The organism is Prauserella oleivorans (genome assembly GCF_042685745.1).
In the GTDB taxonomy this organism is placed as follows: Bacteria; Actinomycetota; Actinomycetes; order Mycobacteriales; family Pseudonocardiaceae; genus Prauserella_A; species Prauserella_A oleivorans.
Window position 1 is genome coordinate 5061132 of the sequence record NZ_JBHUNT010000001.1, and the last position, 112758, is coordinate 5173889.

Consider the following 112758-nt stretch of genomic DNA (forward strand, 5'->3'; position numbering starts at 1 on the left):
GGCGTGGTGGTGCGGGACGACCCGAGCGGTCTCGACACGTGGCTGGGCACCGCCCTGCACGGCGACTGGCGCGGGCCGGCGGGCGGGGTCGCGGAGGTGGTCAGCGCGATCCTGGGGCCTGTGATCCCGGTGCTGTTCGCGCTGGGCCTGGTGGTGGCCGCCGTCGCCGCGTGGCGGCGCGGCGACCGGCAGCGGGCCACGCTGATGCTGCGGGTGCTGGTGCTGCTGGGGTTGTGCCGGGCGACGAGCTGGCTGGCCAAGCCGCTGTTCGAACGGGAACGGCCCCGTGTGTACCCCGACTTCGCCTACCCGAGCGGGCACGTGGTGTCGGTGGCGAGCGCCGGGTTCGCGGCCGTGGTGCTGTGCGCGTGGCTGGCGCCGCACCTGGTGCGCACCATGACGTGGATCGTGGCGGCCGCGACGGTGGTGTGTGCCGCGAGCCGTGTGGTGCTGGACGTGCACTGGCTCACCGATACGGTCGGCGCGGTGCTGGCGGTGACCGGTGTGGGGTTGCTCGCCGGTGCGGCACTACGGCTGTTGCCCGCGCAACGGCCGGGCGTAGCCTCGTCGACGTGACAGCGAAAGCGCCCAGATCCTGCCGCGCCACCACCGAACCCGTCGACGTCCGCGAGATCGGCACGATCGACTACCTCGAGGCGTGGGACCTGCAACGTGAGTACGTCAACCGGCGTGCGGACGGCCTCGGTCCCGACACGATGCTGCTGCTGGAGCACCCGTCGGTGTACACGGCCGGCAAGCGCACGCAACCCGAGGACCGCCCCGCCGACGGCACTCCGGTGATCGACGTCGACCGGGGCGGGCGGATCACCTGGCACGGGCCGGGCCAGCTCGTCGGCTACCCGATCGTGAAGCTCGCCGACCCGATCGACGTCGTGCACTACGTGCGCCGCCTGGAGGAGGCGCTCATCCGCGTGTGCGAGCAGCTCGGCGTGCACACCGGGCGCGTCGAGGGACGCAGTGGCGTGTGGGTGCCCGCGGACGACCGGCGGCCCGAACGCAAGATCGCCGCGATCGGCATCCGCGTGCAGCGCGGGGTGACCATGCACGGCTTCGAGCTCAACTGCAACGCCGATCTCCGCGCGTTCGACAAGATCGTGCCGTGCGGCATCAGCGACGCCGGCGTCACCTCGTTGTCAGCCGAGCTTGGCCGTGACGTGACCGTCGCCGAGGCCCTGCCGCTCGCGCGCGACGCCGTGGTGGCCGCGCTGGAGGGCGAGCTGCCGGTGAGCGAGGACCGCTGGCTGCGTCGCGAGCAGCCCAGCGCTCCCGGCGTGACCTTCGCCCTCCAGAACTGACCCGGCGCTAGTCGAGCTGGCGCGTCACCTCGGAGGCGATGAGCTCCAGGTGGTCGAGGTCGGAGAGGTCCAGCACCTGCAGGTAGAGCCGCGTGATGCCGGTCTTCTCGCGCCAGCGCCCGATGGTGTCGACCACTTCGGCGGGCGTGCCGGCCAGCCCGTTCTGCCGCAGCTCCGGGACCTCGCGGCCGATCGCGTCGGCGCGCCGGGCGACCTCGGCCTCGTCCCGGCCGACCGCCACGACGAGCGCGGCGGAGCGCAGGATCGACTTGGGGTCCCGGCCCGCGGCCTGGGCCGCGGCGTCCACGCGTTCGAACTGCGCCAGCGCGGTGTCGGCGTCGTTGAACGGGATGTTGAACTCGTCGGCGTGGCGGGCGGCGAGCTGCGGCGTGCGCTTCTTACCGGTGCCGCCGAGGATCACCGGCGGCCGCGGCCGCTGCGCGGGCTTCGGCAGGGCCGGCGAGTCGGTGAGGGTGTAGTGCTCACCGGAGTAGGAAAGGTGTCGCCCTCCGGCGTCTCCCACAGGCCGGTGATGATGGCGAGCTGCTCGCTGTAGCGGTCGAACAGCGTCTTCACGGGCGGCAGGTCGATCCCGTACGCCGTGTGCTCGTCCTTGTACCAGCCCGACCCGAAGCCGAACTCGATCCGGCCGCCCGACATGCGGTCGACCTGCGCGACGGAGATCGCCAGCACCGACGGGTGGCGGAACGTCGCGGCGGTGACCAGTGTGCCGAGCCGGATGCGGTTGGTCTCCCGCGCCAGGCCGGCCAGGGTGACCCACGCGTCGGTGGGTCCCGGCAGCCCGGAGACCGAGCCCATCTTGAGGTAGTGATCGGACCGGAAGAACGCGTCGAAGCCGGCGTCTTCGGTGGCCTTGGCGACTCGGAGCAGGTCCTCGTAGTCGGCGCCCTGCTGGGGTTCGGTGAAGATCCTCAGTTCCACGGTTTCGAGCCTAGCTGCGACGCACAGCGTCTCCGTTGGGCGGTGGTGGCAGACGGGCGGGCGTACCGGCTAGTGCGAACCGACCCGCCGGACCTGGTGCAGCAGCCGGACGATGACGTCCTCGATCTGCGCGCCGACCTGCTGCGGGTCGGGCGAGCTCGCGATCTCCGTCGCGGCGCTGACGAGCGCGCCGAACAGCAGTCGCGAGGTGATCTCGACCGGGACCTCGAGGATCTCGCCGGCGTCGATCAGGTCACGCAGCGCCTGCCGGATCAGGCCGAAGCTGTACCGGTCCTCCGCCTCGCGCCACCGCTGCCACCCCATGACGACGGGTGCCTCGTGGATGGCGAGGCGCTGGTAGGCGGGGTCCAGGCAGCTGGTGATGAACTCCCGCAGGCCGGCCAGCGCGCGATCCCAGGGCGTCTCCGGTCCGCCGAGTATCTTCTCCAGGCGTCCTTTGACCTCGGCCTCGACCGCGTCGAACGCCGCCTCGAAGATGGCCTGCTTGCCACTGAAGTGGTGGTACAGAGCGCCCTTCGTGACCCGGGCCCGCTTGGCGATCTCGTCCAGCGACGTACCGGCGTAGCCGCGTTCCGTGAACAGCCGGACAGCGCTGCTGACCAGGGCCGACCGCGTCGATTCCGAATAGTCCTCACGCCTGGACCGCATTGTCACCACGCTCACAACTCTACGCCCGCGTAGGACCTCCATACCGGTGGTATGTTGTGCGTGTCAGGTCCGTACCGCGAGTATGCCGCAAACCGACGGTATGAGCCGCGTCACGGAAGGGGATCAGGCCATGAGCTGGAACGACTACTACCGCCGGCGCGACGTCATCGACACCGCGCTGCGGCAGGCACGGCATGATCCGCAGGCAGCGCTGCGGTTCGCGGAGATCGAGGGCGCCGAGGAACTGTTCGGCAGCGAGGAGAACCTCCTGCTGGCCATGCACTACCGCTGGCTGCAGGCACTGACCGGCAGGCTGCGGGCCGAGGTCGCGGGTCCCGAGGACGCGGCCGGGGTGCCCGGTGGCGGCGAGGACGACCACCTCGAGGCCGTGTCGCGCGCCTGGCGCGCCACCGTGCGCGACAACGCCACGCTGCGCGCCGTGCTCGACGCCCACATCGACCGCCACCCTGCACTGCGCCGTGCCCACGAGGCCGAGCTGCGCATGCTCGCCACCACGGCCGGCCTCGCCGAGCCGGGTGAACCGCAGGACGAGGTGACCGCGGTCGGCAACGCGTTCCTGTCGCTGCTGCGTGCCCGCTCGGCGCACCTCACCGCACCGCGCCGGACCAACCCGGTGGGCCAGTTGCTGCGCAAGCTCGCGCCCGCGAGCTGACCCTGTTGGCAGGGTGCCAGCACGTGTAGTTAGCTGTCGCCATGGCTAGCCAACCCGGGACGTGGACCGAGGCGGACATCCCCGACCAGACCGGCCGCACGGTGCTGGTCACCGGCGCCAACTCCGGACTGGGCCTGCGGACCGCGCAGGTGCTGGCGGAGAAGGGCGCCACGGTGCTGCTGGCGTGCCGGTCGGCCGAGCGCGGAGTACGGGCACTCGACACCGTCGCCGAACGGGCACGCGCCCGGCCGGTGCTCATCTCCCTCGATCTCGCCGACCTCGCCTCGGTCCGCGACGCCGCCGCGACCGTGCGTGAACAGACCGGCGACACCCTCGACGTCCTCGTCAACAACGCCGGTGTCATGGCGCCGCCCAAGGGCGTCACGAAAGACGGCTTCGAAACCCAGTTCGGCACCAACTACCTCGGCCCCGCGGCGCTGACGTGGCTGCTCATGCCGGCACTGCGCCGCGGCCGGGATCCGCGCGTGGTCACCGTCTCCAGTGCCGCCGCCACCGGCAGCAGCCTCGACCTCGACGACCCGAACTTCGAGCGCAGGCGCTACAACCCGGCCACCGCGTACCGGCAGTCGAAGCTCGCCGACCAGGTGTTCGCGGCCGAGCTCGACCGTCGCCTGCGGGCCGCGCACGACCCCGTGCTCAGCATCGCCGCCCACCCCGGGTACAGCCGCAGCGAACTCGGCTCGACGATGGCCAGGTCCCGCAGCCACGTCGTGCTCCGTACCGTGGTCGACACCACCATCCGGCTGGGCGAGCTGCTCATCGCGCAGAACGTCCACATGGGCGCGCTCCCCCAGCTGTATGCCGCGACCGCCCCCGGCATCCGGGGCGGCGAGTACGTGGGTCCGCGAGGTCCGTTCGGGTTGCGCGGGCACCCCGCCGTGGGCAAGCCGCTGCCGCCCGCCCGCGACCGCGAGCTGGGTGCCCGGCTGTGGGACCTCACCGCCAAGTTGACCGGGATCACCCCCGATCCCGCGTAACGACACCGCCGATCGTCAGGGCGTACATTGGGGCCCGTGACTGTTGTGCCGGAAGGTCGGAAGCTGCTGCGGCTCGAGGTTCGCAACAGCCAGACGCCGATCGAGAAGAAGCCGCCGTGGATCAAGACCCGCGCGCGCATGGGCCCCGAATTCACCGAACTCAAGGGGCTCGTCCGCCGTGAGGGTCTGCACACCGTGTGCGAAGAGGCGGGCTGTCCCAACATCTACGAATGCTGGGAGGACCGCGAGGCCACCTTCCTCATCGGCGGCGACCAGTGCACGCGGCGCTGCGACTTCTGCCAGATCGACACCGGCAAGCCCGCGGAGCTCGATCGGGACGAGCCGCGCCGGGTCGCCGAGAGCGTGCAGGCGATGGGTCTGCGCTACTCGACGGTGACGGGTGTGGCCCGCGACGACCTGCCCGACGGCGGTGCGTGGCTGTACGCCGAGACCGTCCGGCAGATCCACGCGCTCAACCCCGGCACCGGTGTCGAGCTGCTCATCCCGGACTTCAACGCCGACCCCGACCAGCTGGCCGAGGTGTTCGGCTCGCAGCCCGAGGTGCTCGCGCACAACGTCGAGACGGTGCCGCGCATCTTCAAGCGCATCCGGCCCGGCTTCCGCTACGCCCGCTCGCTCGAGGTGATCACCCGGGCGCGGGAGGCCGGCCTGGTCACCAAGTCGAACCTCATCCTCGGCATGGGCGAGACCCCCGAGGAGGTGGAGCCGGCGATGCGGGACCTCGTCGACGCGGGCTGCGAGATCCTCACCATCACGCAGTACCTGCGGCCCTCCCCGCGGCACCACCCGGTGGACCGGTGGGTCAAGCCGGAGGAGTTCGTCGAGCACACCAAGGCCGCCGAGGCGCTCGGGTTCGCCGGTGTCATGGCCGGCCCGCTGGTCCGGTCGTCGTACCGGGCGGGCAAGCTCTACGCGCAGACCAAGGCGCACCGTGGCGAGCCGCTGCCGGAGAACCTGAGCCACCTCGCCGCTGCCGCACCCGCCGCGCAGGAGGCCAGCAGCGTACTGGCGCGCCAGTCGTCGTAGGGCTGTCGTAGGGCTGAGGAATCCGGGGAATCCCTGAGCACAGGCGAACCCTTCGAACGCTACTGTCGTCACCGGAAGCGGAGCGCAAGCGCGCCGGCCGGGGGATGACGAACAAGGGGAAGACTCGTGGTTACCGACCTGCTCAACTGGCTACAGAGCCTGCCGCAACCGGCGCTGGTCGGTGCCACGGGACTGCTGGTGTTCCTCGAATGCACCATCGGCCTCGGCTTCCTCGCTCCCGGCGAGTCCGGCCTGCTGATCGCCGCGACCACCGCGACCACCGCGCCGCGGTTCATCATCCTGTGGGTCGTCGTCACCGTGTGCGCCGCGACCGGTGACTCCATCGGCTACGCCATCGGCAGGCGGTTCGGCCCGCGGCTGCGGGACACCAAGCTGATCCAGAAGTACGGCACCGACGCGTGGGACAAGGCCACCGGCATCCTGCAGCGGCGCGGTGCGTGGGCCGTGTTCTTCGCCCGGTTCCTGCCGGTCGTCCGCACGCTGACGCCGGCGGCGGCGGGCACGTCCGGGCTGGCCTACCGCAAGTTCCTGCCCGCGGCCGCCTCCGGTGCCCTGTGCTGGTCGGCGCTGCACATCGGGATCGGCGCCGCTCTCGGTGAGGCCGCCCGCCGCGTCGAGGGCATGCTGAGCACAGGCGGGATGATCGTGGTCGGCGTGCTGGCCGTGGTCGCCGTGATCGCGTTGATCCGCTACAAGCGCAAGAAGGCCGCGGCGGTGCTCACCGACGCGGCGGACGACGATTCGGTCACCCGCCGGAGCTGACCCCTGCGGCGGCTCCCGTGTCGGCCGCCGCGTCGCCGTGTCCGCCGTTGCCGTCACCGTGTCTGCCGTTCCGGTAGCCGTGTCCGCCGCCCGCGTCGCCAGGGGGGCCCGCCGATCTACCTCAGCCAGGTCCGGTCGCTGAAATCCTCCTCGTCGGCATCACCGGCGTCTACTGCTGCTCGCCGGTACGGGCCAGCGAACGCCGGCGAGGTGGAGGTGTCGCGCAGGCTCCGGCGCCCGGATGTGATGTCGTCGACAAGGCTTGTGAACTCGGGATCGTCGACCGAAGTACTCGTTGGCGCTATCGGCGGCGTTGCCCTGCCAGCCTTCGCCGACGGCGGTCAGCTGGGTGGAGACGACGCGGGCGAACTCGTCTTGAACGCGCCGAGGTTCTCCATCGCGACGCCGGCTTTCTGGACCAGTTCCCAGTCCCCGGCGAACTCGCGGGCGACCCATTCGGACGGGTTGACGTCGAAGATCAAGTCGGTGGCCTGGCCGACCCGGTAGGACACGCTGATGTACTGGCTGATGCCGATGACGTTCTCGAGCAGGTCGGGCACCGGGTCGGAGGCCGTCGGATCGGTCAGCACGGTGGCGGGTGAGTCACTCAAGAGCTGCTCACCTCTCGTAGGTCGCGTCGATGCGCGCGGCACTCGGCGTGGTCGGTGTCGTCGTACATGAGCGCCGCCGTGTCGAGCTCCGTGGCCGCCGCACTCTGGACCTGGGCCAAGCGCTGGTAGTTCTCGCTGAGCACGGCCTTGGCGTCGGCGGGCGTTCCCGTTCGCCCTCGGTGGCCTCGGCCGCCTCACCGGTGCCCGGGCCTGCTCCGACGGCACCGCCGTGGAGATCACCGGGCCGAGCCCCGCCTTCACCGCCGGCCTGCCACCGGCGAACGGGTAGTCGCATCATGGACGGCATGGACTCCGCCGAGGACCTGACGCGCGCTCGTGACCTGGTGGCCGCCTCGCGCCGAATCGTCGCCATGACCGGCGCGGGGATCTCCACCGACTCCGGCATCCCCGACTTTCGCGGGCCCAACGGAGTGTGGACGAAGGACCCGGCCGCCGAGAAGCTCTCCAACCTGCAGGCCTACGTCAGCAGCAAGGAGGTCCGCGAGCAGAGCTGGCGCAACCGCACCGGGCACCCGGCGTGGCAGGCGCGGCCGAACGCCGCCCACCAGGCCTTCGTCGACCTCGAACGCACCGGCCGGCTGTCCGCGATCATCACGCAGAACATCGACGAGCTGCACCAGAAGGCGGGCTCGGACCCGGATCTGGTGATCGAGCTGCACGGCACCATGTTCCAGACCGTCTGCCTGGACTGCGACGACCGCCGCGACATGCAGGAGGCGCTGGCGCGCGTGCGCGCGGGCGAGACCGACCCGCCCTGCAGCGAGTGCGGCGGGATCCTGAAGTCGGCGACGATCTCGTTCGGCCAGGCGCTCGACGTCGACGTGCTGGAGCGGGCGCGGGTCGCGGCGGTGTCGTGCGACCTGATGCTCGTGGCGGGCAGCTCGCTTACCGTCCACCCCGCGGCCGGGCTGGTCGGGCTCGCGGCGAGCGCGGGCGCCGCGGTGATCGTGTGCAACGCCTCGCCGACGCCCTACGACGACCAGGCCGCGGTGGTGTTGCGTGGGCCGTTGGCCGAGGTCCTGCCGGCATTGGTGTGACCGGCGCCGGGGTGCAGGGTGAGCCCCGGCCCCCAACGTCCGGGGCTCACCCTGGCGGTGCCCGCACGAAACCGACGATCCCCCGCAGCCGACGGGTTCGCATTCATGAGGTCACCCAGAGTGACCGACACGGTTCGTCGCACGCACTCGCGGCGCTGACGCGGTCGCTGCCCCCATCCCCGGTCACCCGCCGAACTGCCACGCTGGGTAGTCGAAAGCCTCATCGAAGGCACCAGTAACGTCTACCTGGTTGCTCTCCGTAACACCAGTCGTGAGCGCCCAACCTCACCTGTTTGGACCAGTCCTCGTCACGGACTGTGCTTGCTCGGTGAGACGACGGTGAGGATGCTGCCTCGCGTCCACCACCGCCAGCGCCAGTGCGGCGAGGGTGAAGCAGACCGAGCAGAGCATCGCCGCCGCCAGCGCCACCCGGTAGTCCTCGTCCGAGGCGGACACGCCCGCGTGGAACACCGAGCCCAGCACGGCGACCCCGAGGGCCGTGCCCAGCCGCTGACCGGTCTGCAGGGCACCACCGGCGACCCCGGCCATACGGGTGGGCACGCTATCGAGCGTGAGCGTGGTGTTGGGTGAGATCACCATGCCGCCGCCGACCCCGGCGAGAAGCAACGGACCGGCGACCGCGTACCCGATCGCCGACTCGGGAACCAGCGGGACGAGCAGCGCGACCAGTCCCAGCCCGCAGGCCACCAGACAGAGCCCGGTGACCGTGACGCGGCGACCCCAGCGCGCCACGGCCCGCCCGGCGATGGCCGCCGACACCGCCGAGCCGAGCGCGAACGGCGTCACCAGCAGGCCCGACTCCAGCGGCGAGTAGCCGAGTCCCCGTTGGAAGAACATCGCGAACACCAGCCACATACCGGCGAACCCGCAGAAGTAGGTCGCGCCGATGGCCGCGCCCAGGGCGTAGCCCGGCGTCCGCGTGTAGAGCCGCGGATCGAGCAGCGGCACACAGTCCTTGCGCAGCACGCGCAGCTCCCAGCGCACGAAGACGAACCCGAACACCAGCGCCAGTGGGAAGAGCCACCAGAGCGCGCTCAGCCCACCCTGCTCCGACTGCACGAGCGGCAACAGCAGACCCAGCACGGTGAGCCCGAGCAACACCATGCCGGGGAAGTCGAGCTGGGACCGCAGCGTGCCCCGCCGCGCGGGTGCTCGCGGCAGCAACCTGGACGCGAGCACCAGCGCGAGCAGCCCGATCGGCACGTTGACGTAGAAGACCCATCGCCAGCCGTTGTCGGCGCCGAACCCGGAGATGATCAACCCGCCGAGCACCGGCCCCACCGCCGTCGAGATCCCGACCGTGGCACCGAACAAGCCGAACGCCCTGCCGCGCTCGGCGCCGCGGAACAGTTCCTGGATCAGCCCGGTGTTCTGCGGGGTGAGCATGCCCGCCGCGGCGCCCTGCAGCAGCCGGGCGCCGACGAGCATCGTCTCGTCGACGCTGGCGCCGGCGACCGCGCTCGTGGCGATGAACGCCGACAACGCGATGAGGAACATCCGCCTGCGCCCCAGCGCGTCGCCGAGCCGCCCGCCCGTGACGAGTACGAGCCCGAAGGTCAGCGCGTAGCCGGACACCACCCACTGCGTCCCGGCGACCGAGGCGCCGAGCCCGGTCTGGATCGACGGCAGCGCCACGTTGACGATGCTGACGTCGAGCAACGACATGAAACCGGCGGTGAGGGTGACGGCGAGTGCCCGCCAGCGGCGCGGGTCGGGCTCGTCGGTGTCCGGCTGGCTCACTCGTCCACGGTAGGCACCGGCCCCGCGCCTTCGCCGGGCAGCCCGGCGAAGGCGCGGGGCACACTGCCTAGGAACTGGCCGTGATGCCCGGTATGCCCTTGAGTTCGCCGATCAGCATCGAGCTGACCTTCACCGGATAGTCGTACAGCGCGAACACGGTTTCCCGCTGCCTGCCGAGCAGCTTCAGCCGCACGGGGGTGTCACCGCGGTGGGCCTGCAGGGTCTGCTTGAGCTCGGTGACGACGCCGTGGTTGAGCTTCTCCGCGGAGGCCACCAGCATCAGCGGCGGCTCCTCGTCACCGGGCCCCACATCGCTGAGGTCCAGCGGCACGAGACCGCCGCCGAACACCGACATCTTGTCGTCACGCCAGTTGACGCGGCCCTTGACCACGACGGCGTTGTCCTCCACCAGGTCGGCCGCGAACAACGCGTAGGACTTCGGGAAGAACAGCACCTCCAGCGAGGCGTCCATGTCCTCGACCACGCAGATCGCCCATGGCTCGCCCTTTTTGTTCACCCGCCGCTCGACCGACGTGAGCAGACCGGCGATCTCGATCTCGCCCTCCTTGGGCGGGTCGGCCAAGATGGCCGCGATCGGCCGCTTGGCGTGCTTGCGCAGGATCCGCTCGGCGCCGTCCAGCGGGTGTGCCGACACGTACAGGCCGAGCATCTCGCGCTCGTAGGCGAGCTTCTGCTTGCGCGGGTACTCCTCCTCGCCGAACTTCAGGTGCGCCAGCGGCGACGAGGCCGACACCGATGCCGCGTCGTCGGCACCGCCCCCGCCGAAGAGGTCGAACTGGCCCATCGCCTCCTGCCGCTTGAGCGGCACGACGGCTTCCACGGCGTCCTCGTGCACCTGCACCATCGACAGCCTGGTGTTGCCGAGCGAGTCGAACGCACCGGCCTTGATCAACGACTCCAGCACGCGCTTGTTGCAGACCACGAGCTCGGACTTGTCGAGGAAGTCGGTGAACGAGGAGTACTTACCCTTCTCCTCGCGCGTCTTGATGATCGAGTCGACGACGTTCGCCCCGACGTTGCGGACCGCGCCCAGGCCGAAGCGGATGTCGTCGCCGACCGCGGCGAACCGCTGGCCGGACTCGTTGACGTCCGGGGGCAGCACCTTCACGCCCAGCCTGCGGCACTCGGACAGGTACACGGCGGACTTGTCCTTGTTGTCGCCGACCGAGGTGAGCAGCGCCGCCATGTACTCGGCGGGATAGTTCGCCTTGAGGTAGGCGGTCCAGTACGACACCAGGCCGTACCCGGCGGCGTGGCTCTTGTTGAAGGCGTACCCGGCGAAGGGAAGGATGGTGTCCCACAGTGCCTGGATGGCCTCGTCCGAGAACCCGTTGGCCTTCATCCCGGCGTGGAAGCCCTCGAACTCCTTCTCCAGGACTTCCTTCTTCTTCTTGCCCATCGCCCGCCGCAGCACGTCCGCGCGGCCCATCGAGTAGCCGGCGACCGTCCGGGCGATCTGCATGATCTGCTCCTGATAGACGATCAGGCCGTACGTCTCGGCCAGGATGTCCTTCAGGGGCTCCTCGAGCTCCGGATGGATCGGCTTGATCTCCTGCCGGCCGTTCTTGCGGTCGGCGTAGTCGTTGTGGGCGTTCATGCCCATCGGGCCGGGCCGGTACAGGGCCAGCACGGCGACGATGTCCTCGAAGCCGGTCGGCTGCATCCGGCGCAGCAGGTCGCGCATCGCGCCGCCGTCGAGCTGGAACACGCCGAGCGTGTCGCCACGGCCCAGCAGCTTGTACGCCTCCGGGTCGTCGAGACCGAGGCGGTCGAGGTCGATCTCCTCGCCGCGGTTGGCCTTGATGTTGTCGATGGCGTCGCCGATGACCGTGAGGTTGCGCAGGCCCAGGAAGTCCATCTTCAACAGGCCGATGGCCTCACACGACGGGTAGTCCCAGCCGGTGATGATCGAGCCGTCGTCCCGCTGCCAGAGCGGGATCGTGTCGATCAACGGCTCGCTCGACATGATGACCGCGCACGCGTGCACACCCGCGTTGCGGATCAGGCCCTCCAGACCGCGCGCGGTCTCGAAGATCGTCTTGACCTCGTCGTCGGTCTCGATCAGCGAGCGCACCTCGGCGGCCTCGCCGTACCGCTCGTGCTCCGGGTCGACGATCCCCGACAGCGGAATGTCCTTCGCCATGATCGGCGGCGGCAGCGCCTTGGAGATCCGGTCGGCGATCGAGTAGCCGGGCTGGCCGAAGTGCACCCGCGCGGCGTCCTTGATGGCGGCCTTGGTCTTGATGGTGCCGAAGGTGATCACCTGGGCGACCTTGTCGGCGCCGTACTTCTCGGTGGCGTACCGGACCATCTCGCCACGCCGCCGGTCGTCGAAGTCGATGTCGATGTCCGGCATCGACTCGCGCTCGGGGTTGAGGAACCGCTCGAACAGCAGGTTCTGCGGGATCGGGTCCAGGTTGGTGATACCGAGCGCGTACGCCACCAGCGCGCCCGCGGCCGACCCACGCCCGGGGCCGACGCGAATGCCCACGCTGCGCGCGTAGTTGCAGAGGTCCGCCACGACGAGGAAGTACGCGGGGAAACCCTTCTGGGCGATGACGCCGAGCTCCATCTCGGCCCGCTCGACGTAGCCGTCCGGGATGCCGTCCGGGAATCGCCACTCGAGGCCCTTCATCACCTCGTGGTGCAGCCAGCTGGCCTCGTCGTAGCCCTCCGGCACGTCGAACTTCGGCATCCGGTCGCGGTGGGCGTACACGTCCTCGTAGGACTGCACGCGCTCGGCGATCAGCAACGTCGCGTCGGCCGCGCCCGGCACCTCGGCGTCCCAGTACTCGCGCATCTCGGCCGCGGACTTGAGGTAGTAGCCGTCGCCGTCGAACTTGAACCGGTTCGGGTCGGACAGCGTCTTGCCCGACTGGACGCACAGCAGCGCCGAGTGCGAGTCGGCCTGGTCCTTGGTGACGTAGTGGGAGTCGTTGGTGGCCAGCGGCGTGAGGTTCAGCTTGCGGCCGATCTCCAGCAGGCCTTGCCGCACGGAGCGCTCGATGGGCAGACCGTGGTCCATCAGCTCCAGGAAGAAGTTGTCCGGCCCGAAGATGTCGCGGTAGTCGGCGGCGGCCTGCAATGCCTTGTCGGCCTGTCCCAGCCGCAGCCGCGTCTGCACCTCGCCGGACGGGCAGCCGGTGGTGGCGATGATCCCCTCGGCGTTCTCGGCGATCAGCTCGCGGTCCATTCGGGGCTTGCGGTAGTAGCCCTGGATGCTCGCCAGCGACGACAGCTTGAACAGGTTCCGCAGGCCGGTGGCGTTCTCGGCGAGCATCGTCATGTGCGTGTAGGCACCGCCACCCGAGACGTCGCCGCCCTCGCCGTACTCGTCGGCGCCGCGCTGACTGCTCTGCCCCCAGAACACCGGCTTCTTGTGGAACCGGCTCTCCGGCGCGATGTAGGCCTCGATGCCGATGATCGGCTTGATGCCCGCCTTCTTCGCCTGCTGGTAGAACTCGTCGGCGCCGTACATGTTGCCGTGGTCGGTCATGCCGACGGCGGGCATCTCCAGCCGGGACGCCTCCGCGAACAGCGGAGCGATCTTCGCCGCACCATCGAGCATCGAGTACTCGGTGTGCACATGCAGGTGGACGAAGGAATCGTTCGGCACCGGCGAAAACCTCCCCTTGGTCGCCCGACGGCGAGACCCGCGATCTCCAGGCTCCCTACCCTAAACCGCGGCTCCGACAGAACCCGAGCAGACGTGCCGCGCCGGCGCGAGTTCGCATGCGCTACGGCCGAGCCCGGCCGTCAGCACCTCCGTCAGGACGCCCGGATCGGCACCCGTCTCCCCCGGCGGGGAGCACCGGAACCGAGCCACCGGCGGGTGAACCCGGCGCGCAGGAGCTGCCCGGGGTGGGATTCCGGAGCCATGACGAGGTCACCGGCCCGGGTCCGAGCCGGACGGCGTTGTCACCGCCGTCCACCGGCAGTGGTTCACTGCACCCATGACACGTGACGAGGCGCTCGAGCTGCGGTACGCGGTGGGCTCGGACGTCGGCCGGCGGCGCAGCGCGAACGAGGACTCCGCCTACGCGACCCCGCGGCTGCTCGCCGTCGCCGACGGGATGGGCGGGCACGCCGCGGGCGAGGTGGCCAGCGCGATCGCCATCGAGGCGATCGCCGCGCTGGACGACCGGCTGACCGACGCGGGGACCGGGACGTTCGATCCGCGCTCGGAGCTCGCGTCCGCCATCGCCGAGGCCGCCGCCAAGCTCAGCCAGCGGGTCGAGGCCGATCCCGACCTGGCGGGCATGGGCACCACGCTCACCGCGATGCTGTGGGACGGCGGCGCGACGTTCGGGCTCGCGCACATCGGCGACTCCCGCGGCTACCTGCTGCGGGACGGCGAGCTGACACAGCTGACGCGGGACCACACGATGGTCCAGACCCTCGTCGACGAAGGCAAGCTCCCCGCCGAGCTCGCCGCGCGCCACCCGAGCCGCTCTGTACTGGTCAAGGCGCTCCTGGCCGGGCAGCCCGCCGAGCCGGACCTGACGCTGCACACCGGCAGGCCCGGCGACCGGTACCTGCTGTGCTCGGACGGGCTCACCGACGTCGCCGAGCCCGAGGAGATCCGCGAGGTGCTCTCGTCGGCCGACGCCCCCGCCGACGCCGTCCAGCGGCTCATCGACCGGGCCAACGAGGGCGGCGGACCCGACAACATCACCTGCGTGGTGGCCTACCTCGACGGCTGAGCGACCGTCAGGTGGCGGCGCCGCGGCGACGCCAGAGCCTGCGTGGCGACGCCTGCCCACGGCCGGCCGCGGCGTCCATCCCCTCGCCCGGCCGCATACCCGCGGTACCCGCCGTGTCGGTGGTCTGCACGATCTTCTTGCGCGCCGGCATCACCGCGATCAGCAGGCCGACCAGCGCGGTACCGAGGTGCAGCCAGTTGTCCGGGTTGTTGATGTTGAGCGGGTTGCCCAGACCGGACACCGGATTGCTCGAGAAGACCCCGGTGATCGCCAGGCCCCAGACGAACAGCAGGCCGAAGCCGATGAAGAGCAGCCAGCCGTACGTGCGCGCCATGCTCGAGTTGAGCGCCATCAGCACGCCGAGCACACCGACCACCAGGTTCACGATGTTGTGCAGCGGGTTGATGCCGAACACCAGCAGTGTGCTGTGATCGGTGCCGGTGAAGTCGCCGAACCCGGTCAGCACGAACCCGATGATGCCGAGTGCGAGGTAGACGAGCCCGACCAGTCCGGCCAGCAGCTGCACGGGCTGCATACCTGCCCGGCGGACCCGCGTTTCGGTCCCACGATCCATGTCCGTCTCCCTAGCTGGGCGTAGTGGACATCACAGTCGTAGGGATTGCCGCTGGAGATCGATCGAAACCGGCTCGATCGCCTGCCCGCGCTACGGTCGGCCCGTGGCGCTGGGTGTCTGCCTCCTTTTCGACGGGCGATCCGAGCGCGCCCTGCGCGATCTGTGGGCGCGCCTGGAGACGGTCGGCGTGCCGACGCTGTCCTCGCACACCCACGGCAGGCATCACCCGCACCTGTCCTACGTCGTCCTGCTCGACTGGGATCTCGACGCCGTCCGGACCGCCGTCGAGTCGCTGGCCGACCGTGGACCGTTCGAGCTCACGTTCGACGCCGTCGCCGCCTTCCGGCGCGGCCGCGTGGCGCTGGCACCTGCCGTGCACGCGGACCTCGTCCCCCGGCAGCAGGCCGTGGTCGACGCGGTCCGGGCCACGGGGGCGCTCGTGCACAAGCACTACGAGATCGGCCGCTGGCTCCCGCACTCCTCCCTGGTGACGCGGGCGCGCACGGACCTCCTGCCCGCGGTGGCCGCGGCGGTGTACGAGGTGCTCCCGCTGACCGTCACCGTCACCAGGGCGGCGCTCATCGACAGCGCCACGGGTGAGCTGTGGCGCCTGGACACGCTGCCGTGACTCAGCTCAGGCAGACGACGGGGACGCGGTGCACGAGGTTGTTGGCGAAGCCGCCGCGGTTCCACGCGCCGTCGTCGGGCTGGGTGTTGCCCTCGGCATCGCACGCCCGGACGGCCAGCGTGTGCTGGCCGGGGGTGGCCTCCCAGGTGGCGTGCCAGCGCCGCCATGCCCAGCGGTGCCCGCCGTCGGGGTCGAGGACGGCAGGCGAGAACGTCCGGCCGTCGTCGGTGCTCACCTCGACCGCGGTCAGCGGCGCCCGCCCGGACCACGCCCGCCCCGTGAGCTCCACCCGGCCGGGCCGCACCACGCGCCGGCGGGTCTGGAAGTCGGGGAAGCCCGGTGGCACGAGCAGTGCCCTCGGCAGGATCCGCGAGACCGGCTCGCCGGGCTCGTCCGCGGACTGCCGGGTGCGGTAGGCCACGGCGTTCTGGAACCCGCGGAACGGGGTGTCGACCACCTCGATCGAGGTCAGCCACTTGACGTGCGCCATGCCGTACCAGCCCGGCACCACCAGGCGCAGCGGGAAGCCGTGCTGGGGCGGCAGCGGGGCACCGTTCATCGCGTAGGCGAGCAGGACCTCATCCCGCAGCGCGTCGCCGAGGGGCAGGCCGCGCTGGTAGTCCTGTTCGACCCCGCGCTCGACGCCGTGGTCCGCGCCGGTGAAGACGACCTCCACGGCGCCGGCGTCCACCCCGGCCTTCTCCAGCACGGACCGCAGCGGCACGCCCGTCCACTCCGCGGTGCCGACGGCCTCCACCAGCCACGGCTGGCTGACCGGGCGCGGCCGCAGCAGCGCCCGCCCGTTGCCCGCGCACTCCATGGTCACGCGCACCGTGGTCGCCGGGCGCGCACGCAGGTCGTCGAGGGACAACTCCAGCGAGGTCCCGACCCGTCCGGTGACGGCGAGCCGCCAGTCCGCCGGATCGAGGTCCGGGATGTCGTAGTGGACGAGCAGGTAGTGCAGTCCGGGCGGGGTCACGTCGTGGCGGAGTGCCTCGAGCGGCAGGCCGTGGTTGCGGGCGGCGAGAGCGAGTTCCTCCATGGTGATGCCCTCGTCGTCACCCGCGAGCCGGGCGGGGAGGCTGACGTCGGCGAGCTGTGGGTCCATCAGGTCAGCATGCGCGTCCCGGCCCGCTCAGTCGACCTCCGACAGCGGCGCGCTCCAGGTGTCGCACGCGTCCACGGTGCCGCCGGTGAAGCCGGCCCTGGCCCAGCGCAGCTGCGTACGACTGGAGCCGTGGGTGTCGCTGTCCACCCAGTTACGGAAATCCTCCACGGCGGCCTCGGCGTCGGCATGCCCGATCGAGCCGCGCCCGCCCACGCTCGCGAGGAACAGTCCGGCGAAACAGTTGGCCTGCAGCTCCACGCGCCTGCCGAGTTCGCGGTCGGGTGGGCTGCCGGGCGCGTGCCGGGAAAGCTCCCGGTTGACCATGTCGAGGATGCCGCTCAACTTCTGCACGTGGTGGCCGTACTCGTGCGCCAGCGTCGCCACGTGCGCCTCGGTGACGAGGCCGAGCGAGTCGAGCACACGCCCGCGCGGCAGGTAGATCGTGTTGTCGACGTCGCAGTAGAGCCCGGTCGCCCGGTGAGCCGGCGGCAGCGCGCCGCACCGCGTGGTGGGATCGTCCGCCAACTCGACCGCGACCGGCGTGAACGGGGCACCGATCCGCCGCAGCACGGGCCGCCACGCGGCGTCGAGGCACCGGACCTCGGCCTCGTAGAACGCCCGCAGCTCGGTACGGGTACCGCCGAGCACGGGCAGGTCGCAACCGACCGGAGCGGGTCCGACACCGGCCGTGTGCAGCCGGTTGTCCGCCACGCCGGGAGACGCGGCGCCGTCATGCGGTTGCTCCGCCCTCGGTGGGGCGGATGCGCCGCCTGCACCGTCCGGTCCCGCGCTGCCGGGCAACCCGGTCGCCACGAACACGGCCAGCCCGGCGAGTGCGGCTCCGACGGCCAGGGGAACGCCACGCAGCCATCGGGAGCGACGGCGTGGCGACGCGGGCGAGTCGGCAGGCTGCGGGTCGAGCGTGGCCAGCGGGAGGTCCTCGAGGTAGGGCCGCGAAAAACCGGGCGCCCCCACCGGACGCCCGGGTTCGTCACCAGCTACATCCACGACAGACCTCTGCTCGGCGTCCGGAAAACCAGACAGAGAATAGTCCGGACCGGCACCGGGCGGTGCGGCGACACGGGAATCCGCGAGCCGGGACACCGATCGAGTCGGTGGGCGCAGCAGGGTTCGAACCTGCGACCCCCTGCTTGTAAGACATCACCCGTCGAGCGACGTGCATGACCAGGGTTTTCCCTGTTCGGTCGCGAGCAACGTGCCCACAGTTATCGGGTCACTGGCACCGCGCACGCCGTCCTAGTTGAGACGGCCCCGGCGCGGTGACTCCACCACCTGCCGGGGCCTTGATCGGAAGAAGAGGTTCCGACCCATGGCCGAGTCTAGAGAGCACGTCACGCGTGCCCGCGAGTTCCTGCGGATGGCGCTGCAGCTGTCCGAGTTGTCCCAGCAGTTCGCCAATCGTGCCACCGCCGAGCTTGAGCTGGCCGAAGTCGAGCGCGAGGTGGTGAGGGAGCTCGCACCGGCCGCGCTGGCCGATGTGGAGTCCGTCGAGCGGTACCTCGCCGAGCCAGGCTCGTGCTCGACGGTTGACAGATTTCTGTCACCTGACGAGCGGAGATCGCGCTGCACCGTGTCGTATGAGGGCCGATGAGCCGCGCGTGGATCACGTGGACAGGGCTGGCGGTGGTGGCTGCGGCGGCCGCGGTGCTGTCGTTCGATGCGCTGCGGCAACTCGCGGTGCTGGCCGGGACACCGGCCGGGTTGGCGTGGCTGCTGCCGGTGACGGTCGACGCGGCCGCGCTGGTGGCCACCCGGTTGTGGCTGGCCGGTGCCGAGGGTGCGCGCCGGTTCGCTCGCACGCTGGCGCTGTCGATGATCGGGCTGTCGGTGGCCGGTAACGCCACCTCGCACGAGCTGGTGGCGTATCAGGTGGTGCCGCCGTGGTGGGCGGTGGTGGCGGTGGCCGCGGTGCCGCCGGCGGTGCTCGGCGCGGTGGCGCACCTCGCCGCCCTGGCCGTGCCGGGCGCATTGTCGTTCCCTCCTTGCAAGGAGGGAACCACGGCGAATCAAGCCTCGGGCCGCCCGGTTGAAAGGTCCTCCTTGCAAGGAGGACCTTTCAACCGTGATGAGGCTGGGCGCATCTCCAGTTCCTCCTTAAAAGGAGGAACTGGAGAGCCAAGCCTCGACCGTGGAGCTGGCGAACGCAGCGACCTGGTTGCCGGGCAGTCGACCACCACCCTGGTGGACCGTGCCCGGTACCTGGTGGCGGCTGGTGAGGCCGAGGGCGTGAAGGTCGGCCGCGGTCGGCTGGCTCGCGAGCTGGGTGTCAGCGAGAACCAGGCGCGGCGGTTGCTCGAGCAGCTGGCGGCCGAGCGGCGTCCGGCGCTGCGGGTGGCAGGCGGTGAGGCGCGATGAGCGTGGAGCGCTACCAGCCGCGCGAGGTGGAGCGCACCGTGCTGGACGCCGAGGTGGTGCCCACGCCACCGGCTCGCCGGGTGGTCCAGGCCACCGCCCGCCTCGTCCGGGACGAGCGGACCCGGAAGGCTGGCAAGGGCCTGGCGCGGCACCTGCTGTACATACCGGCCGGGGTCGGGGTGGTGGCGCGCCGCTGGTGGGATGCGCACTCGGTGTCCCGCTACGAGCGGCAGATGCGTGCCGCCGAAGCCGCTGGCGACCAGGAGGCGTTGCGGTACTGGCTGGAGGCCGAGACCGGGGAGAAGCAGCGGCGGCACGTCCGGGTCATGGACTGGGTACAGGCGCCGATCCACCTGGCGAAGGCCGCCGGCATGATCCTGCTCGCCGTCGCCGGGCTGCTGTTGGCGCTCGGCGCGGTGCTGGCGGTGGCATCGAAGGATGCGACGCTGCTGGTCGAGCCGATCGGCGCCGCCATTGACGCCGTGGTGTGGAGCTGGTGGTTCGCCACCGCGTACGGGACGGTGCTGGTGACCGGTGTCATCGCGTTGGCGACGCTCTACTTGTGGGACCAGGGCCGCCGCTACTCGTCGTGGCGGCCGTCGTGGACGCGCACCAGCGACGACGCCGTGGAGGATGTGGCGATCGACGAGAGCACCATCGCCCGGGCATTGGACGCGCTGCGTATCCCGCAGATCTCCAGCCACCTCAAGCAGGGGTTGCCGCTGCAGTTCCTCGTCCCCGCCCGAGTCGATGGGCGAGGAACACATGCTGTGGTGCGCCTCCCCGCTGGGGTTACGGCCGAGCGGATCGCGCGACGCCGGGCCGACCTCGCCACTGGTCTGCACCGGCTCGCCAAAGAGGTATGGCCCACCACCGGCGCCGAAGCCGGGATTCTGGACCTGTGGGTCGCCGACAAGGGCGCACTGGAATCCGGGGCCGGGCCGTATCCGCTGCTCGACGGGGCCGAGGTGGACGTGTTCAAGGGCGTGCCGTTCGGCCGCACGCTGCGCGGGGAGCCCATCGTCGCCCCGCTCATGGAGCGCAACACCATCACCGGCGGCATGCCCGGACAGGGCAAGTCGTCGGCGGCCCGGGTCATCATGGCCGGCGCCGCGCTGGACCCCACCGTCGAGCTGCGCATCTGGATCCCGGACGCCAACTTCGACTTTGAGGCGTTCCGCCCGCGCTGCTCCCGCTACGTGATGGGCGCTGAGGACGAACGCATCGCCGAGATCCTCGCCGACCTGCAGGCGCTGCACGCCGAGGTCCAGCGCCGGGGCGAGCTGCTCATCCGGCACGGCGAGCCCGCGGTCACCCGCAAACTGGCCTCGAAGGGCATCGGCCTGCACCCGCTGGTGTGCCTACTCGAGGAGGCACACGTCGCGATCCAGCACCGGGCGCACGGCAAGGAGATCTCCCAGCTGCTCGTGGACATCGTGCGACTCGGCCGCAAGCGCGGCATCCACATGCTGGTCTCCACCCAGGCCCCGACCAAGGACTCGATGCCCCGCGACGTGACCCGCAACTGCTCCAACGGCATCGCGTTCGCGGTCGGTGACCACGTGGCCAATGACGCGCTGCTCGGCCAGGGCGCCTACGCCGCCGGCCACCGGGCAACCGAGCTGATCCCCGGAACCGACCGCGGCACGGCCGTCGTGAAGGGCTTCACCGGCGAGCGCTCGGACATCGTGCAGGTCTACTTCCTCGACGTGTCCAAGGGCAACGACGAGGTGTCACCGATCATCGCTCGGGCCGTCGAGGCGATGCGGGCACCCACCGAGGCCGAGGCCGGCGAGCTGCCGACCCTGCTCGACGACATCGCCGAGGTCATGGTCGACGAGGTGGAGAAGGCCGCCCAGGTCGCCGCCCGGCTCCGGGACCGGCCCGGCTACTCCGAGCGGTTCACCGGCTCCTTGCTCGTCGACCGGCTGCACCGGGAGCACGGCATCCCCGTGCGCCGCCTCAAGGGCAACATCGTCGTCCGCCTCGCGGATATCCACGCCGCGCAAGGAGGCAACGACACGTGATCCGGTGCCTCGGCGGGCGGTCGACTCACCCCGCCCGCCGAGGCACCCCCGCCAGGTTTCCGCACGTCAACCGAGGTGGCTGAACAGGGTGACCGGCGGGGTGGAGATCCACCCCGCCCGGCGCCACCCACCCCAACGGCCACCCCCGTCACCCCTGGGAGGAAACATGACCGATCTCGTTGCCGCGGTGCTCGTCGCCGCCTTGATCTACGGCACCTCGCTGGCCATCTGGCCCTATACGGCGTGTGGCCGCTGCTCCGGCGCCGGCAAGCGACGCTCACCGTCCGGCAAGGCATGGCGGCCCTGCCCACGCTGCGGCGGCACCGGCCGCAAGGAACGCCTCGGCAGGCGCCTACTGAGGTGACCACAGCGGCGAGAACAACGAACCCTCCGCCCCGACACACGCGGCGGAGGGTTCCTCGCGTCTACGGCCTGTTCAGCCCCGGATTGTCGCTACAGGCCGGTAGAGTGATCCTCGGATGTAGTCGATGCCTGCTCCGTAGCGCACAGAAGGCCCCCGGCATTGCCGGGGGCCTTCTTGCTGCCTGGGACTTACCCGCCCGTCTTCGCGCGCCGAGCGCGTTCCAGCGACGACACCGCCGCAGGCTGGTGTACACCACGCAGCTGCCGCCGCTGCGGCCGCCGGCCATGCTCGTCCGGTAGTCGCAGCGCCGCCACCAGGCGGGCCAGCAACGCCGACTGCTGTCGCACCTCCACCAGCACCGGGTGCGTCTTTCCGTCCAGCACCGGCGGCACCTCCGCAGCCATCCGCTCGAGCAACTCCACCCGATCCGCCGTGCGACAGGCAGACAACGCGACCTCGCGGCGAGGATCACGCTCGTCGGCAAGCTCCGTGTCCTGCTCGAGCAGCGACGCCCACAGGCGCCGGCCCCGTTCCTGTAGTTCCATCGTGCTTCCTTCCTCGCGCGCGCGGGATGCGTTCAGGTGCCTGGACTGCGAGGCACCTCCCCGGCGGTCCCTGTGCCCGGCGGGGCGGGGGTCACCCCCCACCCCTAGCGCACGGTGCGCCACTGCCGCCGGTCGAGGCTGCGCCGCTGGTGTTCGCTGAGCGCATCCTCGCGCTTGACCTTGCTCGCGGTGCTGATGCGTTCGATGCGCTGCTGTGCCTCATCGACGGTTGCTGCGAGGGACAGGCTGCAGCCGGTGTAGCGGCCGCGGACTACCTCGAGCAGGGCGAGTCGGGGGTCGGTGTTGTAGTCGTCGACCAGGCGGCCAACGGCCTTGAGTAGCTCGAGCTCGTCGGGGTTGTTGAGGTAGCCGGTGGTGAGGCCATCGGTGATGTAGGGACCGCAGACGGGCACGTCGACGACGGCGACGCATTGGCTGCCGCTGCGGGTGGTGCCGTCCTGGCGGAGGTGGACGGGGACGACGGCACCGATGCGCTGGATGGTGTCGAGGGCCTGGCGCGCCTGGTGGTAGGCCGACCCGGCGTTGCTGTCGAGCACGGCCTGGGGGTCGAGCGCGGCGGCTCCCTCGGGGAGTTCGGCTCCGGCCTTGGCGAGGGTGTCGGTGGCCTGGGTGAACACGGGGGCGAGGCGTTCGAGCACATCGGGGAGCGCGGCGAGAACGGCGCTGCTGCGACGGCGCTCGAGCAGGGTCCGCAGGCCGTTGCCGTTGGCGGCGCGGAGGGCCTCGCCTCGTGCTTTCTCGGTGGCGAGGGTGTCGAGCAGCGCGGGCAGCTCGTTGGGCTCGGCATCGGCGAGGCTGCGGGCGATCTCGGTATCGGTGAGCGGTTCGGGAAGGTCGCGGAGGGTGTCGAGCAGCTTCTCGAATTCGGCGAGCTCGGGCGGCAGGTGCCGATGCTTCTCGGGCAGCAGCGTGAGCGCGGCCTTGATGGCGGGGAGCTTGCCGGCGGGCGGGAGTGTGATCTGCATTAGAGGGTCTCCTGGTTCTGTTCGAGTTGGGCGAACGCCTCGTCGAAGGCGGCCGCTACCTGGTGGGCCTTGTCTCGCTTTTCGAGCTGGGCGAGCTTGACGCGGTGTTCGCGTTCGAGGCGTTCCCACTCGATTTGCTGGGCGCGAGCGTCGAAGAGCGGTTGGAACTCGGCGGCGAGGTCGTTGAGGGTGTTGCCGCGGAGCGGCGTGGGGTCGGTCACTGGTCGTCCTCCTGGGTTGAGGTTTTGCGGAGTGTGGCGGCGACGAGGCCGCAGCACGCGGCGGCGAGTGCGAGGGTGGCGAGGTTGAGCAGGGTCACGAGGGTCACGGGTTCACCTCCCCCCGGGGAAGAGGCTGTCGAGGCCGATCTCGACGGCGCTGGCGAGGAGGCCGGCGCAGTCGACGGCGTGGGCGACGAACGGCTCCACGGTGCCGTGCTCGACGAGGAGCGCGGGGCCACCTCCGCAAGATGCGCAACGCTCGAGGTCGCGGAGCTCTGCGGTGATGGCCGCGACTTCCTCCTCGTCGGTGATGGCGAACGGACCGGTCATGCGGGCTTCCTTTCGGACAGTTCTGACACGGGTCCGTAGACACCGCGCCTGAGCTTGCTGATGACGGCGTGGGGTTCGCCTGCGCAGCGTCCGCACGTCACGAGCGGGTCGGCCCCGTCCTCGGGCGGGTAGATCAGCACGGCCGTGTGGCAGTACCGGCAGGGCCGGTACTCGGTGCCGTTCGCGGGCAGGGTCACTGGTCCTCCTACTGGGTCTGCGAAATAAGCGAAGTTGCGAACTATGGGCTTGACCTGCGGAAACGTCGGGGACTTAATTCGGCGAACTGCGAACTTGCGAACTAAGCCGCGCGCGTTTGTGCAGGTCAGCGGGTTAGTTCGCAAGTTCGCTTTTTTCGCCAGGGTCACTGGTCCTCCTGTTCTGTGGCGTGTTCCCCGTTCCCCACACCGGGGGTGGGGAACATGGGAACGCTGTTCCCGCCGGTTGTTCCCTGTTCCCCGGGAACACCTCGGGAACGTTGGGAACACGGCGAAGGGAGCGCCGAAGGGAGCGAAGGGAGCGGGTGCTCTGCCCTTGCGCTCTTCGCTCCCTTCGTGCGCTCTTCGGTGTGCAGTCGGCTCAGTTGGCTCAGGCAGTGAGCCTTGAGCCAACTGGACTGACTGGGCTGGCATCGCGGACCATTTCCGCAGGTCACACCCAGTCGGCTCAGTCGGCTCAGTCGGCTCAACCCGACAGGCAGTGAGCCCACTGCGCTGACTGCCGGAACGCCACTCATGCCGACCCCCCGGGGTCGACTGTCCATACGGTCGTTCGGGGGAAACCGACTGACTCGTGACGAACCCTCGCCTTGTCCTTCGCGCGCTTGATCGTGGCTTCGCTGAACCCTGCGGCGCGGCCTGCCTTGAAGATGTCCTTCCGGGACGCCGAACCGCCTTGCTCGACGAGGTAGTCCTGTAGCCACGCGGCCGCCTCGTCACGCTCCGTGCGGTCGATTGGCGCCGCGGATTCCTGATCGAGCAGGTCGCGAATGTGGGTGTCGACCTCACCGAGCGGCACGAACCGGCCCACGTCGGTGGGGCCGTCCGGGGTGTCGACAAGCGCGGGTTCCACCCGGTAACGGATGCTCGGCAATCCCTGCGGAGCGATGTTGGTCTTGATCAGCGACATCACGCAGGAGTCGTCGTCGGCGTCGCGGTCCCGGGCGAAGCCGATAGCGGAACGCACGACCTGACCGAACTCGGCCGAACCGGCGATCATGTGCAGCGGGTCCGCTCCGGCGCTCTTGCGGAAGTGAGCGACGCCCACGACAGCGATGTTCAAGTCCTGCGCGAGCCGGGACACGGGTTCGAGGTAGCGGCGCACGACGCCCTGCTTCACCAGGTCGGCACCGGCCATGGTCGACAGCAGAGCGTCCAGCACGATCAGCCGCGCTCCGGTGGCCTCGACCTCCGCCCGCAGCTCGTCGAGGTCGACGGCGAGCGACACCACGGCTTCGGTGCCGTCGACGCTCTCGGCGTAGAGCTGGTGCACCATGTCGAGGTCGGCACCGGATGCCACGAACCGCGGCGCGAGGGTGTAGCTCCATGAGTCCTCGGTGCCGAGGTACAGCACGGGCGAGGGCTGGCCGTACAGCTCCCCAGGGAGACGACCACGGGACAACTCTGCGGCCAACCACACCGCGGCTTGGCTCTTGCCGATACCGGCGTGACCGACCCACAGCGTCAACTCACCGAGCGGCACCCGGCTGTCCCACAGCCATGTCCGACGCTTGAGCGGAATGCTCGACACCGGCCGCGAACGGACACGGCGGGGCCGGGCGTTCCCCTGTTCCCCGTCCTCACTGTGGGGAACGGGGAACGCTGCAATGTTGGTCACGCGGCCCCCCTGTTCAGTCCGTGTCGGCGCTCGAACGCGGCAAGCGATGCCTGCGCACGCTGCCGGATCTGGGCAGGGGTGAGCGCGGGCCGGTCGTAGGTGTGGCGCCGCCGCTCGAGCTCGGCGTAGGTGGGCGCCGAGGCGATGGCCCGCCAGTCGGCGAGGCTGGCCATTGCCGCGGTGCTCGCAGAGAGGTCACGACGCTCGCGCCACTCGCGCCACTCGGCGAGCAGGTCGCGGATGTGCTCGGACTGCCACAGCTGCCGCCAGCACTCGGCATCGGTGACCAGTGCGGCGTACTCGGCGCGGGTCAGGGTCACCAGGTCGTCAGTCATGCCGACCACCCCCGGCATGGAACAGCCGGGACAGCCGCAGCGCGTACGGCCGGCCACAGCCAGCCTTGCGCGCGGTGAGCAGCTCGCCCACCGAGTCGCCGTAGTGGCTGTGGCTGCCGTTGCAGTGAGGACAGCGGGCCACGACGACGAGCCAGCGGCGACGGTTGCCCGCAGGTTCGTAGGCGTCGGCGGAGGCAATGCGGGTAGGGCGGCGGGTAGACTCTCGCTCGGACTTGGTTCGCGTCTCGTCCGTGCTGAGAGCCCCCGCATCTGCCCGGCGGGGGCTCTTCGCGTTCATGCCGCGTCGCCTCCCCGGGCTGTGCGAGCAGCGCGGGCGGCTGCACGAGCACGAGACGAGCGGTACGCCAATCGGGTGTAGTACTCCCTGCGAGCGTGCTCGGCCCGCTTGGCGCGTTCCGTTGGGGCAAGTTCCCCATTGGGGTCAACTTGCCGCTCGAAGCGTGCGAGCGACGCGGCCGTCGCCGGCGCGGTGTTGGTCTTGCCCTGCCGGTGCATGGCCTCGGCTGCGAGTCTGGCGCGCAGACTCCGCTGCTCCGGCGTGAGGGACTTGGAGGCTGCCATAATGAGCCTGCCCTTCTGGGCACACGTGTGCCCGGGTGGGGTGGTGGCCCGGCCCCCGTCGTAGTTTGGCCGCTAGCGGGGGTTCGGGTCCTTTAATTTTCTGTCGAGCGGAAATCTACGTAACAGCGTGCTTGTCCACCATTTCGACACGCGGCGCGGCGAAGGCTTTTCAGATCACACCACCTCTGTTTTCCCTGGTCAGAGTCGGGTGTAGGTACATTCGAGCCAGGAAAGCGCGCTTCTCTTCCGCATTGCACCTACACTTTCTCGGAATTGCGTCCGACCGTTTCACAGTTGGTCACCCAAACCCAGGCGCCGGTGCGCTTCCCGGGCACGCTCGTCAGCCTTCGAGGCGCCGTAACGGCGCAGCATCTGCGGGCTGCGCCAGCCCATGAGCCGCATGAGGTCGGTCTCGTTCCCGCCGGCGGCCAGCCACTTGTGCGCGGCGGTGTGCCGGAACTGGTGGGCGTGCAGGTTCGGCAGCGGCGGAGTGAGCGCACGGCCGCGGCGACGCAGCATGAGCTTGATGCCGTTGTCGGTCATCGGCGGCCGGTTCTTGTCGGCGAGCCACAGCTCGCGCCGCTCCGCGTGCCGATGCTTGGCACGTTCGCGCAGGTAGCGCGACAGCGCGAGCGAGGTCTTGGCGCCGATCGGGAGCACCCGCGGCCGTCGGCCCTTACCGAGCACGGTCACCTCGTCGCGGTCGAGGTCGATGTCGTCCAGGGTGAGACCGGCGACCTCGGACAACCGGCCACCGGTGTCGATGAGCAGGCGGATGATTGCCGTGTCGCGGCGGCTGATGAGGTCGCGGCCGTCGCACTGTTTGAGCAGCGCCTTGATGGTCTCGACAGGGAGCACGTCGACCGGGGCCTCGGGCACGTGCGGCGGCTTCATGTGCTCCATCGGCGAGCGCTCGACTTCACCCTCGACGACGAGGAACTTCCAGAACTGCTGCACCGACCGGTAGCGGACGTTTGCGGTGGACGGCGAGCGCGTCTCGATCAGGTGCGCCATCCACTCGCCAAGGTCGTGGCGGGTCACCTCACCGGGCTCGCCGAGGCGGCCCTGCTCCTCGAGCCACGACACCATGGCCTCGGCCGAGGTGAGGTAGGTGTCGATCGTTCGAGGGGCCTTGTTCTCGGCCCGCAGCACCTTGCCGAAGTCACGGACCAAGGCGTCCCATTGCGCACGCATGGGACGCAAGTTATCGTGTCGCTGTGCGACGTGCAAGTGAGCCGAATGAGGGGCTGACCCGGATTCCTCCTGGTCAGCCCCTCATCGGTGGGCGCAGCAGGGTTCGAACCTGCGACCCCCTGCTTGTAAGGCAGGTGCTCTTCCGCTGAGCTATGCGCCCCAGGGCGGCACCGGGATGACCCCCGGCACCGCCTCGAGCCGGTCAGGCCAGTTCCGAGACGGCCTTCTTCCACGCGTTCTGGTCGCGCGGCTCGCCGGGCTGGTTGACCTCGGCGAAGCGCACGACGCCCTCCTTGTCGATCAGGAAGGTGCCGCGGACGGCCAGACCCGCCTGGTCGTTGAACACGCCGTACTTCTTCGCCACCTCGCCGTGCGGCCAGAAGTCCGACAGCAGCGGGAACTGGTAGCCCTGCTGCTCGGCCCACGCCTTGAGCGAGAACGGCGTGTCCACCGAGACACCGAGGATCTGCACGCCCTCGTTGTCGTACTCGGCGAACTCGTCCCGCAACTGGCAGAGCTCACCCTGGCAGATGCCGCTGAAAGCGAACGGGTAAAAGACCAGCAGCACCGGCTTGTCCCCGCGGAACGACGACAGGGTGACGTCCTGCTTGTTGTAGTCCTTGAGCGTGAAGTCCGGGGCTTGCGAACCGACCTCGACCGCCATACAGAGCTTCCTCTCCCGCGTGGTCGTCCGGTCCGGGAAGGGACCGCGTGTGCCCGACAACCCTATCGCGGGCCCGACCACGTCACACGCGGCCACCTGAGCGCTACCGGCGTGATTTGGACCTCGGCACGAGCCTGGTCGCGGCCCACACGTCGCCGACGCTGAGGTTGGACGTCTGGGACAGCCCCACGGTGGGCACCGCCTCGGCGATCTCGCTCGGTTCGACATGGCCGGGCTGGCCGGTCTTGGGCGTCAGCACCCAGATCACACCGTTCTCGTCGAGCGGCGCCCGCGCGTCCACCAGGGCGTCGCCGAGATCCCCGTCGCCGTCCCGCCACCAGAGCAGCACCACGTCGATGACTTCGTCGGCCTCCTCATCGAGCAGCTCGGCACCGATGTGCTCCTCGATGGCAGCTCGCAGGTCGTCGTCGACGTCCTCGTCCCAGCCAATCTCCTGGACCACCATGTCCGGCTTGATCCCAAGCCTCTCGGCGACGCTGTGCTGATCAGCGTCTCCCGCGGCGACCACGACTTCACTCCTCCAACGACAACGGTGTGCGGGCCTGCCACCCCGGCCTGCCCGGCACTTCTTACACGGATGGGGCTAGCGAACACTGACGACGCCTGCGGCGCAACCGTCCACACCGGAGCACCTGCTCGCCCGTGCCCAGGATCGCATGCGGAAACGCCCGGTCACACCCGGGCCGATCGGCCCGCGCGCCCCTGCGAGCGACCCGTCTGAACTAGGGTGGGAGGGAAGCCCGACCTGGGGCTTCAGCTGGCCGAACGCCGCGCACGCCGCGTCCCGCACATTACCGTTCAGTAGCGGTGTCCCGGGCTCGCGAATGCGACGACGATGGGCAGAACACAGGCATCAACGAAGCGACAATCGGCGAGGAGATCCCTTGGCCCCCCAGAACGACAAGGCCGGGCGCGACAGCACCTCCGGCCAGGGAGCCCCGGCGCGCGTCCATGTCATCCGCAACGGACTGGCAGCGCACCTGCCCGACATCGACCCCGAGGAGACGGCCGAATGGCTGGACTCCTTCGACGCCGCACTGGCGACGGGCGGTCAGCGGCGCGCACGGTATCTGTTGCTGAGGGTGCTGGAACGCGCCCGCGAACGCAACGTCGGCGTGGCTCCACTCACCACGACGGACTACGTCAACACCATTCCCACGGAGAACGAGCCGTGGTTCCCCGGTGACGAGGAGATCGAGCGCCGTTACCGCGCGTACATCCGGTGGAACGCGGCGATCATGGTGCACCGGGCCCAGCGGCCCGGCGTCGGTGTCGGTGGCCACATCTCCACCTACGCGTCGTCGGCGGCGCTGTACGAGGTGGGCTTCAACCACTTCTTCCGCGGCAAGGACCACTCCGGGGGCGGCGACCACGTCTTCATCCAGGGCCACGCCTCCCCCGGCATCTACGCGCGGGCCTATCTGGAGGGCCGGCTGACCGCCGACCAGCTGGACGGGTTCCGCCAGGAGTTCTCGCACGCCGGCGAGGGCGGTGGGCTCCCGTCGTACCCGCACCCGCGGCTGATGCCCGAGTTCTGGGAGTACCCGACGGTGTCGATGGGCCTCGGTCCGATGAACGCCGTCTACCAGGCGCGGTTCAACCGCTACCTGCACGCGCGTGGCATCAAGGACACCAGCGACCAGCACGTGTGGGCGTTCCTCGGCGACGGCGAGATGGACGAGCCGGAGTCGCGTGGCCTCATCCACGTGGCCGCGGGCGAGGGCCTGGACAACCTCACGTTCGTGATCAACTGCAACCTGCAGCGGCTCGACGGCCCCGTGCGCGGCAACGGCAAGATCATCCAGGAGCTGGAGGCATACTTCCGCGGCGCGGGCTGGAACGTCATCAAGGTGATCTGGGGCCGCGAGTGGGACGCGCTGCTGCACGCCGACCGCGACGGCGCACTGGTCAACCTGATGAACACCACGCCGGACGGCGACTTCCAGACCTACAAGGCCAACGACGGCGCCTACGTCCGCGAGCACTTCTTCGGCCGCGACCCGCGGACGAAGGAGATGGTCAAGCACCTCTCCGACGCCGACATCTGGAACCTCAAGCGCGGCGGCCACGACTACCGCAAGGTGTACGCCGCGTACAAGGCCGCCCTGGAGCACCACGGCCAGCCGACGGTGATCCTGGCGCACACGATCAAGGGCTACGGCCTCGGCCCGGCGTTCGAGGGCCGCAACGCCACGCACCAGATGAAGAAGCTGACGCTGGACGACCTCAAGCTGTTCCGCGACGCCCAGCGCATCCCGATCAGCGACGAGGAGCTGGAGCGCGACCCGAAGCTGCCGCCGTACTACCACCCGGGTGAGGACTCGCCCGAGATCGAGTACATGATCGGCCGCCGCAAGGCGCTCGGCGGATTCCTGCCGGAGCGGCGTGCGGCGCGGGCGAAGCCGCTGGTGCTGCCCGGCGACAAGGTGTACGAGGCCGTGCGCAAGGGCTCCGGCAAGCAGGAAGTCGCCACGACGATGGCGTTCGTCCGGCTCGTGCGCGAGCTGGCCAAGGACGCCGAGATCGGCAACCGGATCGTGCCGATCATCCCGGACGAGGCGCGCACGTTCGGCCTCGACTCGATGTTCCCGACGGCGAAGATCTACAACCCGCACGGGCAGACCTACACCTCCGTCGACGCGCAGCTGATGTTGGCCTACAAGGAGTCCGAGCAGGGCCAGCTGCTGCACGAGGGCATCAACGAAGCGGGCTCGACGGCGTCGTTCACCGCGGTCGGCACGTCGTACGCCACGCACGGCGAACCGATGATCCCGATCTACATCTTCTACTCGATGTTCGGGTTCCAGCGCACCGGTGACGGGCTGTACGCGGCCGCCGACCAGATGGCGCGCGGCTTCGTGCTCGGTGCCACCGCGGGCCGTACGACGCTGACCGGCGAGGGCCTGCAGCACGCGGACGGCCATTCGATCCTGCTGGCGGCCACCAACCCGGCGGCGGTGACGTACGACCCGGCGTGGTCGTTCGAGATCGCCCACATCGTGCGGGACGGCCTGCACCGGATGTACGGCGAGACCGGCCCGGACGGTAACGGCGAGAACGTCTTCTACTACATCACCGTCTACAACGAGCCGTACCAGCAGCCGGCCGAGCCGGAGAACCTGGACGTCGAGGGCCTGCTCAAGGGCCTGTACCGCTATGCGGCGGCTCCGGAGGGTGACGGCCCCGAGGCGCAGATCCTGGTCTCGGGTGTGACCATGCCGGATGCGCTCAAGGCGCAGCAGATGCTCGCCGAGGAGTGGGGCGTGCGGGCGGCCGTGTGGTCGGCGACGTCGTGGACGGAGCTGCGCCGGGAGGCCGTCGAGGTGGACCGGTACAACTTCCTGCACCCGGACGAGGAGGCACGGGTTCCGTACGTGACGCGGACGCTGCGCGACGCCACCGGCCCGGTACTCGCCGTGTCCGACTGGATGCGTGCCGTGCCCGACCTCATCCGTCCCTGGGTGCCGACGGACATGCTGACGCTCGGCACGGACGGGTTCGGCTTCTCCGACACCCGGCCCGCAGCGCGGCGGCATTTCCTGGTGGACGCCGAGTCGATCACCGTCGGCGTGCTGACGGCGCTCGCCAGGCGCGGCGAGGTCGACCAGGCGACCGTCGCCAAGGCTGCCCGGAAGTACCGGATCGACGACGTCTCCGCGGCTGGGCCGCAGACGTCCGACTCCGGCGTCGCCTGAGCTCCCGCGACGAGGCCCCGGCGTGCCGTCCCCTTCCGCCGGAAGGGAACGCGCGCCGGGGCTTTCCCGGGCCGAGGTGTCCGCTGTGGACGTCGTGAGCCGGACGGCGCTGCGCTCTCCGGCAAGCCCATTCCCACGCCTCACCGGCCCTTCCGCCGACTCGGCGAACTGCCGCCCCGATAGGGTGAGAGCCCTGGCGAGGCTTGATCCACAAGGTCCATAGTGGAATCACCGGTGGGGACCGGGGAGACGAGACCGCCCGACGCCGCGTGAACCGCAGCGCGTCGGGCGGTCTCGTAATGTCCGGGCGTGTCTGCCACCCCGCCCGCCACGTAGGATCGCCAGCAAATGGCACCTCAGAAGCGGCAGCGCCTGTCCGCCAGGACCCTGCGTGAACTCGAACGAGCCTCCGGCCGACTCGCCAAGGCGAGCGTGGCGGCCATGGAGGAACGGCTGCCGTGGTTCTGCCGGATGCCCGCCGACCAGCGCGCCAGCGTCCTGCTCATCACCCAGACCGGCGCCGCCGGGTTCGTCCGCTGGCTCCGTGACTCGCAGGAGGCGCTCAAGCTCACCACGGAGGCCTTCCGCTCGGCGCCGCGTGAGCTGTCGCGCTGGATCAGCCTCCGGCAGACCGTGGGTCTGGTCCGGCTGGCCATCGAGGTATTCGAGGAGCAGCTGCCCGACTTCGCGGCCGACGACGACGAACGCGCTGCCCTCATCGAAGGCATCCTGCGCTACGGCCGGGAGGTGGCCTTCGCCGCCGCCAACTCCTACGCCGCCGCGGCCGAGGCCCGGGGCGCGTGGGACGCACGCCTCGAGGCGCTCGTGGTCGACGGCATCGTGCGTGGCGACGCCGAGGAGTCCGTGCTCTCCCGGGCGGCGGCTCTCGGCTGGGACCCGGCCGCCCAGGCCACCGTCCTCGTCGGCAACCCGCCGTCGGACGATCCGCCGGCCGTGGTGTTCGAGGTCCGCAGCAAGGCCGCGCGAGCGGGCTGCCCGGTGCTGCTCGGTGTCCAGGGCTCCCGGCTCGTCGTGGTGGCCGGTGGCCCGACCGAGGGCGGCCCGCGCGACCAGTCATTGCTCACGACGCTGTCCACGGCGTTCGCGGAGGGTCCGGTGGTCGCCGGACCCACGGTGGACAGCCTCGCCGAGGCGCACCACAGCGCGGTCGAGGCACTGTCCGGCCTGCGCGCGGTCGTCGGCTGGCCGTCCGCCCCGCGCCCGGCCCGCTCGGCCGACCTGCTGCCCGAGCGGGCGCTGGCCGGCGACGCCGGGGCTGAACGCCAGCTCATCGAGGGCATCGCCCGTCCGCTGGAGGAAGCGGGGCCGGCGCTGCTGGAGACGATCGAGGCCTATCTCGAGACCGGCGGCGTGCTGGAGACCTGCGCCCGGCAGCTCTTCGTCCACCCGAACACCGTGCGGTACCGCCTGCGCAAGGCCGCCGAGCTGACCGGTCGCAACGCGGGCGATCCACGCGACGCCCTGGTGCTGCGCATCGCGCTGACGGTCGGCAGGCTGGCACGGGCCCGCGGTCTGTGGTGACCGTCCGCCACCGTCAACGGCACCCCGCGATGGCGTGACCGATGTCACCACAGAAACTGCTCGAAACCGACAACGCGGGCCCTGTCCCCGAGCCGGTGAGCCCGGGTGCTTTGTAGGCTCCCCACAAGGTCGAGCCGGTTACTTCGTGACCGGTCAGCATCCCGGCGGACCGCTCCCGCCGTGTTCCCTGAAGGAGTGATCGCGCTTCTCTGCCCCGGCCAGGGCTCTCAGGCCCCTGGCATGCTCACTCCCTGGCTCGAACTCGACGGCGCACGTGAGCGCCTCCGGCAATGGTCCGATCGCGCGGGGCTCGACCTGCTGCGACTGGGCACCGAGGCCGACGCGGAGGAGATCCAGGACACCGCGATCACCCAGCCGCTGATCGTGGCCGCGTCGCTGCTGGCCGCCGAGCACCTGCCCGCGGGCGTGCCCGAGGACGCTCCCGTCGCCGGGCACTCCGTCGGCGAGCTCGCCGCCGCCGCCGTCGCCGGGGTGTTCTCCGCGGACGATGCCGTCGCGCTGGCCGCCGTCCGCGGCGCCGAGATGGCCAAGGCCTGCGCCATCGAACCGACCAGCATGGCGGCCGTGATGCTCGGCGAGCCCGAGCGCGTCGTCGCGTGGCTGCACGAACAAGGCCTCGAAGCCGCCAATCGGAACGGCGCCGGGCAGATCGTCGCGTCCGGCTCGGCCCAGGCCATCGAGAAGATCGTCGCCGAGCCGCTGGAGGGCACCAAGGTGCGCCCGCTCAAGGTGGCCGGCGCCTTCCACACCGCCTACATGGCGCCCGCCGAGGAGGCGCTGCGCGCGCACGCCGCGGGCATCACGCCGAACGACCCCACCCGTCCGCTGCTGTCCAACGCCGACGGCACGGTGGTCACCAGCGGCGCGGAGTACCTCGACCGGCTCGTCAAGCAGGTCACCAGGCCCGTCCGGTGGGACCTGACCATGCGCGGGCTCGCCGACCTCGGCGTCACCACCACGGTCGAGCTGCCGCCCGCGGGTACGCTGACCGGTCTGGTCCGCCGCGAGCTCAAGGGCACGGTGACCGGCACCGTGTCGCTGAAGACCCCCGCCAACCTGGAGGACGTGCGATGACAGGTGGCCGACCGGCACTGACCCTGCGGCGGGGCCCGGACGCCACGCGGGTACTGGGCGTGGGCAGCACGCAGCCCGACCGCCGCGTCACCAACGACGACCTGGCGCAGCTCATGGACACCGACGACCAGTGGATCCGCGACCGGGTCGGCATCGTCGAACGCCGGTTCGCGGCCAAGGACGAGCTGCTCGTGGACATGGCCGTCACGGCGGGCGCGAAGGCACTCGCCGACGCGGGCACCGATCCATCCGAAGTGGACACGGTCATCGTGCCGAACTGCTCGATGCTCTCCCCCATTCCCAACGCCGCCGCGCAGGTCGCCGACCGCATCGGCATCAAGGCGGCCGGTGCGTTCGACCTCAACGCGGCGTGCGCCGGCTTCTGTTACGGCCTCGGGGTCGCCTCGGATCTCGTCCGCGCGGGCTCGGCGAAGACGGCGCTGGTGATCGGCGCCGAGAAGCTCACCGACGTCGTGGACCCGGTGGACCGGTCGACGGCGATCATCTTCGCCGACGGCGCCGGTGCCGCACTGGTCGGTCCCGCCGAGGAACCGGGCATCGGTCCGATCGCCTGGGGCAGCGCGGGCGACCAGGTGGACATGATCTACATGCGCGACCACCGCTACATCTACCAGGAGGGTCAGGCGGTCTTCCGCTGGGCGACCACGCAGATGGCGCCGGTCGCCATGCGTGCGGTCGAGCTCGCCGGGCTTCAGCTGTCCGATGTGGACGTCCTGATCCCGCACCAGGCGAACCTGCGGATCGTCGAGGCCATCGCGAAGCGGCTGCGCGCCAAGGGTGCCCGCGACGACCTGGTGGTGGCCGACGACATCCGCTACTCCGGCAACACCTCGTCGGCCTCCATCCCGATCGCGCTCGATCACATGCGTGCCGCGGGCACCGTCAAATCGGGTGACGTCGTGCTGATGGTCGGGTTCGGTGCGGGCCTGTCGTACGCGGGTCAGGTCATCATCTGCCCGTGAGATTCCAGACACGGGCGGGCGTTAAGGTCCCGTCGCAGGCGTCAACGCTGAAATAGGAAGGAAACCGCCAAAGTGGCAGACAAAGCAGAGATCCTGTCCGGGCTCGCCGAGATCGTCGAAGAGGTCGCCGGCGTGGCGCAGGACGACGTGACCGCCGAGAAGTCCTTCGTGGACGACCTGGACATCGACTCGCTGTCGATGGTCGAGATCGCCGTCCAGGCCGAGGACAAGTTCGGCGTGAAGATCCCGGACGACGAGCTCGCGAACCTCAAGACGGTGGGCGACGCCGTGGACTACGTCTCGGCGAACGCCAAGTAAGACACCGGCTGGCTACCTCGGGGAGACTCCTATGAGCAACACCGACGTCGTGATCACCGGGCTCGGCGCCACCACGCCACTCGGAGGGGACGTCACGTCCACGTGGGACGGGCTGCTCGCCGGCCGGAGCGGCGTCCGGACCATCGAAGCCGACTGGGTCGAGAAGTACGACCTGCCGGTGAAGATCGGCGCTCCCCTCGCCGAGGAGCCGACGGAACGGATCCCGCGTGTCCAGGCACGCCGGCTCGACCGCTGTGAGCAGGTGGCGCTCATCGCCGCCCGGCAGGCGTGGGCGGACGCGGGCTTCGGCGAGCAGACCGACGAGCACACCGACGTCGACCCGGAGCGCCTCGGCGTGTCCATCGGTTCCGGCATCGGTGGCCCCGTCACGCTGCTGAACCAGGACGATCTGCTCGAGGAGCACGGCATTCGCAAGGTGTCGCCGCTCACCGTGCCGATGCTGATGCCCAACGGCCCGGCGGCCCACGTCGGGATCGATCTCAAGGCCCGTGCCGGAGTGCACTCGCCCGCTTCGGCGTGTGCCTCCGGTGCGGAGGGCATCGCGAACGGGCTCCAGATGATCCAGTCCGGCCGGGCCGACGTCGTGGTGGCAGGCGGCGCTGAGGCGTGCATCGCGCCGATCACGATCGCGGGCTTCGCCCAGGCGAGGACCGTGTCGACCCGCAACGACGACCCGGAACACGCCTCCCGCCCGTTCGATGTCGGGCGCGACGGCTTCGTGCTCGGTGAGGGAGCCGGCGTGGTGGTGCTGGAACGGGCCGACCGCGCCGAGGCACGGGGCGCGCGGATCTACGCCCGCCTCAGCGGATACGGCATCACCTCGGACGCCTACCACATCACGGGCAACCACCCGGAGGGCATCGGCCAGATCGCGGCGATGCACAACGCCCTCACCATGGCGGGGCTCAGCGCACGCGACGTCGGCCACGTCAACGCGCACGCGACGTCCACCGTCGTGGGCGACGTGGGCGAGGCCGCGGCCATCAAGAAGGCCATCGGGGACCACCCGGTGGTCACCGCGCCCAAGAGCGCACTCGGACACCTCGTCGGTGGCGCGGGCGCGGTCGAGGGCATCATCACGATCCTGTCCATCTACCACGGCATCGTGCCGATGACGCTGAACCTCGAGGATCTCGACCCGAAGGTCGAGCTCGACGTGGTGGCGGGTGAACCGCGCAAGGTGGAGCTGCACGCCGCGATCAGCAACTCGTTCGGCTTCGGCGGGCACAACACGGCGCTGCTGTTCACCGCCGCCTGATCCGCAACCACCCGGCAGCATCGAGGCCACCGTGGCGCGTCCGGCGCGCCCACGGTGGCCTCGTCACGTCAGCAGCGCGTGCGCTCGGGGACGGTCCCGGCCGGGACGGTATCGATCTTCCAGCCGCCCTCCTCGGCCGTCAGCGGGAAGGCGAGCTGCCAGCGAATGCAGTCCTCGGGCAGCTCGGACGGCGCGTCGGCGGCATCCTGCACACTGGTGAACGCGAGCAGGACGGTGAGCTGGTCCCGCGGCGCCGACTCGATGCGGTACACGCGAATGCTGCCGTCGCGGGTGCTGCGGTAGTTCGCCAGCCAGTCCCGCCGCGGCTGCCCCTGCACCCGCTCGGTGACGACCGTGGTGGACCACAAGTCGTAGTCGCGGGCATTGATGGCGTCGAAATGGGTCTGCACCAGCGTGCGCACCGCCTCCGCCTCGGGATGCGCGGCGGCATCGGCGGTGAGTTCCACGCGCGATGAACCGGGCTGCTGTTCCGGCGCGAGCGACGTCGTCGTGGGGGTCGCCGCCGCCTCTTCCTCGGCGGAGCCCTGTGGCGCCTGGTACAGCTCGCGGGCGAGCAGGCCGCCGCCCACGGTCAACGACACCACCACGATGAGCACCGGCACGAGCCAGCGCCAATGTGGTGACGACGGGGTGGGCACGCCCGCCAGACTAGCGAGCGAGCTCAGCCCACCTGATGCAGCCAGGTCACCGGCGCGCCGTCACCCGCGTGGCGGAACGGCTCGAGCGCCTCGTCCCAGCCGGCGCCGAGGAGCTCGTCGAGCTTGTGCGCCAGTTGCTCGCCCGCCCGGCTGCGCGCGACCAGGCTGCGCAACTGGTCCTCACCCACCACGATGTCGCCGTTCGCGCTGGTGCGCGCGTGCCACAGTCCGAGCCCGGGTGCGTAGCAGAACCGCTGCCCGTCCACGCCGGGGCTGGGTTCCTCGGTGACCTCGAACCGGATCATCGGCCACGCCTTGAGAGCGGCCGCGAGCTTCCCCGCGGTGCCTGCGGGCGCACGCCATTCGCACTCGGCACGCAACTGCCCAGGAGCCGCGGGCTGCGCTGTCCACCGCAACTCCACCCGGCCACCCAAGGTGCCCGAGATCGCCCACTCGACGTGCGGGCACACCGCAGACGGCGACGAGTGGACGTACACAACGCCACGAGTGCTCACTGCTGACCTCCGCTGCTCGACGAGGGGCGTCTTCCCCTACGACCTCGCGAACGACGGAAGATCCGGTCGTGGCACTCCGACCACATTCTGCACCGCACTCACCCGTTTGGCCACACGAACCCCAGAAATCACACGGGGTTCGTGATCGCGGGGGACCCCATACGGAGCAGCGAGACCGCCGCCTTCCCGGTGATGATCACGCAGGTGAAGCCCCGAACCGGACCGCCGCGGCCTGCGCATCGACCAGTCCGGTCCCCTTGTCGACGCTGGAGGTGTACGCCCCGACCTGCCGGTAGGGCGCCCCGTCGGCGTACTTGTACGCGGTCGACTTCAGGACGTGCTCGATCTCCGCGGGGGTCGCCTCGGGCCTGGCCTGGAACAGCTGCGCCACGATGCCGGTGATCTGCGGCGCCGCCATGGACGTTCCGCTCAGCACGTTGTAGGTGCCGATGTCGAGTGGGCCGGGCCCGTTGCCGAACTCCAGGCCGGTCGCGCAGATCACGAGGTACGGCCTGCACGCCGACACGATGTTCTCGCCGGGCGCCGAGATGTCCGGCCAGCTGTGCGGCCGGTCGGCGGCACCACGCGAGGAGAACGCCGACACCGTGCCGTCGCGGGTGCCGATGCCCTGATCGTTGTACGAGGCCACGGCGAGGATGCCGGGCGTCGGGTCCTGGCCGGGTGGATTGGACGAGTTCCGCGAGCCGTCGCCGCCGTCGTTGCCATTGGCCCACACCGTGACCACGCCTTCGGCCGCCAGTGCACGTTGCAGCTTCACGGTCGCGGAGTTCGGATCGAACTCCCCGCCACCGCTGGGCCCGTAGGAGTTGTTGACGACCTTGATCGGCGGGCACTCCCGCGCCGGAACGCCGGCGCCGCAGGGTGCCTCGTGGTGTTCCAGCACCCAGTTCAGTGCCGCGTCGGTGCCGAGCACGAGCAACGCGGCGCCGGTGGAGATCGACACGATTCTCGACCCGGGTGCCGAGCCGCCGACCCGGTCGCCGTCGGCGAGCCGGTGGTCGCCGCCCGCGGCGATGCCGGTGACGTGGGTGCCGTGCCCGCCCACCGAGAGCGTGTCGGTGTCCACTGTGTTCGGCACCCGGACGATGCAGCCCGTGTCGGTGCCCTGCGTGCACAGGCTCTTGAGGTTCGCCACGACCCGACTGCTGCCGTCCGCACCACGGAAGGCCGGATGCCCGGGGTCCACACCGGTGTCGATGACCGCGACGCCGACCCCGCGGCCGTCGAGCGGTGCGCCGTCCGCACCGACCAGCGTCTCGCGGGCCTGCAGGCTGCGCGTGGCCGTGGTGCCGGGGCCGGCGTGGAGCCGCAGCGGGTCGTTGTTCTCGACGTAGGTCACCCCGGGTTCCGCGCGCACGGAGCGGACCTGATCGGCCGTTCCGCCGGCGGCGACCACACCGATCCGGCGGAAACCGGTGATCGCCGTGAGTCCGGCGGCACGCACCGCCTCGCCTGCGGTGGCGATGTCGGTGCCGTGCACGAGCACCGTCACCCGGTCCGTTCCCGCGACCGTGGACAGCAGGGCCGCCAGGGTGTCGGACACAGGCGCCGGCGGATCGGGCTCCACAGCCGCCGCCGGGATGGTCCCGACCAGCGTGAACACGAGGGCGGACCCGGCGATCGACAGCGCTCGCCGTAGCTGGTGTGGGCGCATCGCGGCCTCCAGACCATGTGGGCAGCAGTTGTCCACCAACGAGCGAAGACACGTTCGGGTGACGGCAGTCGTGAAGTCGGCCGTGCCCGTTGCGCGGCAGACGGTAGGTTGGCGCGTTAGCGTGGTGGCAGGCATGGCTGACAGGGGAGGTCTGCGTGCGACTCGTCCGGTTCCCGCGGAGGCCCGCCCGGATCTCACCGGACATCCGTGCGGCGTTGACCTCGCTCGGCCGCGGCGAGCACGTCATCGGCGGGGTCGGGCTGGTCGGGGTGCTGCCCACCGACCTGGACGAGCCGGTGGACGCGGTGCTGGTCGTCCCGCACGGCGTGGTGATCGTGATCGGTGTGGACCTGCCCGATCCCGCGGTCCGGCTGGAAGCTCCCCTGCGTGGCCAGTGGAAGGCCGACGGCTGGCCGTTGGTCCGAACTGGTGACAGCGCCAACCCCGCCCAGGACGCACTGGTGCTCGCCGAGAAGGTCGGCACGCGCATCCGGTCGGTCGAGCCCGCCGCGACGATCGGCACCGTCGTCGCCGTGGGCCCGTTCGTGGAGAAGGTCGAGCAGCCGGCGGCCGACCTCACCGGTCCGGTCCGCGTGGTCTACCCCACCGCCACCAGCCTGCTGGCCGCCACCGTCTCGCTCGCCTCGGCCGAGGAGGCCTTCACCGTCGCGCAGGCGCGTGCGATTCTGGCGGCGCTCGACCCGGTGTCGGGCGACATCGCCGCCGACGTGCTCGCCGGCGAGGGGTTCGCTCCCGCGGGAGGGCAACCGCTCCGGCACCCGCAGGACACCGTGTCGCCGGACCAGCCCACGCGTCCCCTCACCCCGGCGGTTCCCTCGCCCGCGCCCCGGCCGCGGCCACCGCTGAACGCCGCCCGCGTCCGCGTACCGCCCCGGGTCATCGCGACCCCGCCGCGGCGGCGCCGCATTCGGCACTGGCGGCTGATCGCCGCGGGCGCGCTCGTCGTCCTGGCCGTGGCCGGGACTATCGCCCTCACCACGCGGGGCAGCGGGACGCCCGCCGAGACGAGGACCACCCCGGTGCCCACGGTGCGCGCGGGCGGGTTCGAGTTCGTCCAGCGAGCGTCCGGTTCGGACGGCAGGTGCGCACACCGAGCCGTGGGTGACCTCAAAGTGGCACTGACGGACGGCGAGTGTGTCGGGTTGCGCCGCGGCAGCTTCGAGACGACGGTGCGCGGCGTTCCGGCCGCGGTGTCGCTGGCCGCGCTGACCTTCTCCGACGAGGAGAGCGCACGGGATTTCCTCGAGCTCGCCGACACCCCGGGGACCGGCACGATCACGGACCTGGCGACCGAGACCGGGCGGTGGCCGGGCCACGCGCCGAGCTGGGCCCACAGCGCCTACGCCGGCGCCCTCGACGGCGTCACGGTGCGGCTCGCGCTCGCCTGCCCGCGCAGCGGGAACACCGGTGCCCCCGCGCTGGCCGATGCCGCGGAGGCCGCGCTCGACATACCGCTCGCGCCCTGACCTACAGGCCGTAGGCCTCCAGGAGCCGCAGCCAGACCTCGCTGATGGTCGGGAACACGGGCACGGCGTGCCACAGCCGGTGCAACGGCACCTCGCCCACCACGGCGATGGTGGCCGCGTGCAGCATCTCCGCGACGTCCTGACCCACGAACGTGACGCCGAGCAGGACCTCGCGCCGGGTGTCGACCACGATCCGCGCCCGGCCGGTGTAGTTCTCCGCGGTCAGGGCCGACCCCGCGACGGCGATGTCGAGATCGAGCACGCGATGGTCGTCGCTGCGGGCCTCCCGGAGCCCCACGGACGCGACCTCCGGGTCGGTGAACACGACCTGCGGCACCGCGTGATGGTCGGCGGTCGCCGTGTACCGGCTCCACGGCGCGGTGTCGATCCGGTCACCCCGTGCCTTGGCCGTCAGGACGTCGCCGATGACCCTCGCGGCGTACTTGCCCTGGTGCGTCAGCGGCGCGCGGCCGGTGACGTCGCCCGCGGCGTACAGCCACCCACCGTCCACTCCGGACGCGAGCCCGGTGTCGTCGACCTCGATCGGTTTGCCCGGGCTGAGGCCGGCCACGTCGAGACCCACGTCGTCGGTCGCGGGCCGCCGCCCGGTGGCGACCAGCAGCTCGTCGGCGTCGAGGTGCTCGCCGCCCGCCAGCTCGACCCGCACGCCGGACTCCACTGTGGACACCCGCTCCGCCGACGCCTCGGTGTGCAGCCGCACCCCGTCGGCGCGCAGGCCGTCGGCGACCGCCTCACCGACGAAGTCCGGGAAGTTCGGCAACGGCCGCGGCCCGGTCGCGATGAGGTGCACCTCGGAGCCGAGGCGCGCCCACGCCTGCGCCATCTCCACGCCCACGACGCCACCACCGAGCACGGCCAACCTGCCCGGGACGTGGGAGGCCGTCGTCGCCTCGCGCGAGGTCCACACGGGCACGTCGGCGAGCCCTTCGAGGTCTGGCTTCTTCGGCAGACTTCCCGTACACACCACGACGCCGTGCCGTGCCCGCAGCACCGTGCCGTCGTCGAGTGTCACCTCGCGCTCCCCGGTGATCCGGGCGTGGCCGCGGATCGGATCGACCCCGGCTCCCCGGGCCCAGTCGAGCTGGGCCGTGTCGTCGCCCCGGGACGTGAACGCATCCCGGCGCGCGAACACCTCCTCCGACAGCAGCCTGCCGTCGTGGGCGAGCCCGGGCATCCGCCGCACCGCGGCGAGCAGATTTCCAGGCCGCAACAATGCTTTGCTCGGAATGCACGCCCAATAGGAACACTCGCCCCCGAAGCGCTCGTGGTCCACGAGCGCCGCCGTGAGACCTCCCTGCGCCGCTCTTCCCGCCGCGTTCTCGCCGACGGCGCCGCCGCCGATCACCACCACGTCGTACGTCCGCTCAGCCATTCTTCGAGCGCACACCACAGCGCCCGGGTGCGCAACCTGGCCACGACGCAACGAAAACGCGCCACGGGCTATCCTTGCCGCGAACACGTCGGTACGGGGAGGTCTCTCATGGCCAGGAGCACTGCGGTCGAGCTGCTGGACGACATCAACGGTGAACCCGCATCGGAAACGGTGCGCTTCGCGTTGGATGGCGTCGAGTACGACATCGACCTCTCCGGTGCCAATGCGGAGAGTCTCCGTGCGACACTCGGCCGTTACGCCGAGAGTGGTCGCCGCACAGGGGGCCGCAAGCGCGCACGCCGCATCATCGCGACGTCCACGCGCAACGGTGCGCGCAAGTCCGGCCGGTCGGCGGCGAAGGCAGGCGTGGCGGCCACGGCGACCACGGCTGCCGCCGCGGACTCGACGGCGACCGCGGGCACGGCCAAGGCCACCAAGCGCACGGCAACGACGAAGACGGCGACCACGAAAACAGCCGCCACGAAAACGGCGGCGAAGCGGACGGCCACGAAAACAGCCGCCACGAAGCCGGCCGCGGCGACCCCCGCGAAGACCCGCAAGGCCACCGCGAGCGCCACAGCGGCCAAAACGGCCAAGGCCACGAAGCCGGCGAAGACCACCACGAAGCCCGGGCAGACGACTCAGAAGGCTGCGAAGTCGACGAATACCGCAAAGGCCGCGAAGTCGACGAAGACTGCGAAGTCGACGAAGACTGCGAAGTCGACGAAGACTGCGAAGACGGCTGCGAAGTCCGAGGGTGCCACGAGCGCCAAGCCCGCGAAGGCCGCCGCGAGGACCGCGGCCACGACCAAGTCCAGGCCGAAGACGACGGCCCAGGCCGCCACCACCGGCACCGCATCCGCCACGAGCCGGACCACAGCACGCACGTCCGCCCGGACCGGCTCGGCGAAGAACCCGGGCCCTCGGGCTGCCACGCGACGGACCGGCAAGGCGAAGGCCGCGGCCCCCGTGCCGCCGGTCACCTTCTCGGCCGCCGAGTGACCGCCGGTCGCGCCTCAGATGTTCTTGAGTTCCTCGACGATCTCCGACACCGACGCCTTCGCATCACCGAACAGCATGGCGGTTTTCGGGTCGTAGAAGAGCTCGTTGTCGATCCCGGCGAAACCGGAACTCATCGAGCGCTTCAGCACGATCACCGAACGGCTGGACGTGACGTTGAGAATCGGCATGCCGTAGATCGGGGAATTCGGGTCCGACTGCGCCGCGGGATTGGTGACGTCGTTCGCGCCGATCACGAGTGACACATCCGCCTGCGGGAACTGGGAATTGCTCTCGTCCATTTCCTTGAGGCTTTCGTACGGCACGTCGGCCTCGGCAAGCAGCACGTTCATGTGCCCCGGCATCCGACCGGCCACCGGGTGGATGGCGTAGAGCACCTCGATGCCCTTGGCCTCCAGCAGATCGGCCATCTCGCGCACGGCATGCTGTGCCTGCGCCACCGCCATGCCGTATCCGGGCACCACCATGACCTTGCTCGCGTACGCCATCTGGATCGCGGCGTCGCTCGCGCTCGTGCTGCGGACCGGACGGTCCTGCGCCGCGCCGCCGCCACCCGCTGCGCCTGCGCCACCGCCGCCAAAACCGCCTGCCACGATCGCCGGAATCGAGCGATTCATCGCCTTCGCCATCAAATTGGTGAGAATCGAACCGGAGGCACCGACGATCATGCCGGCCACGATCAGCGCGGTGTTGTCGAGCGCGAGCCCCATCGCCGCCGCCGACAGCCCGGTGAAGGCGTTGAGCAACGAGATGACCACCGGCATGTCCGCGCCACCGATCGGCAGCACGACCATGACGCCGAGCAGTCCGGCCGCCACCAGCACGCCGATGATGAGCCATTCCGAGTCGCCGCCCGCCGCGATCGCCACAGCACACGCCACGGCCGCCAGCACGAGTGCCACGTTGAGCGGCTGCTGCAACCTGCCCACCGTGATCGGCCTGCCGGAGAGAAGTTCCTGCAACTTTCCGAAAGCGATGTTGGAACCCCAGAACGACACCGACCCGACGATCGCGGCGAACAGCGACGCGATCGCGACGTAGAGCGGCTCGGTGTCATACCCGTTGGTGGTGCGGAACTCCACCCACGCGATCAACGCGACCGCCCCGCCGCCGACGCCGTTGAACAGCGCCACCATCTGGGGCATCGCGGTCATCTTCACCCGCCGCGCCGCCGGCACGCCCACCACGGCGCCGAGCACGATGCCGAGCGCGATCAGCCACCAGTTCCCCATGCCGGGCAACAACAGCGTCGCGATGACGGCGATCGCCATCCCGACGGCCGCGATCCAGTTGCCACGCACGGCGGTGCGTGGCCCGGTGAGTCCCATCAGGCCGTAGATGAACAACGAGAACGCGATGATGTAGAGGACGGAGACGAACGTCGTCACTTCTCGACCTCCTTGCCGGCCTTCTGCTCCGGCTTCGCCTTGAACATCGCGAGCATCCGGTCGGTGACGAGGAAACCGCCGACGACGTTGATCGTGCCGAACGCGATGGCGATCACGAGAAGGATCTTGTTGAGCACACCCTCGGCTCCGTGCCCCAGCACGATGAGCCCGCCCAGCAGCACGATGCCGTGAATGGCGTTGGTGCCGGACATGAGCGGCGTGTGCAGGGTGTTGGGCACCTTGGAGATCACCGTGAACCCCACGAACCCGGCGAGCACCAGCACCGCGAGGCTTTCGATGAGCATCTACTCCACCCCCTCGGCACGGCCGGCGACGCAGGCGCCCGCGACCACCTCGTCGGAGAAATCGATGGCGAGTCTGCCGTCGTCGTTCACGATCAGCTCCAGGAGTTCGGTGAGGTTACGCGCGTAAAGCTCACTGGCGTGCACGGGCATCTCGGCGGGCAGGTTGAGCGGCGAGCAGATGGTGACCTCGTGGGCGACGATGTCCTCGCCGGGTTCGGTCAGCTCGCAGTTGCCGCCGGTCTCGCCCGCCATGTCGACGATCACGCTGCCGGGGCGCATCCCGCGCACGGCCTCGGCCGTGACGAGGGTCGGCGCCTTGCGGCCGGGCACGAGGGCTGTGGTGATGACGACGTCGAATCCGCCGATGGCCTCGGTCAGCCGGCGCTGCTGTTCGGCCCGTTCGGACTCGGTCAGTTCGCGGGCGTACCCGCCTTCGCCGACCGCCTCGATGCCGAGGTCGAGCCACTGCGCACCCACCGAGCGCACCTGCTCGGCGACCTCGGGCCGGACGTCGTACCCGGTGGCCTGCGCGCCCAGCCGTTTCGCGGTGGCGAGTGCCTGCAGACCGGCGACCCCGGCCCCGAGCACGAGCACCTTCGCGGGTGGCACCGTGCCCGCGGCGGTGGTGAGCATGGGGAAGAACTTCGGCAGCCGCTGGGCGGCCAGCAGCGCGGCCCGGTAGCCGCCGACGTTCGCCTGGGACGACAACGCGTCCATCGCCTGGGCGCGGGAGATGCGCGGGATCGACTCGACGGCGAACGCGGTGATGCCCGCCTTCCGCATCGCGGCGATCTCGTCCAGATTGGACAGTGGAGCGAGAAATCCGATCAGCACCGTTCCGGGCTTCAGCCGCTCGATGTCGGCGATCGACGGCGGCGCGACCTTGAGCACCACGTCGGCACTCCACGCGTCGCCGGTCTCGGCTCCGGCTTCGACGAACAGGTCATCGGGCAGCTGCGCTCCTGCCCCCGCTCCCGGCTCCAGCACCACGCGCAGCCCGCGCTTGGCGAGCCGCTGCACGAGCTTCGGCACCAGGGCCACCCGGCGCTCCCCGGGCTTGGTTTCCTTGACCACACCGATGGTCAACGGCGTTTCGGTCACCATGGCGTCCTCTCGGCCTGCGGTCCGGCGTGGTGACCATACTGGACGAAAACGTAACCCATATCACGTGACGGGTGTCGCATTCCCCACAATTTGGCATACAGTATGCACTGTGGCAAGCGTTACCGTTGTGGTATGCACTCCACCGAGATCGAGATCCGAACCGGAGGCAGCGCCGTCGTCCGGGACCTCACCAAGGAGGCCGAGCGGTTCCTCGCCGAGGCCGGTGCCGGCGACGGGCTCCTCCACGTCTGGGTTCCGCATGCCACGGCCGGGCTGGCCGTGCTCGAGACCGGTGCGGGCAGCGACGACGACCTCCTCGCCGCCGTCGATACCCTGCTCCCTCGGGACGACCGCTGGCGCCACCGGCACGGCAGCCACGGCCACGGACGTGACCACGTGCTGCCCGCCTTCCTACCGCCGTACGCGAGCGTTCCCGTGCTCGGCGGAACCCTCGCCCTGGGCACCTGGCAGTCGATCTGCCTCGTCGACACCAACATCGACAACCCCGTCCGGCGCCTGCGGTTCAGTTTCCTCGCGGGCTGACCCGCTCCGCCCCGGCCACAGCACGCCGGCCAGCCCGGCTGCCAGCAGGCCGCCGAGCACCCACAGACCCGTCGTGACGTGCATCGTCTCCGGCGTGCCGAGCAGCAGGCTGCGCAGGCCTTCCGTCGAGAAGCGGAACGGCGTCCACGACCACAGCAGCGTCCGGTAGGCCGGATCGAGCAGCTCGGGCACCTGCGCCGCCACCGACGGCGCCAGCAGGTACAAGGGTCCGAGGATCGCCATCGCGCGGATGCCGAGCAGGCGCAGCAGCGCACCCTGGACGGCCGCGAACGCCGCCACCGTCAGCCAGACGAACCCGACCGTGCGCCAGCCCAGATCCAGCGTCGAGTCCCACAGCGCCAGGAAGCCGATCAGCACGCCGCCGACGAGCACACTCGTGAGCACCAGGTGGCCGAGCCGGGCGCCGACACCTGGCCGGACCGTCCCCCGGTGCACCAGTAACGCGAGCACGGCACACCCCGCGAGGCCGCCGACCCACGCGAGGGCGCTGATGCCCAGTGGCGCACTGCGCCCGGCGGCACCGGTCTCGTGCACGGTCTCCACCCGCACCGGGGCGGGCGCGAGGCCTGGGTTCTGCTGGGCGAGAGCGCCCACGACGCCCTGTCCGGCGGCCGTGAGCACCTGCTGGGCGATCTGGGTTCCGCTCGGGTTCACCGCACCCGACACCACCACGGTCGCCGACGGCGCACCCCGCTGGGCGCCGAGCTCCAGAACGCCGTAGACCTCCTGCTCCTCCAGCAGGCGGCTGCCCTCCTCGGGTGTGGTGACGCGCCAGTCGACGGCGTCGCCGCCCAGTCCGCTGACCCGGTCGGCCGCCATGCGCAACGGCCCGGACTCCGGTGCCGCGACCGCGACCGGGAGGTCCTCCGGCTGTGCCGTGGTCTGCGCGCCGAAGGTCAGGAAGCCCAGCACCACCGCCACCGCCGCACCGATGAGCGCGGTCCCGGCGACGAGTGTCCCCGTCTGTCGTCGAGGTGGTCCCGCCATGATCCCCTCCAGAAATTTCCGCACTCGTTGAATTTGCGGCCACGGTACGACCGCGGGAACTCCTATGTCAACGCGTGTTGAAAAATGTGCCGGGTACCGTGGATGCGTGAACGACGCGCACCGGCTCGTCCTCTGGGATATCGACCTGACCCTCGTCGACCTGCGCGGACTCGGCGGTGACTGGTACACGAAGGCGCTTGCGAGCGTGGCCGGCGTCTCGCTGGAACGGATGCCGTCGTTTCCCGGCCGCACCGAACTGGCCATCACCACCGAACTGCTGTCCGCACACGGCATCGAGCCCACCGAGGACCTCGTGCGGGCGGTCTGGCAGGAACTGGTCGCCCTCTCCACCGAGACGCTGCCCAGCCTGCACGACTACGGGCACGCCCTACCCGGCGCCTCCGCGGCGCTGGCGGCCCTCGCCGCGCGGACCGGTGTGGTGCAGTCACTCGTCACGGGCAATCTGCCGGAGATCGCGCGGCACAAGCTGAGCGCGTTCGACCTGCACGGCCATGTCGACTTCACGATCGGCGGCTACGGCTCGCTCTCCGCGCACCGGCCGGATCTGGTCGCCCACGCCGTCGAACTGGCCACAAGCAAGCACGGCATGGCGTTCGCGCCCGAGGATGTCGTCGTCATCGGCGACACGCCGCACGACGTCGAGGCGGCGCTGCACCACGGTGCGGTGGCCATCGGCGTCGCCACAGGCAGGCACGGGGCGGACGTGCTCCACGCCGCGGGAGCGCACATCGTCTTCCACGACCTCAGCGACACCGAGGCCGTGCTCCGGGCGATCCTCCGCTAAGAGGTCGGGGGCGCGGGCACCGTCGTCCGGTCGGCCGCGGCGACCCCGCGGAAACTCTCCAGGATGGTGACGATCTCACCGGTGGTGGTGGCGGCGGCATGCGCGTACACGACGAGCACCGGAACGTCACCGCCGCGCTCGGTGGGCTCCACGGCGAGCGCACCGACCAGCGCACGCTCCGGAACACATCGGCCGGGCTTCGCCGGCGTCACCTCCAGCACGCTGAGCGACGACGGGAGTTCGTCGCCGGTGGCCGTGACGAACCGGCCGGACTCCTGTTCGACGGGTGTGACTGCCGGATCACCGCCGTCACCGCCGTAGGCGCGCCCCGCGACCGCCGAGGCCACCCCGCTCGCCGCGTCGTCGAAGCCGTCCTCCCAGGTGGTGATCCCGGCGCCCCCGCGCCGGGTGTTGGAGCCGCAGAAGTCGTCGTCCAGCAGCGCGCTCGCCGACAGCGTCAGGCGCGGCCGGCCGGGGCCGTCGGCCTCCCACCCGTGGAGCAGATCGGGTTCCGGCGACCAGGACGGCGGCACGTCGTAGGCGAAGGCGCCGTCCCCGCCCGGCACCGGCTGCCAGCCGTCGACCGCCGCGGGCACCACGATGCGAGGTTCCGGCGGCGGAGGGGACGGAGACGGAGTGTCGGTGAGCCTCGCCGCGACGTCCTCCTCCTCGTCGTCGAACACCGACGCGACATTGGCGCCGAGGGAGAAGACACCGCTCACCAGGCCGAGCATCAGCACGGTGCGAAACCTCCCCTGCCTGAGGTACCACGGCCGAGCCTGCCGCGGCGCGGACTCCTCCGGCGGGGGCGCCGGTGCCTGTGGGAACGAGCCCGGCTGGGTCGGCTCCTGTTGTGAGTACGGCTGCGCGGGCCGGTCGTACTCACTCGGCGTGGCGTCCGCGGGATCGGCGGGTTCGTACCCGCCGACGCCGGTGAGCGCGGCCTTGTCCTCGTAGCCGTACCGGCCGAACTCGTCGTCCCGTTTCCGCCGCCCCCAAACCATCTGCGCTACCGGCCGACGACCTCGATCAGATGCCCGACCACGTCGTCCACGGCGACCTCGGTGCGCTCGCCGGTCGCCCGGTCCTTCACCTCGATGACGCCCTTGGCCAGGCCGCGGCCCACCACGACGATCGTCGGCACACCGACGAGCTCGGCGTCGGCGAACTTGACGCCGGGCGTGGCCTTGCGGTCGTCGAGCAGCACGCTGATGCCGCGCCGGGACAGCTCGGCGGCGATGCGCTCGCCGCCCTCGAACACCGTGTCGTCCTTGCCCGCGACCACGATGTGGACGTCCGCGGGCGCCACGGAACGTGGCCACACCAGGCCGAGCTCGTCGTGGTGCTGCTCGGCGATCGCGCCCACGAGCCGGGACACGCCGATGCCGTACGAGCCCATCGTGATGCGGATCGGCTTGGAGTCCGGACCGAGCGCATCCACCTCGAAGGCGTCGGTGTACTTGCGGCCGAGCTGGAAGATGTGCCCGATCTCGATGCCGCGGGCGGAGACGAGGGTGCCCTTGCCGTCCGGGGAGGCGTCGCCCTCGCGCACCTCGGCGGCCTCGATGGTGCCGTCCGGAGTGAAGTCGCGGCCGCACACGAGGTCGACCACGTGGTGGTCGGTCTTGTCCGCGCCGGTGACCCAGGCGGTGCCCTTGACGATCCGGGGGTCGACCAGGTAGCGCACGCCGTTGGCCTGCAGCGCACCCGGGCCGATGTAGCCCTTGACGAGGAACGGGTTGGCCGCGAAGTCGGCCTCCTCCAGCAGCGCCACCTCGGCGGGCTCGAGCGAGGCCTCCAGGCGCTTCATGTCGACCTCGCGGTCGCCGGGCACGCCCACGGCGAGGAGTTCCCACTCCTTCTGCTGGGGCCTGCGCACCTTGACGAGCACGTTCTTGAGCGTGTCCGCGGCGGTGAACGTGCGGCCGAGGCCGGCCTGGTTGAGGAAGTCGACCAGCGTCTCGATCGTCGGCGTGTTCGGCGTGTGGTGCACCTGCGCCTCGGGCAGGCCCTCGATGGGCCGCTCGGGCGGGGGCGGCGTCACCACGGCCTCGACGTTGGCGGCGTAGCCGGACTCGGTGCTGCGCACGTAGGTGTCCTCGCCGGTCTCGGCGACGGCGAGGAACTCCTCCGAGGCCGAACCGCCCATCGCCCCCGACGTCGCGGCGACGACGACGTAGTCCAGGCCGAGCCGGTCGAAGATCCGGATGTAGGCCTCGCGGTGCAGCTGGTACGAGCGGTCGAGCCCGGCGTCGTCGAGATCGAAGGAGTAGGAGTCCTTCATGACGAACTCACGCCCGCGCAGCACACCGGCCCGGGGCCGTGCCTCGTCGCGGTACTTCGTCTGGATCTGGTACAGGATGACCGGATAGTCCTTGTACGAGCTGTACTCGCCCTTCACCGTGAGAGCGAACAGCTCCTCGTGCGTGGGGCCGAGCAGGTAGTCGGCGCCCTTGCGGTCCTTGAGCCGGAACAGGCTGTCGCCGTACTCGGTCCAGCGGTTCGTCGCCTCGTAGGGCTCCTTCGGCAGCAGCGCGGGGAACTGGATCTCCTGCGCGCCGATGGCGTCCATCTCCTCGCGCACGACGGCCTCGATGTTGCGCAGCACGCGCAGGCCGAGCGGCAACCAGGTGTACCCGCCGGGGGCGGCCCTGCGGACGTAACCCGCGCGCACCAGCAACCGGTGGCTGGGCACCTCGGCGTCCGCCGGGTCCTCACGCAGTGTGCGCAGGAACAGCGACGACATCCTGGTGATCACGGTGTTCTCCTACGAAAGGAAGCGAGGCGTTGACCGAAGGGTAGTCAACGGGTGCGGAGCTGCTCCAACGGGTTGTTGTCGTACCCCTGCCCTACCGTCGGCGCATGACACTGGAACTGGGCATGGTGACCATCGACTGCGCCGACGCGCGCACGCTCGCGGATTTCTGGGCCAAGGCGCTCGGCGTGGAGGTGGCGGCCGATTACGGCGAGTTCGTGATGACCACGCCGACCCCGTCCGGGACACGCATCGGGCTGCAGCAGGTGCCGGAGCCCCGCGCGGGCAAGAACCGCGTGCACGTCGACCTCGTCACCGCCGACCGGCAGGCTGAGGTGGCGCGGCTGGTCGGGCTCGGGGCCACGGCGATCGCCGAGCACACGATGCCGGGGTTGTCCTGGACCGTGCTGACCGACCCGGAGGGCAACGAGTTCTGCGTCGGCTCCGAGCACGGGTGACGACTACGCTCTGTCGGCGTGCTCGTACTGCTGCCACCTTCGGAGACCAAGGCGACCGGCGGGGACGGCCCCGCACTCGACCTGGACACGCTGGCCTTCGGTGAGCTGAACCCGCTGCGGCGCAAGCTCGCCGACGCGCTCGTGGACCTCGCCGCCGATGTGCCCGCGAGCCTGGCCGCGCTCGGCCTGTCGGAGCGGCAACGGGACGAGGTGGAGCGCAACGCCCGCCTGTGGACGGCGCCGACGATGCCGGCGCTGCGCCGCTACACGGGCGTGCTCTACGACGCGCTCGACGTCGACGGTTTCAGCGCGGCCCAGCTGGCCAGGGCGCAGCGGCGACTGGCGGTGGCCTCGGCACTGTTCGGGGTGGTCCGGGCGGCCGACCCGATCCCGGCCTACCGGCTCTCCGGCGGGAGCACGCTGCCCGGTTTCGGCACGCTGCGCTCGCTGTGGCGGCCGGTGCTGGAGCCGGTGCTGGCCGACGTCGGCGAGCTGGTGGTGGATCTGCGCTCCGGCACCTACGCCGCGCTCGCCCGCGTGCCGGGTGCGGTGACGGTCCGGGTCGTCACGGAGGACTCGGCGGGCAGGCGCAAGACCGTGAGCCACCACAACAAGGCCTACAAGGGACGGCTCGCCGCCGCGCTCGCCACAACCCGCACCGAGCCGTCCACAGTGGACAAACTGGTGTCGGTGGCCGCCCGCTCCGGCATGACGCTGGAGCGCGAGGGCGAGCGCGAGCTGGCGCTCGTCACCGGCCCCTGAACCGCTCGGGGCGCAGGGCCGCGACGTCCACGGGCAGCGACTCGCCCAGCACCAGCGAAGCGGCCAGCCGGGCGGCGAAGGGACCCAGGGTGAGCCCCGCAGGGCCGAATCCGGTGAGCACCACAACCTCCGGGTGGCCCTCGAGCGCGCCGAGCAGCGGCTCGCCGTCCGGGGTGGCGGGACGGAACCCGACGCGGGTCTCCAGCAGCGTCGCGTCGCCGAGCCCCGGGGCGACGGCGAGCGCCTCGCCGAGCACCTCGTGCTGCCCCGCGGCCGTGACGCGGTGGTCGAAGCCGGATCCGGTCTCCCGCGTTGCTCCCGCGACGACGCGCGAATCGGGGAACGCCAGCAGGTAGTGACTCGACATGGGCAGCACCACCGGCCAGGCGGCCGTGTCGACACCGGGCAGGCCGAAGTGGCTGATCTGCCCACGCTGCGGTTCCACGGCCAGCCGGACGCCCAGTGGCTCGGCGAGGCGGCTGCTCCACGCGCCCGCGGCCAGCACGACGCCGTCGGCCTCGATCAGCTCTCCCCGCACGCGGACACCCGTCACCCGCCCGCCCCGGTGTTCGAGCTCGGCCTCGCCATCGGCCAGGCGGGCGCCGCGCCGTGCCGCGGCCCGCAGGAACGTCTGCCGCAGTCGCCTGCCGTCCACCCGCCCGGCACCGCTGACGTGCACCGCATCGAGGTCACGGGCGAGCACCGGCATGAGCGCACTGGCCTGGCCGGGGTCGAGCAGGCTCACCTCGCCGGCCTCCGGCCACGCCGCCGCCCGCGCGCGGACCCGCTCGTGCAGCTCGCGCAACCGGTGCTCGTCCTCCGACACCACGAGACCGCCGACGATCTCGAACGACGAGTCGCCCGCACCGTCCTCGGCCAGCTCGGCGACCAGCGTGCGGTAGTAGGCGGCGGCTCGCGCCGCGAAGGTGAGTTCCTCGTCACCCAGTGCCCGTGACGTCCACGGCGACACGATCCCCGCGCCCGCCCCGGTGGCCGCACCCGGCAGGTCGGCCTCCACCACCACGACGTCCACGCCGCGCCGCGCGAGCTGGTAGGCCGCGCCCGCGCCGGCGATTCCCGATCCGATGACGACGATTCGCATGGGGTCAGCTTGCCGGACCGGCCACTCACCACTCCCCGACCCGCCGGGACGGCGCGCACCGGACGCGCCAAGGGAGACCAGCATCACAGCGCGAGCGGGAAGAGCGGACCACGAGCTCCTCCGCTGGTGTGGACCACCATCGTCGCGTGTGGACGGTCACCGGCCCGGTCGGCCTGCACCGTCGAGCGGAGCCGCACTGGGGTAGACTGGTCATGCACCGCGAGCCGGACGGCTCCCCGAGGCGGTGCTTCCATCCATCAGTTGGCGCGTGGCGCGTAGGTGTGCCGTGCGCCGGGTTCGTCCTTGTGAACGCCCATCGCACCACCATCGCGACCTGCCCCTGCGTGGGCAATCTGGGCCTCCTTGCGACGTGCCACGTCCGAGAGGCATTGCGTGACAAACACATCGTTCGCCGACCTGAACCTTCCGACGCCGCTGCTGCGCTCCCTGCAGCAGGCGGGCATGACGGAGGCGTTCCCGATCCAGGCGGCGACCCTGCCGGACGCCCTCGCCGGCCGAGACGTCCTCGGCCGCGCCCAGACGGGCTCCGGCAAGACCCTCGCCTTCGGGCTGGCCCTGCTGGCCAGGCTCGACGGCGGCAAGGCGCGGCCGAAGCAGCCGCGCGCCCTCGTCCTCGTCCCGACCCGTGAACTGGCGATGCAGGTCGCCGACGTGCTCATCCCGCTGGCCAAGTCGCTCGGCCTGTGGTGCCGCACCGCCGTCGGCGGCATGGCCTTCACCCGCCAGGCCGACGCGCTCGCCCGGGGCGTCGACCTGCTGATCGCCACCCCCGGCCGGCTCTCCGACCACGTCCGGCAGGGCACCTGCCGGCTCGACCAGGTGTCCTTCGTGGCACTCGACGAGGCCGACCAGATGGCGGACATGGGATTCCTGCCGCAGGTCCGCGAGATCCTCGACCTCACCCCCGAGGATGGGCAGCGCCTGCTGTTCTCCGCGACCCTCGACGGTGACGTCTCCAAGCTCGTCAAGCGCTACCTGCACAACCCCGTGACCCACTCGGTCGCGCCGGTCACGGCCAGCGTCACGACCATGGACCACTACCTGCTGCAGATCTCCCACCAGGACAAGCTCGGGGTCATCACCGAGATCGGCGCACGCGAGGGCCGCACGATCATGTTCATGCGCACCAAGCACCACGTCGACCGGCTCACCACGAAGCTCCGGGCGGCAGGCGTGCACGCAGGCGCGCTGCACGGCGGCAAGACCCAGGGCCAGCGCAACCGGGTCCTCGCCGACTTCAAGGAAGGCCGCGCCACCGTGCTCGTGGCCACCGACGTCGCCGCGCGCGGCATTCACGTCGACGACGTGAGCCTCGTGCTGCACGTCGACCCGGCCGCCGACCACAAGGACTACCTGCACCGCGCCGGCCGCACGGCACGTGCGGGTGCGTCCGGCACCGTCGTCACCCTGGTGACGCGGGACCAGCGGCGCACGGTGCAGCGGCTGATCGACAAGGCGGGCGTCAAGCCCAAGTCGGTCCTGGTGCGCCCGGGTGACGAGGAACTGTCCCGCATCACCGGCGCCCGCACGCCGAGCGGTGTGCCCGTCGTGGAACCCCACCGGCCCACGCGTGCGCCCGCGGGTAGGCAGGGTGGCCGCGGACAGGGCGGCCGTGGCCGGCCGCCGTTCGGCGGACGCCGCGACGGCGGTGCCAGGGGTGGCCGCCCGCAGCAGCGGGCGCCGCGCCGTCCCTCGCGCTCGCACGCCTGACCACCCGCGACGCGGGCAGGCCTACATCGGGAACAGCTCGAACGTGCACGCGAGCACATTCCCGAAGCGCCTGCCCGCGTCGGCTGCGGCCTGCCGCAGGAACGTGTCCGGGTCGCCCATGCCCGCCTCGCCGAGGCCGGCGAGGTAGGCACGATGCTCCCGCAGTGAGGCGACCGCGCGGTCGATGGTGGCCGTGATGTCCACGGCGTGCGTGGCCTGCGGCGACGCCGCGACCGCCACCCAGCGCACGCCGCCCCACGGCTCGAGGCCGGCGTCCAGCAGGTCCCGGAACACCCAGCGGTTGGCGGCGTCCCGGACGGCGTCCAGGGTCGCCAGGCCGACGTTGCGGTGGTCGGCCATGTTGAGCCACGGGCCGCCAGGCCAGGTCTCCCGGTGGTTGGTCATCACCACGAGCTGGGGCCGGTGCCTGCGGATGGCGGCGGCGATGTCGCGTCGCAGCGGCAGCCCGTACTCGATCATGCCGTCGGGATGGTCCAGGAACTCCACCTGCTCGACCCCGACCACGCGGGCGCTGGCGATCTGTTCGCGTTCGCGCACCGGTGCCGCTTCCTCGGGCGCCATGCCGTCGATGCCGGCCTCACCACGGGTGGCCAGCAGGTAGGTGACCGTGCGGCCCTCGTCCGTCCACCGCGCGACGGCCCCGGAACCGCCGTACTCGAGATCGTCCGGATGCGCGACGACGGCGAGTGCGCGCTCCCAGTCCGACGGCATCTCCGCGAGCTGTGCGTCCTCGGTCACCCTCGGTCCCCTCTCGGTTCGGCCCCGGTGCGAGACTGCCAGGCGTGAACGCACCCGGTCCAGCTTTTCCCGCCACACCGCCAGACCAGGTCTTCGACTGGCTCGACACGGAAGCCGGCAAGCGCTCGCGGGTCGGTCTCGACCACCGGCCGCACCACCGACGGCCGGGCGACGACGAGCTGGATCTCGCGGGCGAGGACTATCTGGGGCTGGCGCGCGACAAGCGGGTCGCCGGTGCGGCCGCCGCGGCGGCGCTGCGGTGGGGTGCGGGCGCATCCGGATCGCGGTTGCTGGGCGGCTCGCTGGAGCTGCACGCCGAGCTGGAACACGAGCTGGCCCGTTTCGTCGGTGCGCAGGCGGCCGTGGTGTTCCCGGCCGGCTTCACGGCGAACCTCGGCGCGGTGACCGCGCTCTCCGGCGCCGAATCGGCCATCGTCACCGACAAGCACGTCCAGCCGTCCCTCGTGGACGGCTGCCGGCTTTCCCGCGCCGACGTGGCGGCGGTCGCCCACGCCGACGCCCCGGCCGTCGGCCACGCGCTGGCCACCCGGCGCAAGCGACGGGCACTCGTGGTGACCGAAGCGGTCTTCGCCGTCGACGGCGACGCGGCACCGCTGTCCCGGCTGCACGAGGTGTGCCGGGAGCACGGCGCGGCTCTGCTCGTCGACGACGGCCACGGCTTCGGCGTGCTCGGTGACGGCGGCCGGGGCGGCGTGCACGACGCCGGCCTGTCCGCACAGCCCGACGTGGTCACCACGCTGAGCCTCTCGGCGGCGCTCGGCGCGCAGGGTGGCGCCGTGCTGGGGCCCCGCCGTGTGGTGCGGCATCTCGTGGACGTCGCGCGCGGGTTCGGCTTCGACGCCGCACTGGCGCCGGGTAGCGCGGCCGCGGCCCTGGCCGCGCTCGGCGTGCTGAAGGAGGAGCCGCACCTGGCGGCCAAGGCCGTCGACGCCGCGCAGAATCTGGCCCACGGCCTACGCGACGCCGGTCTGACCACGAGCTCTCCGGCGGGGCCGATCGTGTCACTGCCCGCGCCGAGTGCGCAGGCGGCGACCGCGTGGGCCGACGCGTGTGCCGGTCACGGCGTGCGGGTCGGCTGTGTGCGCCCGCCCGCGGTGCCGGACGGCGTGGCGCGGCTACGCCTGGCCGCCCGCGCGACCCTGTCGGAGTCCGATGTGGACCGTGTGGTGAAGGTGGTGGCCGAGACGGCCCCGCGCGGGGCGCGCTCGTGAGACCGCCCCGGCGGCTACCTCACCTGCTGGAGCGGCGCATCGCGATGTGTGGAATGCCGTCCTCGTCGAACTCGTCGCCCTCGGGCCGGAATCCGAACCGCGCGTAGAAACCCTGCGCGTAGGTCTGGGCGTTGAGGACGCACTCGGCCTCGCCCGCGTGGTCGAGCGCCGCCTCCATCAGCCGCGCACCGAGCCCGGAGCCACGCGCGGGCAGCGACGTGCACACGCGCCCGATCCGCACCACGCCGTCCGGTTCCTGGAGGAGCCGCAGGTACCCTGCCACACCTCCGTTCTCGGCGGGTTGCCAGATGTGCCGCGTTTTCGGCAGCAGGTCCAGTCCGTCGATCTCCGGGTACGGACACTCCTGCTCGACGACGAACACGTCGACGCGGAGGCGGAGCAGATCATGTAGTTCGGCGGCCGTGAGCTCGGGGCCACGGCGGGAAACGAAAGCGGCCACGCCGCCATTGTCGTCGCGCGCCGCGACCGGCGACCGTCAGCCCCAGCCGAGCTCCGACGCGTACGCGGACACCCGCGTGTACACGCCGGGCTTGCCAGGCTTCGCGCAGCCCTCTCCCCACGACACCACGCCGACGAGTGTGTCGCCGACGACGAGCGGGCCGCCGGAGTCGCCCTGGCACGCGTCGACGCCGCCCTCGGGGTAGCCGGCGCACACCATGGTCTGCGGGTCGTACACCGGGTACGCCTCGGAGCAGGTCGCGTCGTCGACGATCGGCACCTCGGCGCTGCGCAGCGTGTCGGACTTCTCGCCGTACTCCGCGAGCCGTCCCCAGCCGAGCACGGTCGCCATGGTGCCCGGTTGGTAGGCGGCCTCGTCGGAGCCGTCGGCCACGGCGGCGGGCCGGAACGGCAGCCGGCGATCCAGCGACAGCAGGGCGATGTCGCCGCCGCGCATCGGGTCCTCGTACTCCGGCGCAATCCACACGTCGCGCACACCGGCCTGCACACCGTCGGCCGAGCGCTTGTCCTGCCTGCCCGCGACCACGCCCATCTCGCCGGCGGACAGCGCCTCGGCACAGTGCGCCGCCGTCACCACCCGGTCGCGGGCGATCAGGGTGCCGCCGCAGAACTGGTTGCCCCGGTCGTCGACGAGGAAGACCGCGTACGGGTGATCGGAGATCGACGCCTCCTGGCCGCCCACGATGAACGGCTGAGCCCCGCTCGCGGGCATCGCCGGTACGAACACCGCTCCTGCCAGCACCGCCGCGGCGGCAGCCGCGCGACGGAGTGCCGTCGACATAGCCATCCCCCTCTGCTCCCGACTGCGGCCAGGCTAACCGCACGCTGCCCGAATCCGGTGTCGCTGGATCGGGTGGACTACGGTGCTCGCGTGCGCGGTGGGCTACTGATTGCGGGAACGACGTCGGACGCGGGGAAATCCACGGTCGCCGCGGGCGTGTGCCGCTGGCTCGCCCGCCGGGGCGTGCGGGTGGCGCCGTTCAAGGCACAGAACATGTCGAACAACTCGATGGTGTGCGCCGACGGCGCCGAGATCGGCCGGGCGCAGTGGCTGCAGGCCGTCGCGGCGGGCGTGGAGCCCGAGTCGGCGATGAACCCCGTGCTGCTCAAGCCGGGCGGCGACCGGCGCAGCCACGTGGTGCTGCGCGGCACGCCGTGGGGTGAGCTCGCGGCGGGCGACTGGGCACACGGACGGCGCGAACTCGCCAAGGCCGCCTACGCCGCGCTCGCCGAACTGCGGGAACGTTTCGACGTCGTCGTGTGCGAGGGCGCGGGCAGCCCGGCCGAGACCAACCTGCGCGACGGCGACTACGTCAACCTGGGCCTCGCCCGGCACGCCGGGCTGCCCGTGCTCGTCGTCGGGGACATCGACCGCGGCGGGTTGCTGGCCGCCCTGGCCGGCACCGTGGCGGTGCTGGACGAGGCCGACCAGGCCCACGTCGCGGCCTTCCTCGTCAACAAGTTCCGCGGCGATCCCGGGCTGCTCGCGCCGGGCCTGCGTTCCCTCACCGATCTCACCGGCAGGCCCGTACTCGGTGTGCTGCCGTGGCTTCCCGACGTCTGGCTCGACTCCGAGGACGCTCTCGCCATCGCGGGCTGGGACGGTCACCGCCGCGGCGCGGGTGTGACGTTGCGGGTGGCCGCCGTGCGGTTGCCCCGCATCTCCAACGCCACCGACCTGGATCCGCTGGCCGCCGAGCCGGGAGTCGCCGTCACCGTGACGGCCGATCCCGACGTCGTCGCGGCCGCCGACGTCGCCGTGCTGCCCGGCACCCGGTCCACCGTGGACGACCTGGCGTGGTTGCGGCGTCACGGGATCGACGGCGTGCTCGCCGACCGCGCCGCGCGCGGACGTCCGGTGCTGGGCATCTGCGGTGGCTACCAGATGCTCGGGAGCTCGATCCACGACGATGTCGAGTCGGGCGCGGGCACCGTCGCCGGTCTGGACCTGCTCCCCTTCACGGTGCGCTTCCGCGCGGAGAAGACGCTCGCCACACCCACCGGGCAGTGGCGTGGGGAGCACGTCGGCGGGTACGAGATCCACCACGGGGTCGCCGAGCGCACACCGGGAGAGGCGGAGCCGTTTCTCGACGGGCTCCGCCGCGGCTCGGTGTGGGCGACCATGTGGCACGGGATCTTCGAACACGACGGCTTCCGGCGCGCCTGGCTCGCCGCGGTGGCCGACCAGGCGGGCGTGGACTGGCGGCCTGCCGACGCCCCCGGCTTCGCCGCCCGGCGGGAGGCCATGCTCGACGGCCTCGCCGACGCCATCGAGAAGCACGTCGACACCGAGGCGCTGACCGCGCTGATCGCCGGCGGGGTGCCGGAGGGGCTGCCCGCGCTGCGGCTGGTTCAGGACTCCAGATAGCGCAGTATCGGCACCATGTCCTGCTCGGCGAGCCCGGCGGGATCCGGTTCGGCGCAGGACTCCAGCGCCGTCCGGAGCGCCTCGGCGTCGATGCCCGCTCCGATGAGCACGAGCCGGGTGCACCGCTGCTCCCCCGGGTCCCATCGGGTCCGCCGCAGCCGCACGTACCCGCCCACGGTGTGCAGCTCGTACTTCTGCCAGTGGTTCGGCACTCCGAAATAGACGGTGCCCTTCATGCGGTAGAGCCCCGCCGGCCGGCCTTGCAGGAACGTCGCCAGCCGGCGCGGGTGCAACGCCCCGGTCGTCACCGTCAGGCTGTCGTAGGCGGCGTGCGGGTGGTCGTGGTGGTCCTGGCCGGCACCGCACTCGGCACGCAGGTCGTCGAACGACAGCTGGCGCGGGCCGGTGTCCGGGTCGCGAATCCGGTCGAACAACAACTCCGGGTCGACCCGGCCGTGGGTAGTCGCCACCACGGGCGCACCGTCGGCGAGCTCCCGGACGAGCGGCAGGACGTCGTCGCCTGCCCGGTCGGTCTTGTTGAGCACCACCAGATCCGCCATGCGCAGGTGCTCGTCGAGTTCGGGGTGCCGGACGCGCGGAGCAGGGAACTCGGCGGCGTCGACAAGCTCGATCAGCCCGCCGTACTCGACGTGCGGGTCGCTGCTGGCCAGCACCAGCCGCACCATGCTGCGCGGTTCGGCCAGGCCGCTCGCCTCCACCACGATGAGATCCAGCCCGGCGGAGGGATCGGTGAGCCTGCCCAGCATCCGGTCGAGCCCGCTCGCGTCGACCGCACAGCACAGGCACCCGTTCTCGAGTGAGAGCATCGAGTCGACCTGCCCCGCCACACTCAGCGCGTCGACGTTGACGCTGCCGAAGTCGTTGACGACGACCCCGATGCGGACGCCACGGCTGTTGGTGAGCAAGTGGTTGAGCAGGGTCGTCTTCCCCGCGCCGAGGAACCCGGTGACGAGGACGACCGGCACGCGGTGCGTGCGTTGTGATGTCACTGGCCACCTTCCGGAACAACTCGGCCGCGAACGAGGTTGGTCTGGACGCAGACCGTCCGCCTTCGAGAGGGTAACGCCGTGCCGCACTACGACCTGGTGATCATCGGGACCGGGTCGGGGAACTCGATCCTCGACCAGCGCTTCGCCGACCGGAAGGTCGCGATCGTGGAGAAGGGCGTGTTCGGCGGCACCTGTCTCAACGTCGGCTGCATCCCGACCAAGATGTTCGTGCACACCGCCGACGTGGCGGCCACGCCGGCAACGAGCGCGCGGCTCGGGGTGGACGAAACCCTCGACGGCGTGCGCTGGCGGGAGATCCGCGATCGCATCTTCGGCCGGATCGACCCGATAGCCGCCGGCGGCCGCGAGTACCGGCTCGAGCACGCCGACAACGCCAACGTCACCGTGTATGAGGGCGAGGGCCGCTTCACGGGCCACAAGGAGCTCACGGTGCGGCTGCCGGACGACTCCGAGACGCTGACCGCCGACGAGTTCGTGCTGGCCGCCGGGGGCCGCGCGGTGGTGCCGGACATCCCCGGCCTGGACGAGGTCGGCTACCACACCTCCGACACCGTGATGCGCATCGACGAGCTGCCGTCGCGGCTGGTGATCCTGGGCAGCGGGTTCATCGCCGCCGAGTTCGCGCACGTGTTCGCCTCCTTCGGCGTCGAGGTCACCATGATCGCCCGCTCCGGCGCCTTGCTGCGCGTGGAGGACGACGACATCAGCAGGCGCTACACCGAACTCGCGGCGGAGCGGTTCGACGTGCGGCTGAACCGCAAGACCACGCGGGCGCGGCGCACGGCCACCGGGATCGTGCTGGAGATGGAAGGCCCCGGCGGCGCCGAGACGGCGGAGGGCGACCTGCTGCTCGTGGCCACCGGCCGCCGCCCGAACTCCGACCTGCTGGACGTGGCGAAGACCGGCGTGACCACGCTGCCGACCGGGCACGTGGCGGTGGACGAGCACCAGCGCACGAGCGTGCCGGGCATCTACGCGCTGGGCGACATCAGCTCACCGCACGAGCTCAAACACGTCGCCAATCACGAGGCCCGCGTCGTCCAGCACAACCTGCTGCACCCGGACGACCCGATCGTCGCCGACCACCGCTTCATCCCGCACGCGGTGTTCACCTCGCCGCAGATCGCGTCGGTGGGGCTCACCGAGCAGGACGCCGCCGCGCGCGGTGTGCCGTACGTGACGGCGACGCAGGACTACGCGGGGATCGCCTACGGCTGGGCGATGGAGGACACGACGAGCTTCGCGAAGCTGCTGGCCGACCCGTCGACGGGACAACTCATCGGCGCCCACATCATCGGCCCGCAGGCGCCGACTTTGATCCAGCCGCTCGTGCAGGCGATGAGCTTCGGGCTGGACGCGCGCTCGATGGCGCGTGGACAGTACTGGATCCACCCGGCGATGCCGGAGCTGATCGAGAACGCGCTGCTGAACCTGCCGTTGGACGCCTAGGAGCGCCGCGGCTCAGACGTAGCGCGGCTTGCCGGCCAGCCAGCCGAACACGAGCTGGCCGCAGAGCACGACGAGCACCATGCCGAGCGGCACGGTCCAGCCGCCGGTGAGGTCGCGCAGGAGGCCGAACAGGAACGGGCCGAGCGCGCCGAGCAGGTAGCCGAAGCCCTGGGCCATGCCCGACAGCGTGGCCGTGTCGGTGCCGGTCCGCGCGCGCAGCGCGATGGCCGCGATCGCGAGCGAGAACACCGCCATGCCGAGCCCGACGAGGATCGACCACAGCAGCGGGGCCGCCGAGGGCGCCGCCATCAGGCCGACGACGCCGGTGATGCCGAGCAGCCCGAGCCCGACCGTCCACCAGCCCAGGCCGCCGCGGGCGGTGACGAGCGGCGGCACGAGGAGGCTCACCGGCAGCCCGAGCAGGGAGACCAGGCCGAGCAGGAGCCCGGCGGCCGTGCGGCTGACGCCCGCGTCGATGAGCACCTGCGGCATCCAGCCCATCATGATGTAGGCGAAGCACGCCTGGGTGCCGAAGAATCCGGTGACGATCCAGGCGAGCCGGTTGCGCAGCAGCGAACGCCGCGCGGACTCGTGGTGCGACACCGGGGTGGCGCCGTCCACACCGTCCGTGCGCTCGCCGGCCGGCCGCCTCGTGGCCGCGAACCACAGCGCGAGGGCGAGCACGGCGAGGACGGCCCAACCGCCGAGCCCGCCACGCCAGCCACCGCCCGCGTCCGACAGCGGCGGCGTGACCGCGGACCCGAGCGCACCGCCGGTCTGCAACGCGGCGGTGTAGATGCCGGTCATGAGCCCGAGCCGCGCCGCGAACGACGTCTTCACCACCACGGGGATGAGCACGTTGGCCAGCGCGATGCCCGCGCTGGCGACGAGCGTGCCCGCGAGCACCACGAACGGTCCGTTGAGCACGCGGACCACGAGACCCACGGCGAGCACGCCGAGCGCCACGGCGACGGCGGCGTGCAGCCCGATCCGCCGCGCCAGCCACGGTGCGCCGAACCCGGCGAGCGAGAAACACAGGCCGGGCATCGTGGTGAGCGCGCCCGCCCACGTCTCGGTGGCGCCGAGCGCACGCTGGACCTCGTCGAGAACCGCACCGACGGACGTCACCGACGGCCGCAGGTTCAGCGCCGCGACGACCACCGCCACGGCCAGCAACCCCGCGCCCGCGGCAATACCGGTGGACCGGCGGGTCGCCGTTTCGCCGAGGGGGGTTCCGTGTGCCATGACACGCAGCCTAGCAAAAGGTAGGATGATCGGGCGAACGGACGAATCCGGCGAAGGGAGCCACCGTGCCTCTGGCCGCTACCCAGCGCTCCGGCCTGGTCGACCAGGTCATCAGCCAGCTCCGCGAGGCCATCCGGGCGGGCGAGTGGCCGGTCGGCAGGCGCATCCCGACCGAGAGCGAACTCGTGGCGGACCTCGGCGTCGGGCGCAACACCGTGCGGGAAGCCGTGCGCGCGCTCGCCCACTGCGGGCTGCTGGAGGTACGCCAGGGCGACGGCACGTACGTCCGGGCCACGAGCGAGGTGTCCGGCGCCATCCGCAGGCTCGCCGGATCCGAGCTGCGGGAGGTCCTGCAGGTGCGCAAGCCGCTCGAGGTGGAGGGTGCGCGGCTGGCCGCGACCGAGCGCACCGAGGACGACCTGCGCCGCATGCGCGAGTTCCTCGGCACCCGCGACCGGGCGTGGGAAGCCGGGCGCATCGACGACTACGTGCACGCCGACGCCCGGTTCCACCTCGCCGTCATCGAGGCCGCCCACAACACGCTGCTGACCGAGCTCTACCGCGGCCTCACCGAGGTGATCGTGGCAAGCGTCGCGGCGACCACCCGGATCGACCTGCCGGGCACCGAGTCCACCGGCCACCACGGCCTGCTCGACGCCGTCGCCGCGCGCGATCCCGAGCGGGCGGCCGCCGAGGCGTGCGGGTTCCTCACCGACCTGCTGGATCGGGAAGGTCGCCGCTGAGCTCGTGCAGCCGCAGCGCGAGCTGCAGTTCCAGCGCGCGGTCCGGGCTCTGCCAGTCGGCGCCCAGCAGTGTGGAGACGCGCTCCAGCCGCTGCGCCACCGTGTTGACGTGCACGTGCAACCGGTCCTTGGCCCGGGTGAGGTTGCCGTTGCACGCGAAGTACGCCCGCAGGGTCTCGAGCAGCTCCGTGCCGCGGGCGGCGTCGTAGTCGAGCACCGGCCCCAGCGTCGTGCGGACGAACTCCGGCACGTTCGCCTTGTCGCCCAGCACGACGCCGACGAAGCCGAGATCCGCGGTGGCGGCGCCGTCGCCGTGCCTGCCGAGCACGATCAGCGCGCGCAGGCACCGGGTCGCCTCGGCATGGGCGGCGGCGATCTCGGCGGGGCCACGCGCCGGGCCCGACGCTCCCACGGTCACCGGGCACCCGAGCAGCCGTGTCAGATCGCCCGCCACCGTCCGCGCCGACGCCCCCGGCGACTCGCCGGCCACCAGCAGTACCACCCGGCCGGCCTGGACACCGGCGAGCACACCCCGCCGGGCGGCGGCCGAGGCCAGCCGGGCCCGCGGGACGTCGTCGGCGTGCAGGGCGAGCACCGAATGCGGGGCCGAGAGATCGAGACCCAGCCTGCGCCCGCGGTCCAGCAGCGCGGCCGGGTCGCGGCCGGGTGCGCTGAGCAGGTCGGTGAGCAGCTCGCCGCGCACCCGGTCCTCCGCCTCCGCGGCCGAACGGCGCAACAACAACAGCAGGGCGGTCACCACGCTCGCCCGTTCGAAGAGCCTGCGGTCCTGCTCGCCCAAGCCGGGGCGGCCGGCGAGTGTGATGCTGCCGAGCAGCTGCGGGCCCGCCATCACCGCACACACCCAGTTCTCACCGTCGGCCACGGCACGGCCCGCGGCGCGGGAGGCGGCCAGCGCCCCCTCCGACCGGCGCAGCGGACCGCGGCCCGCGCGGCCGAGCTCGGCCCCCTCCGCGTCGTGCACGACGATGCCCCCGCCCAGCACCGCCGCGACCGCCTCCGCCACCTGCCGCACGTCGGCGCCGCCGAGCACGAGCTCGGTGAGCCGGTCGTGGGCGTCCTGGGCGCGCGCGAGCGCTTCGTGATGCGCCCGGATCGTCGCGTTGGCCTGCCCGAGCTCCTCCAGCGCGGCCGCACTGGACTCGATCAGCCGCGCGTTGTCGATCGCGATGGCGGCGTGGTCGGCCAGCGACGAGAGCAACGCGACCTCGTCCGGGGTGAACGTGCGGGGACGCCGGTCCGAGGCGTACAGCACCCCGATCACCTGCTCCCCCAGCGCGAGCGGCACCCCGAGGATCGCGATGAGCCCCTCGTCGCCCACGGCCCGGTCGATCGGCCCGGTGTGCTGGAACCGGTCGTCCTCGGGATAGTTCGCGGTCGCGTACGGCCGGGCGGTCTGCGCGACGAGCCCGCCGAGGCCCTCGCCCATGCCCAGCCGGACCTGCTGGAACAGCGCCGACGCCGAGCCGTCCGTCACCCGCATGTACGTGCTGTCGGACCCGTCGTCGTTGAGGCTCAGGTAGGACACGTCGACCCGCAGCAGCATGCGCGCCCGGTGCACGATCGACCGCAGCACGGCGTCCAGATCGCGCAGCCGGGCGAGATCGCTCGCGGTGTCGAACAGGGCGGCGAGCTCGGCCTCCCGCCTGCTGTGCGCGTCGAGCGTGCGCCGGATGTCCATCGCGAGCCGCAACGTGGCGCTGTCCGCGGGCACGCGAGCCAGCTCGTCGCCGGTCGCGTCCGCGGACAGCAGTTCCAGCAGTCGGCGAGCGCTGTCGGTCACCGGTTCATGCTGTCACCGCAGCGGTGCTCTCCGCGTCCCGGAGCGAGGTACCGCGGGTCTCCCGGGACACGACCACGGCCACGACCGTGAACGCGCACGCCACCGCCAGGTAGACCGAGATCAAAAGGCTCGCCCCGGTGCTGTCCAGCAGCGCGGTCGCGATGAGCGGCGCGAGCCCTCCGGCCACGATGGACGCGAGCTGGTACCCGATGGACGCACCGGAGTACCGCACCTTCGTGCCGAACAGTTCGGAGAAGAACGCCGCCTGCGGCCCGTACATGGCGCCGTGCAGGACGAGTCCCACGGTGACCGCGACGACGATGCCGACCGTCGACGCCGTGTCGAGCATCGCGAAGAACGCGAATCCCCACAGCCCCATGCCGATCGCGCCGAACAGCGACACCGCCCGCCTACCGATGACGTCCGAGAGCAGCCCCCACAGCGGAATGGTGACGAAGTGGACGGCCGAGCCGATCAGCACGGCGTTGAGGCCGACGGACTTGGGCAGGTCCACGTGGTTGGTCAGGTACACGAGCACGAACGCGGTGAGGATGTAGTACGAGACGTTCTCGCCGAAGCGGGCGCCCATGGCGATGAACACCTCACGGCTGCTGCGCTTGAACACGGTGACGATCGGCGCCTTCTCCGGCGCAGGGGCGTCCCCGGCCTTCGTGACGGCCTCCAGGAACACCGGCGACTCCGACACCGACAGCCGGATCCACAACCCGATGCCCACCAGCAGTCCGGAGAGCAGGAACGGGATCCGCCAGCCCCACGCCTCGAATGCCGCGTCGCTCTGCACCGCGGCGAGGACGGCGAGCACCGCGGTGGCGAGCAGATTGCCGCCGGGCGCGCCCGCCTGCGGCCACGATGCCCAGAACCCCCGCCGGTTGGCGTCCCCGTGTTCGGAGACGATCAGCACCGCGCCGCCCCACTCACCGCCGAGCGCGAAGCCCTGCACGAGGCGCAACGCGATCAGCAGCAGCGGCGCGGCGATGCCGATGTCGGCGTAGGTGGGCAACAGGCCCATCGCGAACGTCGCGCCGCCCATCATGAGCAGGCTCACGACGAGCAGCTTCTTGCGGCCCAGCTTGTCGCCGTAGTGGCCGAAAATGAGGCCGCCGAGGGGACGGGCGACGAACCCGATCGCGTACGTGCCGAACGCGAGGAGCGTGCCGGTGAGCGGGTCGGCCTCCGGGAAGAACAGCGTGTTGAACACCAGCGCGGCCGCGGAGCCGAACAGGAAGAAGTCGTACCACTCGATCGTCGTGCCGATCATGCTGGCACCGACGATGCGCTTGATGGACCTGGCTTGCGCCATCGGGCATCACCACTTCGTTGTGTTGGTGTCGGGTTGGCGGGAGATCAGCCAGCGGTCCAGCCGCCGTCCACCGGAATCGAGGCGCCGGTGAGGTATCCGGCGTCGTCGCCGCACAGCCACCGCACCAGCGCGGCGACCTCCTCGGGTTCGATGAGCCGTTTGACGGCCGTGCGGCTCAGGAACACCTCGTCGACCACGTCGCGCTCGGCGATGCCGCGCGAGCGGGCCTGGTCGGCGATCTGGTTCTCGACGAGCGCCGTGCGCACGTAGCCCGGGTCGACGCAGTTGCTTGTCACGCCGTGGGCGGCCCCTTCGAGCGCGGCGACCTTGCTCAGCCCTTCCAGACCGTGCTTGGCGGCGACGTAGGCGGCCTTGTGCGGGCTGGCGCGCAGGCCGTGGACGCTGGAGATGTTGACGATTCGACCCCAGCCGCGCGCGTACATGGCGGGCAGGCAGCGCCGCATCAGCAGGAACGGCGTGGTGACCATCAGCTGCTGGATCGCGGCGAACGTCTCGGGCGGAAAGTCGGGGATGGGGGCGATGTGCTGGATACCCGCGTTGTTGACGAGGATGTCGACGTCGGCGGGCAGGCCCTCCACCGCAGCCGGGTCGGTGAGATCGGCGACGTGCGCGAGCGCACCTGTCTCCTCGGCGACGGCCGCCGCGGCGGCGGGATCGACGTCGACGAGATGCACCTTCGCACCCGCGGCACCGAGCACACGGACACACGCCCGGCCGATTCCGCTCCCCCCACCGGTGACGAGGGCATTCCGTCCGTGCAGGCTGCTGGTCATGGCTGCCGACGGTAGAACGACCCCGGTCCGGCAACCATGTGTCGAAGGGCTACAACTCCACCCGGACGGGTGTGGGCAGCGCCCACCCCTTAGGGCAGCGTGAGGATCTCCGCGCCGCTGTCGGTGACGAGGATGGTGTGCTCGAACTGGGCGGTCCACTTCTTGTCCTTGGTGGTGACCGTCCAGTCGTCGTCCCAGACGTCGTAGTCGATCGTGCCGAGCGTGATCATCGGCTCGATCGTGAACGTCATGTTGGGCTCGATGATCGTGGTGACCGAGGGCTCCTCGTAGTGCAGCACGGTGGGCGCGGTGTGGAAGCCGGGCCCGACCCCGTGGCCGGTGAAGTCCCGCACGACGCCGTAGCCGAAGCGCTTGGCGTAGGACTCGATCACTCGGCCGATGACGTTGAGCCGCCTGCCCGGACGGACCGCCTTGATGGCACGCATGGTGGCCTCGTGCGTGCGCTCGACGAGCAACCGCACCTCGTCGGACACGTCCCCGGCGAGGAACGTGGCGTTGGTGTCGCCGTGCACACCGCCGATGTAGGCGGTGACGTCGATGTTGCAGATGTCGCCGTCCTCGATCACGGTCGAGTCCGGGATGCCGTGGCAGATGACCTCGTTCAGCGAGGTGCAGCACGACTTCGGAAAGCCCCGGTAGCCGAGCGTCGACGGGTAGGCACCGTGGTCCATGAGGAACTCGTGCACCACCTTGTCGACGTCGTCGGTGGTGTTGCCCGGCTTGACGGCCTTGCCGCCTTCCTCGAGCGCCTGGGCCGCGATCCGGCACGCCACCCGCATCGCCTCGATGACCTCGGGCGTCCGGACGCCGTTGCCGTTGTCGCGCGCGGGCACGGGCTTGCCGACGTATTCGGGGCGGGCGATGGAGGACGGAACAGCACGGCGCGGCGTCTGCACGCCAGGCTTCAACGGAGCACGAACGGGCATGTCCCCCAGCCTACGTCGCGGCCGGAACCGGATCGGCCCGACCGCCGCCACACCGGACGACGTCACACTCAGCGGGTGCCCGCCAGGAAGTCGCGGGCCACGTCGACGGCGGGCTTCGACGTACCGGCGCCGACGAGCAGCACGGAGAACGCCACGTCACCCTGGTACCCGGCGAACCAGCCGTGGGAGTTGCGGCCGTCGCCGAACTGCGCGGTGCCCGTCTTGCCGTGGACGTCCGGCAGGTCGCGCAGCGCGGTGGCCGTGCCGTCGGTGACGACCTCGCGCATCATCCGGCGCACCGCGTCGAGCACGCCGTCCCGCAGCGGCGTGCCGAGCCGGCTGGCCCGCGTCCGCGTGCCCTCGATCAGCGTCGGCACGGGGGTCTCGCCGTGCGCGACGGTGGCCGCCGCGAGCGCCATGCCGAACGGGCTCGCCAGCGTGGTGCCCTGGCCGAAGCCGTTCTCGGCCCGTTGCACGACGGTGTCGGCGGGCGGCACCGAGCCGGTGATGGTGGTGACGCCGGGGATCACGAAGTCCGCCCCGATGCCCAGCGAGCGGGCCGCCGTGGTCAGCGCGTCCGGCGGGAGGTCGGCCGCGAGCCGCGCGAACGTCGTGTTGCACGAGTGCGCGAACGCGGTATGCAGCGGCACCCGGCCCAGGCCGAAGCGCTCGTCGTTGGGCACGAGCCTGGTGTTGTCGATGGTCGTCGTCGGCGGGCAGTCCACGACGGTGTCGGCGCCGACCTTGCCCGAGGACAGCGCGGCGGCCGCGGTGGCGATCTTGAGCGTCGAGCCCGGCGGGTAGCGGCCGGTGAGGGCGATGGTGCCCTGGTCGTCGGCGGGCGCGTTCTGCGCGACGGCCAGCAGGTCGCCGGTGGACGGCTGGATCGCCACGATCGCGGCCGGCTCGCGCACGTCGTCCAGCGCCCGCTCGGCGGCCTGCTGGGTGCGCAGGCTCAACGTGCTGCGCACGGCGGCGGCCGGGTGCGGCGCGGCGGCGCCCAGTTCGGCGATCTCGGCGCCGGCGACGTCGGTGGTCACCACCCGCCAGCCGTCCCGCCCGGCGACCCGGTCGGCGACCTCGGCGCGGACGGCGGGCAGGATCTGCTCGCCCAGCCCGCGTTCGGCAGGCAGGAGCCGTTCCTCGCTGGTGAACCGCACACCCGGCAGGTCGTAGATCGTGGGCTTGACGGCCTGGTAGTCGGCCGAGCGCAGGCTCGCCACGAGGTAGCCCTGCCCTGGTTTGGTGCCGCGCGCACCGTCGAGGATCGACTGCTTCGTGATGCTGGGCTCGAACCGCCCGAGCGATCCGGCGAGCGTTGCCGCGACGGCGTCCAGCCGATCGCCCGCGGCCCGGCGGTCGAGGACGACGCCGATCACGGTGTCGGCCTGCAACAACGCCGCGCCCTCCCGGTCGAGCACGGGGGCCGGTGTCGGCCGGTCGGTGTGCAGGGCGAGGCTCTGCTGCGAACCCAATCGCGGGTGGACCACGGCGGGCGTGAAGCGCACCTTCCAGTCACCGTCGACGGTGCGCAGCTGTGCCTGGGCGTCGTAGCGCCAGTGCCGGTCGTGCCCGAGGTCCCAGTCGAGGCGGTAGGAGGCCCCGGCGGTGTCTCCGCCGGAGGTCTCCTGCACGCCGCCGAGCGAGGTGCCGACCGAGGCCGGCTTCAGCGCCTCGCGTGCCTGGCGCAGCACCGCCGTCGCCGCGCGCGGCGAGTCGGTGAGACCCGCGGCCGTCGCGATGTCACCCGCGGCGAACGCGGCGAGGAATTCCTCCATCGCGTCGTCGGCGTCGCTGCCGCCGAAGACCCCGCAGCCCGAGAGAACGACAGCGGCGGACAACACGATCGCGGTGAGGCGGTGACATCGGGAGCGCACGGCTGATCAGTATGCAGCACGGCTGCGACACCGCGGCCCGGCGCACGGTCAGAACAGGACCGTGGCGTAGCGGCCGACCTGCCGGAATCCGATCTTGCGATACACGGCCAGGGCGGGCGCGTTGAAGGAGTTGACGTAGAGGCTCGCGATGCGGCCCATGCCCTGGACGAGCCGGGCGGCCACGGCGGCCGTGCCGGTGGCGCCGAGGCCCTGGCCTCGGCGTTCCGGGTGCACCCACACGCCCTGGATCTGCCCGACGCTCTGCGACAGCGCACCGATCTCGGCCTTGAATACCACCTCACCGTCCTCGAACCGGGCGAATGCCCGGCCGCTGGCGATGAGCTCGGACACGCGCGCCCGGTAGCCCGCGCCGCCGTCGCCCGCGCGCGGATCGACCCCGACCTCCTCGATGAACATCGCGATGGCCGCGGGCAGGTAGCGGTCGATCTCATCGGGCCGCACCGGCCGGACGTACCTGTCGATCGGCACCTCGGGGAGGCGGTCCAGCGCCATCAGCGGCTGGTCCTGCCGGACCTCCCGGGCGGGGCCCCACTCACGGGCGAGCTCGTCCCACATCCCGAGGACCTGCTCGGCGGGACCGACCACGGACGAACACGAGCGGGCACGCCGCAGCGCCCGGTCGGCGAAGGAGCGCAGCGCCGCGGCATCGCCCCGCAGCGGGATCAGGTTCGGGCCGGAGAAGCACAGGCCGTTGAGACCGCTGGTGCGGGAGGATCGGCCGTCGGCGCCCCAGAGCTCGCCGCCGAGACGCCACGGATCCAGCCCCGCTACCTCGACGCGCGCGGAGACCATGCAGCTGGCCACCGGGTCCGCGGCGAGCGCGGCCCGGACGGCCGGATAGTCCCTGTCCTCGAGCAGCCGCGCACCAGCAACCCGCAACACGGCTCCAGCCTGCCAGATCGCGGCGCCGGACGGGAACCAAGACCCCCGGACGGCCCGTCGCCGACGGGTGGTGAGCACTGTGCGTGATCGCGCCCGGGGGTCTCGGGCTCACGCGCCGCCGTAGGTCCCGAAGTTCCAGACGGTGCCCTCCGGGTCGGTGATCGCGACGTTGTGGGAGCCGTAGTCGGTGTCGTACGGCTTCTCGGCGATCGTCGCCCCGGCGTCCAGCGCCCGCTTGTACACGGCGTCCGGATCGGCGGTCACCACGTACACCCACTGGTTCGGGGCCGGAGGGGCGACGCCGGCATGCGCCTGCGCCCGCGAGCCGAGCATCACGCCGCCGCCCTCGGGCCAGCGGAACTCGGCGTGCGCGATCGTCGTGCCGTCCTCTGGGACGACCAGTGCCTCGGTGAACCCGAGGACCTCGGTGAGAAAACGCCGGGCCGCCGCGGCGTCGTCGTAGAGCAAGCACGGCCAGATTCCTGGGTTGTTCATGTCCCCGACTCTGCTCCCGGCCACACGTCGTCGTCTTGCAAAAACGGGAGCTCCTCGGCCATCCACGCGCCGGGCGGGCAGCCGGCCAGCGCGCGCCATTCGTGCGTGAGGTGGGCCTGGTCGTAGTAGCCGCACTCGACGGCCAGCTCGGCGAGGTCGGCGCGCGGCCTGGCCCGCAGGAGCAGGCCCGCACGTTCGAACCGCAGGACACGGGCGGCCTGCTTCGGCGAGAGCCCCAGCTCGCGGCGGAAGCGCTCCCCGAAGTGCCTGCGGCTCCAGCCGACCTCCCGGGCGAGGGCGTCGACGCGCACGCCGCCCGCGGCGGCCCGCATCCGCCGCCACGCCCAGCCGACCTCGGGCGCGGGTGCGACGTCGTCGGTGAGGCGGGCGCGCAGCACGTCGTCGAGCACGCGGAACCGGTGCGGCCAGTCGGGCGCCTCGGCCAGCCGTTCGGGCAGCGAGGCCAGGCCGAGGTCGGCGAGGTCCACCACGCTGCCGGCGAGCTCGGCGGACGGCAGCCCGAGCAGGGCGTGGAGGCCGAGCGGTTCGAGCTCCACGTGCACCCCGCGCTGGACGGCGTCCTGGGCGATCAGGGACGGCGCGGTGTGCAGCCCGCCGACAAGCCCGTGGAACTCGCCCGGCGACTGGTCTGCGCGCGGCATCCCGACGACGCGGATGGGCCGCTCGAGACTGATGATCAGGGTGATGTGCCTGCTCGGCAGGCCCCGGTGCACGGCGAGTGTGTTGCCGTGCTGGGAGTAGCCGATGTAGCGCGCGACGAACGGGCGCAGCCGCGGGTGCGGCGGGTGCACGGCCCATTCGGCTCGGAGCATGGGTCCAGCGTGCGCACCCAGGGCGGGGCCTGGCAACCCGTCAGCCGATCTCCCGGCGCACGACCGGCGCGACCTCGGTGCCGAGCAGCTCGATCGCCCGGAGGGTCTCCTTCTGCGGCACGCCGCCGAACGCGAGCTGAATGAGCAGCCGCCGATGCCCGAACAGCTCGTGCTGGTAGAGGATCTTGTCGATGATCTCCTGCGGGCTGCCCACCACCAACGCTCCCTGCGGCGAGGACTGTGCGGCGTAGGCCTCGGGCGAGGTGTGGAAGCCCCGGCCGCGCTCGTGGAAGTTCTCCAGCATCCCGCGGTTGAAGTACGGGTAGGACAGCTCCCGGGCAGCCTGGCTCGTCGGCGCGACGAACCCGGGCGAGTTGATGCTCAGCGGCAGCGTGGCCGGATCGTGCCCGGCCTCGCGGGCGGCCTGCCGGTACAGGTGGGCGAACGGCGTGAACCGCGCCAGCGGACCACCGATGATGGCCAGCGCGAGCGGCAGCCCGAGCCGCGCCGCCCGCACCACCGACGCCGGGGTGCCGCCGACGGCGACCCAGACCGGCAGCGGATCCTGCAGCGGCCTCGGCGCGATGTCGGCGTTGCGCAGCGGCGGACGGTGCGTGCCGGACCACGTGACCGGGTTGTGCTCCCGGATCGCGAGCAGCAGGTCGAGCTTCTCGGCGAACAGCTCGTCGTAGTCGGCGAGGTCGTACCCGAACAGCGGGAACGACTCGGTGTAGGAGCCGCGGCCGGCGATGATCTCCGCGCGGCCGTCCGAGAGCAGGTCCAGCGTCGCGTACTGCTGGAAGACCCGCACCGGATCCTCGGAGCTGAGCACCGTGACCGCGCTGGCGAGCCGGATGTCGCGGGTGCGCTGGGCGATGGCGGAGAGCACCACGGACGTCGCCGAGACGGCGAAGTCGCTGCGGTGGTGCTCGCCCAGGGCGAACACGTCGAGCCCGACCTGGTCGGCGAGGGTGGCCTGCTCGAGATAGTCCGCGAGCCGCTGCCGCGCCGTGGGCAACTCGCCCGTGACCGGGTCCGACGTGATCTCGCCGAACGAGTAGATCCCGAGCTCGAAGGCCACCTCAGCTCACCGAGACGACAGGCCGGCCGCCGGACTCCCCCGACTCCTCCGCGATGCGCATGGCCTCTTCGATCAGCGTCTCGACGATCTGGTGCTCCGGCACGGTCTTGATGACCTCGCCCTTGACGAAGATCTGGCCCTTGCCGTTGCCCGAGGCGACGCCGAGGTCGGCCTCCCGCGCCTCGCCGGGACCGTTGACGACGCAACCCATGACGGCCACGCGCAGCGGCACCTCCATGCCCTCCAGGCCCGCGGTGACCTCGTCGGCCAGCTTGTAGACGTCCACCTGGGCACGGCCGCACGACGGGCAGGACACGATTTCCAGCTTCCGGGGCCGCAGGTTCAGCGACTGCAGGATCTGCGTGCCCACCTTGACCTCCTCGACCGGCGGCGCGGACAGCGACACCCGGATCGTGTCACCGATTCCCTGCCGCAGCAGCGCCCCGAAGGCGACGGCGGACTTGATCGTGCCCTGGAACGCGGGCCCGGCCTCGGTGACGCCGAGGTGCAGCGGGTAGTCGCACTGCTCGGCGAGGATCTCGTAGGCCCGGACCATCACGACCGGGTCGTTGTGCTTCACGGAGATCTTCAGGTCGTGGAAGTCGTGCTCGGCGAACAGCGACGCCTCCCACAGCGCCGACTCGGCCAGTGCCTCCGGCGTCGCCTTGCCGTATTTCTTCAGCAGCCGCGGGTCGAGAGAACCCGCGTTGACGCCGATCCGGATGGGCGTGCCGTGGTCCTTGGCGGCCTTGGCGATCTCGGCGACCTTGTCGTCGAACTTCTTGATGTTGCCGGGGTTCACGCGGACGCCTGCGCACCCGGCCTCGATGGCGGCGAAGACGTACTTCGGCTGGAAGTGGATGTCGGCGATCACCGGGATCTTCGACTTCGCGGCGATCGCGGGCAGCGCCTCGGCGTCGTCGGCGCTCGGGCACGCGACGCGCACGATGTCGCACCCGGCCGCGGTGAGCTCGGCGATCTGCTGCAGCGTCGCGTTGACGTCGGCGGTGTTGGTGGTGGTCATCGACTGCACCGAGATCGGGTAGTCGCTGCCGACACCGACCGGGCCGACGTGCAGCTGGCGGGTCTTGCGGCGTTCGGCGAGTACAGGCGGCGGAGTGGCGGGCAGGCCAAGGTCGACGGTCATCGATTCCTCTGCAAACGGTCAGCGAACGCGTCACCGACCACGATACGTCAGCGGGCGGGGACGGACGGACCCGTGATGTCCCGGGTCACGGTGAGCAGCGCGACAGTCCGGCTACTCCGTGATGCGGATCGGGTTGACGATGTCGGCGGTCACCGTGAGCAGCATGAACGCGCCCCCGATCACCACCAGGACCATCGTCACACCGCTGAGCTTGGTGTAGTCGACGGGGCCCGCGGGCATCTTGCCCCGCGCCTTGCGGATCCAGTCGCGCACGCGCTCGTACCACGTGACGGCGATGTGCCCGCCGTCGAGCGGCAGCAACGGCAGCAGGTTGAAGATGCCGACGAAGAAGTTCAGGCTCGCCAGCAGGAAGAAGAACAGCTCCCACAGGCCCTCCTGCACCGCCTCGCCGCCGATCCGGCTGGCTCCGACGACACTGACCGGCGTGTTCGGGTCCCGCTCCTCGCCGAAGATGGCCTCGACCACCGCCGGCACGCGTTCGGGCAGCTCGAGCAGCCGGTTCCATGTCTCCACGAGCATGTCGCCGGTGAACGCCAGCGAGCCGCCGATCGCCGAGACAGGGGTGTACTCGAACGTGCTCGGGAAGCTCACGCCGATGGATCCGACGGCCACGAGCTTGGGCGGGCCATCCGGATTCTCCGGGTCGGTGACGGGCCTGGTCACCTTTTCGACGTTCACCCGCAGCGGCACGATCTCGCCGTCGCGGTCCACCTCGACGTCGACCGGCCCGGAGAGCGGCTGGACCTTCGCCACCACGTCGGAATAGGTCGGCGTCTGCTGCCCGTCGACCGACACGATGACGTCGCCCTGCCGGATCCCGGCCTCGCGGGCGGGTGCGGGGGCGCCGGGCGCGCAGGTGGGGTTGCGGTACTCCTCGTTGGTCCGCGCGTCCTGCACGCACTCCGACACCGCGGACACCTGCGGCGTGCCGAACAGGTTCGGCAGCCCCATCGTGACGGCCATCAGGTACAGCACGATGAAGCCCAGCAGGAAGTGGGTGAACGACCCGGCGGCCATCACGACCGTCCGCTTCCACGTCTTGAAGCGGTACATCGCGCGCGGCCGCTCGTCGTCGGTGACCTCGTCGAGCGCCGTCATGCCCGCGATGTCGCAGAACCCGCCCAGCGGCAGCGCCTTGAGGCCGTACTCCGTCTCCCCGCGACGGAACGAGAAGATCGTCGGGCCGAAGCCGACGAAGTAGCGGCGTACCTTCATGCCGAACGACTTGGCGGCCACCATGTGGCCCGCCTCGTGCAACGCGACCGACACACAGATGCCGAGCGCGAAGAGCGCGACTCCCAGGATGTAGACGAGCACGCGCTACTTCCCTCCCGTACTGATCGCCAGGGCACGCTCCCGCGCCCACCGTTCCGCGGCGAGGACGTCGTCGACGTCCCTGGGCTCCCGATGCCACTCGTCGGCCGCGGAGACCACCGCACTCACAGTGTCCACGATGGACGTGAAGCCGCTGTTGCCGGCCAGGAAGGCGCCGACCAGCTGCTCGTTGGCGGCGTTGAACACAGCGGGCAGGCACCCGCCTACGGTGCCGACGTGCCGGGCCAGCTCGACGGCCGGGAACGCCGTGTCGTCCACGGGCTCGAAGGTCCACGCCGACGCCTGGTCCCAGCGGCAGGCCGGCGCGGCGCCGGGCACCCGATCCGGCCAGTGCAGGGCCAGCGCGATCGGCAGCCGCATGTCCGGCGGGCTGGCCTGCGCCAAGGTGGAGCCGTCGACGAAGGTGACCATCGAGTGCACGATCGACTGCGGGTGGACCACGACGTCGATCCGGTCACACGGGACGTCGAAGAGCAGGTGCGCCTCGATGAGCTCCAGACCCTTGTTCACCATGGTCGCGGAGTTGACGGTGACCAGCGGCCCCATCGCCCACGTCGGGTGTGCCAGCGCGTCGTCCACCGTGACGTCGGCCATCTCCGCGCGGGTCCTGCCCCGGAAGGGCCCGCCGGAGGCCGTGAGCACCAGCCGCTCCACCTCGCTCGCCCGGCCACCCCGCAGCGCCTGCGCGAGCGCCGAGTGCTCGGAGTCCACGGGCACGATCTGGCCGGGTGCGGCCGCGCCGAGCACGAGCGGTCCACCCGCGATGAGCGACTCCTTGTTGGCCAGCGCCAGCATCCCGCCCGTCTCCAGCGCCTTCAGCGTCGGGGTGAGCCCCTGCGAGCCGGGCATGCCGTTGAGCACCACGTCCGCGCGCACGGCGTCGATGAGCTCCACGACGGCGTCGGCACCGGCGAAGATGCGTGGCAGGCGGAACTCGCCGCGGGCGTAGCCGCGCCGCTGCGCCTCCTGGTACAACGCGAGCTGCAGGTCCTCCACCACGGTCGGCTTGGTCACGGCGACCGCGTCGACGTCGTGGGCGAGCGCCTGCGCCGCCAGCGCCTGCGGGTCGGAGCCGCCCGCGGCGAGGCCGGCGATGCGGAACAGGCCCGGGTTACGGCCGGCGACGTCGAGCGCCTGGGTACCGATCGACCCCGTCGACCCGAGGACGAGCACGGTGCGTGGTGAAGTCATCGGGCACCATTCTCGCGGACTCCTCCTCGCGGACCGACGGCAGGCATGTGGGATCATCGACCGGCAGATGAGTGGCAGGTGAGGAGTGATCGTGGCTGGCAAGGCGGTCGAGAAGCGCAGCGCTACCGAGGTCGACACCCGCGACGAGCCGTCGGCGGAGTGGGGCTGGCACGGCGGCTTCCCGAAGGCCACCCGCTTCGCGGGCTGGTTCACCGTGTTCGCACTGCTGATCATGCTGATCGGCAACCACGAGAACAACACCGAGAACGTCTGGCTCGTCGGCCTTGCCATCGCGGTGGCCATCGGCCTGGTGTTCGACATGCGTCGCCGTCGCACCGCCTGGCGCCGCTGACCGCCCGGCGGGCGCGTCATCAGACGGGGTCGCCGGCCCGCACCACGGCACCGGCCGGCCGGTCGCACTCGCGATGTGTGCGCTGTGCGCGATGTCGTGATGCCGGTGCGACAAGGTCAGGCCCCCGCTCGGCGGTGGCGGAGACCACCGGGTCCGCGGCTCCGATGCACCGGGGTCGTGGAGTGTTCGCCCTGAACCTCCCACGTCCGGTCGGTGACCGGCGCCGGCCGAACACCGCGTTCAGGTCGTCACCTGAACGGATCGACCAGGTACTCCCGGCCACGTCACGCACACTGCCGAGCGGGCCGGTCAGGCTTCGGCGGCAAGCTGGCCGCAGGCGGCGGCGATCTCCTGGCCCCGCGTGTCCCGCACGGTGCAGGCCACTCCCCCAGCGTTGACGCGCCGGACGAACTCGCGCTCCACCGGCTTCGGGCTCGCGTCCCACTTGCTGCCCGGCGTCGGGTTCAGCGGGATGACGTTGACGTGCGCCAGCTGCCCGAGGTGCTCCCGCAGCCGCTTGGCGAGCAGGTCCGCCCGCCACGGTTGGTCGTTGACGTCCCGGATCAGCGCGTACTCGATCGAGACCCGCCTGCCCGTGCAGTCGGCGTAGTAGCGCGCGGCATCCAGCACCTCCGCCACGGGCCAGCGGTTGTTCACCGGCACGAGCGTGTCGCGCAGCTCGTCGTCCGGGGTGTGCAACGACACCGCGAGCCGCACCTGCATCTTCTCGTCGGCGAGTTTCCGGATGGCGGGCGCGAGCCCGACGGTCGACACGGTCACGGAGCGCTGCGAGATACCCAGTCCCGCCGGGGCGGGATCGGTGATGCGCCGTACGGCGGCGAGCACGCGCTTGTAGTTCGCGAGCGGCTCGCCCATTCCCATGAAGACGATGTTCGACAGCCTGCCCGGGCTCGGCCTGCCGTCGGCGTCCGGCATCAGACCGTCACGCATGACGGCCGCCGCGGCCCGGACCTGGTCGACGATCTCGGCGGTGGACAGGTTGCGCTCGAGCCCGCCCTGACCGGTCGCACAGAACGGGCAGGCCATGCCACAGCCCGCCTGGCTGGAGATGCACAACGTCGCCCGGTCCGGATAGCGCATCAGCACGCTCTCCAGCAGCGTCCCGTCGTGGGCGCGCCAGAGCGTCTTGCGGGTACTGCCGTCGTCGCAGGCCAGCGCGCGGACCTCGGTGAGCAGCGACGGCATGAGCTCGTCGGCCAGCCGCTTGCGCGAGGCGGCGGGGATGTCGGTCATCGCGTCGGGGTCCACGGTGAGCCGGGAGAAGTAGTGGTGCGACAGCTGCTTGGCCCGGAACGGCTTCTCGCCGAGTTCGGCGACAGCCTCGGCGCGCTCGTCGAGGGTCAGATCGGCGAGGTGCCGCCGGGGCATGCCACGGCGGGGCGCGTCGAAGACCAGGGGCAGGGAGGTGGCAGTCATAGCGCTCTCCATTGTCCCACGACGCCCAGGTTGCTCTTACGACTGTTTACGATATATCGTTGACATATCAAGAGCGATCACGACACGACCAAGGAGACGACCATGCCACCTTTTCCGACTCCCCCTGGCGGCCCGTTCGGGCCGATGCGCCCCGGCGGCTTCGGACCGTTCCCGCCGCCCGGACCGTTCGGCCGCGGCGGCCCGCACCGCAGGCATGGCGGCCGCGGCAGGCGCGGCCGGCGTGGCGACGTGCGGTCGGCGATCCTCGCCCTGCTCGCCGAGCAACCCCGGCACGGTTACGAGATCATCCGCGAGATCGGCGAGCGCAGCGGCGGCTTCTGGCGACCGAGCCCGGGCTCGATCTACCCGACGCTCCAGCTCCTCGCCGACGAAGGCCTCGTGCACAGCAGCGAGGAAAGCGGCAAGCGGCTGTTCGACCTGACCGACGAGGGGCGCGCGGCTGCCGGGAAACTCGACACCCCGCCGTGGGAACAGTTCACCCAGAACGCCGACCCCAACGAGGTCAAGCTCCGGGAGGCGTCGGGTGCGCTGTTCAACGCGATCCGGCAGGTGTCGCTCGTCGGCACGACCAGTCAGAAGGCGCGCGCCGTGGAGACGATCGACACCGCCCGGCGCGAGCTCTACGGCATGCTCGGCGAAGCGCCCACGGACGAGGCGTGAACGAGCCCGGTGGGCTTCGCGCGCACCAGCACGCGGTAGCCCACCCGCAGGATCAGCTCCGCTGCGTCCGTGCCCGCGTTGCGGCGCAGCGTCTCGTCGATGGCGCGTGCCGCGACGCGGGGACTGAACTCGATCCGCAGCACCGACTCCATGGCCGCGCGATCCGGGAACCGCCACCGGGTCTCCACCCGGAAGCACGTGAACCCGGCGGCGGCGAAGAATTCGTCCACTGTGTCCGGTTCGTAGTGCGGCAGATCGGCGAGCATCCAGTCGCCGTACGGCGCATGCCGGGTGTCGAGGTCGACGATCACCAGCGCGCCGCCCGGACGCAGCACGCGATCCGCCTCCGCCAGCCCGTCCTCGCAGCCGGGTCCGAAGAAGTAGGCCGTGCGGGCGTGCACGACGTCGGCCACGCCGTCAGGCAGCGGCAGCCGCTGGGCGGCACCCCGGCGGACGGTGACGTTCGGGAGTCCGGCGACGCGGCTCTGCGCCCGCCGCACCAGCGGCGCGTGCGGTTCGACGCCGACGACCGACCGGGCGGTCTCGGCGAAGCGCGCGAGGTGGAACCCGTCGCCACACCCGACGTCCAGCACATCCTTGCCCGACCACGGCGCCGCGTCGGCCAGCGTCCGCCAGATGACACCGTCGACGTCCTGCACGCTGTTCTCGAGCTCGTACGCCTCGGTGTGGTACCAGATGTTCGGACTCGGAACGATATCCACCCGGCGTACGAACCTCTTCACGGAATTCAGCCTATCCGGTGGTAGGCGGGAGTAAGATCACGCGGGCTGGACGAAACGGGGCCGTCGCCGAGGAGTTACGCAGCATGTCCGTCGAAATACCCGGACCCCGTTCCTTCGTGCCGGCGGGCATCCCGTGCTGGATCGAACTCGCGGCCGTGAACGAGGAGGCCGCCCGCACCTTCTACGGCGAGCTGTTCGGCTGGGAGTTCCTCGTCAAGCGCGATCCGGCCACGGTCACCCGCCGCTACACCATCGCGCTGCGCTACGACCAGGAAGTCGGCGGTCTGTACCAGGCCGCGCAGGACCAGCCGGTCGGATGGATGCTCCACCTCGCCGTCGCGAACGCCGCCGCCACGGCGTCCTGGGTCGAGCACCTCGGCGGCGTGGTGACGCTGGGCCCGATGGACATCCCCGGCCGCGGCAGCCTCGTGCACGCCCTGGACCCGAGCGGAGCTCCCGTCGTGTTCTGGCAGCCGCCCGCCGACTGGTCGTTCGCGACCACGCTGCCCGGAACGTTCAGTGGTGCGGACCTCAACACCCACGACGGCGTGCGCGCCGACGACTTCTACTGCAAGCTCTTCGAGTTCACCAGCCAGCAGATCGGCACCGACGGGATCGACTACGTCGAATGGCGGCTGGGTTCGGAGCCGGTGCTGTACCGCTACGTCATGCCTGCCGAGCAGGCCGCGATGCCGCCGCACTGGATGATCTACCTGCAGGTCGATCCCGAGCGCGGCACGGACGCCGTCGCGGGCCAGGCGCTGATGCTCGGCGGGAGCATCGTCACCCGGCCGTTCGACACGCCGTTCGGCCGCGTCGCGGTGCTGGCCGATCCGGGCGGTGCGGTGTTCTCGATCGTCGACCACTCCCGGCCGGTCGACCTGGGTGTGGGCCGCGCCGAGGTCGACGACCCCTACGACGACTGACCGCTCACGCGGGGACGAACGCACTCAGCAGCAGCCACGACGCGACGGCCGACGGCAGCAGCGAGTCGAGGCGGTCCATCAGGCCGCCGTGCCCGGGCAGGGTGGTGCCCATGTCCTTGATCCCGAGGTCACGCTTGATGAGCGACTCCATGAGGTCGCCGAGGGTCGCCGTGAGCACGATCGCGGCGCCGAAGAGCACGCCCTGCCATGCCTGGCCGTCCAGGAGGAACACCAGGCACGACGATCCGGCCGCGATACCGGCGGCCAGCGAGCCCGCGAAGCCCTCCCAGGTCTTCTTCGGGCTGATCGACGGAGCCATCGGGTGCCTGCCACGCAGCACTCCGGCCACGTAACCGCCGGTGTCGGACGCGACGACCACGATCATGAACGACAGCACACGGCCGACGCCGTCCTCCGGCGGCACGAGCATCGCGGCGAACGACGCGAACAGCGGCAGGTACGCGGCGGCGAACACCGAGGCCCCGACGTCCCGGACGTAGCCCTTCGCGCCGCCCGGCAACCGCCAGAGCAGGCACACCAGGACAGTGACGACGAACGCCGTCACCGAACCCTCGCGGCCGAACGGCCACGCGAGCCAGATCATCGCCTGACCGCCGACGAGCACCGGAACCACGGCGATCCGGATGTCCACCGACTTGCGGAACGCGTTCGCCAGCTCGAGCGTGCCCACCGCGATGGCGGCCGCGACGATGCCGATGAAGAGGTACCTGACCGTGAACAGCGACACCAGGATGGCCGCACCCAGCGCCACACCGACCGCGATCGCGGCGGGCAGGTTCCGGCCGGCCCGCGACGACGCACGGGCCGGTTCGGGAGACGGTTCCGGCCGCGGCACCGCGGGCGCCGGCTCGGGAGACTCTCCAGGCTCGGCCGCGCCCTCGCGTCCCTCCTGGTGTTCGCTCACCTTCGTCATCAGACCTCGAGTAGCTCGGCTTCCTTGTGCTTGACGAGCTCCTCGACCTGGTGGACGTACTTGTCGGTGAGGTTCTGCAGCTCCTTCTCAGCCCGGGCGACCTCGTCCTCGCCGGCCTCGCCGTCCCGCGCGATGCGGTCGAGCTCCTCCTTGGCCTTGCGGCGCACGCTGCGGATGGAGATCCGCGCGTCCTCACCCTTCGACTTGGCGACCTTGACCATCTCCTTGCGCCGCTCCTCCGTCAGCTGAGGAATGACGACGCGGATGATGGTGCCGTCGTTGGTCGGGTTCACGCCGAGGTCGGAGTCGCGGATCGCCTTCTCGATGGTGGCGAGCTGCGACGTGTCGTACGGCTTGATGACGGCCATGCGCGCTTCCGGGATGTTCACGCTGGCCAGCTGGTTGAGCGGGGTCGGCGCCCCGTAGTACTCGACAACGATGCGGGAGAACATCGCCGGGGTCGCCCTGCCCGTCCGCACCGACGACAGGTCCTCCTTGGCGACGGACACCGCCTTTTCCATCTTCTCCTCGGCATCGAAGAGGGTCTCGTCGATCACGGCTGCTCCAGGTGTGTGGGGGTACTGACCAGTGTGCCGATCCTCTCACCACTCACGGCCCGGGCGATGTTGCCCTCCGTGAGGAGGTTGAAAACGATGATCGGCATGTTGTTGTCCATGCACAGGCTGAAGGCGGTGGCGTCCGCGACCTTGAGCCCACGCTCGAGCACTTCGCGGTGGGAGATCTCGTCGAACAGCTTGGCCCCGGGGTCGACCCTCGGGTCGTCGGTGAACACACCGTCGACGGCCTTGGCCATCAGCACGACGTCGCAGCCGATCTCCAGCGCCCGCTGGGCGGCGGCGGTGTCGGTCGAGAAGTAGGGCATGCCCGTCCCGGCGCCGAAGATGACGACGCGGCCCTTCTCGAGGTGCCGCTCGGCCCGGCGCGGGATGTAGGGCTCGGCGACCTGGCCCATCGTGATGGCGGTCTGCACCCGCGTCGGTACGCCTTCTTTCTCCAGGAAGTCCTGCAGCGCCAGGGAGTTCATGACGGTGCCGAGCATCGCCATGTAGTCGGCGCGGTCCCGGTCGAGGCCGCGCTGAGACAGCTCGGCGCCCCGGAAGAAGTTGCCGCCGCCGATGACGACAGCCATCTGAACGCCGTCCCGCACGACCTCGGCGATCTGCACGGCGACCGAGTGGACGACGTCGGGGTCGACGCCGACCGAGCCCCCGCCGAACATCTCGCCGCCCAGCTTCAGCAGCACCCGGCGGTAACCGCGCCTCGACCTGTCGGTGTCGTCCTCGTTCATCTCCGACGTCCCCTTCACCCTTCGGGTGCTAGTGCCCTGTGCTGCGGTGTCTCACACATGTGCCCCGCCTCCAAACTGGCGGGAGACGGGGCACATGTGCCTGCCGATCGAGACTACGGCTGGCCGACCTCGAAGCGGACGAACCGGGTCACGGTGACACCGGCCGCGTCGAGCAGCGACTTCACGTTCTTCTTGTTGTCGGTGACAGACGGCTGCTCCAGGAGCACGACGTCCTTGAAGAACGCGTTGACCTTGCCCTCGATGATCTTGGGCAGGGCCTGCTCCGGCTTGCCCTCCTCGCGAGCGGTCTGCTCGGCGATGCGGCGCTCGTTCTCCACCAGCTCGGCGGGGACGTCGTCGCGGGTCAGGTACTTCGGCTTGAGGGCCGCGACCTGCAGGGCGGCGTTGCGGGCGGCCTCGGCGGCGCCGTCACCCTCGCCGGTGTACTCGACGAGCACGCCGACCGCCGGGGGCAGGCCCGCACCACGCCGGTGCAGGTACGTGGTGACCTGGCCGTCGAACGACGCGACGCGCCGGACCTCCAGCTTCTCGCCGATCTTGGCCGAGAGCTCCTGGACGAGCTCGTTGACGGTCTTGCCGTCCACCTCGGCCGCCTTGAGCTTCTCGACGTCGTCGGTGCGCAGCTTCTTGGCCGCCTCGACGATCTTGTCGGCGAGCTGCTGGAACTCGTCGTTCTTCGCGACGAAGTCCGTCTCGGAGTTGAGCTCGATCAGGACGCCGCCGTCACCGGCGACGAGGCCCTCGGCGGTCGCGCGCTCGGCACGCTTGCCGACGTCCTTCGCGCCCTTGATGCGCAGGTATTCGACGGCCTTGTCGAAGTCGCCGTCGCTCTCGTCCAGCGCCTTCTTGCAGTTCATCATGCCGGCGCCGGTGAGTTCGCGGAGGCGCTTGACGTCTGCCGCGGTGTAGTTCGCCATCGTGCGTTTCCGTTCTCTGTCGCGGGATGCGCAGGTGGTCGGTGGGTGTTCTCAGGAAGCGGAGCTCTGCCCGGCGGTCTGCCCGGCAGCCTCGGAGCCGGCCAGTAGCTCCTGCTCCCACTCGGGGAGCGGCTCGCCCGACGCGACGGCCTCGGGCTTGTCCTCGCCCTCGGCGGCGGCACCGTTGCGGCCGGAGCGCGCCATCAGGCCCGCGGCAGCGGCCTCGGCGACGACCTTGGTCAGCAGCGCGGCCGAGCGGATCGCGTCGTCGTTACCCGGGATCGGGTAGTCGACCTCGTCCGGGTCGCAGTTGGTGTCCAGGATCGCCACGACCGGAATGTTGAGCTTGCGCGCCTCGCCGACGGCGATGTGCTCCTTCTTGGTGTCCACGATCCAGATGGCGCTGGGCACCTTGGACATGTCGCGGATACCGCCGAGGGTCTTCTCCAGCTTGTCCTTCTCGCGGGTCAGCGTGAGGATCTCGCGCTTGGTCAGGCCCTGGAAGCCGCCGGTCTGCTCCTGCGACTCCAGCTCCTTCAGACGCTGCAGGCGCTTGTGGACGGTCTGGAAGTTGGTCAGCATGCCGCCGAGCCAGCGCTGGTTGACGAAGGGCATGCCCACGCGCTGCGCCTCGTTGGCGATGGCCTCCTGCGCCTGCTTCTTCGTGCCGACGAACAGGATCGTGCCACCGTGCGCGACCGTCTCCTTGACGAACTCGAACGCGCGGTCGATGTAGCTCAGCGTCTGCTGCAGGTCGATGATGTAGATGCCGTTGCGCTCAGTGAGGATGTAGCGCTTCATCTTCGGATTCCAGCGCCGGGTCTGGTGCCCGAAGTGCACGCCGGAATCGAGCAGCTGCTTCATGGTGACGACGGCCATGGCCGGATTCGCACCTCTTCTGTGTTGGCGTGCCGGGCATCTCGCTCGGCACGCGGACCGGTTGTCGCGACTGGCCGGGTGGTCAGCCGCCCTGGTGCCGTGCCGGGGTCCGGACTCCCGGATCACTGTGTCGATCTGGGAGACCGCCGGGCACCGTTGCTCCACACCCGATCGCTCGGGCGGAGCGCGCACGTGCACGCGAAGTCAGCCTGTGAGCACACAGACTGCGCCCAATAGTGTACGCCGACCCACTGGTGGTTATCGAACCGGCGGGCTCGCCGGTGGGAGTTGTCCACATCAGGGCCGGTTGTCCACAGATTCGCCGCGCGTGGGCTGCTCGGCCGCCCGCGCATCCAGGCTGGCTGCGTGACCGTATTCGGATGGCTCGGCCACCGGCCCGGGCAGGTGGCCAGGCGGGGTTCGGCAACGACGTCCGGGAAGCCGGCGTCCGGCGCGATGGCCAGACTCGGCGTCCTGACCAGCCATGACGTCCCCAGGCGGCGTGGCCGGCGCTCGTCGGCGGGTGCGTGTCCGGTCAGCAGGCTCGGGCGCCACTCGGCAGTGGTCGTCCAAGACACGGCAACCACGCATGACCCCGCCGCTCGGCGCCACTCCACACGACACCGCTCGGCCAGTGGCTGTCGTCCGGCAGCGGCTGGCCCCGGCCGGGCCCGCCCGCACCGCCTGGCCACCCTGCACCGCCTGGCCGCCGGGCACCATTCGGCGGTCCGGCGCCGGCCAGCGGTCCGGCGCCGGCCAGCGGTCCGGCGACGCGCAGGGACCGGCAGGCACCACCTCCTGGGCATCTCGTTCGGGATGACGGTCACCGCGCTCGCGCTGGTCGGGCTGATGACATGCACCGCGGCGGTGCCGAGCCCGGTGCTCGCCCGGGCGCTTGACGCCGTCTCGGCCGCGAGCCCATCCCCCGCCGGCACACCGCTCACATCCCCAGCCGAGACAGCGTTCACCTCCCCAGCCGAGACAGCGTTGTCCACCGCCGCCGGCCCGACCTTCACCTCGCCCGCCGGCCCGACCTTCACCTCGCCCGCCGACGCATCGTTCACATCCCCCGACGGCCCGGCGTCGGTCGCCGTTCCGGCCGCCGACGTTTCACCTACCGCGGCCATTCCGACCACCGCGATTCCACGCTCCAAGACCTCACGTGCCGAGGCGGCGCCGGCGCGCGACGCCGCGGCAGCGTCCCTCCACCCTCCGGCTGCCACACCGCCGCCGGGCATGGCGGCACCGCCATCCCAGGCCCAAGCCACCACACCGCCGCTTGGCGTGGCAGCAGCCGACCCGCGGATCGTCACACCGCAGGCCCCAGCCCAGGCACCGTCTGGCGTCAGCGGCCATACGGCGCCACCCGACGGGCAGCCTCGCCGGCTGCGAATCCCCACGATCCCCGGGATCGCGCAGCCCCTGTTGCTCGGCTTCGGGATCCTCGCTGTCAGCCGGTCGACGACCAGCGCGCCCGGCGGGCACGGCGCCGGGGTCATCGGCTACCTCCTGGGCGAAGTCATCGATCCCGCCCTGGTCGACACTTTCGGTCGCCTCGCGTCCGAGACCGCGCAACCGACCGAGCTTCCGGTCTCGGGCCCGCCACCGGTCGCAGGGTCCGCCCTGCCGACACTGGACGCGCCCCGATATCCGGCCGCGCCGACAAACCTGCCGAGCGCCAGGCACGGCAACACCGCACTGGCGGCACCACCAGACCCGATCACCGAGCCACGGTTCCGCTGGCCGCTGTCTCCCCGGCCGACCGTGAGCAGACCATTCGATGCTCCGGACACCGACTACGGTCCCGGCCATCGCGGGGTGGACCTCGCCGCGGTGCCCGGCCAACAGGTGCTGGCAGCCGGGGCAGGCTACGTCGTGTTCGCGGGGACGCTGGCCGGACGCGGCGTGGTGTCGGTCGAACACGACGGCGGCCTGCGCACGACCTATGAGCCGGTGCGGCCGACGGTCGCCGCCGGTGACCAGGTGTATCAGGGGCAGGTCATCGGCACGGTGGAACGCGGGCATCCCGGCTGTCCGCAGGCGGCGTGTCTGCATTGGGGCGTCCGCCGGGGCACGGAGTACCTCGATCCGCTGAGGCTGGTGATGACGAACGCGGCGATCCGCCTCAAGCCGTGGCCGGGCAGCGCACCATGACTCCGCGACAGTGCCGGGAGGCGGGCCCGTCAGACGGTGGCCTGTTCCATCAGTTTGGCGCGCAGGCGGAGCACGGCGCGCGTATGGAGCTGGCTGACGCGCGACTCGGTCACGCCGAGCACCTTCCCGATCTCGGCGAGCGTGAGGCTTTCGAAGTAGTACAAGCTCACCACGATCCGGTCACGCTCACTGAGCTGTGCGATCGCCTCGGCCAGCTGCCGGCGGTTGTCGCGGTCGACCAGGACGGCGGCGGGGTCGACGGCGTCGTCGTCGGGCAGCGAGTCCACCAGCGAGCCACTGTCCCGTCCCGCGGAGACCAGGTCCTCCAGCGCCACGACACTGGTCAGCCGGAGCTGGTCGTACAGGTCGCGCAGCTCACCGAGCGAGATGCCCAGCTCGGCCGCGAGTTCCGCGTCGGTGGGTGTGCGGCGCAACCGTGCGCCCAGCCGATCGAGGGCGCGTTCGACCTCGCGCGCACGGCTGCGCACGACCCGCGGTACCCAGTCCTGCGAGCGCAGATCGTCGAGGATGGCACCGCGAATGCGCTGCATGGCGTAGGTCTCGAAGCGCAGGCCGCGGTCGGGGTCGAACTTCTCGATCGCGTCGACGAGTCCGAAGATGCCCGACTGGATCAGGTCGGCCACGTCCACGTGCGTGGGCAGGCCCGTACCCACGCGTCCGGCGACGTACTTGACGAGCGGCGCGTAGTGCAGCACAAGGCGGTCGCGGATGCGCTGCGACGGCGCGCGGGTGAACTCCTGCCACAACGCCTGGATCGTCGACTCGGCGTCGGCTCCGTCCTGGCGCTGCTCGGTCGGCGGCGGCGCAGTCACCGGCCCACCATTGCCGGGATGGCGGTCCTGCCGCGGCACCGTGTCAGCCGTAACTCCACCGACGTCATTGGGCGCGGGGGTGGGTTCGGTCATGAATCGCCTTCAGCCGCTCGACGGTCACGTGGGTGTAGAGCTGCGTCGTGGCTAGCGTAGCGTGACCGAGTAATTCCTGAACGCTGCGGAGGTCGGCTCCACCTTCCAGCAGATGGGTCGCCGCCGAGTGCCGCAGGCCGTGTGGGCCCATGTCGGCCGCTCCCGGCACCGTTTCCACGGCCTCGTGCACCACTTTCCGCACCGTCCTCGGGTCGATACGCCGTCCCCTGACGCCGAGGAACAAGGCCGCACCTGACGACCCTGTGGCAAGTCCGGGACGACCCCCCTCGATCCACGCACGCAGCGCGCGCTCGGCAGGTTGCCCGAAGGGCACCATCCGTTCCCTGCTGCCCTTGCCGAACACCCGCACGACTCGGCGCGAGAATTCCACGTCGTCCACGTCCAAACCACAGAGTTCGGCAACCCGGATGCCGGTCGCGTACAGCAGTTCCAGCAGCGCGTGGTCCCGGAGCCCGACCGGGTCCCGCTCCGCGGCACCGGCAGCGGAGGCGCGCATGACCTCACCTGCCTGGTCGGGGCGCAGCACACCCGGCAGCTTCCGGTGGGCCCGCGGCGCCACCAGCCGTGCGCCCGGGTCGGCCGCGATCAGGCCCTCACGCTGCGCCCACGCGGTGAACGTCCGGGCCGCCGCGGCGCGTCTGGCCAGTGTGGTGCGGCTACGCCCGCTGCCACGCTGGTCGGCGAGCCAGGCGCGGAGCACGTCGACGTCCAGCCCGTCGAGGCCGTCCGTACCGCCCGGGCGAGCCTCGTCGGTGTCGTCGCGCTCGACACCGTGCAGGAAACCGAGGAGCGAGACGACGTCACCCAGATACGCCCTGACGGTGTGGTCGGACAGGCCCCGCTCGGACATCAGATGCCGCTCGTAGTCGTCGACGAGGCCGGCGGCACGCGGCGGCAGCGCGGCCCGGAGCCACCGCAGGTCGGTACGCCCCCGCGCCGCGCCGGCCCGCCCCCATCCCGGTCCGCGAGCAGTCGATGACGCCATGTGGGCGACGCTGCGCTACGTCACGCCGATGGTCAAGCATCGCCACGCCCCCATGATCAACCCGCAACAACCGCGCCTATCGGAATTCATCCATCCGTCCTCACCCTCATGAGTCCCGGGCTGCCGTCTTGACCCGCCCGGATCCCGGTCTGACCGGACTCCGGATCGGCACCGCTTCGGCTCCGCCGCCAGCCCGACTCGCACCGCTCACTGAGCCCGGCCAGCTCCAGCTCCGGAAGGAGTGCACGCACCCGAGCCAGCGGGACTCCGGACTCGGTGGCGATGCCCTCGGGCGACTTACCGCGGCGCTCCCCCAGCGCCTCGTGCACCCGCAGTGCCTGCGGCCCGAGGCCATCGGTCCGTCGGCGCGGACGACCGGCTCCCTCGGGCCGGCTGGTCCCCAGACGGCCGACCGTGTCGAGCACATCGGACGCCGACGCGACGAGGGTGGCGTGCGCATCCCGGATCAGCTGGTGGCACCCCACCGACGCCGCCGACCCGACCGGTCCAGGCACGGCCATCACCACCTTGCCGAGCGCTCCCGCCGTGGCCGCCGTGTTGCGCGCACCGCTGCGGCGCCCGGCTTCGACGACGACCGTGCCCGCGGTCAGCGCGGCTATCAGCCGGTTGCGCACGAGGAAGCGATGGCGGGCAGGCGGCGTGCCGGGCGGGTACTCGCTGACGACGGCACCGCCCGCCGCGACCCGGTTCAACAGCCCGACATGGCCTGCCGGGTATCCCGCGTCGAGGGCACAGCCGAGCACGGCAACGGTCACGCCGCCAGCCGACAACGCCCCACGATGAGCGGCACCGTCGATCCCGTAGGCCGCCCCGGAGAACACGGCGGTCTGCTCATGCGCCAGCGTGTACGCGAGGTCGGCGGCGGTGTGCTCGCCGTACTCCGTGGCCGCCCTGGCCCCGACGATCGCGACGGCGTCGGTGGCCGCCTCGTCGAGACGCGCGGCGCCACGCACCCACAACGCCAGCGGCGCCGCGACGTCGCGAACACCGCGCCCGGTTGCCACGTCGAGGCAGAGGAGAGGCCACGCAGGCCACTCGTCGTCCTCCGGGGTCACCAGCCGGTAGCCCTCCCGCGCCGCCCAGGCGAGGTCCTCGCGCGCCAGGTCGAGCTCCCGCCGCGCCGTGGTCTCCTGGGCGACCGCGTCCGGCACGTCGCCGCGCCGGATCAGCTCGGCGGATTCCACGGGGCCGTGCCGGGCAACGAAGGCGACCACCGCGGGAGCGGGCGGCTCGGCGACCCGCAGCAGATACGCCCGCGCGAGCCGCTCGGCGCTCATGCGGCTCTCCGATCACGGAACTCGAGCGCGGCGGCCACGTGGTCGGCGTCCGGAACGTCCGCCTCGGCGAGGTCGGCGAGCGTCCACGCGATGCGCAGGCACCGATCGGCGCCACGGGCGGTAATGGCTCCACGGTCGAGGCTGCGATCCAGCAGCCTCGTCACGCGGGCGGGCAACGCGAACTCCCGCCGCAGCGCCGGACCGGGTACCTCGGCGTTGGTCTGCCAGCCCCGACCCGACCAGCGCTTGGCCGCCCGCTCCCTGGCTGCCACCACACGTTCGCGCACCTCGGCGGTCGACTCGATGGAGCTGACCTCGTGCGCGCCCATCGCCGTCATCGGCCGCATCCGGACCCGCAGGTCGACACGGTCGAGCAGCGGTCCCGACAGCCTGGCCTGGTAGCGCCGTCGCGCCGCGGGAGTGCAGGAACACTCCGTCTCCCGAGGTGGTGCACACGGGCAGGGATTGGTCGCCAGTACGAGCTGGAAGCTGGCCGGGTAGCGCACCACGCCGCGGGCCCGGGCGATCCGCACCTCCCCGTCCTCGAGGACCGTGCGCAACGACTCGAGCCGCTCACTCCCGAGCTCGGCGGCCTCGTCGAGGAACAGCACACCGCGGTGGGCCTTGCTGATGGCACCGGGCATGGCCAGTCCACTGCCGCCACCGACGAGTGCGGCCATCGAGATCGAGTGATGCGGCGCGACGAACGGCGGCACCCGCATCAGGGGCGACGTCGGTTCGAGGGTGCCGTCGACGGAATGCACGGCCGTGACCTCGAGGGCATCCTCGTCGCTCAGTTGCGGGAGCAGGCCCGGCAACCGGGTGGCGAGCATCGTCTTGCCGACCCCGGGCGGGCCCGTCATCAGGAGGTGGTGGCCGCCTGCCGCAGCGACCTCCAGCGCCCACCGCGCCTCGGGCTGCCCGACGACGTCCGCGAGATCGGGCACCGCAGCCGGTGCCACCGGATCGGGCGCCTCGGGCGGGGTCAGAGGCTCCTCGTCCCGCAGCCAGGCGATGACCTCGTCGAGCCGCGCCGCACCCGCCACCTCGATCCCCGCCACGAGCGCCCCTTCGAAAAGCGACTCGACGGCGACGACGGCACGCCGGTACCCGGACTTGCGTGCCGCGAGGAGGGCAGGCAACACACCCCGCACCGGACGGACGCGGCCGTCGAGCGCGAGCTCGCCGAGCAGCACCGTGCCGAGCAGCTTCGTCGCGGGAACGGCGCCCGAGGCGGCGAGCACGGCCACGGCGATACCGAGGTCGTACCCGGAGCCGACCTTCGGCAGATTCGCGGGCGACAGGCCTAGCGTCACGCTGCTGTCCGGCCACCGCTGGCCACTGTTGCGGACCGCCGCACGGACCCGGTCCTTCGCCTCGCGGAGCCCGGCGTCCGGGAGCCCGACGAGCTTCGTGCCGGGCAAGCCGGCACCGATGTCGGCCTCGATCTCGACCGGTCGGCCCTCGATCCCGATCAAGGCGACCGACCACGCACGCGCGAGCGCCATCAGAACGCTCCGGGGATGTGCCGCAGGGACGGTGCACCGTCCGGCGGATAGTCGACCGCGATGACGTCGAACCGGATCGGGCACCAGCCGAGGTGGAAGGCCGAGAGCCAATGGCCGGTGATCCGGCGGATGCGGGCCATCTTCTCCTGAGTCACCGCCTCTGCCGGCTCGCCGAAACCCGTACCCGAGCACGTTTTGACCTCACACACGATGAGCGTCGTGCGATCCGTCGCGACGATGTCCAGCTCGCCTTCGCGGCAGCGCCAGTTGCGGCTGAGCACGACGAGGCCGGACTCGCGCAGGAATGCCGCCGCCAGGTCCTCACCGCGGCGGCCGAGCTCGAGATGGGATCGCCGGTCGCCGGTCCCGTGCAGCGTGATGCTCACTCGCCTTCACCCCCAGTGTCCGAGCCGGCGCTGTACCGGCTGTGCCCTCGACGGTGTCAGGACGGGCAAGGGCTGGCCAGGGCTGTTCGGCGAACCTGTGGACAACTGGGGGGATGTGGACAACCGGCTCCGCGCGCGTGGCGACGGTGCGGGACTGTCAGTGGGTAGTGGTATGCGGCAACGAACCGCACGGGCCCGGAATCACGGCGCCCTGCCACCGGGCCACACCGGGTCGGTTCGCGGCAACGCGACGACACACCAAGGACGACAAGTTCGGGCAGCCACGCCAACAGGAGCCCACCACAGCACCCCCAGGGCGCTGCGCCGCGCAACATCACACGCCCACGACCGACCCGCGCAGCCCGGCCGGCATCACTCCGGTATCACTCAGGTACCGAACGGACCGTCCTCGGGCAGCCGCAGCTCCGGCTTCTCGAGCTCCTCGACGTTGACGTCCTTGAACGTGATGACCCGGACGCTCTTCACGAACCGCGCGGGCCGGTACATGTCCCACACCCAGGCGTCCGACATCCGTACCTCGAAATAGACCTCGCCGCCGCTGTCCCTCACCTGCACGTCCACAGCGTTGGCCAGGTAGAACCGCCGCTCGGTCTCCACGACGTACGAGAACTGGCTGACGATGTCGCGGTACTCCCGGTACAGCGACAGTTCCATCTCGGTCTCGTACTTCTCGAGATCCTCTGCGCTCATCTACTTCGCGCCCCTCCTCGCAGCCTCGCAAGCCGTTGCCGGCGGACAACCATTGTGACAGCCCGGTGGCGCGAACACCTCAGACCTCGACGACGCTTTCCGCGTCGGGAAGGTCGAACAGGTACTGCTCCTGCTCGTCGTCCCGGGCCTTCTTCCCCGCCTGCGCCTGCAGCGCGGCCAAGGTCAGCATCACCTTGTGCGGCGGCTCCTTGCCGTGCGCCCTGGCGGCGACCGCGACGTTGGTGTAGGACCAGCGGTGCACCGCGCACGGCCCGTACGCCGTGAGCGCCTCGCCGTGCTCGGCCGTGGTGTACCCCTTGTGCACGTCGAAGCCGTACATCGGGTGCTCGGCGTGGAGGTCGGCCATGATCCGGTCGCGCGTCACCTTCGCGAGCACCGAGGCCGCCGCCACGCACGCGACCGCCCGGTCGCCCTTGATCACCGGCACGCTCGGCGCCGGCAGCCCGGGCACGCGGAACCCGTCGATCAGCACGTATCCCGGTCGCACCGCGAGCCGGGCCACGGCACGGCGCATGCCCTCGATGTTGGTGACGTGGATGCCCAGCGCGTCGACCTCGGCCGGCGGGATGACGACGATCGAGTAGTCGAGAGCACGCCGAACCACCCGCTCGTACACCCGTTCCCGCGCCAGCGGCGTGAGCAGCTTGGAGTCGGTGAGCTCGGGAAGCCGCGCGCCGTCGCCGGGACGCAGGATGCACGCCGCCACGACCAGGGGCCCCGCGCAGGCCCCGCGGCCGGCTTCGTCGACACCGGCCACCGGTCCGAGGCCGCGCCGGTCCAGCGCGCTCTGCAGCGCCCACGACGTCTCGCCCCGGATCACCACACGGGGTGGGCGCAGCACTGCTGCGGACACGGCGCTCACTCCCGTTACCGTCCTCGTCTGACCGTCCCCACGACCGCGGCGCCGACTCGGCGGCCCACCTTCACGGTCGGCCATGCGGCCAGGACACCCACACCGAGGGGAAGGCCCTGTTGCCAGGCCGGCGCGCTCAGGGCGTTCGCCGTCTCCGCCTGCGGGTTGTGGTCGCTCACCACGCCCCACCGCGACGGCGGCAGCACGATCAGCCTGGCCTTGCCGATGATGTTCTCGACCGGAACGGCGCCCCGCTCACCGCCACCGCCCTGGTATCGCGAGTCGGCGGAGTTATTGCGGTTGTCGCCCATGACCCAGACATGCCCGTCGGGCACGGTCACCGGGCCGAACTCCTCCTGGGTGTCCTTGCCCTCCCAATACAGGTAGGGCTCGTCGAGCGGCCGACCGTCGACCAGCACGCGGTTCTGGTCGTCACAGCACTGCACCTTCTGCCCGCCGGTGGCGATGATTCGCTTGACGAAGTCGCGCTCGTCGGGCGGCGCCAGACCGAAAACCGAGCCGATGGTCTGCAGGAAGTCGGCGACCGCGTTGCCCGAATCGTCGACGGGCGGATCGTTCTCCACCCACGCCTGCGGCCCACGGAAGACGACGACGTCGCCGGGTTCCGGATCACTGAAGTCGTAGGTGATCTTGTCGACCAGGATTCGGTCCGGAGTGCAACCGGCGCAGCCGTGCAGCGTCTGCTCCATCGAGCCCGACGGGATCATGTACACCCGCGCGAGGAACTGCTGTATCAGGAACGCCAGCACGAGCGCGATCGCGATCAGAATCGGCAGCTCTTTCCAGAAGGACCGCTGCTTCTTCTGCTTTCGCCGCGACCGCGCGCCCGCCTGTCCGTCCTCCGGCTTGGCGCCGTCGGGCCCGGAGTTCGACCGACTGGTCTGATCATCCCCCGAGCGTTCCGGTTCGTCTTCCGCGGCGTTTGAAGGCACAGGCTCGACCACGTGGTCAGGCTACGGTAACCGCTCGACTACTCAGGAGGCAGAGGGGGTTTCCCGGCGCTCCTTGATCTTGGCGGCCTTACCGCGCAGGTCGCGGAGGTAGTACAGCTTCGCCCGACGGACGTCACCGCGCTTGGCGACCTCGATCTTCGCGATGTTCGGCGAGTGCACGGGGAACGTCCGCTCCACGCCGACACCGAAGGACATCTTGCGCACGGTGAAGGTCTCGCGGATGCCGCCGCCCTGACGACGGATGACCACGCCCTCGAACACCTGGTTGCGCTCGCGGTTGCCCTCGATGACGCGGACGTGAACCTTCAACGTGTCGCCCGGGCGGAAGTAGGGGATGTCGGAACGCAGCGACTGAGCGTCCAGCGCGTCCAGGGTGTTCATCGGTGGTCCGTCCTCGTCCTTGTGGCAGTGTGGCTTCCCATGGTCCGGGCGCGCGCCGACCTCACAGCGGGCGGCCCAGGAGCTTCGGCGGCGCGTGATCAGGTCGCGCCAACCGGTCAAGTATTGCAGACGGGCTAGTCCGGCCGGGCATGGGGCTCCCCACGGAGGCGCTCCAGCACCTCGCGATCACGGGAGTCGAGGCTGCCCTCGTCGAGCTTGTCCAGCAGGTCGGGCCGTCGGCGGTAGGTGCGTTCGAGGGCCTGGTCGCGGCGCCAGCGGTCGATGAGCGCGTGGTTGCCCGAGCGCAGCACCTCCGGCACCGCGAGCTCTCGCCACACCTCCGGCCGCGTGTAGCTGGGGCCCTCCAGCAGGCCGTCGGAGAAGGAGTCCTGCTCGGCCGACACGGGGTTGCCGAGCACACCGGGCAGCAGCCGCACCACCGCCTCGACCATGACGAGCACCGCGGCCTCTCCGCCGACGAGCACGTAGTCGCCGATGGAGATCTCGTCCACCGGCATCCGCCGGGCGGCGTCGGTGACGACCCGCTGATCGATGCCCTCGTACCGGCCGCACGCGAACACCAGGTGCTCCTCGGCGGCGTAGGCGTGGGCGAGCTCCTGGGTGAACGGCCGGCCCGCGGGCGTGGGCACGACGAGCCGGGTGCGCTCGGTGCACACGTCGTCGAGCGCCTCGCCCCACACCTGGGGCTTCATGACCATGCCGGGCCCGCCGCCGTAAGGCGCGTCGTCCACGGCCCGGTGCACGTCGTGGGTCCAGTCGCGCAGGTCGTGGACACCGATCTCGATCAGACCGCGCTCGATGGCCCTGCCGAGCAGCGCGGCCCGCAACGGCTGCAGGTACTCCGGGAAGATGGTGACGACGTCGATGCGCATCACAGGTCCAGCAAACCCTCGGGCGGCTCCAGCACGACCCGGCCACCGGCCACGTCGACGTGCGGAACGATGTCCTTCACGAACGGGACGAGCACCTCGGCGCCCTCGCGGTCGAGGGCGAGCAGCTCGCCCGACGGCAGGTGGACGATCTCCTTCACCGTGCCGACGACGGTGCCGTCGGCCAATTCGGCGCGCAGCCCCTCGAGTTCGTGGTCGTAGAACTCGTCGGGATCCTCGATGGGCGGCAGTGCGTCGGTGTCCGCGAGCAGCAGCACGCCACGCAGTTCTTCGGCGGCCGTCCGATCGGGTACCTCGGCGAAACGCATGAGCAGCCGCCCGCTGTGCCAGCGGGCGGCTGCCACGGTGAGTCGCGTGGTGCTGCCGTCGCGTGCCTGTCCGGTCAGCACCGTCCCGTCGGCGAACCGTTCCTCGGGCGAGTCGGTGCGCACGTCCACGGCGACCTCTCCGCGGATGCCGTGCGCCTTGGCGACCCGGCCGACCACGACCTGCACGGCTTGCTCAGCGGTCGGTATCGATGACGTCGACGCGGACGCCCCGGCCGCCGATGGCTCCCATCACGGTGCGCAGCGCGGTCGCCGTACGGCCGCCGCGGCCGATCACCTTGCCGAGGTCGTCCGGGTGGACGTGGACCTCGAGGGTGCGGCCACGACGGGTGGTGACCAGGTCGACGCGAACGTCGTCCGGGTTGTCGACGATCCCGCGCACCAGGTGCTCGAGCGAGTCGGCCAGGAAGCTCACGCCTCGTCGGCCTTCTTCTCAGCCCCGGCCTCGGCGGCCTCCTCGGCCTTGTCCTCGGCCTTCTTGCCGCCCTTCTTCTTGGGCGTGACGGCCTCGGCGGAGGGCTCCTCGTTGGCGGCGGCCAGCGCGGCGTTGAACAGGTCCTGCTTGGACGGCTTCGGCTCCGGCTGCTTCAGCGAGCCCTCGGCGCCAGGCAGGCCCTTGAACTTCTGCCAGTCACCGGTGATCTCCAGGATGCGCTGCACCGGCTCGGTGGGCTGGGCGCCGACCTTCAGCCAGTACTGGGCACGCTCGGAGTCGACCTCGATGAAGCTCGGCTCGTCCTTCGGGTGGTACTTGCCGATCGTCTCGATGGCCTTGCCATCCCGCCGGGTGCGCGCGTCCGCGACGATGATGCGGTAGTACGGCGCACGGATCTTGCCCAGGCGCTGCAGCTTGATCTTGACGGCCACGGGTGTGGGTACTCCTGTCGTGTTCGCTTACTCGGGTCGGGACACGATCCGAGTGGGGAGCCGGATCCAGATGCCCGCAGGTATGTGTGTCGCCCCGGCACGGTGAGAGGGCCCGGTCCGGAGCGGGCAAGCTCCCATTTTGCCAGATGACCTGCTCCGCTCCGTGCGCGGGGACGACAGTGCCGCCGCCCGCTCGCCCGGCGCGGGCGAATACGCTGGTGAACAGCCACTCCCGGTGATCTTGCCCCTGCCCTGCTGGAAAGGTCGTGACGCGTGGGCCTCGACTCCGTCGCCCTGCTCGTCGCCGCGGGGATGGCCGCCGGGCTCGCCGGTTCGATGGCCGGGCTCGCGTCCCTGTTCAGTTATCCCGCGCTGCTCGCCGCCGGGCTGCCGCCGATCGCCGCCAACGTGACCAACACCGTCGCCATGATCACCACGATGATCGGCGCCGGGGCGAGTTCCCGGCGCGAACTGCGGGGCCAGGGCTCCCTGCTGCTCAGGGTGGTCGCCGCCGCCGTACTGGGCGGCTCGCTCGGTGCGCTGTTGCTGCTGACCACCCCCGCCGGGCTGTTCGAGCTGATCGTGCCGTGGCTCATCGCGCTGGGATCGGTGCTGTTGCTGGTGCGGGATCGCCTACGGCTGGCGGCGGATCCGCGGGCGCGGGTGCGGGGTGCGGCTCCGCGCTCGCTGCTGCCGATGGCCGGGGCGATGGTGCTGGTCTCGGTGTACGCGGGGTACTTCGGCGCCGGCGCGGGCGTGCTGATGCTCGCGGTGCTGTCGGTGTCGCTCACCGAACCGCTGCCCGTGGCGAACGCGGTCAAGAACATCGCGACCGGTGCCGCGAACATCACGGCCGCCGTCGCGTTCGCGTTCCTGGCCCCGGTCGACTGGGCCGCGGCAGGCGCACTGGCCGTCGGCGCGCTCGTGGGCAGTTCGCTCGGTCCCGTGATCGTGCGCAGGCTGCCGGAACGTCCGCTGCGCATCGCCATCGCCCTCGCCGGCCTCGGCCTGGCCGTGCGGCTGTGGCTGGACGCGATCTAGGCCTCGGCGAGGCCGAGCGCGGTGAGCAGGATCGCCAAGGCGGGCAGGAAGTTGTTCATCTGGTGGGCGACGATGCTGCCCAGCAGCCTGCCCGTGAGCAGGCGCGCGAGCCCGATCGGCACGGCGATCACCAGCAGCAGCGACGTCCGCAACGGCTCCAGATGGCTCACCGCGAACACCGCCGTCGACAGCACGAACGCCGCCACCCGGCCCCACTTCTCGCGCCCCCACTCGAGCCGCTCGGTCGCTCCCCACAGCAGGCCTCGGTAGATGATCTCCTCGCAGATGGGCCCGAGCAGCCACAGGTAGAGGAACATCGCGATCGCCGCCGACACCGACATCGGTTTGTCCTCGACGAGCGCGCCGATGGCCGAGGTGGCGTTCTGCTCGCCCACGATCTCGGTCCAGACGAGCACGCCGACACACGTGCAGGCCAGCCCGAGCACACCGAGCTTGAGTCCGAGCTTCACGTCGTCCCAGCGCCACGACAGCCGCAGGTCGGTCAGCGGTCCGTTGCCGCGCACCTTCGTGATGGCGAGCGCGGTGAGCGCCGCGATCACCGTGGGCGCCATGGTCCCGATGAGGACGTCACGAACCGGCAGCGAGTCGGGCGTGCCGTCCCGGGTGAGCACGGCACCGACCAGCGCGGCGGACGCGAGTAGCACCGCCTCCACGAACAGAAACGCGCCGAACCCCCAGCGGTGCGGTGGCGCCGCGGGCACCTCCGGATCGGACACCGGCCGCACGACACCGGGCACCGGCTCCCCCGGATTCGGTGCCGTCACGCTCGTCCTCCCATGATCACTCGCCGACCTCGCGAGCCTACTGTGATCACCGCCAGCGCTCACGACCCGCCGAGCAGAAGGAGAGCGGGTGGGAGGTTGTTGGCGGCGTGGGCGACCAGGCTCGCCGCCACCCGGCCGGTGAGCAGCCGGGCCAGCCCGATGACGATGCCCTGGCCGAACAGCGCGACCATGCGCGCGGGCTCGCTGTGCAGCAGGGCGAACACGAGTCCGGTGAGCACCAGGATCACCCACGGTGGCACCCGGTGGTGCGCGAGGCCGTTCCAGAGCGCGCCGCGTACGAGCAACTCCTCGGTGAGCGGGGCGCCGACCGACACGATCACGGCGGCGACGACGAGCCAGCCGAGGCTGGACGCGATGCCGCCGAAGACCTCGTCGAGCGGCTGGGACAGCCGCTCCGTGCCGTACACCTGGATCAGCACGAGGTTGAGCACGTAGCCGGTGAGCAGCGCGAGCAGGCCGCAGTACAGGCCGACCTTGACGTCGCGGCCGGTCGGCACGAGACCGAAGTCGGCCCGCAGTCCCCGCCCCAGCCGCCACGAGCCCACGGCCGGTGCCAGGCCGAGCAGGATGTTCGGCACGAACGCCAGCAGCACCAGCGGCCCCAGGCTCGGCAGGGAGAGGGTGCCGGAGCCGCCGTCGGCGAGGAACGCCGAGAAGATCAGCGAGAGCAGGTAGTAGCCGCCGAGGCCGGCGAAGAACGCGAGGAACCCCCAGTGGGCGCCGAGAACCAGACCGTCACGGGTGGGAGCCGGGTTGTCGTCCCTGCGGTCCACCGCTGCTCCCCCGCGTCGTGTGTGCGCTCCCCCACTCGCACTGTAACCGCGGAAACGCGGCGGGTCAGCCGACGAGCTCGCCGCGGAGGATGATGTGGCGCGGATGGCGCAGCACAGCCAACTCCTCCCGCGGGTCGGCGTCGAACACGACGAGGTCCGCGGGTGCGCCGTCGGCGATGCCGTCGTGGCCGAGCCATTCGCGCGCGGCCCAGGAGGCCGAGGCCAGCGCCTGCTCCCGGGACATGCCCGCACGGTGCAGCGCCTCCACCTCGTCCGGCAACCGCCCGTGGGCGACCATCCCGCCCGCGTCGGTGCCCGGGTACACGGCGACGCCCGCGTCGAGCGCCGCACCGACCATGTCGGTGACGCCCGCGTGCAGGGCCCGCATGTGTGCCGCGTACGTCGGATACTTGACCGCCTGGTCGGCGATGCCGGGGAAGTTCTCGATGTTGACGAGGGTGGGCACGAGCGCGGTGCCCTGGCGGGCCATCCGGCCGAGCAGGTCCGCCGAGAGCCCGGTGCCGTGTTCGAGGCAGTCGATGCCGGCGTCGATCAGGCCGGGCAGCGCGTCCTCACCGAAGACGTGCGCGGTGACCCGCGCCCCCGCCTCGTGGGCGATCTTGACGGCTTCGGTGAGCACGTCGTCCGGCCACAACGGCGCGAGATCGCCCACGGAACGGTCGATCCAGTCGCCGACGATCTTGACCCAGCCGTCGCCCGCGGCCGCCTGCTCGGCGACCGCGTCGGGCAACTGCTCCGGATGGTCGAGGTCGACGCCGAGCTTGGGAACGTAGCGCTTCGGCAGCGACAGGTGCCTGCCGCAGCGGATGATCCTGGGCAGGTCCGCCCGCTGCTGCAGCGGCCGGATGTCGATCGGCACGCCGCAGTCGCGGATGAGCAGGGTCCCGGCGTCGCGATCGGTGAGGGCCTGCTCGGTCGCCTCCTCCAGTGTCGTCGGGCCGTCCACCCCGATGCCCGGGTGGCAGTGCGCGTCGACCAGCCCGGGCACGAGGAAGGCGCCGTCCAGCGTCCGCGCGCCCTCCACCGGGCTGAAGGAGATCCGGCCGCCCTCGATCCAGATGTCGCGCTCGCCGCCGTCGGGCAGCACGACGCCCCGCAGATGGAACATGAGCTAGTTGTTCTTGCCCTTGTTCTTCGGCAGCTTGAGCTTGGACGGGTCGAACCCGGGAGGCAGGTCGTTGAGCCCGCCGCCGAGCTGGGAGAGGTCGGGCATGCCGCCACCGCCCGCGGGCGGCAGGCCACCGGGCATACCGGGGAAGCCGCCCCGCACCTTCGGCTGCGTGGGGCCCTTGTTCTTGCCCTTCTTCCCCTTCCTGCCCTTCTTCTGCTTCTTCGTCGGGCTGGGGCCGCCGAAGCCGAACCGGCCCGCCATCTGCTGCATCATCTTGCGGGCTTCGTAGAACCGGTTGACGAGGTCGTTGACCTCGCGGACCGCCACGCCCGAACCGCGGGCGATGCGCTGCCGTCGCGAGGCGTTGATGATCTTCGGGTTGGCCCGCTCGGCGGGCGTCATGCCGCGGATGATGGCCTGCAGCTTGTCGAGGTGCTTGTCGTCGACCTGGGCGAGCTGGTCCTTCATCTGGTTCGCGCCGGGCAACATGCCCAGGAGGTTGCCGATCGGGCCCATCTTGCGCACGGCCAGCATCTGCTCGAGGAAGTCCTCGAGCGTCAGCTCGCCGGTGCCCAGTTTCTCGGCGGCCTTCTCCGCCTTCTCCTGGTCGAACGCCTGCTCGGCCTGCTCGATGAGCGTGAGCATGTCGCCCATGCCGAGAATGCGGCTGGCCATCCGGTCCGGGTGGAAGACGTCGAAGTCCTCGAGCTTCTCCCCGTTGGAGGCGAACAGGATCGGCTGGCCGGTGACATGCCGCACGGACAGGGCGGCACCACCACGCGCGTCGCCGTCGAGCTTGGTCAGCACGACACCGGAGAAGCCGACACCGTCGCGGAACGCCTCGGCCGTGGTCACGGCGTCCTGACCGATCATGGCGTCGACCACGAACAGCGTCTCGTCCGGCTGGACGGCGTCGCGGATGTCGGCGGCCTGCCGCATCAGCTCCTCGTCGACACCCAGCCGGCCGGCGGTGTCGACCACGACGACGTCGTGCTGGGCGCGCCTGGCCTCGTCGATGCTGCGCCGCGCGACGTCCACCGGGTCGCCGATGCCGTTGCCCGGCTCCGGGGCGAACGTCGGGACGCCGGCGCGCTCACCGACCACCTGCAGCTGGGTGACGGCGTTGGGCCGCTGGAGGTCGCACGCGACGAGCAGCGGGGCGTGGCCCTGCTTCTTGAGCCACTGCGCGAGCTTGCCGGCCAGCGTGGTCTTACCGGAACCCTGCAGACCGGCCAGCATGATGACCGTCGGCGGGGTCTTCGCCAGGTTGAGCCTGCGGGTCTCGCCACCGAGGATGCCGATGAGCTCCTCGTTGACGATCTTGATGACCTGCTGCGCCGGGTTGAGGGCCTCGGAGACCTCGGCGCCCTTGGCCCGTTCCTTGACGTGCTTGATGAACTCCCGCACCACGGGCAGCGCGACGTCGGCCTCCAGCAGCGCGATGCGGATCTCGCGCGCGGTGGCGTCGATGTCGGCGTCGGAGAGCTTGCCCTTGCCGCGGAGGTTCTGCAGGACCGAGGTGAGCCGATCCGAGAGTGTGTCGAACACGGGGTGCACGCTCCAGCAGGTCGTGGTTACTCAGCCGGCTCACGGGCCGGCGACATCCCAGGGTACTGGCCGGGCGTTGCCGAGGGGCCGCCCGGCCGGTCTGCTCCCCCTGTACCGGCCGGGCGGCGTCCTCAGCCCCGGTCGGCGCTCACTGGTCGGCGCGTTCGCCAGACCCCCAGTACCAGGCGATCGTCTCGCCGGCCAGGGCGCCTTACCGAGGCAGATCCCAGCTTGCCGTCCGTGGCCCGGTGCCCGGCAGCGTGAAGACACCGGAGTGTGCGTAGGTAGAACCACTCACCCTGTCTCCGTAAGGTCCCTGGCCAGGTCAGGATGGTCACGACGCCGCTGCGAGCACGGCCTGCTCGACCCGTTGTCGCCACGCCGCGTCGACCCCGCTGTGCCTCGGCGTCACGGCGAACGAGTCGACGACCCGGGAACCCAGCGTCGCCACCTTCGCCCAGCGCACCTCGGCATCGCAGCGGCGTAGTGCGCCGGCGACGCGGTAGAGCAGGCCGATACGGTCCGCGGCCCGCAGCTCGAGCACGACGGTGCTGGAGCCGGCGGTCTCGTCGTCGAACCACAGCACCTTCGGCGCCACGGCGACCGTCGGCGCGGCCTCGTAGGCCTTCTCCTTCTCGGCCAGCTTCTGGCTCAGCGGCAGCCCGCCCGCGACCGCGCGCGCGAACTGTTCCCGCAGCAGCGTGCTGTCCGGGAGGGTGCCGAACCGCGGCGAGGCGGTGAACACGCCGACCCGGCCGCCGTCGTGACTGCGCAGCATCGCGGTGTGCACCTCGAGCGAGTTGAGCGCGAGGACACCGGCCGCGGGTGTGAGCAGTTCGGCATTGGCGGGCACGGCCAGCACCACCGTCGCGAGGTTGCCCGCCACGGTGACCCGCACTTGCCCCTTCGTCGTACGGATCGCCTCGGCCACCAGTTCGCGCTGGGTGTCGTCCAGCGGGTCCGGCACCGAGAAGGCACTGCCGTGCAGCAGCCGCCGCGTGCGGCCGACCAGCTCGGCGATGAGGCCCGCCTTCCACTCCGTCCAGACGCCGGGGCCGGTCGCGAGCGCGTCGGCCTGTGCCAGCGCATGGAGCAGGTCCAGCAGCAGCGGGTTGCCGTCGATGGTCTTGGCGACCCGCTCGACGGTTTCCTGCTCGCTGATGTCCCGGCGAGTCGCCGTGTGCGGCAACAGCAGGTGATGCCGCACCATGCCCGCCACCACCGTGGTGTCCTCATCGGACAGTCCGATGCGGGTGGCCACGTGCGCGGCGATCTTGGCGCCCAGTTCGGAGTGGTCGGTGTCGCGCCCCTTGCCGATGTCGTGCAGCAACGCGCCGAGCAGCAGCAGATCCGGTCGCGCCACGGTGGTGGTGAGCTTGGCCGCCTCCACACAGGTCTGCACGAGGTGCCGGTCGACGGTCCACGCGTGCACCGGCTCGCGGGGCGGCAGGTCGCGGACCGCGCCCCACTCGGGGAACAGCCGCGCCCACAGCCCGGTCCAGTCGAGCGCCTCCACGGCGTCGACCAGTCCCTCGCCCGCGCCGAGCAGCTCGGTGAGGGCCTGTCGTGCGGGCTCCGGCCACGGCGCCCGCAGTTCCGGGGCAGAATCGCCCAGGGTGCGCAGCGTTCCGTGGGCGATCGGCTTGCCCGACCGGGCCGACGCCGCCGCCACGCGCAGCAGCAGCCCGGGATCGCGGGCCGGAACGGCGTCGCGGGCGAGCGCGACCTCGTTGCCGTGCAGGACCACGCCGTCGTCCAGCGGTGTCCTGGCCGGCCTGCGGCCGAACCGAGTCCTCGGCGGTTCGACAGCCGCGCGCAACGCGACGTCCACCGCGTACCCGACCGCCCGGCCCGCTCCCGCGAGCTTGCGCGCGAGCGTGAACCGGTCGCCCAGATCGAGCTCCGCCGCCACCACGTCGGCCTCCGCCGCGCCGAGCACGTCCCGGTCGCGACGGAGATTGCGGCGCAGCTCCGTGCGGACGTCCAGCAACAGTTCGCGTGCCGCCCGCAGTTCCTCGCCGGGACGGTCGATCAGCTGCGCGGCGGCGAACGCCTCCAGCAGACCGAGGTCACGCAATCCGCCGCGGCCGTACTTCAGATCGGGCTCCGCCGACTGTGCGATCTCACCGCTGCGCGCCCAGCGCGCCCGGGTGGCCTCGGCGAGCTCGGGAAGCCGCTTGCGGGCGGTGCGCCGCCACTGTTCCCGGGCCGCCGAGACGAGCCGCGAGGTGAGTTCGGCGTCCCCGGCGAGATGCCGCCCGTCGAGCAGTCCCATGGCGGTGCGCAGATCCTCCGAGGCGACCTTGAGCGCCTCGGCCGGCGTGCGCACCGAATGATCCAGCCCCACGCGCGCGTCCCACAGCGGGTACCAGAGCGCGTCGGCGATCTCACCGATGTTCGGATGTCCGTTGTGTACCAGTACCAGATCGAGATCGGAGAACGGTACGAGCTCGCGACGGCCGAGGCCGCCGACGGCGGCCAGCGCGACACCACCAGGCGCGGTGCCTGTGACGTCGATGCCGGCCGCCGTGGCGGCCTTGCTCAGCCAGAACTCGTACAGGTCGACCAGCGCGGCACGCAATGCCGTCGCGCCGAGCCTTCCGTGCCGACCTTCCAGCAGCCGGTTGGCTGCCTCGACAAGCCCCGCTACGACCACTGCGCGCGCCTAGAGGGCATCCGCGCCGCGTTCGCCGGTGCGGACTCTGATCACGGTGTCGACCGGGGTGACCCACACCTTGCCGTCACCGATCTTGCCGGTGTGCGCGGCGCTGACGACGGCGTCGATCACCTTTTCGACGTTGGCGTCGTCGGTCACGACCTCGATCTTCAGCTTGGCCACGAAATCGACGGCGTACTCGGCGCCGCGGTAGACCTCGGTGTGGCCCTTCTGCCTGCCGTACCCCTGGACCTCGCTGACCGTCATCCCGAGCACACCGAGCTGCTCGAGGGCGGAGCGGATGTCGTCGAGGGTGAATGGCTTGACGATGGCGGTGATCAGTTTCATGACTTGGTCTCCTCGAGCTTCTTCGCGCCGCCGGCCTCGGTCTCGACCGACGCGGCCCGGCCACCACGGCTGCCGGCAAAGTCATAGGCCGACTCGGCGTGCTCCGACTCGTCGATACCGGCGACCTCGTCCTCGGTGGAGACCCGCAGGCCCATCGTGAACTTGATGATCAGGGCGATGATCGAGGTGATCAGGAAGGAGTAGGCGAGCACCGCGACCGCACCGAGCACCTGCTTGCCGAGCTGGTCCGCACCGCCACCGTAGAACAGCCCGTCGACGCTGCCCTCGTTGACGTTGGTGGTGCCGAAGAAGCCGATCAGCACCGTGCCGACGAGACCACCGACGAGGTGGACGCCGACGACGTCGAGCGAGTCGTCGTAACCGAAGCGGTACTTCAGGCCCACCGCCAGCGCGCAGAGAATGCCGGCGATCACACCGATGGACAGCGCGCCCCAGGTGTCGACGAACGCACACGCCGGGGTGATGGCGACCAGGCCGGCCACGACGCCCGAGGCGGCACCGAGGCTCGTCGCCTTGCCGTCGCGCAGCCGCTCGGTGAGCAGCCAGCCGAGCATGGCGGCACAGGTCGCGGTGAGAGTGTTGACGAACGCGACACCGGCGATCTCGTTGGCCCCCAGCGCCGAACCGGCGTTGAAGCCGAACCAGCCGAACCACAGCAGGCCCGCACCGAGCATCACGTAGGGCAGGTTGTGCGGCTTCATCGGCTCCTTGGGCCAGCCGCGCCGCTTGCCGAGCACCAGCGCCAGGGCGAGAGCGGCGGCACCGGCGTTGATGTGCACCGCGGTACCACCCGCGAAGTCCAGAGCCGCGAGGTCGTTGGCGATCCAGCCGCCGACCACGCCCGAGTCCTCGTTGTCGAACGCGAAGACCCAGTGCGCCACGGGGAAGTACACGACCGTGGCCCACAGGCCGGCGAACAGAAGCCACGCGCCGAACCGCATGCGGTCGGCGACGGCACCGGCGATCAGGGCGACCGTGATGATCGCGAACATGCCCTGGAACGCCGCGAAGCCCGTGGTGCTCAGCGCGTCGCCGCCCATCAGCCCGGACAGACCGAGCGCCTCGAACGGGTCACCGAGCAGACCGGCGCCGACGTCGTTACCGAAGGCCACCGAGTAGCCGTAGACGACCCACAGCACCCCGATCAGGCCCATGGCGCCGAAGCACATCATGAGCATGTTCAGCACGCTCTTCGACCGGACCATGCCACCGTAGAAAAACGCCAGTCCCGGTGTCATCAGCAGCACCAAAGCGGCGCTGGTGAGCAACCAGGCCGTATCTCCTTGCACGCTTCTCCTCCTTCGAGAGCCGTATCGCCGAACTCGCAATTGCGGCACAGCATCGAGAAGGCGTGTTGCACGGAATGGCTTCTCAGGTTTCGAGAGCGTGAAGCAAACAGGCGGCCATGTTACGTCTGCGTTTCTCCCCACCAGGGGCAATACGTCCGGTTGCGAAACGTCGTGGTCGAATATGTCCCGTGACCTCGCGTAAGGCGCTCGGAAACTCGTTACCGTCCGTTGTCATGGACGCGTTGCGCTGCTCCATCTGCGCAGAGCCACTCCATCCGGTGAACCAGTCGCTGCGTTGCGAACGGCGCCACTCGTTCGACATTGCGAAGCAGGGCTACGTCAACTTGCTCCATGCGAGGGTCGACGCGGGGACGGCGGACACGACCGAGATGGTCGCGGCGCGCGCCGGCTTCCTCTCCGGCGGGTGGTACGAGCCGCTCACCGACCTGCTGGCCGAGTGCGTGACGGGGCACGGCGAACACGAGCTGGTGGTCGACGCGGGCGCCGGAACCGGCTACTACCTCGCGCGCGTGCTCGACCGCGTGCCGCGGGCGGCGGGGCTGGCGCTGGACGTGTCGGCACCGGCGTTGCGCCGGGCGGCACGGGCGCATCCGCGGATCGGGGCGGCCGTGTGGAACCTCTGGCAACCATGGCCGGTCGCCTCGGAGGTCGCCGACGTGGTGCTCAACGTCTTCGCGCCCCGCAATCCCGGCGAGTTCCAGCGCGTGCTGCGGCCCGGCGGTCTGCTCGTCGTGGCGGCGCCCGGACCCGGGCACCTCGCCGAACTGGCGCAGCGGCTGCCGCTGCTCGACATCGCCGGCGACAAACAACACCGGCTCGCCGAGGCCCTCTCCGGCCGGTTCGAGCTGGCCGACCGGGCCGAGACCGCTCGCACTGTGTCGCTCGCGCCCGCCGACGTGCGGCAGCTGGTGCTCATGGGGCCGAACGCGCATCATCTGCACCGGGACGGGCTCGGCGAAGCGCTGGACCGGCTGACCGAGAGCGTGCAGGTCACCACGGCGTTCCAGGTGTCGGTGTTCCGGAGGCTGCCATGACCGAGGTGTCCGCGACCGTGCTCGCCGATCCGGCATGGCTGCGCGAGGATCTCGGCAGGGCGGCGCGGTTGTACGGCGCGGTGGGCGACCGGGTGCTCGGCACGATCCGGTGGTATTCGGCGTCGTCGGTGCTCGTGGCTCCCGCGCTCGAACCGTTCGTGCACACCGGGACGGCGCGGGACCCGGCACTGGACGCGGTGGTGCTCGACGTGCATCCCGACGGGCGCTACCTCGACGCGCACTCCGAACGCGTCCTCGGCCGGGACACCGAGGCGCTGGGCGCGGCACTGGCGCGGGCGATCGGGCAGGCGGTGGACGCCCTCGCCACCGTCTGCGGAGCCACGCCGCAATCGCTGTGGGCGATCGCGGCGGACTCCATCGCCAACCGGTTGCTGTGGGCAGGCTCGGCGGTCGGCGACGCCGAGCGCGCGATGCGGCTGGCGGACGAGCTCGGAGAGGTGATAGACAGGCCGATGCCCAGGCCGCGGTTCGCCGATGTCGGCGGACGTCCGGTGGTCCGCCGGACGTCCTGCTGCCTGATCTACGAGATCCCCGGCGGTCAGAAGTGCGCGAGCTGTCCACGGCAGACCCCGGCCGAGCGGGAACGGCGGCTTCGCTCCCTGCTCGGCTAGGACTGTCGCGTTCGGACTCGCCGGCCGGACCGGCGCCGGCCCGGCGGCCACGGCCTGGCGCGGCGCCGGCGCGGTGCCGGATCCACCCGCTCAAAGCGCCGGTTCCTCCCGCACGCCCAGCAGGCTCAGCAGCCCGCGGCGACCGGTGAACGGGTTGCGCGGCGCGGTGAGGCCGTGCCGGGCCAGGGTGACCGCCTCGACGCCGTCGCAGGCCGCGTGCCGCGCCCGCAGGGCGTCGATGGTGCCGCCCGTGGCGGTGCCGGCGACGGTGGTCGTCTGGGTGGCGGCGAGCCCGAGCGCGGCCAGCGCCGCGCCCGCGGGGAGCCTGCGGGCCAGCGTGGCCGTGACGGTCGCCGCGAGCACCGGCAGCCGGTGGACGGGCACGTCCAGCCGCGTGGCGAGCCGGGACGCGACCGCCAGTGCCGTCCCGACCGCCCGCTCGGCGTCCACACCGGACAGTTCGCCGCCCGGCACGGCAGCGGCCGCGGCGGCCGTGGTCACGGGGTGACCGGACTCGACGAGCCGTGCCGCGACGGCGCCCGCACGCTCGCGCTCGTCCTCTGCCCCGACTGTGGCGGCGGCACGGACCGCCTCGTCGACGACGGTGCCGAGCCCGGGCTCCTGCCCGGTCTCGTCCGGTGCGCCTGCCGCGAGCCACCGCGCGAGCCGCTGGTCCTCCGTGTCGTCGTCCGGCTCGGCGTGGGCGGGCACGGGTGCGGCACGCCGTTGTCCGTCGGCCGGCGCACACGCGGTGAGCAGCCCGCGCAGGTAGCCCGGCCCTTCGCGGCGCGTGGCGGCCTCCAGCCCGGCGGCGCCGTCCGGCAGCACCCGCGCCACCAGTCCTTCGGCCTTCACCCCGAGTTCCTTGTCCGTGAGCGGCCGGGCGAGGCTGCCCTTGGCGTGGCTGACGTCGTGTTCCAGCACGGTGCCGTCGGTCAGCACCACCCGCAGCCCGGCCGCGTCGCGGGCGCAGTCGGGCGTCGCGTCGAAGGTGACGAGCGAGCGCAGCCGCTGCGCCGGTGCGGACACCACGAGCTCGGTGGCGTAGCCGGTGAGGTCTACCCGGCCGGTGAGCAGTCCCGCCGCGACGCCGTGTGCCGTGGAGAAGCGCGCCTGCAGGCCGTCCACCGGTGCGGTGTTGCCGGTCAGTTCGGGCACGAGCGGGTGGCACCGGAGGTGGATCGCCGCCACTCGCTCGGAGCCCCCGTGGTCCGCGAGCGGCCGGTGGAGCGCCTCGGCCGCCTCGATGGCCGGATGACTCACGATGCCGCACGGATACGGCTTGAAGGTGTTGTCGAGCAGTTCCCAGCGCGAGCCCATCTCGTCCAGCAGGGCACCCTCGGCGAACGCCCCCCGCGCGAGCCGCGCCACGAAACCGTCCGGCCCGGTCAGTGTGTCGCCGGGGCCGGGGGCACCCGCCATCGCGTCCCGCACCGCGCGCAGTCCCCGCATCGCGGCCTTGCCCGGGTGGAACGGCTTGGTCATGGAGCCGAAACCCTCCCGGTTGCCCAACCCGCTCTCGACGGCCCATTCGAGCGCCACCTGGAGCCGCTCGGCGTCGAGACCGTGCAGCACCGCCGCCGTGACGGCCGCGCCGACCGCGCCGCAGGTGCCGGTGATGTGCCATCCCGCGTCGTAGTGCTCCGGCGACACCGAGACGCCCAGCCGCAACTGCGCCTCCACGCCCCAGGCGAACGCGGACAGGATCTCGTCGCGATCGCGATCGGCGACGTCGTCCTGCAGTCCGGTCAAGGCCGCCAGACACACCGCGCCCGGGTGGATGACCGTGCTGAGGTGGGTGTCGTCGTAGTCGTCGAGGTGCGCGGCGAACCCCGTCGCGAACGCGGCGTCGAGCGGGCGCAGACGCTCGGCGCGCCCCGGCACGGCACTC

General features: G+C 71.2%; 111 protein-coding genes, 1 tRNA gene and 3 pseudogenes (2 of these 115 running past the window's edge). 37 read left to right on the top strand and 78 right to left on the bottom strand.

Annotation, left to right across the window (positions count from 1 at the left end; genetic code table 11):
- Together ACFSZT_RS24910 and lipB are read left to right on the top strand one after the other, a co-directional pair.
- A protein-coding gene (locus ACFSZT_RS24910; protein WP_377385049.1) for a phosphatase PAP2 family protein crosses the window boundary here: on the top strand, positions 1-576 show its 3' portion. 54 nt of this gene lie to the left of the window's left edge; the window shows 576 of its 630 coding nt (coding positions 55-630); its start codon lies beyond the left edge, outside the window; the stop codon is at positions 574-576.
- Positions 573-1316 (top strand): lipoyl(octanoyl) transferase LipB, encoded by a 744-nt coding sequence (gene lipB, locus ACFSZT_RS24915; protein ID WP_377385047.1) that lies wholly within the window; start codon positions 573-575, stop codon positions 1314-1316. Before ACFSZT_RS24910 ends, lipB begins: the two co-directional genes overlap by 4 nt.
- Before the next feature lie 7 nt (positions 1317-1323).
- Here the strand turns inward: lipB and ACFSZT_RS24920 are convergent.
- Positions 1324-2258: pseudogene (locus tag ACFSZT_RS24920) on the bottom strand (LLM class F420-dependent oxidoreductase).
- Between the two features lie 69 nt (positions 2259-2327).
- A complete protein-coding gene (locus tag ACFSZT_RS24925; RefSeq protein WP_377385045.1) occupies positions 2328-2927 on the bottom strand; it encodes a TetR/AcrR family transcriptional regulator in 600 nt (199 codons plus the stop codon).
- A gap of 130 nt (positions 2928-3057) precedes the next feature.
- Between ACFSZT_RS24925 and ACFSZT_RS24930 the strand changes: the two genes are divergently transcribed.
- The 4 genes from ACFSZT_RS24930 (at position 3058) to ACFSZT_RS24945 (ending at position 6428) form a co-directional block, all read left to right on the top strand.
- Positions 3058-3600, top strand: a complete 543-nt coding sequence (locus tag ACFSZT_RS24930) for a hypothetical protein (protein ID WP_377385043.1) — start codon at positions 3058-3060, stop codon at positions 3598-3600.
- Positions 3601-3641: 41 nt separating this feature from the next.
- The gene (locus ACFSZT_RS24935; RefSeq protein ID WP_377385041.1) at positions 3642-4598 is read left to right on the top strand and encodes an oxidoreductase; all 957 of its coding nucleotides are present in this window, start codon (positions 3642-3644) and stop codon (positions 4596-4598) included.
- A gap of 36 nt (positions 4599-4634) precedes the next feature.
- Complete coding sequence (lipA, locus tag ACFSZT_RS24940) at positions 4635-5645, top strand: lipoyl synthase (protein ID WP_377385039.1); 1011 nt, start codon at positions 4635-4637, stop codon at positions 5643-5645.
- 126 nt (positions 5646-5771) lie between these two features.
- Complete coding sequence (locus tag ACFSZT_RS24945) at positions 5772-6428, top strand: DedA family protein (RefSeq protein ID WP_377385036.1); 657 nt, start codon at positions 5772-5774, stop codon at positions 6426-6428.
- 341 nt (positions 6429-6769) lie between these two features.
- Here the strand turns inward: ACFSZT_RS24945 and ACFSZT_RS24950 are convergent, their stop codons facing one another.
- Positions 6770-7039, bottom strand: a complete 270-nt coding sequence (locus ACFSZT_RS24950; protein WP_377385035.1) for a hypothetical protein — start codon at positions 7037-7039, stop codon at positions 6770-6772.
- A 305-nt stretch (positions 7040-7344) separates the two neighbouring features.
- Here ACFSZT_RS24950 and ACFSZT_RS24955 point away from each other — a divergent pair, with 305 nt between their 5' ends.
- The gene (locus tag ACFSZT_RS24955) at positions 7345-8097 is read left to right on the top strand and encodes an SIR2 family NAD-dependent protein deacylase (protein WP_377385033.1); all 753 of its coding nucleotides are present in this window, start codon (positions 7345-7347) and stop codon (positions 8095-8097) included.
- Between the two features lie 285 nt (positions 8098-8382).
- Here ACFSZT_RS24955 and ACFSZT_RS24960 read toward each other — a convergent pair whose 3' ends face one another.
- Positions 8383-9858, bottom strand: coding sequence for an MFS transporter (locus ACFSZT_RS24960; protein WP_377385032.1), 1476 nt, complete (start codon positions 9856-9858; stop codon positions 8383-8385).
- Positions 9859-9925: 67 nt separating this feature from the next.
- A complete protein-coding gene (gene dnaE / locus ACFSZT_RS24965) occupies positions 9926-13495 on the bottom strand; it encodes a DNA polymerase III subunit alpha (RefSeq protein ID WP_377385030.1) in 3570 nt (1189 codons plus the stop codon).
- Positions 13496-13832: 337 nt separating this feature from the next.
- Here dnaE and ACFSZT_RS24970 point away from each other — a divergent pair, with 337 nt between their 5' ends.
- Complete coding sequence (locus ACFSZT_RS24970; protein WP_377385028.1) at positions 13833-14582, top strand: PP2C family protein-serine/threonine phosphatase; 750 nt, start codon at positions 13833-13835, stop codon at positions 14580-14582.
- Positions 14583-14589: 7 nt separating this feature from the next.
- On the opposite strand, the gene ACFSZT_RS24975 is transcribed toward ACFSZT_RS24970, so the two are convergent.
- Entirely contained in the window at positions 14590-15156 is a 567-nt protein-coding gene (locus ACFSZT_RS24975) for a DUF4383 domain-containing protein (protein ID WP_377385026.1), read from the bottom strand.
- A 103-nt stretch (positions 15157-15259) separates the two neighbouring features.
- Between ACFSZT_RS24975 and ACFSZT_RS24980 the strand changes: the two genes are divergently transcribed.
- Positions 15260-15784: a 2'-5' RNA ligase family protein gene (locus ACFSZT_RS24980; RefSeq protein ID WP_377385024.1), complete on the top strand. Its 525-nt coding sequence runs from the start codon at positions 15260-15262 to the stop codon at positions 15782-15784.
- Position 15785: 1 nt separating this feature from the next.
- Here the strand turns inward: ACFSZT_RS24980 and ACFSZT_RS24985 are convergent, their stop codons facing one another.
- Together ACFSZT_RS24985 and ACFSZT_RS24990 are read right to left on the bottom strand one after the other, a co-directional pair.
- Positions 15786-16892: a sulfite oxidase gene (locus ACFSZT_RS24985; RefSeq protein ID WP_377385023.1), complete on the bottom strand. Its 1107-nt coding sequence runs from the start codon at positions 16890-16892 to the stop codon at positions 15786-15788.
- Between the two features lie 27 nt (positions 16893-16919).
- Positions 16920-17900: a neutral zinc metallopeptidase gene (locus ACFSZT_RS24990; protein WP_377385022.1), complete on the bottom strand. Its 981-nt coding sequence runs from the start codon at positions 17898-17900 to the stop codon at positions 16920-16922.
- Between the two features lie 322 nt (positions 17901-18222).
- Here ACFSZT_RS24990 and ACFSZT_RS24995 point away from each other — a divergent pair, with 322 nt between their 5' ends.
- From ACFSZT_RS24995 to ACFSZT_RS25010, 4 genes are all read left to right on the top strand, one after another.
- Positions 18223-18504: a hypothetical protein gene (locus tag ACFSZT_RS24995; RefSeq protein ID WP_377385020.1), complete on the top strand. Its 282-nt coding sequence runs from the start codon at positions 18223-18225 to the stop codon at positions 18502-18504.
- Positions 18501-19268 carry a DUF2637 domain-containing protein gene (locus tag ACFSZT_RS25000; RefSeq protein ID WP_377385019.1) on the top strand — a complete coding sequence of 256 codons (768 nt, stop codon included), beginning with the start codon at positions 18501-18503 and terminating at the stop codon, positions 19266-19268. The genes ACFSZT_RS24995 and ACFSZT_RS25000 overlap by 4 nt, the downstream gene beginning before the upstream one ends.
- Positions 19265-21295, top strand: coding sequence for a cell division protein FtsK (locus ACFSZT_RS25005; RefSeq protein ID WP_377385018.1), 2031 nt, complete (start codon positions 19265-19267; stop codon positions 21293-21295). Before ACFSZT_RS25000 ends, ACFSZT_RS25005 begins: the two co-directional genes overlap by 4 nt.
- A 166-nt stretch (positions 21296-21461) precedes the next feature.
- On the top strand, positions 21462-21659 hold the full coding sequence (locus ACFSZT_RS25010) for a hypothetical protein (RefSeq protein WP_377385017.1): 198 nt from the start codon (positions 21462-21464) through the stop codon (positions 21657-21659).
- Between the two features lie 188 nt (positions 21660-21847).
- Here the strand turns inward: ACFSZT_RS25010 and ACFSZT_RS25015 are convergent, their stop codons facing one another.
- The 12 genes from ACFSZT_RS25015 to ACFSZT_RS25070 form a co-directional block, all read right to left on the bottom strand.
- On the bottom strand, positions 21848-22204 hold the full coding sequence (locus ACFSZT_RS25015; protein ID WP_377385016.1) for a hypothetical protein: 357 nt from the start codon (positions 22202-22204) through the stop codon (positions 21848-21850).
- 104 nt (positions 22205-22308) lie between these two features.
- Positions 22309-23190 carry a hypothetical protein gene (locus ACFSZT_RS25020; protein ID WP_377385015.1) on the bottom strand — a complete coding sequence of 294 codons (882 nt, stop codon included), beginning with the start codon at positions 23188-23190 and terminating at the stop codon, positions 22309-22311.
- Entirely contained in the window at positions 23190-23411 is a 222-nt protein-coding gene (locus ACFSZT_RS25025; RefSeq protein ID WP_377385013.1) for a hypothetical protein, read from the bottom strand. Before ACFSZT_RS25025 ends, ACFSZT_RS25020 begins: the two co-directional genes overlap by 1 nt.
- 111 nt (positions 23412-23522) lie before the next feature.
- Positions 23523-23741, bottom strand: a complete 219-nt coding sequence (locus ACFSZT_RS25030; RefSeq protein WP_377385011.1) for a hypothetical protein — start codon at positions 23739-23741, stop codon at positions 23523-23525.
- On the bottom strand, positions 23738-23938 hold the full coding sequence (locus tag ACFSZT_RS25035) for a hypothetical protein (RefSeq protein ID WP_377385010.1): 201 nt from the start codon (positions 23936-23938) through the stop codon (positions 23738-23740). Before ACFSZT_RS25035 ends, ACFSZT_RS25030 begins: the two co-directional genes overlap by 4 nt.
- Positions 23939-24470: 532 nt before the next feature.
- Positions 24471-25574: an AAA family ATPase gene (locus ACFSZT_RS25040; RefSeq protein WP_377385009.1), complete on the bottom strand. Its 1104-nt coding sequence runs from the start codon at positions 25572-25574 to the stop codon at positions 24471-24473.
- Entirely contained in the window at positions 25571-25909 is a 339-nt protein-coding gene (locus ACFSZT_RS25045) for a hypothetical protein (RefSeq protein WP_377385007.1), read from the bottom strand. The genes ACFSZT_RS25040 and ACFSZT_RS25045 overlap by 4 nt, the downstream gene beginning before the upstream one ends.
- Complete coding sequence (locus ACFSZT_RS25050) at positions 25902-26207, bottom strand: hypothetical protein (protein WP_377385006.1); 306 nt, start codon at positions 26205-26207, stop codon at positions 25902-25904. Before ACFSZT_RS25050 ends, ACFSZT_RS25045 begins: the two co-directional genes overlap by 8 nt.
- A gap of 572 nt (positions 26208-26779) precedes the next feature.
- Entirely contained in the window at positions 26780-27685 is a 906-nt protein-coding gene (locus tag ACFSZT_RS25055) for a tyrosine-type recombinase/integrase (protein ID WP_377385004.1), read from the bottom strand.
- Positions 27686-27773: 88 nt separating this feature from the next.
- Positions 27774-27845, bottom strand: a tRNA-Val gene (locus ACFSZT_RS25060).
- A gap of 42 nt (positions 27846-27887) precedes the next feature.
- Entirely contained in the window at positions 27888-28349 is a 462-nt protein-coding gene (locus ACFSZT_RS25065) for a peroxiredoxin (RefSeq protein WP_377385003.1), read from the bottom strand.
- A gap of 103 nt (positions 28350-28452) precedes the next feature.
- The gene (locus ACFSZT_RS25070) at positions 28453-28878 is read right to left on the bottom strand and encodes a DUF3052 domain-containing protein (RefSeq protein WP_377385002.1); all 426 of its coding nucleotides are present in this window, start codon (positions 28876-28878) and stop codon (positions 28453-28455) included.
- Between the two features lie 376 nt (positions 28879-29254).
- Between ACFSZT_RS25070 and aceE the strand changes: the two genes are divergently transcribed.
- The 6 genes from aceE (at position 29255) to ACFSZT_RS25100 (ending at position 37282) form a co-directional block, all read left to right on the top strand.
- Entirely contained in the window at positions 29255-32065 is a 2811-nt protein-coding gene (aceE, locus tag ACFSZT_RS25075; protein WP_377385000.1) for a pyruvate dehydrogenase (acetyl-transferring), homodimeric type, read from the top strand.
- A gap of 348 nt (positions 32066-32413) precedes the next feature.
- Entirely contained in the window at positions 32414-33607 is a 1194-nt protein-coding gene (locus tag ACFSZT_RS25080) for a PucR family transcriptional regulator (RefSeq protein ID WP_377384998.1), read from the top strand.
- Between the two features lie 180 nt (positions 33608-33787).
- Positions 33788-34702, top strand: coding sequence for an ACP S-malonyltransferase (locus ACFSZT_RS25085; RefSeq protein WP_377384996.1), 915 nt, complete (start codon positions 33788-33790; stop codon positions 34700-34702).
- Positions 34699-35685: a beta-ketoacyl-ACP synthase III gene (locus tag ACFSZT_RS25090; protein ID WP_377384994.1), complete on the top strand. Its 987-nt coding sequence runs from the start codon at positions 34699-34701 to the stop codon at positions 35683-35685. The genes ACFSZT_RS25085 and ACFSZT_RS25090 overlap by 4 nt, the downstream gene beginning before the upstream one ends.
- 72 nt (positions 35686-35757) lie before the next feature.
- Complete coding sequence (locus ACFSZT_RS25095; RefSeq protein ID WP_377384992.1) at positions 35758-36003, top strand: acyl carrier protein; 246 nt, start codon at positions 35758-35760, stop codon at positions 36001-36003.
- A gap of 31 nt (positions 36004-36034) precedes the next feature.
- Positions 36035-37282 carry a beta-ketoacyl-[acyl-carrier-protein] synthase family protein gene (locus ACFSZT_RS25100; RefSeq protein WP_377384990.1) on the top strand — a complete coding sequence of 416 codons (1248 nt, stop codon included), beginning with the start codon at positions 36035-36037 and terminating at the stop codon, positions 37280-37282.
- Between the two features lie 68 nt (positions 37283-37350).
- On the opposite strand, the gene ACFSZT_RS25105 is transcribed toward ACFSZT_RS25100, so the two are convergent.
- The 3 genes from ACFSZT_RS25105 to ACFSZT_RS25115 form a co-directional block, all read right to left on the bottom strand.
- Entirely contained in the window at positions 37351-37941 is a 591-nt protein-coding gene (locus tag ACFSZT_RS25105; RefSeq protein ID WP_377384988.1) for a hypothetical protein, read from the bottom strand.
- A gap of 23 nt (positions 37942-37964) precedes the next feature.
- On the bottom strand, positions 37965-38456 hold the full coding sequence (locus ACFSZT_RS25110) for a DUF3145 domain-containing protein (RefSeq protein ID WP_377384986.1): 492 nt from the start codon (positions 38454-38456) through the stop codon (positions 37965-37967).
- 196 nt (positions 38457-38652) lie between these two features.
- A complete protein-coding gene (locus ACFSZT_RS25115) occupies positions 38653-40131 on the bottom strand; it encodes a S8 family serine peptidase (protein WP_377384984.1) in 1479 nt (492 codons plus the stop codon).
- A 155-nt stretch (positions 40132-40286) separates the two neighbouring features.
- On the opposite strand from ACFSZT_RS25115, the gene ACFSZT_RS25120 reads away from it, so the two are divergent.
- Complete coding sequence (locus ACFSZT_RS25120) at positions 40287-41618, top strand: hypothetical protein (RefSeq protein WP_377384982.1); 1332 nt, start codon at positions 40287-40289, stop codon at positions 41616-41618.
- A 1-nt stretch (position 41619) separates the two neighbouring features.
- On the opposite strand, the gene ACFSZT_RS25125 is transcribed toward ACFSZT_RS25120, so the two are convergent.
- On the bottom strand, positions 41620-43011 hold the full coding sequence (locus tag ACFSZT_RS25125) for a dihydrolipoyl dehydrogenase family protein (protein ID WP_377384980.1): 1392 nt from the start codon (positions 43009-43011) through the stop codon (positions 41620-41622).
- A gap of 108 nt (positions 43012-43119) precedes the next feature.
- On the opposite strand from ACFSZT_RS25125, the pseudogene ACFSZT_RS25130 reads away from it, so the two are divergent.
- Positions 43120-43233: pseudogene (locus ACFSZT_RS25130) on the top strand (Lsr2 dimerization domain-containing protein); the annotation flags it as partial.
- A 32-nt stretch (positions 43234-43265) separates the two neighbouring features.
- On the opposite strand, the gene ACFSZT_RS25135 reads toward ACFSZT_RS25130, so the two are convergent.
- The 5 genes from ACFSZT_RS25135 to ACFSZT_RS25155 are packed head-to-tail and all read right to left on the bottom strand — an operon-like array spanning position 43266 to position 46828.
- Positions 43266-43634 (bottom strand): hypothetical protein, encoded by a 369-nt coding sequence (locus tag ACFSZT_RS25135; RefSeq protein WP_377385275.1) that lies wholly within the window; start codon positions 43632-43634, stop codon positions 43266-43268.
- An 18-nt stretch (positions 43635-43652) separates the two neighbouring features.
- On the bottom strand, positions 43653-43994 hold the full coding sequence (locus ACFSZT_RS25140) for a hypothetical protein (protein ID WP_377385273.1): 342 nt from the start codon (positions 43992-43994) through the stop codon (positions 43653-43655).
- 33 nt (positions 43995-44027) lie between these two features.
- Complete coding sequence (locus tag ACFSZT_RS25145) at positions 44028-45419, bottom strand: NAD(P)(+) transhydrogenase (Re/Si-specific) subunit beta (protein WP_377384978.1); 1392 nt, start codon at positions 45417-45419, stop codon at positions 44028-44030.
- On the bottom strand, positions 45416-45724 hold the full coding sequence (locus tag ACFSZT_RS25150; RefSeq protein WP_377384976.1) for an NAD(P) transhydrogenase subunit alpha: 309 nt from the start codon (positions 45722-45724) through the stop codon (positions 45416-45418). The genes ACFSZT_RS25145 and ACFSZT_RS25150 overlap by 4 nt, the downstream gene beginning before the upstream one ends.
- Entirely contained in the window at positions 45725-46828 is a 1104-nt protein-coding gene (locus ACFSZT_RS25155) for a Re/Si-specific NAD(P)(+) transhydrogenase subunit alpha (protein ID WP_377384974.1), read from the bottom strand.
- 132 nt (positions 46829-46960) lie between these two features.
- Between ACFSZT_RS25155 and ACFSZT_RS25160 the strand changes: the two genes are divergently transcribed.
- Complete coding sequence (locus ACFSZT_RS25160) at positions 46961-47371, top strand: YjbQ family protein (RefSeq protein WP_377384972.1); 411 nt, start codon at positions 46961-46963, stop codon at positions 47369-47371.
- Here ACFSZT_RS25160 and ACFSZT_RS25165 read toward each other — a convergent pair.
- Positions 47315-48379, bottom strand: a pseudogene (locus tag ACFSZT_RS25165) (ABC transporter permease); the annotation flags it as partial. The gene ACFSZT_RS25160 and the pseudogene ACFSZT_RS25165 sit on opposite strands and share 57 nt — an antisense overlap.
- Positions 48380-48485: 106 nt before the next feature.
- Between ACFSZT_RS25165 and ACFSZT_RS25170 the strand changes: the two are divergent.
- Entirely contained in the window at positions 48486-49184 is a 699-nt protein-coding gene (locus ACFSZT_RS25170) for an HAD family hydrolase (protein ID WP_377384970.1), read from the top strand.
- On the opposite strand, the gene ACFSZT_RS25175 is transcribed toward ACFSZT_RS25170, so the two are convergent.
- Together ACFSZT_RS25175 and ACFSZT_RS25180 are read right to left on the bottom strand one after the other, a co-directional pair.
- Positions 49181-50188, bottom strand: coding sequence for a hypothetical protein (locus ACFSZT_RS25175; RefSeq protein WP_377384968.1), 1008 nt, complete (start codon positions 50186-50188; stop codon positions 49181-49183). The genes ACFSZT_RS25170 and ACFSZT_RS25175 overlap by 4 nt on opposite strands.
- A 5-nt stretch (positions 50189-50193) precedes the next feature.
- A complete protein-coding gene (locus tag ACFSZT_RS25180; RefSeq protein WP_377384966.1) occupies positions 50194-51942 on the bottom strand; it encodes a proline--tRNA ligase in 1749 nt (582 codons plus the stop codon).
- A 104-nt stretch (positions 51943-52046) separates the two neighbouring features.
- Between ACFSZT_RS25180 and ACFSZT_RS25185 the strand changes: the two genes are divergently transcribed.
- Together ACFSZT_RS25185 and yaaA are read left to right on the top strand one after the other, a co-directional pair.
- Positions 52047-52397 carry a VOC family protein gene (locus ACFSZT_RS25185; RefSeq protein WP_377384964.1) on the top strand — a complete coding sequence of 117 codons (351 nt, stop codon included), beginning with the start codon at positions 52047-52049 and terminating at the stop codon, positions 52395-52397.
- 18 nt (positions 52398-52415) lie between these two features.
- Positions 52416-53159 (top strand): peroxide stress protein YaaA, encoded by a 744-nt coding sequence (yaaA, locus tag ACFSZT_RS25190; RefSeq protein ID WP_377384962.1) that lies wholly within the window; start codon positions 52416-52418, stop codon positions 53157-53159.
- Here the strand turns inward: yaaA and ACFSZT_RS25195 are convergent.
- Positions 53146-54261 (bottom strand): NAD(P)/FAD-dependent oxidoreductase, encoded by a 1116-nt coding sequence (locus ACFSZT_RS25195; protein WP_377384960.1) that lies wholly within the window; start codon positions 54259-54261, stop codon positions 53146-53148. The genes yaaA and ACFSZT_RS25195 overlap by 14 nt on opposite strands.
- A 393-nt stretch (positions 54262-54654) precedes the next feature.
- Here ACFSZT_RS25195 and ACFSZT_RS25200 point away from each other — a divergent pair, with 393 nt between their 5' ends.
- On the top strand, positions 54655-55992 hold the full coding sequence (locus ACFSZT_RS25200; protein WP_377384958.1) for a DEAD/DEAH box helicase: 1338 nt from the start codon (positions 54655-54657) through the stop codon (positions 55990-55992).
- A gap of 21 nt (positions 55993-56013) precedes the next feature.
- On the opposite strand, the gene ACFSZT_RS25205 is transcribed toward ACFSZT_RS25200, so the two are convergent.
- Positions 56014-56724 carry a PIG-L deacetylase family protein gene (locus ACFSZT_RS25205; protein WP_377385263.1) on the bottom strand — a complete coding sequence of 237 codons (711 nt, stop codon included), beginning with the start codon at positions 56722-56724 and terminating at the stop codon, positions 56014-56016.
- Positions 56725-56795: 71 nt separating this feature from the next.
- On the opposite strand from ACFSZT_RS25205, the gene ACFSZT_RS25210 reads away from it, so the two are divergent.
- Complete coding sequence (locus ACFSZT_RS25210) at positions 56796-57983, top strand: aminotransferase class I/II-fold pyridoxal phosphate-dependent enzyme (RefSeq protein ID WP_377384956.1); 1188 nt, start codon at positions 56796-56798, stop codon at positions 57981-57983.
- Between the two features lie 19 nt (positions 57984-58002).
- Here the strand turns inward: ACFSZT_RS25210 and ACFSZT_RS25215 are convergent, their stop codons facing one another.
- Entirely contained in the window at positions 58003-58443 is a 441-nt protein-coding gene (locus tag ACFSZT_RS25215) for a GNAT family N-acetyltransferase (RefSeq protein WP_377384954.1), read from the bottom strand.
- Positions 58444-58479: 36 nt separating this feature from the next.
- Positions 58480-59244, bottom strand: a complete 765-nt coding sequence (locus ACFSZT_RS25220; protein WP_377384952.1) for a S1 family peptidase — start codon at positions 59242-59244, stop codon at positions 58480-58482.
- Between the two features lie 90 nt (positions 59245-59334).
- Between ACFSZT_RS25220 and ACFSZT_RS25225 the strand changes: the two genes are divergently transcribed.
- Positions 59335-60831 (top strand): cobyric acid synthase, encoded by a 1497-nt coding sequence (locus tag ACFSZT_RS25225; RefSeq protein ID WP_377384950.1) that lies wholly within the window; start codon positions 59335-59337, stop codon positions 60829-60831.
- Here ACFSZT_RS25225 and ACFSZT_RS25230 read toward each other — a convergent pair.
- Positions 60816-61841: a CobW family GTP-binding protein gene (locus ACFSZT_RS25230; RefSeq protein WP_377384948.1), complete on the bottom strand. Its 1026-nt coding sequence runs from the start codon at positions 61839-61841 to the stop codon at positions 60816-60818. The two genes, ACFSZT_RS25225 and ACFSZT_RS25230, sit on opposite strands and share 16 nt — an antisense overlap.
- Before the next feature lie 78 nt (positions 61842-61919).
- On the opposite strand from ACFSZT_RS25230, the gene ACFSZT_RS25235 reads away from it, so the two are divergent.
- On the top strand, positions 61920-63311 hold the full coding sequence (locus ACFSZT_RS25235) for a mycothione reductase (RefSeq protein WP_377384946.1): 1392 nt from the start codon (positions 61920-61922) through the stop codon (positions 63309-63311).
- Positions 63312-63323: 12 nt separating this feature from the next.
- On the opposite strand, the gene ACFSZT_RS25240 is transcribed toward ACFSZT_RS25235, so the two are convergent.
- Positions 63324-64556, bottom strand: coding sequence for an MFS transporter (locus ACFSZT_RS25240; RefSeq protein ID WP_377384944.1), 1233 nt, complete (start codon positions 64554-64556; stop codon positions 63324-63326).
- A 65-nt stretch (positions 64557-64621) separates the two neighbouring features.
- Here ACFSZT_RS25240 and ACFSZT_RS25245 point away from each other — a divergent pair, with 65 nt between their 5' ends.
- Positions 64622-65299 carry a FadR/GntR family transcriptional regulator gene (locus ACFSZT_RS25245; protein WP_377384942.1) on the top strand — a complete coding sequence of 226 codons (678 nt, stop codon included), beginning with the start codon at positions 64622-64624 and terminating at the stop codon, positions 65297-65299.
- Here ACFSZT_RS25245 and ACFSZT_RS25250 read toward each other — a convergent pair.
- The 12 genes from ACFSZT_RS25250 to dxr form a co-directional block, all read right to left on the bottom strand.
- Positions 65265-67100: a helix-turn-helix domain-containing protein gene (locus tag ACFSZT_RS25250; protein ID WP_377384940.1), complete on the bottom strand. Its 1836-nt coding sequence runs from the start codon at positions 67098-67100 to the stop codon at positions 65265-65267. The genes ACFSZT_RS25245 and ACFSZT_RS25250 overlap by 35 nt on opposite strands.
- A 4-nt stretch (positions 67101-67104) precedes the next feature.
- Positions 67105-68421, bottom strand: coding sequence for an MFS transporter (locus ACFSZT_RS25255; RefSeq protein ID WP_377384938.1), 1317 nt, complete (start codon positions 68419-68421; stop codon positions 67105-67107).
- Positions 68422-68465: 44 nt separating this feature from the next.
- Complete coding sequence (locus ACFSZT_RS25260) at positions 68466-69215, bottom strand: 3-hydroxybutyrate dehydrogenase (RefSeq protein WP_377384936.1); 750 nt, start codon at positions 69213-69215, stop codon at positions 68466-68468.
- A gap of 89 nt (positions 69216-69304) precedes the next feature.
- Positions 69305-70162 (bottom strand): type I methionyl aminopeptidase, encoded by an 858-nt coding sequence (gene map / locus ACFSZT_RS25265; protein ID WP_377384935.1) that lies wholly within the window; start codon positions 70160-70162, stop codon positions 69305-69307.
- Between the two features lie 68 nt (positions 70163-70230).
- Positions 70231-72039, bottom strand: a complete 1809-nt coding sequence (locus ACFSZT_RS25270; protein ID WP_377384933.1) for a penicillin-binding transpeptidase domain-containing protein — start codon at positions 72037-72039, stop codon at positions 70231-70233.
- A gap of 48 nt (positions 72040-72087) precedes the next feature.
- Entirely contained in the window at positions 72088-72942 is an 855-nt protein-coding gene (locus tag ACFSZT_RS25275; RefSeq protein WP_377384931.1) for a GNAT family N-acetyltransferase, read from the bottom strand.
- Between the two features lie 108 nt (positions 72943-73050).
- A complete protein-coding gene (locus ACFSZT_RS25280; protein WP_377384929.1) occupies positions 73051-73437 on the bottom strand; it encodes a VOC family protein in 387 nt (128 codons plus the stop codon).
- Entirely contained in the window at positions 73434-74270 is an 837-nt protein-coding gene (locus tag ACFSZT_RS25285) for a helix-turn-helix domain-containing protein (protein ID WP_377384927.1), read from the bottom strand. The genes ACFSZT_RS25280 and ACFSZT_RS25285 overlap by 4 nt, the downstream gene beginning before the upstream one ends.
- A 40-nt stretch (positions 74271-74310) precedes the next feature.
- Complete coding sequence (locus ACFSZT_RS25290; RefSeq protein WP_377384924.1) at positions 74311-75351, bottom strand: LLM class flavin-dependent oxidoreductase; 1041 nt, start codon at positions 75349-75351, stop codon at positions 74311-74313.
- A gap of 1 nt (position 75352) precedes the next feature.
- Complete coding sequence (gene ispG / locus ACFSZT_RS25295; protein WP_377384922.1) at positions 75353-76498, bottom strand: flavodoxin-dependent (E)-4-hydroxy-3-methylbut-2-enyl-diphosphate synthase; 1146 nt, start codon at positions 76496-76498, stop codon at positions 75353-75355.
- A gap of 111 nt (positions 76499-76609) precedes the next feature.
- Positions 76610-77836: a M50 family metallopeptidase gene (locus tag ACFSZT_RS25300; protein WP_377384920.1), complete on the bottom strand. Its 1227-nt coding sequence runs from the start codon at positions 77834-77836 to the stop codon at positions 76610-76612.
- A gap of 3 nt (positions 77837-77839) precedes the next feature.
- Positions 77840-79045, bottom strand: coding sequence for a 1-deoxy-D-xylulose-5-phosphate reductoisomerase (gene dxr / locus ACFSZT_RS25305; protein ID WP_377384918.1), 1206 nt, complete (start codon positions 79043-79045; stop codon positions 77840-77842).
- A 91-nt stretch (positions 79046-79136) separates the two neighbouring features.
- Here dxr and ACFSZT_RS25310 point away from each other — a divergent pair, with 91 nt between their 5' ends.
- A complete protein-coding gene (locus ACFSZT_RS25310; protein ID WP_377384916.1) occupies positions 79137-79397 on the top strand; it encodes a DUF2631 domain-containing protein in 261 nt (86 codons plus the stop codon).
- Between the two features lie 309 nt (positions 79398-79706).
- Here ACFSZT_RS25310 and rlmN read toward each other — a convergent pair whose 3' ends face one another.
- Complete coding sequence (rlmN, locus tag ACFSZT_RS25315; protein WP_377384914.1) at positions 79707-80834, bottom strand: 23S rRNA (adenine(2503)-C(2))-methyltransferase RlmN; 1128 nt, start codon at positions 80832-80834, stop codon at positions 79707-79709.
- A gap of 102 nt (positions 80835-80936) precedes the next feature.
- On the opposite strand from rlmN, the gene ACFSZT_RS25320 reads away from it, so the two are divergent.
- Positions 80937-81515: a PadR family transcriptional regulator gene (locus tag ACFSZT_RS25320; protein ID WP_377384912.1), complete on the top strand. Its 579-nt coding sequence runs from the start codon at positions 80937-80939 to the stop codon at positions 81513-81515.
- Here ACFSZT_RS25320 and ACFSZT_RS25325 read toward each other — a convergent pair.
- Positions 81476-82258 (bottom strand): class I SAM-dependent methyltransferase, encoded by a 783-nt coding sequence (locus tag ACFSZT_RS25325; protein ID WP_377384910.1) that lies wholly within the window; start codon positions 82256-82258, stop codon positions 81476-81478. The two genes, ACFSZT_RS25320 and ACFSZT_RS25325, sit on opposite strands and share 40 nt — an antisense overlap.
- A gap of 83 nt (positions 82259-82341) precedes the next feature.
- Here ACFSZT_RS25325 and ACFSZT_RS25330 point away from each other — a divergent pair, with 83 nt between their 5' ends.
- Positions 82342-83184: a VOC family protein gene (locus tag ACFSZT_RS25330; RefSeq protein WP_377384908.1), complete on the top strand. Its 843-nt coding sequence runs from the start codon at positions 82342-82344 to the stop codon at positions 83182-83184.
- 4 nt (positions 83185-83188) lie between these two features.
- On the opposite strand, the gene ACFSZT_RS25335 is transcribed toward ACFSZT_RS25330, so the two are convergent.
- The 5 genes from ACFSZT_RS25335 to rpsB form a co-directional block, all read right to left on the bottom strand.
- On the bottom strand, positions 83189-84118 hold the full coding sequence (locus ACFSZT_RS25335) for a phosphatidate cytidylyltransferase (protein ID WP_377384907.1): 930 nt from the start codon (positions 84116-84118) through the stop codon (positions 83189-83191).
- Positions 84118-84675 carry a ribosome recycling factor gene (gene frr, locus ACFSZT_RS25340; RefSeq protein ID WP_377384905.1) on the bottom strand — a complete coding sequence of 186 codons (558 nt, stop codon included), beginning with the start codon at positions 84673-84675 and terminating at the stop codon, positions 84118-84120. The genes ACFSZT_RS25335 and frr overlap by 1 nt, the downstream gene beginning before the upstream one ends.
- Entirely contained in the window at positions 84672-85427 is a 756-nt protein-coding gene (gene pyrH / locus ACFSZT_RS25345; RefSeq protein WP_377385261.1) for a UMP kinase, read from the bottom strand. Before pyrH ends, frr begins: the two co-directional genes overlap by 4 nt.
- Positions 85428-85540: 113 nt before the next feature.
- The gene (gene tsf, locus ACFSZT_RS25350; protein ID WP_377384903.1) at positions 85541-86365 is read right to left on the bottom strand and encodes a translation elongation factor Ts; all 825 of its coding nucleotides are present in this window, start codon (positions 86363-86365) and stop codon (positions 85541-85543) included.
- Between the two features lie 51 nt (positions 86366-86416).
- Positions 86417-87244: a 30S ribosomal protein S2 gene (gene rpsB, locus ACFSZT_RS25355; RefSeq protein WP_377384901.1), complete on the bottom strand. Its 828-nt coding sequence runs from the start codon at positions 87242-87244 to the stop codon at positions 86417-86419.
- A gap of 1668 nt (positions 87245-88912) precedes the next feature.
- Here rpsB and ACFSZT_RS25360 point away from each other — a divergent pair.
- Complete coding sequence (locus ACFSZT_RS25360) at positions 88913-89398, top strand: M23 family metallopeptidase (RefSeq protein ID WP_377385259.1); 486 nt, start codon at positions 88913-88915, stop codon at positions 89396-89398.
- A 29-nt stretch (positions 89399-89427) separates the two neighbouring features.
- Here the strand turns inward: ACFSZT_RS25360 and ACFSZT_RS25365 are convergent, their stop codons facing one another.
- From ACFSZT_RS25365 to rpsP, 13 genes are all read right to left on the bottom strand, one after another.
- Positions 89428-90324, bottom strand: coding sequence for a FliA/WhiG family RNA polymerase sigma factor (locus tag ACFSZT_RS25365; protein WP_377384899.1), 897 nt, complete (start codon positions 90322-90324; stop codon positions 89428-89430).
- On the bottom strand, positions 90296-91264 hold the full coding sequence (locus ACFSZT_RS25370) for a tyrosine recombinase XerC (RefSeq protein ID WP_377385257.1): 969 nt from the start codon (positions 91262-91264) through the stop codon (positions 90296-90298). Before ACFSZT_RS25370 ends, ACFSZT_RS25365 begins: the two co-directional genes overlap by 29 nt.
- Positions 91265-91416: 152 nt before the next feature.
- Entirely contained in the window at positions 91417-92628 is a 1212-nt protein-coding gene (gene dprA / locus ACFSZT_RS25375; RefSeq protein WP_377384897.1) for a DNA-processing protein DprA, read from the bottom strand.
- Positions 92625-94136, bottom strand: coding sequence for a YifB family Mg chelatase-like AAA ATPase (locus ACFSZT_RS25380; RefSeq protein WP_377384895.1), 1512 nt, complete (start codon positions 94134-94136; stop codon positions 92625-92627). Before ACFSZT_RS25380 ends, dprA begins: the two co-directional genes overlap by 4 nt.
- Complete coding sequence (locus tag ACFSZT_RS25385; RefSeq protein WP_377384893.1) at positions 94136-94522, bottom strand: YraN family protein; 387 nt, start codon at positions 94520-94522, stop codon at positions 94136-94138. Before ACFSZT_RS25385 ends, ACFSZT_RS25380 begins: the two co-directional genes overlap by 1 nt.
- 387 nt (positions 94523-94909) lie before the next feature.
- Positions 94910-95233 (bottom strand): DUF2469 domain-containing protein, encoded by a 324-nt coding sequence (locus ACFSZT_RS25390; RefSeq protein ID WP_377384891.1) that lies wholly within the window; start codon positions 95231-95233, stop codon positions 94910-94912.
- A 79-nt stretch (positions 95234-95312) separates the two neighbouring features.
- Complete coding sequence (locus tag ACFSZT_RS25395; RefSeq protein WP_377384889.1) at positions 95313-96116, bottom strand: ribonuclease HII; 804 nt, start codon at positions 96114-96116, stop codon at positions 95313-95315.
- A gap of 5 nt (positions 96117-96121) precedes the next feature.
- Positions 96122-97060 carry a signal peptidase I gene (lepB, locus tag ACFSZT_RS25400; protein WP_377385255.1) on the bottom strand — a complete coding sequence of 313 codons (939 nt, stop codon included), beginning with the start codon at positions 97058-97060 and terminating at the stop codon, positions 96122-96124.
- A gap of 42 nt (positions 97061-97102) precedes the next feature.
- The gene (gene rplS / locus ACFSZT_RS25405) at positions 97103-97462 is read right to left on the bottom strand and encodes a 50S ribosomal protein L19 (protein WP_377384887.1); all 360 of its coding nucleotides are present in this window, start codon (positions 97460-97462) and stop codon (positions 97103-97105) included.
- Positions 97463-97596: 134 nt separating this feature from the next.
- Positions 97597-98355, bottom strand: a complete 759-nt coding sequence (gene trmD / locus ACFSZT_RS25410) for a tRNA (guanosine(37)-N1)-methyltransferase TrmD (protein WP_377384885.1) — start codon at positions 98353-98355, stop codon at positions 97597-97599.
- Positions 98355-98867 (bottom strand): ribosome maturation factor RimM, encoded by a 513-nt coding sequence (gene rimM, locus ACFSZT_RS25415; RefSeq protein ID WP_377384883.1) that lies wholly within the window; start codon positions 98865-98867, stop codon positions 98355-98357. Before rimM ends, trmD begins: the two co-directional genes overlap by 1 nt.
- A 7-nt stretch (positions 98868-98874) precedes the next feature.
- The gene (locus ACFSZT_RS25420) at positions 98875-99114 is read right to left on the bottom strand and encodes an RNA-binding protein (protein ID WP_377384881.1); all 240 of its coding nucleotides are present in this window, start codon (positions 99112-99114) and stop codon (positions 98875-98877) included.
- The gene (gene rpsP, locus ACFSZT_RS25425) at positions 99111-99566 is read right to left on the bottom strand and encodes a 30S ribosomal protein S16 (RefSeq protein WP_377384880.1); all 456 of its coding nucleotides are present in this window, start codon (positions 99564-99566) and stop codon (positions 99111-99113) included. Before rpsP ends, ACFSZT_RS25420 begins: the two co-directional genes overlap by 4 nt.
- Before the next feature lie 273 nt (positions 99567-99839).
- On the opposite strand from rpsP, the gene ACFSZT_RS25430 reads away from it, so the two are divergent.
- A complete protein-coding gene (locus ACFSZT_RS25430; RefSeq protein ID WP_377384878.1) occupies positions 99840-100607 on the top strand; it encodes a sulfite exporter TauE/SafE family protein in 768 nt (255 codons plus the stop codon).
- On the opposite strand, the gene ACFSZT_RS25435 is transcribed toward ACFSZT_RS25430, so the two are convergent.
- The 7 genes from ACFSZT_RS25435 to ACFSZT_RS25465 all read right to left on the bottom strand — a co-directional run bounded on the left by ACFSZT_RS25435 (position 100604) and on the right by ACFSZT_RS25465 (position 109180).
- Complete coding sequence (locus tag ACFSZT_RS25435; protein WP_377385253.1) at positions 100604-101365, bottom strand: CPBP family intramembrane glutamic endopeptidase; 762 nt, start codon at positions 101363-101365, stop codon at positions 100604-100606. The genes ACFSZT_RS25430 and ACFSZT_RS25435 overlap by 4 nt on opposite strands.
- A gap of 86 nt (positions 101366-101451) precedes the next feature.
- Positions 101452-102186: a CPBP family intramembrane glutamic endopeptidase gene (locus tag ACFSZT_RS25440; RefSeq protein WP_377384876.1), complete on the bottom strand. Its 735-nt coding sequence runs from the start codon at positions 102184-102186 to the stop codon at positions 101452-101454.
- A gap of 64 nt (positions 102187-102250) precedes the next feature.
- On the bottom strand, positions 102251-103315 hold the full coding sequence (locus ACFSZT_RS25445; protein WP_377384874.1) for an amidohydrolase family protein: 1065 nt from the start codon (positions 103313-103315) through the stop codon (positions 102251-102253).
- Positions 103316-103318: 3 nt separating this feature from the next.
- Entirely contained in the window at positions 103319-104866 is a 1548-nt protein-coding gene (ffh, locus tag ACFSZT_RS25450; protein ID WP_377384872.1) for a signal recognition particle protein, read from the bottom strand.
- 334 nt (positions 104867-105200) lie between these two features.
- A complete protein-coding gene (locus ACFSZT_RS25455; RefSeq protein ID WP_377384870.1) occupies positions 105201-107522 on the bottom strand; it encodes a [protein-PII] uridylyltransferase in 2322 nt (773 codons plus the stop codon).
- 9 nt (positions 107523-107531) lie between these two features.
- On the bottom strand, positions 107532-107870 hold the full coding sequence (locus ACFSZT_RS25460) for a P-II family nitrogen regulator (protein WP_377384868.1): 339 nt from the start codon (positions 107868-107870) through the stop codon (positions 107532-107534).
- Positions 107867-109180: an ammonium transporter gene (locus tag ACFSZT_RS25465; RefSeq protein WP_377384866.1), complete on the bottom strand. Its 1314-nt coding sequence runs from the start codon at positions 109178-109180 to the stop codon at positions 107867-107869. The genes ACFSZT_RS25460 and ACFSZT_RS25465 overlap by 4 nt, the downstream gene beginning before the upstream one ends.
- A 233-nt stretch (positions 109181-109413) precedes the next feature.
- Between ACFSZT_RS25465 and ACFSZT_RS25470 the strand changes: the two genes are divergently transcribed.
- Together ACFSZT_RS25470 and ACFSZT_RS25475 are read left to right on the top strand one after the other, a co-directional pair.
- Complete coding sequence (locus ACFSZT_RS25470) at positions 109414-110235, top strand: putative RNA methyltransferase (RefSeq protein ID WP_377384864.1); 822 nt, start codon at positions 109414-109416, stop codon at positions 110233-110235.
- On the top strand, positions 110232-110867 hold the full coding sequence (locus ACFSZT_RS25475; RefSeq protein ID WP_377384862.1) for a (2Fe-2S)-binding protein: 636 nt from the start codon (positions 110232-110234) through the stop codon (positions 110865-110867). The genes ACFSZT_RS25470 and ACFSZT_RS25475 overlap by 4 nt, the downstream gene beginning before the upstream one ends.
- A 90-nt stretch (positions 110868-110957) precedes the next feature.
- On the opposite strand, the gene ACFSZT_RS25480 is transcribed toward ACFSZT_RS25475, so the two are convergent.
- Positions 110958-112758 carry the 3' portion of an MmgE/PrpD family protein gene (locus ACFSZT_RS25480; protein WP_377384860.1) on the bottom strand. The gene runs 185 nt beyond the window's last position, so the window shows 1801 of its 1986 coding nt (coding positions 186-1986); its start codon lies beyond the right edge, outside the window; it ends in the stop codon at positions 110958-110960.

Coding starts and splice junctions, on each gene's coding strand:
- tsf (WP_377384903.1), bottom strand. CDS start 86,365: ATGGCGAACTACACCGCGGCAGACGTCAAGCGCCTCCGCGAACTCACC.
- ACFSZT_RS25220 (WP_377384952.1), bottom strand. CDS start 59,244: ATGTCGACGGCACTCCGTCGCGCGGCTGCCGCCGCGGCGGTGCTGGCA.
- ACFSZT_RS24930 (WP_377385043.1), top strand. CDS start 3,058: ATGAGCTGGAACGACTACTACCGCCGGCGCGACGTCATCGACACCGCG.
- ACFSZT_RS24995 (WP_377385020.1), top strand. CDS start 18,223: ATGGCCGAGTCTAGAGAGCACGTCACGCGTGCCCGCGAGTTCCTGCGG.
- rpsB (WP_377384901.1), bottom strand. CDS start 87,244: ATGGCCGTCGTCACCATGAAGCAGCTGCTCGATTCCGGCGTGCACTTC.
- ACFSZT_RS24985 (WP_377385023.1), bottom strand. CDS start 16,892: ATGGACCCACAGCTCGCCGACGTCAGCCTCCCCGCCCGGCTCGCGGGT.
- ACFSZT_RS25010 (WP_377385017.1), top strand. CDS start 21,462: ATGACCGATCTCGTTGCCGCGGTGCTCGTCGCCGCCTTGATCTACGGC.
- ACFSZT_RS24970 (WP_377385028.1), top strand. CDS start 13,833: ATGACACGTGACGAGGCGCTCGAGCTGCGGTACGCGGTGGGCTCGGAC.
- ispG (WP_377384922.1), bottom strand. CDS start 76,498: ATGACCGTCGACCTTGGCCTGCCCGCCACTCCGCCGCCTGTACTCGCC.
- ACFSZT_RS25125 (WP_377384980.1), bottom strand. CDS start 43,011: ATGGCTGAGCGGACGTACGACGTGGTGGTGATCGGCGGCGGCGCCGTC.
- ACFSZT_RS25330 (WP_377384908.1), top strand. CDS start 82,342: ATGTCCGTCGAAATACCCGGACCCCGTTCCTTCGTGCCGGCGGGCATC.
- ACFSZT_RS25155 (WP_377384974.1), bottom strand. CDS start 46,828: ATGGTGACCGAAACGCCGTTGACCATCGGTGTGGTCAAGGAAACCAAG.
- rlmN (WP_377384914.1), bottom strand. CDS start 80,834: ATGACTGCCACCTCCCTGCCCCTGGTCTTCGACGCGCCCCGCCGTGGC.
- pyrH (WP_377385261.1), bottom strand. CDS start 85,427: ATGAACGAGGACGACACCGACAGGTCGAGGCGCGGTTACCGCCGGGTG.
- ACFSZT_RS24925 (WP_377385045.1), bottom strand. CDS start 2,927: ATGCGGTCCAGGCGTGAGGACTATTCGGAATCGACGCGGTCGGCCCTG.
- ACFSZT_RS25045 (WP_377385007.1), bottom strand. CDS start 25,909: ATGACTGACGACCTGGTGACCCTGACCCGCGCCGAGTACGCCGCACTG.
- ACFSZT_RS25000 (WP_377385019.1), top strand. CDS start 18,501: ATGAGCCGCGCGTGGATCACGTGGACAGGGCTGGCGGTGGTGGCTGCG.
- ACFSZT_RS25320 (WP_377384912.1), top strand. CDS start 80,937: ATGCCACCTTTTCCGACTCCCCCTGGCGGCCCGTTCGGGCCGATGCGC.
- ACFSZT_RS25185 (WP_377384964.1), top strand. CDS start 52,047: ATGACACTGGAACTGGGCATGGTGACCATCGACTGCGCCGACGCGCGC.
- ACFSZT_RS25240 (WP_377384944.1), bottom strand. CDS start 64,556: ATGGCACACGGAACCCCCCTCGGCGAAACGGCGACCCGCCGGTCCACC.
- ACFSZT_RS24935 (WP_377385041.1), top strand. CDS start 3,642: ATGGCTAGCCAACCCGGGACGTGGACCGAGGCGGACATCCCCGACCAG.
- ACFSZT_RS25255 (WP_377384938.1), bottom strand. CDS start 68,421: ATGGCGCAAGCCAGGTCCATCAAGCGCATCGTCGGTGCCAGCATGATC.
- ACFSZT_RS25020 (WP_377385015.1), bottom strand. CDS start 23,190: ATGCAGATCACACTCCCGCCCGCCGGCAAGCTCCCCGCCATCAAGGCC.
- rplS (WP_377384887.1), bottom strand. CDS start 97,462: ATGAACACCCTGGACGCGCTGGACGCTCAGTCGCTGCGTTCCGACATC.
- ACFSZT_RS25470 (WP_377384864.1), top strand. CDS start 109,414: ATGGACGCGTTGCGCTGCTCCATCTGCGCAGAGCCACTCCATCCGGTG.
- ACFSZT_RS25460 (WP_377384868.1), bottom strand. CDS start 107,870: ATGAAACTGATCACCGCCATCGTCAAGCCATTCACCCTCGACGACATC.
- ACFSZT_RS25195 (WP_377384960.1), bottom strand. CDS start 54,261: ATGCGAATCGTCGTCATCGGATCGGGAATCGCCGGCGCGGGCGCGGCC.
- ACFSZT_RS25445 (WP_377384874.1), bottom strand. CDS start 103,315: ATGTTCCATCTGCGGGGCGTCGTGCTGCCCGACGGCGGCGAGCGCGAC.
- map (WP_377384935.1), bottom strand. CDS start 70,162: ATGCCCGTTCGTGCTCCGTTGAAGCCTGGCGTGCAGACGCCGCGCCGT.
- ACFSZT_RS25380 (WP_377384895.1), bottom strand. CDS start 94,136: ATGGCGCTCGCGCGTGCGTGGTCGGTCGCCTTGATCGGGATCGAGGGC.
- ACFSZT_RS25260 (WP_377384936.1), bottom strand. CDS start 69,215: ATGACCAGCAGCCTGCACGGACGGAATGCCCTCGTCACCGGTGGGGGG.
- ACFSZT_RS25055 (WP_377385004.1), bottom strand. CDS start 27,685: ATGCGTGCGCAATGGGACGCCTTGGTCCGTGACTTCGGCAAGGTGCTG.
- ACFSZT_RS25030 (WP_377385011.1), bottom strand. CDS start 23,741: ATGACCGGTCCGTTCGCCATCACCGACGAGGAGGAAGTCGCGGCCATC.
- ACFSZT_RS25100 (WP_377384990.1), top strand. CDS start 36,035: ATGAGCAACACCGACGTCGTGATCACCGGGCTCGGCGCCACCACGCCA.
- ACFSZT_RS25080 (WP_377384998.1), top strand. CDS start 32,414: ATGGCACCTCAGAAGCGGCAGCGCCTGTCCGCCAGGACCCTGCGTGAA.
- ACFSZT_RS25015 (WP_377385016.1), bottom strand. CDS start 22,204: ATGGAACTACAGGAACGGGGCCGGCGCCTGTGGGCGTCGCTGCTCGAG.
- ACFSZT_RS25115 (WP_377384984.1), bottom strand. CDS start 40,131: ATGCGCCCACACCAGCTACGGCGAGCGCTGTCGATCGCCGGGTCCGCC.
- ACFSZT_RS24975 (WP_377385026.1), bottom strand. CDS start 15,156: ATGGATCGTGGGACCGAAACGCGGGTCCGCCGGGCAGGTATGCAGCCC.
- ACFSZT_RS25005 (WP_377385018.1), top strand. CDS start 19,265: ATGAGCGTGGAGCGCTACCAGCCGCGCGAGGTGGAGCGCACCGTGCTG.
- ACFSZT_RS25280 (WP_377384929.1), bottom strand. CDS start 73,437: ATGAACAACCCAGGAATCTGGCCGTGCTTGCTCTACGACGACGCCGCG.
- ACFSZT_RS25285 (WP_377384927.1), bottom strand. CDS start 74,270: ATGCTCCGAGCCGAATGGGCCGTGCACCCGCCGCACCCGCGGCTGCGC.
- ACFSZT_RS24955 (WP_377385033.1), top strand. CDS start 7,345: ATGGACTCCGCCGAGGACCTGACGCGCGCTCGTGACCTGGTGGCCGCC.
- ACFSZT_RS25205 (WP_377385263.1), bottom strand. CDS start 56,724: ATGCCGTCGGACTGGGAGCGCGCACTCGCCGTCGTCGCGCATCCGGAC.
- ACFSZT_RS25150 (WP_377384976.1), bottom strand. CDS start 45,724: ATGCTCATCGAAAGCCTCGCGGTGCTGGTGCTCGCCGGGTTCGTGGGG.
- trmD (WP_377384885.1), bottom strand. CDS start 98,355: ATGCGCATCGACGTCGTCACCATCTTCCCGGAGTACCTGCAGCCGTTG.
- ACFSZT_RS25065 (WP_377385003.1), bottom strand. CDS start 28,349: ATGGCGGTCGAGGTCGGTTCGCAAGCCCCGGACTTCACGCTCAAGGAC.
- ACFSZT_RS25365 (WP_377384899.1), bottom strand. CDS start 90,324: ATGACCGAACCCACCCCCGCGCCCAATGACGTCGGTGGAGTTACGGCT.
- ACFSZT_RS25475 (WP_377384862.1), top strand. CDS start 110,232: ATGACCGAGGTGTCCGCGACCGTGCTCGCCGATCCGGCATGGCTGCGC.
- ACFSZT_RS25390 (WP_377384891.1), bottom strand. CDS start 95,233: ATGAGCGCAGAGGATCTCGAGAAGTACGAGACCGAGATGGAACTGTCG.
- ACFSZT_RS25090 (WP_377384994.1), top strand. CDS start 34,699: ATGACAGGTGGCCGACCGGCACTGACCCTGCGGCGGGGCCCGGACGCC.
- ACFSZT_RS25175 (WP_377384968.1), bottom strand. CDS start 50,188: ATGGTTTGGGGGCGGCGGAAACGGGACGACGAGTTCGGCCGGTACGGC.
- dprA (WP_377384897.1), bottom strand. CDS start 92,628: ATGAGCGCCGAGCGGCTCGCGCGGGCGTATCTGCTGCGGGTCGCCGAG.
- ACFSZT_RS25160 (WP_377384972.1), top strand. CDS start 46,961: ATGCACTCCACCGAGATCGAGATCCGAACCGGAGGCAGCGCCGTCGTC.
- dxr (WP_377384918.1), bottom strand. CDS start 79,045: ATGACTTCACCACGCACCGTGCTCGTCCTCGGGTCGACGGGGTCGATC.
- ACFSZT_RS25335 (WP_377384907.1), bottom strand. CDS start 84,118: ATGACGAAGGTGAGCGAACACCAGGAGGGACGCGAGGGCGCGGCCGAG.
- ACFSZT_RS25050 (WP_377385006.1), bottom strand. CDS start 26,207: ATGAACGCGAAGAGCCCCCGCCGGGCAGATGCGGGGGCTCTCAGCACG.